Source organism: Undibacterium sp. FW305-107 (assembly GCF_058788535.1).
Genome location: NZ_JBYTAV010000009.1, coordinates 56,418 through 171,760 on the forward strand (window position 1 = coordinate 56,418; position 115,343 = coordinate 171,760).

Sequence of the window (115,343 nt, forward strand, 5' to 3'; positions counted from 1 at the left end):
CAGATCATGAGATCACTTACAAAGAGTGATAGTTGAGGTTGGAAAGTCAAAGGGCCAGAAATATGTGCATTTCTGGCCCTTTACTTCGTTTATTTGCTTACATCATTCCCATGGCCCGTGGCAGCCATAAGGAGAGCCCCGGCCAATACGTGACAATGACGAGGAAGACCAGCATAGTGCACAACCAGGGCATGACCGCAACAGTCAGCTCGGTAATACTCATTTTTGAAATGCCACTGGCCACATACAGGTTCAAGCCTACCGGTGGGTGACAGAGCCCGACTTCCATATTGGCATCAATCAGGATACCAAAGTGAACTGAATCAATACCCAGGCGTATGGCTGCAGGATGCAGGATAGGTGCCATCACCAGGATAATCGAGGATGGTTCCATGACATTGCCAGCCAGCAGCAGCAGGATATTGGTGAAGAACAGGAAGCCAGCCTGGCCCAGTTCTTTGCCCAGGATCCAGTCAGCCATGAGTTGAGGAATATTCTCATGCGCCATCAGGAAGGAGAACAGGACCGCATTGGTGATGATGTACAGCAGCATGGCCGACAGCGCAGCTGAGTTAACCAGCACTTTGGGCGTGTTCGCTATTTTCATGTCCTTGTACACGAAGACTGAGATAAAGAAAGCGTACACGGCGCTCATGGCGGCGGCTTCGGTAGCGGTGAAGATACCGCTATAGATACCACCGATGATGATCACGACCAGCATCAGGCCCCAGATACTTTCACGGAATGCCTTCCAGCGCTCACCCCAGGTCGCTCTCTTCATGCGTGGGTAGCCATGCTTCCTGGCCAGATACCAGGTAGTGGCGCACAGCATGGCCGTCAGCAGCATGCCCGGGAACAGACCCGCTACGAACAAGGCACCGATAGAGGTATTGGTAGAAATTGCATAAATTACCTTGGGAATCGATGGCAGCATCAGGATACCAAGGGAACCGGCAGTGATGATGACACCTGCGCCAAACTGCTTGGGATAGCCCTGTTTGACCATGGCTGGCAGGATGATGGAACCAATCGCCACCACAGTCGCCACGCTGGAACCGCATACCAGCGCAAACATGGCGCAGGAAATGATACCTGCCAGCGCCAGACCACCATGCCAGTGGCCGACCATACTGGTTGCAAAATTGATCATGCGCTTGGCAACGCCGCCATGCGTCAGGAAATTACCGGCCAGGATAAAGAAAGGGATCGCCATGATCTCAAACTTTTCTATACCGGTGAACAGTTTCAGGGCCACCGCCTCAATCGGCACCTGGGTGAGCAGGTACATGAACATCAATACTGTCAGACCCAGGGCAATAGAGACCGGGATGCCGGTCAGCATCAGGGCAATCAGCAGGGCAAACACGATACCGATTTTACCGAACATGCACATGGCACCGAGTGCCAGGGCTATGCCACACAAGACGATGGTGGCACGTTGTTTTGACATCTGTTTGATGCCCAGTGTATCAATGGCGGCACTCATTACACACCTCCTTTAGTTGCTGTTGCGGCTGCTGTAGCCGTTGCAGGTTGTAATTGAATGGCGCTTTCTTCTTCACTCAAACCTTCTACATGGGCATGGTCATGCACAGGCAAATCACCAGTACGATAAAAGATAAGTGCGACCTGAATAAAGCGGAAGCACATCAGATAAGAACCCATCCAGACTGCGGAATAGACTATCCAGGTTGGCCATTCCAGATCTGGTGTGGTCGGGCCTTCAGTCAGTTCAGTAATGGAGAGGCCCAGTGTCTTGAAAACTGCATAATGCATGCCGTTCTCCCATACAAAAGTCAGGCCCAGTGTGCCGATGATACCGGTAAAGATCATGCCGCAGACCAGTGCTGTATATACAGTCGCATTGCGCCATTCTGCAGGCAGGCGGGTTACCAGCACGTCAACGCCCACATGCACACCGGCTCTTACGCCATAGGCGGCACCAAACTTGGCCATCCAGACGAACATGATGATGCAAAGCTCTTGCGCCCAGCTGAAGTGCAGGGACAGTAGCCAATCCTGTACCACTGGAATACTGAAGCCAGTACCGTAACGATGAAGAACAGAGACGAAGATGATGAACGTTGCACCGCCCATAAGGGCAGCGATAATCCACTCTTCCAGATGATCGAGAAATTTCATGGCAGGATCCCTTTGGAAAAAATAACGCGATTGTGAAAAGACAGGCAGTATTTTGTTTAAATATGCCTTGGTGCCGATCCGGGTAGATAATATTTGTAGCGCATTGTGGAGCGATCTGCTGCTATCGTCACAAGCTACAATTTTGCATTCCGTATCGCTACCGCAAGTCAGGACGACTGGCGGGCTTCAGCTAAGCAATGTGGATTTTTGCTTCATAAGGTCCCCGTATTGTAAGAATTAATTTTTATTTTGCTTCCCATTTTCAAGTAGCAATGCAGCTGCCACAACTGTGGTTTTCCACATTGTGTCATACAGTATACTTTTGCAAAAAACAAAGCTGGCGAACTTTGATAAAGCTATGATGGTTTTTCAATGCCATATTTCATGCATGGAATAGGTATAAGTATAATAATTTTTCGATCAAATGGCTGGGGCAATGTCATTTCTGTGCTGCCATGGCCAGACTTGTGGTTTTCCACAGTTGGCAGATAATGCTTACCTTGCAATAATCAGTGCAACAATCCATAAAAACGTCTGGAGACAAATATGAAACTGAAGTCAGTGCTGTTTTCCCTGTTGACCGCTTCCCTCGTGAGTGGTGCTGCATTTGCGCAAGCACCTATCGTCATTAAATTCAGTCATGTGGTTTCCAACGATACGCCTAAAGGCAAAGCTGCCGAGCGCTTCAAGGAATTGGCTGAAAAAGCCACCAAGGGGCGCGTCAAGGTTGAAGTTTATGCCAACAGCACCCTGTACAAAGATAAAGAAGAACTGGAAGCACTGCAATTGGGTGCTGTGCAAATGCTGGCACCTTCCCTGGCCAAATTTGGCCCGCTGGGCGTGAAAGAATTTGAAGTTTTTGACCTGCCGTATATTTTCCCTTCCAAAGATGTGCTGTACGCAGTGACCGAAGGCCCAATCGGCAAAGACCTCATGAAGAAGCTGGAGCCCAAGGGCATCATCGGCCTGGGCTTTTGGGACAATGGCTTCAAGGTCATGTCCGCCAACAAACCCATGCATTTGCCTGCGGATATGAAGGGACAAAAGCTGCGTATACAATCATCCAAGGTACTGGATGCACAAATGCGCGCTCTGGGTGCCAATCCTCAGGTGCTGGCATTCTCTGAAGTTTATCAAGCCTTGCAAACGGGCGTTGTTGATGGCACAGAAAATCCGCCATCCAATCTGTATACGCAAAAAATGCATGAAGTGCAAAAGCATGTCACGGTAACAAATCACGGTTATCTTGGTTATGCAGTCATCGTCAATAAAAAATTCTGGGATGGTTTGCCAGCAGATATACGTGCACAGTTGGATGAAGCGATGAAATCGTCAACCAAGTATGCGAACGCGATTGCCCAGCAAGAAAATGACAACGCACTGGAAGCAGTTAAGAAATCTGGAAAAACGGCGGTCTATGTGCTGACCGACAAAGAAAAAGCTGAATGGCGCAAGGCCTTGTTACCTGTACAAAAAGAAATGGAAGGACGTATAGGTAAAGACCTGATTGCCAACGTCAACAAAGAAGCCGTCAAACTGGGTTTCAAATAATTTTCTGAGTAATCAAAAACCATCATGACTTTGTCATGGTGGTTTTTTTATTTTCAAGCTTGCAAATAGAGGTGCTCTGGTAGCAGGCAGGCTTTATGTAAGGCCCAGGCAGCCATTTTTCAGAGTCCCCAAATTGGTGAATAAACTGTGCAACCGTAGCCGTTTTGCCATGCTTCGCGACGAAGGTGTTGGGGCTTTTGCTTATTGCTTACGCAGTGCCTGTTATCACAGGCTTGTCAAATTTGCTTTGTAAATAAGTTAAACAAAGTAAACTGACCAAAGTTTAAAAGAAATTGCTGTGTTTCCCGCAAGGAAATACGGCATTTTTTATTTTGGCAGAATTTAAATTGGTGTTGCCTAGCACATTTTTTAGGTTTATGATCGATTTTCACATATCTGCAACAATGCACTGTTTTGTATCATTTTTATTTTGAAAGCCAAAACTTGTCATGCTATATTCACGGCAGTTCAGAATTCTGCAAGACAAAAACAAGAAGAAAAAGGCACACAGGTTTAAAAGGCGGTAGTGCAAAATAACGGTAACAATACCGTACACACTGAGGAGACGCGCGTTTTTACTACAAGCTGAGCGGATGTGATAAATTTAAAAAAATCGCATACGCTAAACAGCCGAAAACGCGAAAGATGTTTTAAGGGCGCATCGTATGATGCGCCTTTTTTCTTTTGTCAAAAAGGAAATCATGTTGAACAAAGAATCTAAAGAATCCAAGGAAGCAGGTTTTTTTTCCGCCATCGTCGAAGCACCTTTTGGTGCCGTCGGCATACGCTGTGAAGACCAGAAGGTAAGCGAGCTGGTCTATCTGCCACCACGCTTCCAGGAAAAGGCGCCCACTGACAAAGTGGCTGAAAAAGCTGCCAAACAGATATCTGCCTATTTGCAAAACCCGGACTTTCAATTTGACCTGCCTTTGAAAGAGGCGGGTACTTTGTTTCAGAGTAAGGTCTGGCAGGCCATATCTTCCATACCGCGTGGTCAGGTGCTGACCTACGGCCAAATTGCCAAATACATACGCTCTGCACCGCGTGCAGTTGGCCAGGCTTGTGGTGCCAACTGGTACCCATTGGTGATCCCATGTCATCGTGTCACTGCAGCTGGTGGCCTGGGTGGTTTTGCTCATCATGATGATGAAACAGGGTTCCACCTTGGCGTGAAGCGCTGGTTGTTGACCCATGAAGGTGTGCCAGGTTTTACCCAGGAAGCATTGTGGAAGTAAAGCAGCTACCTGTAGTCTTGCCTGAAAAATTAACAGCGCAAATCGACCAGTTTTGTGATGCACTGTGGCTGGAGGATGGCCTTGCAAAAAACACCATAGAAGCTTATCGCCGTGACATGCGTTTATTTGCTGAACATTTGCATAAAGAACAAAGCAAACATTTGTATGAAGTCAATCATGCTGACATAGGCAATTATATTGCGGTCAAACATGGAACATCCAAAGCCAGTTCTGCCAACCGGCGCATGAGTGTACTCAAACGCTTTTATTTGCTGGCGTTCCGTCAAAATTTGATCAGTGAAAATCCCTGCACCAAATTGCGCTCAGCCAAACAGGGGCAGCGTTTACCGAAAACCCTGAGCGAAGCGCAGGTCGTCGCCCTGCTGCAGGCCCCGGATGACACAAATCCGCATGGCTTGCGCGATAAGACCATGCTGGAATTATTGTACGCCTGTGGCTTGCGTGTCAGCGAACTGGTAGGTTTGCGCTCGATAGAAGTCGGTTTGAATGAAGGCGTCCTGCGTATCACTGGCAAAGGCGACAAAACCAGGCTGGTCCCCTTTGGTGAAGTGGCACGTGCATGGCTGGAGCGCTATCTGCGCGAAGGGCGGCCAGCTATCCTGAATGGGCAGATTGATGATGCCCTGTTCGTCACTGCACGCGGCGGCGCCATGACCAGGCAGATGTTCTGGATACTTATAAAAAAATACGCGACGCAGGCAAATATCACTACTCATTTGTCACCCCATACTTTGCGTCATGCCTTTGCCACGCATCTCTTGAATCATGGTGCCGATTTGCGGGTCGTGCAGTTATTGCTTGGCCATGCAGATATTTCAACGACCCAAATTTATACACATGTGGCACGTGAGCGTTTAAAAAAGCTGCATGCCTTGCATCATCCACGCGGTTGATTTACTTGATCGCGGATAAAAAAATCCACGCAAATCAGCGTGGATTTTTAATTGAAGCGTATGGATTTATTTTACTGCCGTATTTTCTTCCAGGAATTTTTCTACCCTGTTCCAGAAATCGACATTGTTTTGAGGCTGACGCCAGCCATGGCCTTCACCTGTATAAGTGATCCATTCCACTTTGGTAGTAGTTGGCACCGCTTTTTTGAAACGCTCACCATGTACCAACGGGACACGGCGGTCTTCTATGCCATATGCCAGAATTAAAGGCTTGGTCAGGCGACTTGCCTGCTCTACTGGCGAAGTAGCTTTTAATTGTGCCGCATCTTTTTCCTGGTCACCGATGAGGATAGGCATACCGTAGCGTTGCCAGGTACTGCCAGCTTGATCACTCCAGCTTACATCATAGAGCAGGTTGATGTCGGTAACACCGACCCAACTGATACCGCAGCGGTACAGGTCTGGTTCTTTGATCAACCCCATCAATACCGCATAACCGCCATAGCTGGCGCCGGCGATACAGATACGCTTTGGATCGGCATAGCCCTTTTCAACTGCCCATTTCGTGACATCAGTAACGTCGTCCTGCATGGAAAGACCCCATTGTTTCCAGCCAGCTCTGTTCAATGTCTTGCCATAACCTTCGCTGCCACGGAAATCTGGCTCTATGACGATATAACCACGTGAAGCCAGGAATTGTGTTTCCCGGTTCCAATCCCAATGCCCGCCACGCACATATGGACCACCATGTACCATGACTACCATTGGCAGATTCTTGCCAGTGCTATTTCGCGGAATGGTGATATAGGCCGGAATTTCCAAACCATCGCGAGCCTTGACTCTGACAAAGTCTTTGTACGACATCTTCTTGGAATCAATTTCTGGTTTGCTGTCACCAATGGCCGTAAATTGTTCAGTTTTTGTGTTGTAGATCAGATATGAACCAGGGTGAACGTCTGAAAATGAATGTACGACAATTAAATCATTTTCAGCGTTAGTACCACCGGACAAACTGTTGACTGTGTTTGGCAATGCTTTATCAATTTTCGCTTGATAAGATTTCCATTTTTCATCAAGCCACAATACGCCCGCAGCATCACTTTCATAGCTGATACCCAAGAGTTTGTTTTGCTTATTGTTGAAGATAAACCTGCCAGCGAAATCAAATCCTTTGGTCGATACAATGGGTATATCGTCGATTTTATTTTTTTCCAGGTCATAGCGATAAATGGAAGTTGTGTCCTGTCCCTTGTGAGCCCTGACATAGAGCTGGCCATCCGGTGCAATAAATGCAGGCGCGAAACCATCTTCCTTGATATTGTCAAACGTAATCAGATTGCGCCATTGCTGGGTTTTTGGATCCTTATATTCAATACCGGTCATATTATCTACTTGGGTAGTTGCAATCCGAAGCTGACCAGATTTATCGAGCATGAAACCTACTGAGTTGACTGGCGCAAGAATGGTTTCGTTCTGTCCTGTCACTGTATTCAGTTTAAGCAACGCTGCGCTGCGATTTTTACGATTACCCGTTTGACGAGTTACATATATATCGTTTTCTTCGTTTGAACCGACGGTGGAATGAAGTTCATGCAGGCCGTTGAGTACCCGTGTTTTTTCCCCACCCACGCTACCTATCAACTGACGAATTTCAGTACCATCTTTATTGATGGCAAATGTCCCGCTACCACCGCGACCCTCACCAATCAGTGCGCGAACATCGCCGATGCTGAAAACCAGCCTTTGGCTACTGACCCAATTAAAAGAAACAACATCTGTTTTGTCATAGCCGGCAATAACTTTGGGCGTCAGGGTGGCCGCATCGAGAACTGACAATACAAACCGATCGTTGCTATTCAATGCCAGCATGGCGATTGATTTACCATCTGGCGACAGCTGTACTTTTTCAATGTGAGAAATTTTGAAGAAATTTTCAACCGGGATTTTTTCTTGTGCTGGCGTCTGGGCATGAACTGCTGCCGTCAGACTGAAAGCGATAAATGCGCAAGCAGAGAGTTGCCTGCACATGGTATTGAGCAGTTGTTTCATTCTTTTTCCTATGCAGTTCAATTTTGAAAAATAAGAAGCACTAAAAATAAACGCCCCGGATTACGAGGCGTTTATTCATGACACTACATTAGCCGATCAACGGAAAACGTATCTTGCTGACAATGTGAAATAACGACCGAGGTTGTTATGCAAAGTCGAGTTGTAACCTTGCTGGATAGTTGCAGCAGTGGTCGATGGATTGTAAGGTGCTTTGGAATCAGTAACGTTTCTGATATTGATGCCCAGAGTCAGGTCTTTAAATCCAGTGTAGGTATAACCTACGTCCAGAGTAGTCCAGCTTGAGATTTGGCAATCTGGGAAATACTTGGTGTAGTTAGGTTGGTTAGCAAAAGTCGCGCCTGGAACACCAGCCGGAACACCGCTGCCATAGTAGCAGTATGGTGTTGCATAGGTTGTGGCGTTGTCATAGCGACGATATTCCGCGATGCTGTCGGTGAAGTTGATCGTACCGTAGGCAGTATGTGGACCTTTTTCCCAAACCGTACGCAGTGTTGCACGCAGACGTGGGATAGGACCAACGGAAGTTGCCCAGTCATTGATACCACCGGCTGTACCAACAGCATTTCTTTCTACGTCGCCTGGAGCTTCTGCACGACGATAAGAAATCAGGTAGGTGGATTTAAATGATGTAGACAGCTTGCCATTTTCACCCAGGTTGTTGCGCATTTTCAGCTCAACGTCCACACCACTGACTTCAGTACTGCCTTGGTTAACCCAAGGAGTTTTTACTGCCAGCAACGGACCTGTACCAGGGATAGGATTGCCATTGGCATCCTTCAACTGATTCAATGGGTTTGTGTCGCGGACAATGTAGTCAGCTGGGAAGTTACCTGGATGTTCCAGCAGGAAAGTAGAGCTACTCAGGGCAACTTCACCTTCTTGACGCAGTTTGTATGCATCTACAACGATGTCAAAGTTGGCTGTTGGAGAGTAGATCAGACCCAGAGCATAGCTCTTGGATTTTTCTGGTTTCAGATCAGGATTGGCACCACCGACACCGGATACACTCTTGGAGCAGTCAGCCTGTTCAGCACCTGCAACAGGGTTTGCACCATTCGGGCAACGGATAGGATCAACTGTACCGTTCAGGAAGAACTGCGCACCACCGGCAGCAACCTGGGACAAGGCTGGAGCGCGGAAGCCTTCAGCATATGTACCACGGAATGCCAGACCGTCAACAACTGTCCATTTTGCACCGACTTTAGGTACGAAATTACCTTTGAAAGAAGGGTATTTATCGTAACGGCCAGCGAAGTCCATTTCGAAGTTTTTCAGGAATGGTGTACGCAATTCGAGGAATGTAGAAGCTACATTACGTTGCGCATCAATCGCAGTTGTTGACAGACCCAAGATGTCACCGCGTGCATTGACCGGATCTGGGTTGATGGACAGTTTTTCTTGACGGAATTCAACACCTGCAGCAAAGCCGATTGCACCGCCACCGAGAGAACCAAATTCTGTCGTTGCCTTGGCATCCCACTGAGCGATTTCAGCAGTTGCTTTGTTGACCAGAGTCGGGCTGATGGTAGGATCAGCTGCGATGGAAGCCAGTGAGCGGTTTTCTGTAATCAGCTTGCGCAATGTAGGCAGATACAGGAAGCCAGTCGTAGCTTCTTCGCGTTTGGAACGGTTCCACAATACTGCAGTTTCCCAATCCCATGTAGAAACGGTGCCTTTCAAGCCGGCAACCAGACGTGCGCTCTTGTTATCGAGATCAGTACCTGCTTTCAGGTTCTCAAAGCGATAAGACACGGCAGAACGTGCATCAGGATTTGGATTGTCCGGGTGACCAACTGGCAAAATTGCCTGGAAAGGCGTTGCCAGACCACCAACCAGGAAGTTGGTTGTTGGAGATGTACCACTGATGGAACGTGGTGAAGAGCGATAAACGCGCTTGGAATCTGTATAGGCAAACTCACCAAAGGCAGACAGCTTGTCGTTGATTTTCAGATTGCCAACGGTCATGAAGTTGACGTCATCACCTTTGGTCTGTGCATCAGTATCTGCATCCAGATCGTAGTTACAGAACGTGCGGCCGAACAGTACGCTTGTAGATGCAATATTGTTTGATGCTGCACCGACGATTTTGCGTGAAGGGTCGCAATTGGTCTGGTTGATAACTGTTGCGCCTGTCGTGAAGAAGGACAGGGAGCCAGGAGTACGTTCTTTATAGAAGAAAGCCTGGTTGGAAATGCTGCTGCTATAAGGATTCAAACGATAGTTAATGTCAGCATAGGCTTGAGCATTGATATCGTTGGAACCATTTTTCATGGTTGTGGCGTTTTGTTTTCTATAATCGATAGCAAACAAAGCGTTATAACCCTGGCTGGAATAGTCACCAAAACCAATCGTACCATTCACGTTTTGACGACCAAACTCGCGGTCATCATTAGCTGCGGCGGATACTGCAATTTCACCGCCCTGATAGTCACGCTTGGTGATGAAGTTGATAACACCGGCAACCGCATCGGAACCGTAAACTGCTGACGCGCCATCTTTGAAAATTTCTACTTTTTCAATCGCGGACAGAGGGATGCTGTTCAGATCGTACAGTGTCGATTGACCATTGTTTGGGTTCGCATACGCAGATGGCGTCATGCGGCGACCATTCAACAGAATCAGTGTGGAAGTTGAACCCAGGCCACGCAGGGATGCTGTTGCAACACCGCGGGAGAAACCATTTTGGTCTGGTGTGTCGTTATAACCACCAGTACCCATGGAAGGAACATTTTTCAACAGTTCGAGAACCGTTGTCGCACCACTTTGCTTGATTTCTTTAGCAGTGATGGTTTGAATCGGTGATGTGCCTTCTTTATCAGCGCGCTTGATGTTCGAGCCGGTAATTTCGATACGTTGTGGTGCTTCAGTCTGAGCGTGGGCATAGCCCCCGATCAGCATGGAGCCAGCAAATACGCTGAGCGCCAGGCGCACTGACTGCACGCCTATTTTTTCTTTAAATATCATTATTGTTCCCTCTTTGTTGATAGACCAGATGCAATCGGGTGCCGGATCCGTGTTGGCAGTTAGGTTCACTTCAAAAATTTTGTAAATTTCTAAACTTTCCTGTACTGCTACCTGATGAAATGCTGCCGAATCCATCCTCTTTATAAATGCGTGCGGGAAGTGAAAGGCAATGAATCAAACAGAACTTTATTATGTAAATAAAATACCTTTCGGGGAAAGCATTTGTTACTTTTTTTTGGTGGCTTGTTGTTTGATGGCGACAAGAAATGAAAATTTAATTTCTAAATTTTCATGAAAATGATTTTTTGTGATCTTTTTGAAAATGCATTTATTTTTATATAAATTCAGGTAATAAGCTTATAAAAGCTCGAAAAATGAATCACTTATAAGAAAATAAGCTGGAATTGTTGTCATTTGCATGTTTAATCTGAACTTGAGAAATGCGAAAAAATTTTCAAATTTCCGAATTTCTGTAAAAATCCAGCCTGATAATAAGTTCCTGCGATATGTAAGAACTTGTAACCAGAAATCAGGTCTATGCACTTAGCAAATTAATGCTCGGTAAGTAGTTTGCGGCCAATTCATCTAACCAGGAAAAATATATGAACTTGTCAAAAGAAGTACATTTTAAGAAAAAGACCTTACTCCTTTTGCTTTGCGCATTGAGTGAAGTTGCTTTTGCTCAAACACCGCCTGCAACTCCGGCAGCAACGCCTGCTGCAAACGGTACTCCTGCGGCGGCTCCTGTTGCTGCACCTGCGGCAACACCTCCTGTCGGGTTGCGTCCTTTTAAAGATGTTATCAAGGACGCCAAAGAGCTCAAGGGATTTTTTAATTTGTACCAGAAAGACGACAAGGTCTGGCTGGAAATCCGCCCTGAGCAATTCGATAAGCCTTTTTTGTTTACTTACAATATTCCTAACAGCATAGGTGAGCGTGGACTGTATGGTAGCCAGATGGGACGCGGTTACCAGGCGGTGTTCAGGAAGATTGGCAATCAGGTACAACTGCTGGCCAAGAATACTGAATTCTTTGCCACGCCAGGCACGCCACAGGCACACGCAGTTGCCCAGGCTTTTTCGGACAGCCTGCTGAGCAGTGCAAACGTATTGAGTACTCCACATTCAGAATCAAAGGGTATCCTGGTAGACGCCAGTGCCTTGCTGTTCAATGATATCCCGGCTTATTCGACCAGGCTGGAATATGCCTACCGCACCCTGTATGCTCTGGACAAGGCCAATACCAGTTTCGGCAAATTGAATGTGGATGAGTCGCTGGCCGGTTTTTTTGTGAATGCCCACTTTACAACACCACGTATTGCGGCTGCACCGTTGGTACCACCACCTGTTGCCATCCCGACACCACCACAAACGACGCCTGATCCACGCAGTTTCTTTGTCGGCTTTTATTTTAACTTCTCTGCATTGCCGTCAGAAGTCATGCGCCCGCGTCTGGCAGATGACAGGGTGGGGCATTTTGTCACGACCAGCTATGACTTTACCGATGACGTCAAACCCAAGACTTCACGCCATTTTGTCAATCGCTGGCGCCTGGAAAAGCAAGATCCAACGGCAGCCTTGTCAGAACCAAAACAGCCTATCGTGTATTGGCTGGACAAAAACGTGCCGGAAAAATATCGTCAATCCATTACTGAGGGTGTACTGGAATGGAATAAGGCATTTGAAAAAATAGGCTTCAAAAATGCGGTCGTCGTGAAGCAGCAAACTGAAAAAGATGCTTTTGACACCATGGATTCGCGCCACGCTTCCATACGCTGGTTTGTTGGTGCCGATGTCGGTTTCGCGATTGGCCCATCACGTGTTGATGAGCGTAGCGGCGAAATCCTGGATGCCGATATCGGTATGTCGGATGTTTTTGCCCGGGGCGCACGCCGTATGATCGGTGAAGATGCACAAACGCAGACGCAAGCACATGCACAGCATGCGCAGGGCGATTGCGATTTTGCGCATGAAGCGTCGATGGAAATGGGCTTTGCCATGGATTTGCTGGATGCTCGTGGTGAAATGGACATGGACAGTCCTAAAGCAGAGGCGCTGGCACAAGCCTATGTGAAGGACGTCATCATGCATGAAGTAGGTCACACTCTGGGCCTGCGCCATAACTTCCGCTCTTCCACTATCTATACTTTGAAGCAATTGCAGGACCCTGCATTTACCAAGGTGAATGGTCTGGCAGGCTCTGTCATGGATTATGTACCTTTCAACCTGGCAACTAAAGGTGAACCACAGGGCGAATACGTCATGTCTTCCCTTGGACCTTATGACTACTGGGCAATTGAGTATGCTTACAAACCTGTCGATGCAGATAAGGAAAAAGAAGAGCTGACCCGCATTGCCTCCCGCTCCACCGAGCCTTTGCTGGCTTTTGGTACCGATGAAGATTCCATGGGTACCCTGGTGTCCGATCCTGACGTCAATGTTTTCGACCTGGGATCTGATCCGCTGACTTATATCCAAAAACGTTTGACGATTTCGCGCGAATTGTGGGACAGACTGCAAACCCGTCAGTTGAAAGCTGGTGATAGTTATGAAACCTTGCGTCGCAGTTTTGAATATGGTTTCGGTCAATTTGCCCGTACCGTACCATTGGCGACCAAGTTTGTCGGTGGCACGACCTTCCTGCGTGATCATGCAGGCACAGGCCGCGCAACTTTCACGCCTATCGCGGCTGATCGTCAGCGCCAGGCTTTGAAGCTGGTTTCTGACAGTTTGTTTACTGCCAAGAGCTTTGTCTTCTCCCCTGAATTGCTGAGCCGTATGGGCGTAGATCATTTCCAGCGTGCCAATCGTAACGACATTTCCATCTCTGCCCGTTTGCTGGGCTTGCAAACAGCAGCGCTGGATCAGTTGATGTCGGATGTGGTGGCACAACGTATGCTCAATGCAGCAGAGAAATTGCGTGATCCCAAGAAAGTATTGTCTCTGCATGAGCTGTATGTCAGTTTGCAATCCAGTATCTGGAGTGAACTGTCCACTGGTGCTGACATCAATTCTGCACGCCGTAATCTGCAACGTGAACATTTGAAGCGTTTGTCGAACGCGCTGCTGAAGCCGGCGGCAACTACTCCAGCTGATGCCCGCAGTCTGCAAAGAGAGCAGGCAAATCAGTTATTGGTGGCAATTCGTGGTGCAGTTGGCAAGCCCATGAGCGCAGAGTCCCGCGCGCATTTGTCTGAAAGTCTGGCAACTTTGAATGAAGTACTGAAGGCTTCACTGGTGAGGGCAGGGGTGTAATCCCCGGCTCTTTTCAAGAGGCCATAAAACTGAGCGGTCCTGGCTGATCGTTCAGGTAGCGAAAAACCCCGTGCAAATGCGCGGGGTTTTTTGTTTTTAGCGCCAGCAAAAGCAAGTTTGAAGAAAAGATGAATGAATTATTTTTTTACTTACTGTTGCACTTAGTCTTGCACTTAGGCAAAAGTTCCAGCGGTGAGTCAAAAAAACAACAAGCCTAAATATATTTTAAAAATTATTTAAATATTAATTTTTAAAAACATAATTTTGGTAAACAGGAAAATTCCATAAAAAACACACTAATTAGGGATGAATCGAAAACAATATTCCCAAATACGTGAAAACATGTCTTTATAGACATGGTACTCATAATGAAAAACTAAGTAAGTCACATAATGTAACAGTCCATAATCAACATTCTTTCCAAGAGCCTTATGTTTTTGCAAGCAAATTTAATCGGTGAAGTAAGGGGACTATCACTTTCGAGAGGAGAAACTGATAGCTGTACCGAATTAAATTTGAGCAAAAATGATGCATGTCTGGTTCGGGAAAGTACGCGCTTGCACTGAAAAATTAAAATAGAAAGGTAATTCATGAAGCTGAGTCGTCTCGCATTTGCATTGTCCAGTATAGGCCTGTTCTCCATCGCCACTGGCGTATTGGCACAGGTAACTACCCCTCAAGAGGATGAAAAGAAAGCAGAAAAAATCCAGAAGGTGGAAGTGACTGGTTCAAAAATTAAACGTATCAACTACGAAACTGCATCTCCGGTACAAGTTATTACCCGCGATGAACTGGTACGTGGTGGTGCTACTTCTTTGACTGAGGTATTAAGAACTATTTCAGCCAATACTGGCGGTATTGATGAAAACCGTACTAATGGCTTCACTGCTGGCGCATCCGGTCTGAATCTGCGCGGTATTGGTAGCCAGGCAACATTGGTACTGATCAATGGCCGCCGTCTGGCTGCCTATGCACAACCAGAATATCAAACTACTTTCGTCGATTTGAACTCTGTGCCGGTTGGTGCTGTTGAGCGTATCGAAATCTTGAAAGATGGCGCATCAGCGATCTATGGTTCTGAAGCGATGGCTGGTGTGGTCAATATCATCTTGCGTGACAGTTTTGTTGGCGCAGAAATCAGCGGTTCTATTTCGCAATCCCAAAGAAATGACGGTGAACAAGTTCGTACCAGCTTGAGCTACGGTTTTGGTAGCCTGGTAGAAGACCACTACAACGTCTATGCAACTCTGGATATCCGTCAGCGCAAGCCTATGTTTATCAGCAAGCGTGACAGCTACCTGAGCACAGAAGATCTGCGTCCTTACGGCTATAAAGATAATCGCTCTCTGTACACTTTCCCAGGCAATATCTACTGGACAGACAAAGCAACTGGTAAATTCGTGTCCCAAACCCTGGACAAGAATTGCCCGGCCAATAACCTGGTACCTGCGGATACTTTCTTTGGTGCCGGTACGCTGGGCACTGCCTGCGTATTTGATGACTTGAAAGACGCATCGGTCAACTCTGGCGGCAAAACTGACCGTGTAGGTTTGACTAGCCGTGGCACATGGCAGATCAATGCAGACACGAGTGCATTTGCAGAAATCATGTACAACCAGAACAAAGCGACCGTTACTGGTTTGCCACACTGGTTTGCCGGTCAGGTTGGTCAGCCAACTGGTGCATTGCCGATCACTCACCCACAATATCCTAAAGAGTTGATTGATCCGGTAACCGGCAAGACACTGGCTGGTGGTAACGGCACAGTACGTGTTCGCGCATCCTTGAAAGACTTCCCTGGTCAAGGTCTGGAAAATACGACAGATTTCGGCCGTTATCTGGCTGGCTTGAAAGGTACTTATTCGAAGTGGGACTGGGAAACTGCGCTGATGTTCAACACCAGCAAAGTTGAATCCAAAGCCACTGCTGGTATCTTGTCCAAACCATTTATCGAAGCTTACAATAACGGTACCTTCCTGTTTGGCAGCTCTGCGCAAAATGCTGAGTTGTACAAGAAAATCGTGACTGGTTCTTCCGATAATTTCAAATCCGGCATGTATATGTGGGATGGCAAAGTATCTGGTGAATTGATGCAGTTGCCAGCTGGCCCAATGTCCATCGCTATCGGTGTTGAAGCACGTCGCGAAACGCTGGAAGTCAATCCTTCCCAATTGTCTATTGATGGCGAGTTATACCATCGTGCGCAGGCAGAACCTGGCTATAAACGTGGCCGTAACATCGCGTCTACCTATGCTGAATTGTCAGTACCTATTTTCAAGACACTGGAAGGTCAGGTCGCAGCACGTTATGACCGTTATTCCGATTATGGTAATTCAACTACACCAAAAGTCGGCTTGAAATGGAATGCTGATCCAACTTTGCTGGTACGCGGTACTTATGCAACCGGTTTCCGCGCACCGACACTGGTCGAAAACTCTTCCCAGATCTTGAAGGCTTTCTTGTCTTATCGTGATCCTGAGCGTTGCAACGACAAGTTCAAAAATGGCTGCCAATGGAGTAGTGCATATGAGAGCGGTTCCAATCCTTTCCTGAAACCTGAAACTGCAGACAGCTTTACTCTTGGCCTGGTATGGGAACCAACATCCTGGTTGAATGCCAGCCTGGATTTCTGGCAAATCAAGCGCAAGGATGAGATTTCTACATTTGACTTGACGACAGTGCTGGCAAATCCTGGCCGTTATGCAGGTAACCCTGCTGCCGTTATCACACGTGATCCTCTGAGCGCAGCAGATAAAGCCGCTGGTGCGACTGCGGGTGAAATTACCACTCTCAGATTGTTGTTGACCAATGTGGCAACAACACAAGTTCGCGGCGTCGATCTGGACATCAACACCAAGTTCAACCTGGGTGAATATGGCCGTATCACTCCAAACTTGAAAGTGACTTATAACCACTCTTACAAATCTGCTCCGTCGCCAGAAACAGAAGCAATCGAGTACGCTGGTTCCCGTAACCAGCCACGTGTCCAGGCAACTGCAGGCATAGGCTGGGAAAAAGCAGCATGGAAAGCATCCCTGGATGCAGTGCATATCGGTCACATGTCTTCCAATGGTGACTTTACACAGCCATGCGTATTTGAAACTCAGGGTTATGCCAACCTGTGTAAGGATATCCCATCCTTCACAACATTCAACCTGGGTGGTAGCTACTCTGGCTTGATGAAAGACTTGAAGCTGAGCTTCGCGATCAGGAACGTATTTGACCGCATGCCTCCATTTGCGCCAAGTGCAACATCAACACAAGCCGTTGCAGCAATCACAAGCTTGCATGATGTAGTTGGTCGTTACTTCCAGCTCACAGTGGATTACAAATTCAAGTAATTCCATGAACTGATAAGTGCCGGAATCCCTGATTCCGGCACTTATTTTTTTATCTGCTCGCTTTCCATCCGATAGCGATATAAAAATAGAGTGATAAAAACAGATTCTTCTGAGGGAGATAAATCGTGAAGAAACAATTTTGTAAGACCGTTCTTGCGGGTATGTTATGTGTGGCAGGTGCGGTGAGTTTGCCTGCTTATGCAGATAAGTCCATCCCGGTTGCAGATTTCTTTAAGAAAGCACAGTTCAGTGGACGTCCAGTGTTGTCCCCTGATGGGCAAAGTATGGCTGTTCTGACGCCACGCAATGGACGTTTTGTACTGGCAATCATCCGTTTGGATTCGCGCCAGCCCAAAGTGATTGCATCAGATCCTGACTACGACATCATTGCCCCGCAATGGATCAATGACAGTCGCCTGGTATTCAGCTTGAGCCGGGGCAGCGATGTTGTCATGGAAGACAACGACGGTGGTGGTTTGTTTGCTGTCAACAGTGATGGTTCAGTCTTTCGCAAACTGGTACCAACCAGAAAAGAAGCGCAGGGCGGCAATGTTGCATATAAACCTTTCTCAGTACTGGCACGTACTTTTGATGGCAGTAACGACCTGATTGTGGTCAACAACCAGCGCGGCAGGGATGCCAAATTAGGCGCTTCTGATGTGCTGCGTCTGGATACCTTAACTGGTAAAACCAAGCTCCTGACTTTTGATAATCCGGGAAAAATAGGTGGCTGGTTGCTTGACCATAATAATGTTATCCGGGTTGGCGTATCGAATAGTGTTGATCCCGACAACAAGCGTATCAAGCAGACTGTGTATTACCGGGACGGTGAAGGCAGCGCCTGGAAAACGATACATCAGGCTTATCTGGACGAAGGCAAAGAATTGAATCCTCTGGGATTTGATTTCGATAATAAAACTTTGCTGGTAGGTGGGCGCTTCAATGGCCGTGACAAATCTGCAGTATATATCTGGGACTTTGCCAAGCAGACTGTAGGTGAAATGGTCGCCGACCACCCTGACGCAGACGTGTCAGATCTGGAGCTGGATTTGCAACGCAAGAAGCTGATTGGTGTTAATGTCGAGGCAATGACACCAGAAAACATCTATTTTGACGAGGATTACGCCAAACTGGATGCCAGTTTGCGTGCAAGTTTTCCTGGACAAAAAGTGTTTTTTGAATGGAGAGGAAAAAACGTCGTTGTTGTTGTACGCGGCGATAATAATGCTGGTTCCGTCTATTTCTATGACACTGAAAAGAAGGCACTCGAACCCATCTACGTCGCAAAGCCAGAGTTTGAAGGCAAGAAATTATCTGCTCAAAAAGTCATTAACTATGCAGCCAGAGATGGTTTGAATATACCGGCTTACCTGACTTTGCCTGAAGGTACGCCTGCGAAGAATCTGCCATTGGTTGCTTTCATCCATGGCGGTCCACATGCGCGCGATAGTTTTGGTTATAACCCTATGACCCAGATGTTGGCATCGCGCGGGTATGCGGTATTTCAGCCACAGTTCCGCATGTCCACAGGCTTTGGCTGGAAGCATCATACTGCCGGCTGGAAGCAATGGGGTCTGACCATGCAGGATGATATTACGGACGGTATTGAAAACCTGGTCAAGCAAGGTATCGTAGACAAGAACCGGGTCTGCATCATCGGAGCCAGTTACGGTGGCTATGCCACCATGTATGGCCTCGTAAAAGATCCGGATCTGTATAAATGCGGTATCAACTGGGTAGGTGTAACTGACGTGAAAATGTTATTCACCGTCAACTGGTCAGATATGTCAGGTCCTTATATGGATAACCTGGGTGCAAAAATGCATGGTGATCCTAAAACTGACGATGCCTATTTCCATAAAGTGTCGGCGATAGAAAATGCCAGCAAGATCAAGGCACCTGTCCTGATGGCCTATGGCAGTGAAGACATACGCGTACCCTTGATCCATGGTGAAAAAATGCGCGACAAGCTGCAATCACAAGGCAATACCGTGGAATGGATGGTATTTACCGGTGAAGGGCATGGCTGGGCGAAGGAGAGCAACAATATCAAGTGGGGCGAAGCTGTTTTGCGCTTCATAGATAAATATATTGGTGATAATTCTCCTTCGGCCAAAAAATGATCATCGCCGATTAAAATAATTTTTAATAAATTTGAAACCGACAAGCTTGCTTGCCGGTTTTTTTTCGCTTATTGATGCACCAATTATGCAAGTTTGCAATCGACGGCTATAATTTGCAGCGTTATTAGAGCTGTATATCTTTGCAAATCCTGATTTTGAGAGTGTAATTTGGCCAAAAAAGAACATGTATCGGTAACCCAGGCAACCCAATTGCTACGCAAGCACAAGGCAGAGTTTACTGAACATCCCTATGCGTATGAGGAGCATGGTGGTACCTCTGTGTCTGCGCGCGAGTTGGGCGTGGATGAACACCACGTAGTCAAGACGCTGGTGATGCAGGACGAAGCCGCCAAGCCCATGATCGTGCTCATGCATGGCGACAAAAAAGTATCTACTAAAAATCTGGCCAGGCAAATCGGCTGCAAGTCAGTAGAGCCCTGCAAACCTGAAAATGCGCAAAAGCATTCAGGTTATCTGGTCGGCGGCACCTCCCCCTTTGGCACCAAAAAGGCCATGCCCGTATATGTAGAGCGCAGCATACTGGCGCTGTCAAAGATTTACATCAACGGTGGTCAGCGTGGCTATCTGATTGGTATTGCCCCAGGCTTGCTGGAAAGTCTGTTGCAGGCGCGTCCTGTTGATTGTGCGCTGGACGAGTAGTCCCGAAACCCCATCCCAAGAATTTTGCCTGAGTAGCCATTTCTGCTACCTGCCTGGCTTATACTTGCGAAGCATTGATGAATGAAGGAATGAGATGAATACAATTCTGGCTGCAGTCGCAGCTTATCTGATCGGTTCGCTGTCGTTTGCAGTAGTGGTCAGTAAATTATTTGGTTTGGCTGATCCGCGTACTTATGGTTCAAAAAATCCCGGAGCTACCAATGTTTTGCGTAGCGGGAACAAGGCTGCAGCGGTGCTGACCTTGTTGGGCGATGCGTTCAAAGGCTGGCTGGCAGTGTGGCTGGCGATCCGCTTCCAGGATCAGTTTGATCTCGGTGACAGTGGTGTCGCTATCGTTGCACTCGCCGTGTTTATTGGTCATTTGTGGCCGGTGTTTTTCAAGTTTGTAGGCGGCAAGGGCGTGGCCACGGCAGCCGGTGTGTTGATCGGTATAGATATCTGGCTGGGTGTGGCGACGCTGGTGAGCTGGGCGATGGTTGCGTTTGCTTTTCGCTATTCATCACTGGCAGCTCTGGTCGCGGCGATTTTTGCGCCTTTTTACTACGGCCTGCTGTTCGGCCCTGACGTCAAAATGCTGTCTATCGCCATTATGAGTGCCTTACTGGTATATCGCCATAGCCAGAACATCGCGAACCTGATCGCTGGCAAGGAAAGCCGCCTGGGTAGCAAGAAGACGGCAGTGAAAGAAGACAAGAAAGAAGATAAGAAACAGGACAAAAAAAATAAATCTTAAATATTGCAAATACATCTAGATTATTCGCTACCCCTCATTTATGCTTAAAAAGCTCCATGCCTTTTTATTCATCAATGAGGGGTTTGCTTATGCTGACGCGATTTGTGAAATTTTGGATAGCGGGGTTTCTAGCTCTGGGCCTGTTGAGCTTTTCAACCTTTGCGGCGGACCATGGCAGTGCCAATGAAGCCAAAGCCATGGTGCAAAAAGCCATAGACGCGATGAAAAAGCATGGCGTTGATGCGACCATCAATGAAATCAATAAGCGCGATGGCCAGTATCAGGACCGCGACTTGTACGTAGTCGTGTATGACATGAATGGCAAAAATCTCGCCCACCTGAATCCCAAGATGGTCGGCAAAGAGATGATGGACCTGACCGACGTGGATGGTAAATTCTTTATACGCGAGCGTATAGAGTTAGTAAAAGCCAAGGGTAAGGCCTGGCAGGATTATAAATTTGTTAATCCTACCAGCAAGCAGATCGAGCCTAAATCCATGTATGTGGAGAAATTCGAGAACGTTATCGTTGGCTGTGGCATCTATAAATAGCTGTGCCCTGCATTAGATAAAATCAGGCAGCAAGCAATTCCTGCAAGGGCCAACGCGGTTTGACATTAAAGCCGTAATCCCGCGTCGCCAGGCCGGGATTGTTTTTCAGGCGCATGGCACCGGCAAAGGCGATCATCGCGCCATTGTCGGTACAGAACTCCAGCTCAGGGTAATACACCTGGAAGCGTTTCTTTGCAGCCGCTGCATTCAATGATGCGCGCAACTGCAGGTTGGCACCGACACCGCCAGCGATGACCAGACGCTTCAAACCACTTTCCTTCATCGCAGTCGTGCATTTGGCCGTCAGAACGGCAACGATGGCATCAACAAAGCCGCGTGCAATATTGGCTTTATCCTGTTCACAGATATTTGCAGGGTGATTTTTGACGACCGTCAGTACTGCTGTCTTCAAACCAGAGAAACTGAAGTTCAAGTCTTTTGAATGCAGCATGGGGCGCGGGAATTGATAAGCCGCAGGGTCACCAAATTCTGCCATGCGCGAAATCGCCGGGCCACCAGGGTAAGACAGTCCCAGCAATTTGGCTGACTTGTCAAAAGCTTCACCGGCTGCATCGTCCAGGGTTTCCCCCAACAGCTGATAACGGCCCACGCCATCAACACGCATCAACTGCGTATGTCCGCCAGATACCAGCAGGGCAATGAAAGGGAACTCAGGCGGTTGGCTGGCCAATAAGGGGGAAAGCAGATGGCCTTCCAGATGATGGACGCCCAGCACAGGCTTATCCAGCGCCATACCCAGGCCGCAGGCAACCGAAGCGCCGACCAGCAGGGCGCCGGCCAGGCCTGGTCCCTGGGTGTAAGCGATGGCATCTATGGCTTGTTTGTCTACATCTGACTTATTCAGCACCTCGGTCAGCAAGGGTAGGGCACGACGTATGTGATCGCGTGAAGCCAGTTCCGGCACGACGCCACCATATTCCTGATGCATGGCGATTTGCGAATGCAGTGCATGGGCAAGCAGGCCACGCTCTGTGTCATACAGGGCAAGGCCGGTTTCGTCACAGGAGGATTCAACGCCGAGAACTATCATGTCTGTTTCTAAATAAGGGAAATACGAGCCAATTACATATGCATGGCAAGAAGGCAAGCTATTGGCATGCTTGCATGCCACATCAGGGATTGGTGCGATTCTTGCTAAGATTTTATACGTAATTATATCTGGCATGGGCCATCAATGCGCGGCAAAGCAAATACTGACGAAGCGATAACACCGGCATCACCCAGTCTGCGGATCGTGGTGGTGAATACGGTTATCCAGCGCGAAGACGAGTTGCAAGAGCATGCTCAGGCGCAACTGGCGCGTTCACGCGCCTTGCGCATAGGCTTGCTGCAAGCGGGTTATAACATCATCGCCGTTATTCCTGGCGATATTTATATGAGTGAACGCATCGCCCAGTTGCAGCCCGATATGATCATCATTGACGCCGAATCTGATTCACGCGATGTGCTTGAACACATGGTCATGCTGACCCGCGATGCACCACGTCCCATCGTCTTGTTCACTGAAGATGGCAATCAGTCGAATATGGCTGCAGCAATGGAAGCCGGTGTTTCTGCTTATGTCGTTGCTGGTTTGCAGTCCGAGCGCATCAAGCCTGTGCTTGATGTTGCGATGGCACGCTTCAATGCAGATCAAAAACTGCGCAGTGAATTATCTGATACCAAAGCCAAGTTGCATGAGCGCAAAACCATAGAGCGGGCCAAGGGTTTGTTGATGGAACGTCATCATCTGTCGGAAAACGAGGCTTATCAAAAAATGCGCAAGCAAGCAATGGAAAAAAACCTCAAGCTGGTTGATCTGGCGCAGCGCATGCTGGATGTAGCTGATTTACTTGGGGGGTAAGTCCAGATTTGTGCGTAAAAATGGTGCGTTGCGTCATTTAGGTGCGAATCAGATGTGGATTTTTAAGGAAGTTTTGTTTCACAGGGCTGGTCTGAGGATATAAGTCCTTGTGTTTGAGCTGGCACGGCAATTGCTGTATCAAAAGAAAGTGCCAAAGCTGGTACTTAAGAAAACAAGTGAGCTTGACTAACGGCGGTCACCTCACAAGACAAAGGTGTCTTTCCATACGGTTTATCCGTAATGGGACGACACCTTTTTTCATTATAGAAATTACTTTAGCTGGAGTGCAGACATGTCGAATCAGGAAACTTCTATCAACCTCATCAAGACGCAGGAAGAAAATGAACCGAATTTCAAACGTCGCAGTTTCTTGCAAACTGCTGCACTGGCAAGTGGGGCAGGTATCATGGGCTTGAGTACAGGCGGAGTATGGGCTGCAGGATCAGACAAACCGGAAAAAGAAGAAGTGCATATCGGCTTTATCCCTCTCACCGATTGTGCTTCGGTGGTGATGGCGTCGGTACTGGGTTTTGACAAAAAATATGGTATCAAAATCATCCCGACCAAAGAATCTTCGTGGGCCAGTGTGCGTGACAAGCTGGTCAATGGTGAACTGGATGCTGCTCACGTACTGTATGGCCTGATCTATGGCGTGCAACTGGGTGTAGGCGGCAATAAAAAAGATATGGCCGTGTTGATGACGCTGAATAATAACGGTCAGGCAATTACGCTCTCAAAAAAACTGGCAGAGAAGGGTGCAGTAGATGGTGCCGGTTTGGCCAAGCTGATGCAAAGCGATAAGCGTGAATATACTTTCGCCCAGACATTCCCTACCGGCACCCACGCCATGTGGCTTTACTATTGGCTGGCTGCGCATGGCATTAATCCCATGAAAGACGCCAAGGTCATTACCGTGCCACCGCCACAAATGGTGGCGAACATGCGGGTCGGCAATATGGATGGTTATTGCGTAGGCGAACCCTGGAACCACCGTGCCATTGCTGATGGCATAGGCATCACGGCAGCGACTACACAAGACATCTGGAAAGATCATCCGGAAAAAGTATTGGGTACCACTTCTGAATTCGTACAGAAATATCCCAACACTGCGCGTGCCGTTGTCGCCGCGATCCTCGATGCCAGCCGCTGGATAGATGCATCCTTGTCCAACAAGACCAAGATGGCAGAAACCATCGCCGACAAGTCCTATGTCAATACCTCGGTCGATGTCATCAATCAGCGCATTCTGGGGCGCTATCAAAATGGACTGGGCAAGACCTGGGACGATCCTAACTACATGAAATTTTTTAACGACGGTGCGGTGAATTTTCCCTATTTGTCAGATGGCATGTGGTTCCTGACCCAGCATAAACGCTGGGGTTTGCTCAAGGCTGATCCTGATTATCTGGCAGTGGCGAAAGCTGTCAACCGTATCGATGTGTATAAGGATGCAGCGACCATGGCCAAGGTATCCGTTCCCAAGGATGTCATGCGCAGCAGCAAGCTCATGGACGGTACCGTCTGGGATGGCAAGAACCCGGCTGCCTATGCAGCTTCTTTCAAAATCAAGGCTTGAGGAGTCGCTATGAATACCTTGGTACATGGTGCAATGCCTGCAGCAGACGCGGAAGACACTGCAGCCAGCGCAGCAACAACAGTGACGGAAGTTAACGTGGCTAAGAAAATAAAACCCAGAGCAGAAAAAAAGCCACGCTCGTTCCGGCCCTTTTTTCTGAGTGTGTTGCCGCCTTTATTTGGCATAGGCATGCTGATACTGATTTGGGAAATCATCGCTGTGAGGAACACGACTTTCCCTTCACCATGGGTGACTTTGCAGGAAGCCATCAAGGTATTCTCTGACCCCTTTTACCAAAAGGGACCAAACGACCAGGGCATAGGCTGGAATATTTATGCTTCGCTGAAACGCGTGGCGGTCGGCTTTGGCCTGGCCGCAGCCGTGGGCATACCGCTGGGGTTTCTGATAGGCCGTTTCAAGTTTTTATCCGGCATGTTCAATCCCATCATCAGTCTCTTGAAACCAGTCTCACCGCTGGCCTGGCTGCCCATAGGTTTGCTGGTGTTCAAGTCGGCTCATCCGGCGGCAATCTGGTCTATCTTTATCTGTTCGATCTGGCCCATGATCATCAATACCGCGATCGGTGTGCAGCGTGTGCCGCAAGATTATATGAATGTCGCCCGTGTGCTTAATTTGTCCGAATGGAAAATCATTACGCGCATCTTATTACCCTCAGTGCTGCCATACATGTTGACCGGTGTCAGACTGGCGATAGGTACGGCATGGCTGGTGATTGTCGCTGCAGAAATGCTGACGGGGGGCGTAGGTATAGGTTTCTGGGTATGGGATGAATGGAATAATCTGAACGTGCCGCATATCATCATTGCCATCGTCGTCATAGGTATGGTGGGGCTGATACTTGAACAAATCCTGGTGGCAATAGCACGCGCCTTTACTTATGAAGATGTGGGGACATGATCATGAATGAAATCGATAACAAGTACATACAGATCAATCAGGTTGAAATGGTCTTCAATACAAAGAAGGGTAGTTTTCATGCACTGCGCGATATCAATCTGAATGTCAAAAAAGGCGAATTCATTACGTTGATCGGTCATTCCGGTTGTGGCAAATCGACGCTGTTGAATTTGCTGGCCGGTTTGACTAATGCCAGTTCCGGCACTCTGCTGTGCGCCAACAGAGAAATTTCTGGCCCCTCACCAGAACGCGGTGTGGTGTTCCAGAATCATTCTCTATTGCCCTGGCTGACTTGCTATGAAAATGTCTTCCTGGCGGTAGAAAGAGTGTTTGGCGCAACCGAAAATGGTACGAAATTGCAAAAACGTACCATGCAAGCCTTGTCACTGGTGGGTTTGACGCATGCAGAGAAAAAACGTCCAAATGAAATTTCCGGTGGCATGAAGCAGCGTGTGGGCATCGCCCGCGCACTGGCAATAGAACCAAAAGTCTTGCTCATGGATGAGCCCTTCGGTGCCCTTGACGCCCTGACGCGCGCGCATCTGCAAGATGAATTGCTGAAGATCGTCGCCAAGACCCAATCAACTGTGGTCATGGTGACCCATGATGTGGATGAGGCAGTTTTGCTGTCAGACCGTATCGTCATGCTGACCAATGGCCCGGCTGCAACCATAGGTGAAATTTTGCAGGTGGATCTGGAAAGACCGCGTGACCGTGTGGCACTGGCGCAAAATCCGCAATATGCAGCCTACCGTACAGAAGTGCTGGAATTTTTATATCACCGCCAGTCACATCCTGTGCATGATGCGGCTTGATTTTGCTGAACAATGTTACTGCCCCGCAATCCAAAAGTGGGGCGGTAATTCGGTAAAGAATCTGCAAAGAATCCATAAAGAAAATTGAGCACAATTATTCAAGCTCATTTCATCAACCCGATGTAAGTTCCAGTCCCGGCCATTACTCACCAATACAGCGGTTTATATTTCATTTTCGACATATAACCAACTGCCCTGTATTTCATTACCGATAGGATAAAAATTATTAAAAAATTACTGGTGAAATGCCTGGTATTTAAGCAGGCATACAATATGAAATATAAATATCTGCCCAATTTACCAAATGAAAAATAGTTTTCATTTTTAATGCGGCTAATTGTGACAATATGTGCTGAAATAAACTGAATCTATGAGAGAATGCCTAATCCTTTTGGAAACATTTTTTTACAGATTCATAGGGGCTTGTTGATATAAATGCGGGCAATAAATGCTTGATGGTAATTAATTGGTTTGCCGCAAGAATTTAGATATTCCTCATCTTTTTCTGATAACAGGCTCTGGCTTCTTATATTGATTGCATGACATGTTTCGCTGGCTTTTTCTTAATGAAAGTGCATTAACGCCTGCTGAGCACGCTGCATGGAAATTAAGTGCACTACGTATCATTTTGATGTCTGGCTTTGTGCTGGAGGCGGCAGTAGCGATTCACAGTTCTCTGGACGCAATCGCAGTTGGTGCTTATCAGGTGTTGTGGGTGGTAGGCTTTTTCTATGCTGTGCTGGCATTGGGGTTGTACTATTCATCCCGACATCTGCGCGCCGGTGCCGCTATACTCATAGGCACGGTCTATGCGTCTGCATTTGCCATCGTTTGTCTCATCAATCAATTCGAGATAGCCAAGTTTGGCTATATCTTCATTTATACCACGCCGATTATCGCCAGATTGTTCTTTGGCACCCGCCTGGCCATAGGACTGATGGCTTTCAATGTCTTGCCTTTCCTTTTGCTGCTATTGAACCGGCCCTTGTTTAATGTGCCTGGTTTTGACGTCACACTGCCTTCAAGTAATACTTACATCCAGTCGCTGTTATTCCTGTTTTTTAATACCTGTGTGCCATTGGCCGTGTTCAGGGTCTTGCATGAGCTGGATGTATCTGCATTGCGTTACCGCCAGGCCAGCGCCGCCCTGGAAGTCAGCCACGCGCAATATGAGGAAGTGTTCCAGAATGCAGGAACAGCCCTGCTGTTGACCGACGCCAGCGGACAAATTTTGCAGGCTAACCAGCTTGCCAATAGTTTGCTCGGCCGTGAGGCTGATGATGATGGCGACCGTGCCTTGTTTGGCTGGTTATCGCTGGATAATAGTGTGCGGTTGAAGAGTCCGAATGCCGAGGAATCAGAAAACATGCGCATGTCGGCTTATCGAACGCGTGACGGTAAACTGGTTGCACTGGAAAATATTTCACAGACCTCTACCGATCACTACATTGTCGCCTTGCGTGATGTCTCCGGTCTGCATTCCATGCATCATGCGCTGCAACTCAGCCTGCAACGCGAAGATTATCTGAGCCGTCATGATGCATTGACCAACTTACCCAACCGAGATATGTTGCGCAGTCACTTGCAAGGCGTCCTTGCCAGCATTGACGAGAGCAAGGTTACCGCCCTGGTGTCTTTCCGCCTCAATAGCATACGTCATGCAAATCAACAATTTGGCGCACATACCGGCGATATTCTGTTGCGCCGATTTGCAGAAGAATTGTCGCGTGCCTTGCCCAAGAATTGCTTCTGTGCCCGCTTGCGCAGCATCGTGTTTTCATTTGTGGTCGAGAATTCGCGTACACCTGGTGAAATTATCAAACTGGTAGAAAAAGTCAGAAATAATTTACCTAAAGAATTGGAAGTCAATGGCGAGAATTTGCTGATACAGTTTTCTGCTGGTATTGCGCTGGTCAGGCCAGAAGATCAGGAGCCTGATGATTTGATACGCCGCAGCGAAGTGGCGCTCGATACTGCGCGCCGTTCCAGTGATCAGAGTGTGACCTTGTTCGATGAAGAAGACGCCCTGCAAATACGCCGCAGTGTTGAAATTGAAGTCGGTATCGTCAATGGTCTCAAGCAAAATGAATTCCGCCTGGTGTATCAACCCAAGGTGGACAGGGACGGCAAGATTGCTGGCCTGGAAGCCTTGCTGCGCTGGGAATCACCCAGCCTTGGTAATGTCGCACCCGCAGAATTTATCCCGATTGCTGAACGCGCTGGTTTGATAAGACTGATCAGCAACTATGTCATGAACCAGGTATGCTGCCAGGTCAGGGACTGGCTGAACCGCTTTGCTGATTGTCCGGTGATTGCCCTGAACTTGTCGGCTACCGATATCGCCCGCAATGACCTGTTGCAACTGATAGACGGTTGCTGCAATCGCTATGATATCGCCCCTTCATACATCGAGTTTGAGATCACAGAGACCGGTCTGATTGCGAATGAAGCGCTGACCATACATCATCTTGATGAACTCAAGGCACGCGGTTTTAATATTGCAATTGATGACTTTGGTACAGGTTATTCATCGTTGTCCAAGCTCAGCCATTTCCCTGCACAGAGTGTCAAGATTGACCGTTCCTTTGTTGCCCAGATAGGTAATAACAAGAAGAGCGAAATGATCATCAAGGCGATTATCTCGCTGGCCAATATCCTGTCTTGTCACACGGTTGCTGAGGGTGTGGAAAACGAAGAGCAGGAGCGATTCCTGAAAGAGATAGGCTGTGACTATTTCCAGGGATATTATTATTACAGGCCACTGGAAGTCTCTGCACTGGAATTACTGCTGACTGAAATGCCAGCCAAAGAAGCTGCGCCATCTTATAAATTTAAGCTTGCCTGACATTCGTTATGTCATATTTCCCGCATATGCATAAATGAATTGCGATGAAATTCGCAGAACAATTTGTGCATCTGCGGAATTACTCATCACATAAATTAACATTCGCTGTCAACGTCATCCACGGGATTGCGTTGGATAGTGTAGATTGGTGCTTTGTGCATGATCAGGTTTGACTTCATTCGTTTAGCTGCATTCGTTTAATAAATTTAATGTGACCGGGTTGTTCGTTTTGCTTATTTCCAACATTTTGCACAGAGTAACAATTTCGTCTGCACGTTTTGATAATTTCAACTACACTAAAGTTGTAGTGTGCTGGCTGGCAATTAATTTGAGTTGATTCGAATTGATTCGAATTGATTTGAGATTGCCACCAGACCGGTTCGGTATTTGCAAGTTTTCTGCTTATCCATGGAGGTCGGGATGAATATCTTTGACAACTACACCGCGCGGTATGAACGGACTCGTGAAGAAGAGTATTCCATGCAGGAATACCTTGATCTTTGTAAAAAGGACAGGCTGGTGTATGCCAGTGCTTCAGAACGCATGCTGGCTGCCATCGGTGAGCCAGAGTTGGTTGATACCCGGCATGACTCTCGGCTATCACGCATTTTTTCAAATAAAGTGATCAAGATTTATCCTGCTTTCCGTGAATTTTATGGCATGGAAGAAGTGATAGAGCAAGTCGTTTCCTACTTCCGCCATGCCGCGCAAGGTCTGGAAGAGCGCAAACAAATTCTGTATTTGCTAGGCCCTGTCGGTGGTGGTAAATCTTCCATTGCTGAAAGATTGAAATCTTTGATGGAAAAAATCCCTTTTTATTGCATCAAGGGTTCACCCATCAATGAATCGCCTTTGGGTTTGTTCAACGAAGATGAGGACGGTGTTTTACTGGAAGAAGATTTTGGTATTCCGCGTCGTTATCTAAAAAACATACCGAGTCCCTGGGCCGTCAAGCGCCTGCATGAGTTTAATGGCGACATCAATCAGTTCCGTGTGGTGCGGCGTTATCCTTCGGTATTGAAACAGGTCGCGGTTTCCAAAACCGAACCAGGTGACGAAAATAATCAGGATATTTCTTCACTGGTGGGTAAGGTAGATATCCGCAAGCTCGAAGAATATGCGCAGGATGATCCTGATGCCTACAGCTATTCAGGTGGCTTGTGCCTGGCAAATCAAGGGCTGATGGAATTCGTCGAAATGTTCAAGGCTCCCATCAAGGTCTTGCACCCCTTATTGACAGCGACACAGGAAGGTAACTTCAAGGGGACCGAAGGATTTGGTGCGATACCTTTTGAGGGCATCATACTGGCTCACTCCAATGAGTCTGAATGGAAGACCTTTAAAAACAATAAAAACAATGAAGCCTTCCTCGACCGTATTTATATCGTCAAAGTACCGTATTGCCTGCGCGTCAATGATGAAATAAAAATTTACGAAAAACTGGTACGTACTTCTTCACTGGCAGCCGCACCATGTGCCCCTGGCACCTTGAAAATGATGGCGCAATTTGCCGTGCTGTCGCGCCTGAAAGAGCCAGAAAATTCCAGCATCTTTAGCAAGATGCAAGTGTACGACGGTGAAAACCTCAAGGACACAGATCCCAAGGCCAAGTCACGTCAGGAGTACGCTGATTATGCCGGTGTCGATGAAGGTATGAATGGTTTGTCTACCCGCTTTGCCTTCAAGATTTTGTCCAAGGTATTCAACTTCGATAACACCGAGGTTGCTGCGAATCCTGTGCATCTGTTGTATGTACTGGAACAGCAGATAGAACGCGAGCAGTTTGCACCAGAAATCGAGCAGAAATATGTGTCCTATATCAAGGAATATCTGGCTCAGCGTTATGCCGAATTCATAGGCAAAGAGATACAGACCGCCTATCTGGAAAGCTATTCAGAATACGGTCAGAATATTTTCGATCGTTATGTCACCTTTGCTGATTTCTGGATACAGGATCAGGAATTCCGTGATCCTGATACCGGTGAAAGTTTTGATCGTGATGCCCTGAACAATGAACTGGAAAAAATAGAGAAACCGGCAGGCATTTCCAATCCCAAAGACTTCCGCAACGAGATCGTCAATTTCGTGCTGAGGGCCAGGGCGCAGAATGCTGGTAAAAATCCGGCCTGGACCAGTTATGAGAAACTGCGTACGGTAATCGAGAAAAAAATGTTCTCGAATACTGAAGAATTATTGCCTGTCATTTCCTTTAATGCCAAGGCCAGTGCAGATGACTCTAACAAACACCAGGAATTTGTTGAGCGTATGGTAGCCAAAGGCTATACCGCCAAACAGGTACGCCTGCTGTGTGAATGGTATCTGCGTGTCAGGAAATCTTCATAAAGAAGCATGGATAGCAGAACGGTGCAGGAAATTTCAGGGCAAACGGGAGAGCATTTTGGTTCATCTGATTGACCGGCGTGTCCAGGGTAAAAATAAATCTGCCCCGAATCGCGAGCGTTTTTTGCGTCGCTATAAAGGGCAGATCAAAGATGCTGTTGCCAGAGCAGTCAAAGGTCGTTCGATTACTGACATAGAAAGCGGCGAGCGTATTTCCATTCCTGTCAAAGATGTCAGCGAACCGACCTTTGGTCATGCCCACGGCGGCGTTTGGGAAGGTGTGCAGCCAGGTAATGAGCAATACCAGCGCGGTGATCAGGTTGCCAGACCAAAAGGTGGTAGCGGAGGCTCAGGCAAGGGCCAGGGCGGTAATAGCGAAGACCCCAGTGAAGATGATTTCGTATTCCAGTTGTCGCGCGAAGAATTCATGAATTACTTCTTTGAAGACCTGGAGTTGCCAAACATGGTCAAGACGCAACTGACCTCAACAACAGACTTCAAAAGCCAGCGTGCGGGTTATAAAACTTCAGGTACAGCATCGAGCCTGCATGTACTGCGCTCCCTGCGCGGTGCCATGGGCAGGCGCATTGCAGTGGGCGGTAAGTCTGCCCGCAGATTGAGGGATGCCGAAGCAGAAATGACAGTCTTGCTGGAAGTGGGTATGGATCCCAAAGATCCCTACTTTGTCGCACTGAAGGAAGAAATACATCACCTGCGCATGCGGCTGCTGGCTATTCCCTTCCTTGATCCTTTTGATTTGCGCTATAGCAATCGCGTCAAGGTTCCCAAGCCAGCCAGCCAGTGCGTGATGTTTTGCCTGCTGGATGTATCGGGTTCCATGGATGAGCAAAAAAAAGATACAGCGAAACGCTTCTTTATCTTGCTATACCTGTTCTTGACACGTGCCTACGAAAAAATAGAAGTTGTCTTCATACGCCATCACACGACTGCACTCGAAGTGGATGAGGACGCTTTTTTCCATTCGCGCGAATCTGGTGGCACTATCGTTTCTTCTGCCCTGAATCTGTTGGCGCAAATTGTTCGTGAGCGTTATGCTGCATCGGACTGGAATGTATATGTGGCGCAGGCGTCGGATGGTGATAACTGGGACAATGATTCAGCCACCTGCAAGCAGTTGCTGATCAATAACATCATGCCTCTGGTGCAGTATTATGCCTATGTAGAAATTACTGATGGACAGCCACAGAACCTGTGGCTGGAATATGAAAAAGTCGCCGAGCAAAGTGCGCACTTTGCGATGCAAAAAATAGAAACACCGGCGGATATTTATCCGGTCTTTCGGGAACTGTTCAAGAAGCAGCCGAAATGAGGTAATCCATGGAAAACGACCATGTCAGCCCCAGGAAAAAACATGCACGCGCCTTGCCCGAACAATCAGAATGGACATTCGAACTGATCGAGCAAGCCCACGAAGAAATTCGCCGGGTGGCAGAACAATTTGGACTCGATACCTACCCGAATCAACTCGAGATCATTACCGCCGAGCAAATGATGGATGCCTATGCTTCGGTAGGTATGCCGGTATCCTATAATCACTGGTCGTTCGGCAAGCATTTCTTGTCTACCGAAAAAAGTTATAAACGCGGGCAAATGGGTTTGGCCTATGAGATAGTCATCAATTCCAACCCCTGTATTTCTTACCTCATGGAAGAAAACAGCCTGACCATGCAGGCTTTGGTGATCGCACATGCTGCCTATGGACATAATTCCTTTTTCAAGGGGAATTACCTGTTCCGTACCTGGACTGATGCCGAGGCCATCATCGACTACATGCTGTTCGCCAAAAATTATATTGCTGACTGTGAGCAGCGTCATGGCATGGAAGCGGTAGAGTTGATAATTGACTCCTGCCATGCCTTGCAAAATTATGGCGTCGACAGGTATAAGCGTCCAGCCCGCATTTCTCTTGCTGAAGAACGTGAACGGCAGGAAGAGCGGGAAAAATACATGCAGTCCCAGGTCAATGACTTGTGGCGCACCATACCGCGGCGCAGTGAAGCGCCAGAGAGTCTGGTGAAACAGCGGTTCCCTGCAGAGCCGCAAGAAAATCTCTTGTATTTCATTGAAAAATATTCACCCTTGCTGGAACCCTGGCAGCGTGAAATCGTGCGCATCATCCGTAAGGTGTCGCAGTATTTTTATCCGCAACGCCAAACCCAGGTCATGAATGAAGGCTGGGCAACGTTCTGGCACTACACCATCTTGCATCAGCTATATGAAGAAGGCGTGGTGGGCGACGGCTTCATGATGGAATTTTTACAAAGCCATACCAATGTTGTGTATCAGCCGCCTGTGGGTAGCCGGTATTTCAGCGGGATCAACCCCTATGCCCTGGGCTTTGCCATGATGCGTGATATCCGTCGCATTTGTGAAGACCCTACGCCAGAAGACCGCGAATGGTTCCCTGACTTTGCCGGGTCTGATTGGCAAAAAACCTTGCAATTTGCCATGCGCAATTTCAAGGATGAGAGCTTTATTGCGCAGTACCTGTCACCCAAACTCATGCGCGACTTCCATTTCTTTTCCATACTGGATGATGACAGCAAGGACAAATTGCTGATTTCTGCGATTCATGATGAGCATGGCTATCGTTATCTGCGTGAGCAACTGGCAGGGCAATACAATCTCGGTAACCGCGAGCCCAATATTCAGGTATGGTCGGTTGACATGCAGGGCGACAGGGCTTTGACTCTGCGTCATACCCAGTATCTGCGCCGTCCCTTGAACCCTCAGACGGGGGAAATGCTCAAGCATGTAGCCAGATTATGGGGCTTTGATGTTTATCTGGAAACGGTTGATCCTGAATCAAAAGTGTTGGCCAAACAGGAGTGTAAATGGGAAAAACGCAACAGACCCTGAGTTTTTCAAGCTGCAGGAGTAGTGCGGCTAAATCCCGATAGCGACTGTGCTGTCTATCAGTTAGAATGAAAAACGATCATCAGAAGACGGAGACGCACCATGTATCTGGACCACCCAAAAATTTCTGCTACCAATAGCGAAACCGAACCAGACCGCATAGAGCGACTGAGCCGTGTGTATGGTTATGCGATGGGGCTGGCAGATATTGATGGCAATACCGCCTGTATTACCAAACTGGCCAAGATACATGACCATAAGGGTACATTGATGGTGATTTGGTATGACGCACCGACAACTGCTGAGAAGAGTTATTTCGTGCGTGCCTGGAATAGCCGTATCGGTGATGAAACTGAAATTGTCGAGCATGCCCTGATGCTCAATGAGCCAGTATCCAACGCAGAATAAGTAATTTCAGCTCTCTGCATAGAGCTGAAGTTGTTTCAGCCCTTGTTATCCATCCTCATTCTTTTTGCAACTGCACATGGACAGGCTTATGCCTGCCATGCGCAGGTAGTAGTACTGAGAGTACTGAGAGTACTGAGCGTACTGAACTTTACCGCCTAGTGCTTCAAATCTCCCAGCAAATCAGAAATGCCCGCCCAGCCAATCTCTATGCCTATGCACAACAAAATAAAGGCAGACAAGCGCAGCAAGACTATCGCACCGACATCACCCAGAATTCTTTCCATATTGCGGGCAAAGCGATAGCACAGGTAAATCACCAGGCTGGTCAGCAGTACGCCCACCAAAGAAGCAATACCGGTAATGATCCAGTCCACAGGTTTATGCGGCATCTGTGTCCCCAGCGTGACAGAAGCGGCGATGGTGCCAGGCCCCACCGTCAGGGGGAAGCTGAAAGGGTAAAAACTGCGCCTACGCAATTCTTCCTTGGTCCAGCTGCCGCCATGGGACGCTGCCACAGAGTTGCGCAAACTGTCCTGACCCTGGTCATTCAATAATTTCCATCCTGCCATGGCAACGACGATGCCACCGGCAACCCTGACGATGGGCAGGGAAATACCAAAAAAATCCAGCACATAAGAGCCGATAAAGATGGCACCCATGAGCAGGAAAAAGCAATTCAGGGCGATGCGTTTTGCCAGCCGGTTGGCCAGTGACGGCTCTATTGGTCCTGTCATGGACAAGAAGATAGGAGCAATGGCGATGGGGTTCAATATGGGCAGCAAAGTGATCGGTACTACGATCAGGGCCTTAAAAAAAATGATCATCGTGATGCTCATGAATACTCCTTGAATATGGGCTAATGATTATGCATCAGAATTTCAGTCGCGGCGACTACCAGACCACGCTTTCACCTACAAAATGATACTTTCAGCGGGTAGGCGATTGCACGTGCATGATATACAATTAATTTGCCAGTTTTAAGAAACTGGTCAATCAAAACTGAGGATGCCATGAAGTCTTTGAGCAAAGTTGTAGTACTTTCGGCCCTGAGCCTGACTTTGTTTGGGGCTTGCCAGATGGCTCCCCTTTCTTATTTGAATGGTAATCCTGGACGGCCCTTGTTTAACCATGAATATCCGGTCCGCATCGTTGCAGTAGATCAGACATATTACCTGACCGGACCTGTTCAGGTCACACCAGGCAAGCACCTGGTTACGGTTCAGCTCAGCCACTCCACTTCTCACGTACCAACCCAGAAGACCCTGACCCTGGATGTGCAGCCATGTACTCGTTATTACATTACCGCTAAAAAAGAATCCCTTATGGAAAGCAAATGGGAACCCAGGATTTTCGATACTGAAAATGTCGGCGGCTGCAATGCGGCAGAAGAATTAAAGAAGGCCAGTAGCTCTGCCGTAGTGACTGAGTCCAAATCATAGGCACCTGAATACCTTCCGAAGGCATGCAATGCACTTATTCCAGTATTTGCTTAGAATACTGCATTCGCTTGATGACTTTGCTGCGCTGCCATGAGTATAAGCTTTTCCCCATTACTTCCTGAGCATCAGGATTTGCTCTGGAATTTTCTGCATATTGCCTTGTGGGATCCACCGCCTGCAGGTTTGCGTCCGCTGGAAACCCTGCAACTGCCACCTGTGCGCATTTATGCCGAAAACTGGGGCCGTGCCAGCGATATTGGTATCATCGCCCGCATTGAGGGTGAGCAAGGTCCCATAGGCGCATGCTGGATGCGCCTGGTGCCGGATGGTTTGGGGCTGGCTTATATCGATGAACAGACACCGCAACTGGGTATCGCGCTCTTGCCCGCGTATCAGCACAAGGGCTACGGCAAGGTCATGATGCTTGCCGCGCTGGATGCGGCACGTCAGCGCGGGGTGGGACAAGTTTCTCTTACCGTGCATCCACAAAACCCAGCGGCAGGTATGTATGCATCTTGCGGCTTTGTGCAAACTGAAATCAGGAATTCTTATCTGCTCATGCAGGTCAAGTTATGAATGTTGTGAATGCAGCGACAATTTTAAAATAATCTGAAAGAAAAACATGCCTCATCTGACCGTCGAATATTCCAGTAATTTGCCTCTGCAAGCCAAGGAAGTGCTCTTGCAGATCAATACTTCTTTAGCAGAAACAGGACATTTTAATGAGATCGATATCAAGAGCCGGGCAATTCGCTTTGATGATGTAATTATTGGTACCGCACCTGCTGCGCGTGCTTTTTTGCATGCCAAGCTGGTGATATTGAAAGGGCGTAGCACTGAAGTAAAACGTGAATTGTCTGAGCGTGTGCTGGCTGTCATTCAAGCTGCACAAATCTGGCCGCAAGGGCTGGATGTGCAGCTTTGCGTAGAAGTACTGGAAATTGATAAAGAAACTTATGCGAAGGCGCATTTAGCGAACTAAAAAGAAGCTGCCAAAGTAGCCTTCACCATCAATCTCTCATTGGTTAAAAATCAAACTTCAATTCACCTACTACACTGCGTTGCGTGTAGGGGTGAAAGGCCCAGTATTTTTTATTATTCAAATTATCTATGCCGACAGAGGCCACCCATTGCCTGGCCAACTGATAGCGCACGCGCACATCGGCGACCACAAAGCTGGAAAACCCCTGATAGGTAAAGGCATTGCTATCGCTGTTATCGAGTGAGCCATATTGCTTGCCGCTATAGCGCAAACCCAAGGTGGTGCTGAGTTTGTCGTCCGGGCGGTAACTGATGACAAAATTGGCGCGCCATGCTGGTACCCGTGGCTGCCATTTGCCAACGCTGGCCGGGAATTTGTCGTTCCTGGTGATAACAGAGTCGGCATAAGTCAGGCTGGTGATCAGGTCCAGCCCACGTGTGAATACATCATTGGCCTGATAAGCGAGTTCCAGTCCTGTCGTATGGATTTCATCGACGTTCTGGATATTTGTCACATTCGGTGTCACCAGCGTATTCACTTGTGAATACAGCGCGTCTTTGGTTCTTTCATGGAACAGGGTAGTACGCAGAAAACCTTTGCCATCATTCAGTGTCCGCTCTGCCGTCCACTCTGTAGTCCAGGATTTTTCTGGCTTCAGGTTGGGGTCGTTATTGACGATGGCCGTAGTCGAAATACTGCCCTGATACAACTCAGAAACAGTAGGCATACGTACAGCACGACCTGCTGATGCTTTCAAAGTCCAGTCTTCATTGGCCCTGAAGGCGATTGCTGCTTTTGGGGAAAAATAATTTTCCTTGCGCTCTGCAAAGGGCATCGTGGAATTTGCATTTGAGATAGCGCCACGATCTGCCTGCCATTGCTCAAGGCGACCACCAACAATGGCTTTCCACTGAGGATTGATACGCCAGGCATCTTGCGCATACAGGCTTTGCAATTGGGTATTACCCTGGAAGGCAGAGTAGCGCTTGGCCGCAGCGCCTTTGATCCAGTCATCAGTATCGGATACCAGGGTACGCATTTGATAGGCTTCACGCTGATAACCAAATTCTGCAGTATGTTCTGCATTTGGACGCCAGATGCCTTTCAATGTCAGGGTATTCCAGCCTGTGCCTGCGCCATCTGTAATACGACCATTGCCGCCGCCGTTGGCCTGCGGGATTGCCACAGTTGGTGCACGGGCGATATCCTTGCTGTAGTCATACAGGCTGGCGGCCACTTCCCAGTCAAACTCGCCCTTGGTATTGCTCTTCAGGTTCAGGCCATGAGTGATATGTTCGAGCTGGTTTTTGCTGTTGGCCATATCGGTGGGGGCCAGGGTGTATTTTTTTTCGGCGATATTGATGTCGCCGCTATATACCGTATTGCCCGCAGCATCACGCAGATAGCTTTCGACGCCACTGTTCATATTATTGCGCCAATAACCAAAGGTGTAGCTGGCACGCAAAGTCGGGCTAAAGTCATAGGCCAGCTTGACTTTGGCATGGTCTTGAGTGGTATGGTATTGCCCCGTAGCACCCAGTATCCACCAGTCCAGCCCTTGTGGATTTTTGTCGGCGATCGCGCCTGTCACTGCGATGCCCGCGCTGCTGCTGATGCCAGTGGAGGCCAGCTTGTTGGCGAAGGCGATAGGGTGGCCATCGCTATCAAGTTGATTCACATTCAGCCACCAGGAAAACGCACCTTGTTTATTACCCAGGCTGGCGCTGAGCTGTTTGCCGCTATAGCTTTTGTCTGTGCCATATTGCTGGAAGTTTTCGCTAAAACCCACCAATTTGGCATGGGCTTCAAACTGCTTGGGCATGTGCGTCACATAGTCGACTACGGCACCGGCAGAATTGCCAGCATAGGCAGCAGAGAAGGGGCCGTACAGGACATCCACTCGCTCGATTTCTTCCGGTGTTACCAGACCCCAGCGCGGGGTGAAGCTGGCACCATTGCCCAGCAGGTTGGACAGCAAGATGCCATCGGCATACACCATGGAGCGCGCGCTGTTACCTGTGCCAGATGCGCGTGTCGCCAGCACTGCATGATTGTAGTCACCGACATAGCGTTTGCGTACCAGCAGACTGGGCAGGTATTTCAGGGCATCTTCTGCATCTATGGCATTGATGGTCTGTTCCATGGTCTTGGCACTGATACCTTCTATGGTGGTCGGTATTTCCTTGGGCAGGGAAGAGGGGCGGTCGCCATTGATGATGACGCGCTCGGCCTGGGTGGTATTTTCTATTGCTTCAATTGCGAAGGAAGTAGCAGGTAACAGTGGGAAGGCGGCAGTCAGTGCCGCTGTCAATGCGCGCAAGCGCAAAGGGCGTAAAGGAGACATATGAATAATCTGAAAATTGGAACGCGCATGCAAATGCGCAAAGCAAACTTGCCAGTGCGGGTGGCATGGCCGGTTTGAACTAATTCAAATTTTTAGATGGCTGGCGGCCCGCGTGCAGGTAAAGGTGCGGCAACGATCGATGCCAGGCGTGCTGCCGGGATGGAGCGGGTGGCGTAGGATAAGGCGTGGGGTGCTGCAAAAACCGTGGTTTGCGGGAAGCTGGCAGGCAAACTGGCTGCCAGGCACATGGAGCAATCAAGCATGTGCGTCATGCTCTTGCCAGTTTCTTTGACGCCACTGCCGTCCGCTTTGATGAATTTATAGCCGGTACTGGTACAGATCAGATTCATGCCCTGTTCGCCGGATTTCACCACTGAAGATGCCATCGCGACACCCAGCGTCAGTACATACATAAGCAGTACTGCGCGCACCAGGTGGCGAAAACACGACAGGGAAATACGTTGGGCGGACATGGGGCGGAATTGTACCACCCTTCTGTCCTGCTATAAATCTGCTGTTGGAAGTCAGGAAAAATAAGCGAACTGACATCAAAGCAGTCAAATTTGGGGCTATCATGGCGATTTTCGGGGCAAGCCTGGCCTGGGCCGCACAATGGCAGACAGCCAAATCTGGACGAGTAGTCCAGATGATAGTCAGGCATCAGCCCCTTTACTCAACAGGTATTTGGCATAAGTAGAAGGATAGATCTTGAGACAAGTTAGCCTGGGTCAGCAACTGACCCGCACCAAGCCCATAGACCATAGTGAACAGGTGACCGATGACCAGGGCCACGCACTGCACCGCTCATTGGGACTGTTTGCCCTGACCATGATAGGCGTGGGTTCTACTATCGGTACCGGTATTTTCTTCACCATGGTGGAGGCTGTGCCCAAAGCCGGGCCTTCAGTCATCCTGTCTTTTATCATCGCGGCGATTACGGCTGGTTTGACTGCCCTGTGTTATTCCGAGCTGTCTTCCCGTATCCCGGCATCCGGTTCTTCTTATTCTTATGCCTATGCAACGGTCGGTGAATTTGGTGCCTTCATTGTTGCAGCATGCCTGTTGCTGGAATATGGCCTGGCCGCCAGTGCGACTGCGATAGGCTGGTCGGCTTACCTGAATAATTTCCTGACCAACGCCCTGGGCTGGCAGATACCTGAAATGTTGCGTTCCCCCATGATCGTGGCTGGCGCCAACGGGGTGGAATTTCATGCCGGGCAATTCAACCTGCCGCCCATGGTTCTGGTAGCGATATGCTGCATACTCTTGTTGCGGGGTGCCAAGGAGTCCGCCACTGTGAATACCATCATGGTATTGATCAAACTGGTGATCCTGACTTTCTTTGCTGTCGTCGCATTTTCCGGCTTTAATGCCGAGCATTTCACCCCCTTCTTTAATACCGACAATAGCAAGGGCCTGGCAGGTATGGCTGGTGTAACGGCAGCCGCCGGTACAGTATTCTTTTCCTTCATCGGTCTTGATACCGTGGCGACGGCTGGTGCTGAAGTCAAGGACCCCAAACGCAATGTGCCACTGGGCATCATGGCAGCACTCATCGTCGTGACTGTGTTTTACTTGCTGGTAGCCGTTGCAGCTGTTGGTGCCCAGCCTGCCAAGATGTTTGAGGGGCAGGAAGCCGGTCTGGCAGTGATCTTGCAAAACGTGACAGGTAAGGCCTGGCCTGCATTGATCTTGTCTGCTGGCGCTGTGATTTCGGTATTCAGCGTGACACTGGTGACTATTTACGGTCAAAGCCGGATTTTGTTTGCCATCAGTAAAGACGGCTTGATCCCAAGTTCTTTCCAGCGCGTGCATGTCCGTACCCGTACCCCTGTCAGCAATACCATCATGGTTTGTGTGCTGGTGGGTATAGTTGCTGGTCTGGTTGATTCCACTTTCCTGTGGGATATGGTCAGCATGGGCACTCTGGTTGCGTTCATGGTGGTGTCGGTTGCCGTGCCTGTCATACGCAGGCAAAAGTTGGGTGAAGGTGTAGCCGGTTTCCGCGTGCCTTTTGGTCCTTACCTGATACCTGGCCTCAGCATACTGGCTTGCCTGTATATCCTGAAAGACTTGTCGGCGACCACCTATCATGTCTTCTTTATCTGGATGGCAGTCGCTATCGCGATTTATTTCCTGTATAGCAAAGCTCATTCACACTTGAATAAACAGCAATAAGCCTGATATTCCTGAAGCGCCCGGCTTGTGGCGTCTTCAGGAAAAGAGCGAGATTATGAAACTGCCACCATTAAGTTTTGCCGCTATAGTTATATCCGTAGCATTCTCTGCCGTCGCCTCTATTGCATCGGCAGAAAACATAGGTAGTGTAGACACGGCCTTCAAGCTCATAGGCCCGGACCATAAAGTCGTGGTAGAAGCCTATGATGACCCCAAAGTGAATGGCGTTACATGTTATATATCACGTGCCAAGACGGGTGGTATCTCTGGTGGCCTGGGCTTGGCTGAAGACAAATCTGAAGCTTCCATCGCTTGCCGTCAAGTTGGTCCTATCAGTTTCACGGGCTCACTCAAGCAACAGGATGAAGTCTTTAATCAAAGCTTGTCCATCCTGTTCAAAAAGCTACGCATCGTGCGCATGGTAGATCAAAAACGCAACGCTTTAATCTATCTGACTTATTCCGATAAACTGGTTGATGGTTCACCCAAGAATAGTGTCACTGCTGTTGCGGTCGATCGTAGTACGCCCATCCCTGTCAAATAGCGAGGCGGAAGTTAGTGAGAAAAAGGCTGGAGTCAGGCAGGGTCTGATATGTAAAAAATGTTTGGGTTTTTCTACCCAGCAATGAATTACGCTTACAATAGCAGACTGTAAGCGTAAGCCTTCCCTAGCGTATCAACTGTACTAATATGACAAGCCCTGCTGCAGCCCCCAGGCTGACCACTGAACAATCTGTTGATGCGCTCGTCAAGACGATACGCATACCGCCGCGTCCCAGCTTGCTGGCTGACGTGCAGGCTGAGCTTGCAGCCGACGACCCCGACCCGCGCAGATTGACTGGTATTATTGCCAACGATGTGGCCATGTCGGCATCTTTATTAAAGCTGGCAAACTCATCTTTCTTTGGTTTGCGGCTGAAAGCCAAATCTGTGGAGCATGCTGTCAATTTGTTAGGAATTACCCAGTGCGGTAATTTGATGACAGGAATTATTGCCAGGCAAAGTATACAGGTTGAAAAAATATCACTGGTCAAGTTCTGGGATTTTTCCACCAAGCGTGCCCAGGCCATGACACAACTGGCAAGACGCATGCGCGTATGCCCGGCTGATATGGCACATACGTTTGGGTTGTTTTGCGACATAGGTATACCCTTGCTGCTGGAACGCTTCCCTGATTATGCCGAGACCCTGGAACTGGCTCATGAGGAAGCTCAAGAGACCTTTAGCGCGGTAGAAGAGCAGCGTCACAATACTTCGCATACTGCCATAGGTTCTCTGATGGCCCGCACCTGGGGTTTGCCTGAAACAGTTTCACTGGCGATACTGTTACATCACGACTATAGCGTGTTGCATGATCCCAATACCGAAGATGCGGTCAAGAGCCTGATCGCGCTGGCATTATTGGCTGAGTATGGAATACAAAAATACCATGGTCAGGAGTATTCTTGCGAATGGGAAAAAGGTGGCGAAGCCGCCTGTGAATTTTTGGGTCTGTCTGCTGACGAAGTGGACGACAGATTTGAAGAACTACACGAATTATTCAATCACGTGCACTGATCCCTTCTTTGCCGGTAAGTAATTTTCGAAAAGAATTCTCTAAAGAGCCGTCCAGTATCATGGACGGCTTTTTAACAAGTTGGCAGGCAACATGAAGATAGCCCGCAATAATTCAAATACGCCATTCACCGCTATGCACAGTACACGGAAGGGTAGCAACAATAGCCACACCAGTGGGTACAGCACCAGGGCCAGTATGGCTAAAGGCCAGCAGAGTACAAACAAGATAATCCAGATCAGAAAGCCTAGCATCATTTTTCCTTAAGCGATGATGATGTGCAACAAGCTGCTCAGGATAACCAGGGCGATAGTAGCGATGACAACGCCGTCCATGTTTGCTGTGATGTTCATGATATTTCCTTTCAATTCGGGTGGGAGTGATTGCACTGTAGATCGCCGTCATGCGGGTCGCCAGCAGCAAGCGACGAAGTGCAATTTCCTAGTATCGGAATGCGTTTGGGGCGGATGAATTGAGGGAGCGGATTTGCGATGCTAGGGGTGTTTATTCACAGCAGGCTGGCTGCCTGAGCACAACTGCTTTTTACAGCAATTTCTTATTTACCTCTTCTATTTACAGGACTTGTTTAATCACAACAAAGTCTTGCTGGACATCCACCAAATTCTTTGCATAAGAGTCTGTCGCAAACAAGAGCAGGGCGATGAACAAGAGCTTACGTATCCATAGATTGTGCAAAGACATGCTGTTCTCCTTTTGGAGCTATAGCTAACAGCATAGTACAAAAACAATATTTAATTTGAATAATTTATCGATAAATATGAAGCCTGTGCTTTGAACTGGCAGCATTTTTTCCCGATGAACCAGGCAAATAAATTCTTGACAGGGTCAGGAAAAGCTCGCAAACTTCAATTATTAGTCAAGTGTATAGTAATTATTGAAGAGAGAAGAAATGGCCCGTCCATCCCAACAATTAGATGAAGTTTTATTGCAGAGTGGCCGCGCCCTGTTTGCCCAGCATGGTTGCGGTGGATTGTCCTTGCGCATGCTGGCTGAGCATGCGCAAGTCAATGTGGGCATGTTCCATTATCACTTTAAAAACAAGGACAATTTCCTGACCCAATTGCTGCAAACCATGTATGAGGAAGTATTTGCACAACTGCAGGCTGAAGTTAATCATGAAGGCTCACCTATGCAGCGACTGCGCGAAGCGCTCTGTCTGTTGGGGCGTTTATTGCGTGAGCATGGCAGCTGGATAGGGCGGGTCTGGGCAGACGCGGCCCTGGGCGAAAAAGTCGCCAGACAGTTTCTTGAAAAGAATGGCGCCCGCCATGTCTTACTGATCACAGGTTTGCTGATGCAGGCCATGCAGGCTGGCGAGATAGCCCTGGTGCAGCCTGCCCATGCCCTGTCGTTTTTGATGGGTAGTGTTGCGGCCCCCATGGTCATCGTCCCGCGTGCATTGGAGATGGGCTTTGTGCCAGCGATGCTGCAAGAACCCCTGAGCCAGGTATTAAGCGATGCAGCCATTGCCGACCGCGTCAACCGCGCCCTGTATGCGCTGGCTGCAACGAATGAGGAGTTACAACGTGCATAAAAAATTCAAACCCGCGATGACATTTATCTCGGCTCTCGCCATGTTTGCCATGTTGACTGCCTGTAATGAAAAAACATCGACCAACTGGTCAGGTTATGCAGAAGGGGAATACGTCTATATCTCTGCACCATTGGGTGGCAAGCTTGACAGCATCAAGGTGCAGGCAGGGCAACAAGTGACCAAGGATAGCCTGTTGTTTGCCCTTGATGCCGAAGCTGAAAATGCTGCCCATGATGAAGCCAATGCCCGCCTCATTAGCGCCAAGGCACAAGCCAGCAATACAGAAAAAGGCAGACGCAATGAAGAGATTGCCGTCAGCCAGGCACAACTGATCAGCGCACAGGCGCAGGCAGCACTGGCAAGGCAGGAGCTGGCACGCCAGCAGCAACTGGTGGGGCAGGGCTTTGTGTCCAAATCCCGTATGGACGATGCACAAACCAATGTCAAACTCGCGGAAGCCCGCGTAGCAGAACTGAGCGCCGCATTGAGTGTCGCAAAACTGCCAGCGCGCGTAGATGAACGCGCTGCCGCCCAGGCTGGTGCTGACGCGGCCAAAGAAGCCTTGCGCCAGACCACCTGGCGCTCAGGACAAAAATCACAAAACGCACCTGCAAATGCGCTGGTGGCAGAAGTATTTTTCCGCCAGGGGGAATATGTGCAGCCGGGTCAACCGGTATTGTCCCTGCTGCCGCCAGAAAACCGCAAAGCCAGGTTCTTTGTGCCGGAAGGCGAGCTGGGCAAGATCGCTGTTGGCCAGGCTGTCAGCCTGCATTGCGATGGCTGCGCAGCAGCTATCCCCGCGCACATTTCCCGTATCGCCAGCCAGGCTGAATACACACCGCCCGTGATTTATTCAAATGCGCAAAGAGCCAAGCTGGTATTCATGGTCGAGGCCAAGCCAGATCAGCCCGGTAAACTCTTGCTGCATCCCGGCCAGCCCCTGGATGTTTCGCTGCTGACTACAACAAGCACAGGAAAAGCACAGTGAATGCCGCAATGAATACCAGCGTTGATACAGGAAATCTCGCCATCAATGTCCATGACCTGAGCAAATCCTATGGCGGTCGCGCGGTTGTAGATAAAGTCGAACTGCAAGTTGCCAAAGGCCGTATCTGCGGTTTTCTGGGGCCGAACGGCAGCGGCAAGACCACCACCATACGCATGTTGTGTGGCTTGCTGACGCCCGATGCTGGCACGGGTTCCTGCCTGGGGCTGGATATCATCAAACAGGCAGAGCAGATCAAACGCCAGGTAGGTTATATGACGCAAAAATTCGGACTGTATGATGATTTGTCGATACGCCAGAATCTGGATTTCGTGGCACGCCTGTTTGAACTGCCAAGCAGAAAAAATGCAGTTGACCAGTCTCTCGAAAGATTGGGCCTGACAGCCCGCCAGCATCAACTGGCAGGGTCATTGTCGGGTGGCTGGAAACAAAGGCTGGCACTGGCTGCGTGCCTCATCCATGAGCCACGTCTGCTGTTGCTGGATGAACCAACGGCTGGAGTGGACCCCAAAGCGCGTCGCGATTTCTGGGACCAGATTCATTTGCTGGCTGACCAGGGCATTACGGTGCTGGTGTCCACCCACTACATGGATGAAGCAGAACGCTGCCATGAACTCTGCTATATCGCTTACGGAAAAATACTGGCCCGTGGCACCGAGGCAGAAATCATACATGACTCCAAACTCAAGGTCTGGACCCTGCAAGGTGAACAACTAGGTAGCTTGCTGGAGTCATTGAAATCAGCCCCGGGTGTATTGAGTGTGGCCGCATTCGGCAATGCTGTCCACGTAGCCGGGCTGGACGAGGCGCTGGTCTTGCAGGCACTCGATGGCATAAGGCATCAAGCCAATATACAAATCACGCCGAGTGCGGCGAATCTGGAAGATGTCTTTATCAGCCTGATCGCCAGTGCACCTGATAATTTTTCCAAAGATGATATCCGTCAAAAGGTGGCAGCATGAAGCGTTTTTCTCTGGCGCGCATGTTTGCCATCTTCATCAAGGAATTCCAGCAAATGATGCGTGACCGCCTGACCTTTGCCATGGCGGTCGGCATCCCCATTTTGCAGCTCATCCTGTTTGGCTATGCCATCAATACCGACCCCAAGGGTTTGCCAACTGCCGTAGTCAGTACCGACAACAGCCCCATGGCGCGCAGCTTTGTCGTTGCCATGCAAAACACTGGTTACTTCCGTATCGATTCGGTAGGGCAGAGTGAGCAAGAGGCAGAACGCTTGCTGGAAAACGGAAAAATACAATTCATGCTGGTGATACCGCCACAATTCACTCAACAAATGGTGCGTGGTGAGAAACCGGCTTTGCTGATATCTGTCGATGCGACCGATCCATCCGCATCGGGCAATGCAATTGCTGCACTGAATGCCATCGCCACCCAGGCCTTGCATCATGACTTGAAAGGCCCTTTGCAATACCTGCAAACCGGCACGCCCGCTTATGAAGTGCGTGTACACCGCCGCTATAACCCTGAAGGCCTGTCACGCTATAACATCGTCCCCGGCCTGATCGGCACCATACTCACCATGACCATGGTCATGCTGACTTCACTGGCCATGACACGCGAACGCGAGCGCGGCACCATGGAAAACTTGCTGGCAACCCCAGTACGTCCGGCAGAAGTCATGGTCGGTAAAATCCTGCCCTATGTGCTGATGGGCTATATACAACTGGGCGTCATCATCAGCGCTGCCTTTCTGTTATTTGAAGTACCAATGATGGGCAGCTTCAGCCTGCTGATGAGCATGATAGGTGTCTTCATCCTGGCCAACCTGGCAGTCGGCTTCACTTTTTCCACAATAGCCAAAAACCAGTTGCAAGCCATGCAGATGACTTTCTTTTTCTTTCTGCCATCCATGCTCCTGTCCGGCTTCATGTTCCCTTTCCGCGCCATGCCAGAATGGGCGCAAGTCATAGGTGAAGCTTTGCCTCTGACGCATTTCCTGCGCATCGTGCGGGGTATTTTATTAAAGGGAAATACCGCAGGCCAGCTCATGCCTGAGCTATGGCCCATGCTGGTATTTTTACTGTTGGCCGGGTTTGTGGCTTTGAAGAGGTATAGGCAGACGCTGGATTGATGCATCTCTACAGACATTGTCAATCAAGGGTCAATTGATTAGTTTCGATTTGATTTAATGCCCAGTGATCACATTGTTCCTCAGATCGGGTCTCATCTAATGCATGCGAGATTTCATGTAGGAATAAATGGATCAAAAATATTTTTTGATCTGTTATTTTTCTTATTTGATCGATCGAGAAATAATTTGAATGTTCAATGCCTGCCAATACGGATGAGATGTTTTCAGATGTTAGATATTGATTGATTAAAATTAAGTGGCGGCCATTTTCTAGATTTTTTAAAGTTTTGGCTATACGAAATGGGTGATCTTCTGAGACCCCTTTTTCTTCGCACCATTTAAAAATGCTAGGAACAATTTCTATATCAACTTGAATGTAGCGTGAAGATAAATTCCGTAATTGGTCGACATAATTTAAAACGCATAAATTCTCTTCCATGTCAGGCACCTGTTAAATAGATTGTTTTAATCTCAAATGTTCTTGGCGTGACACCAATGCCAAGGCTCATACTGAAACCCGCTGCTATTCCCCGGCGGGTAAGACATGTAAAAACCAAATCGCCCGGCATTATTTTGTAACCAGGCAAAGGCTGCCGTCGTGTCGAAAGAGATTTCCAGTTCTGGATCTTCTGGCGTGGCGATGTCGATGGCGCGGCCAGTGTGATGTTCGCTGTAACCGGGTGGGGCGCAGACCAGCAGGATGTCTTCCAGTTGCTGGCCCTCAGCCAGTTTGTCGCTGATGATCTCGGTTTGTCTGGCGACGCTGCGGAAGGCTGAAATCATCAATAGTGCTATGCCGTCCTGGCTGGCAGCTTTCTTCATGGCTTGCCAGGCCAGATTGGAGGCAGGTGTCAGCAGGTATTGCCTGCCATCTTCTCCGGTTTCTGCCAGTACCAGTTCTGCGGCCTCTTGCTGCTGTAGCAGGCCACGCTGTTCCAGCAATTGCGGCGGAATGGTGAAGTTTTCAGCGTGACCAACTGCCATGTTTATTTTGCTTTCAGGTTGGCGATCAGGGTATCCAGCATGGCGGCGGTTTCTGCATCTGGCATGCCGTCAAATTTTGTTGGCCGGTACTTGGTCTGGAAGGCGATCAGCACGCTGCGGGTGGCTTCATCAAGCAGGCCGGTTTGCGGAATGCCGTAACCATATTGTGCGAGTTTTTGCTGGAACCATTTGATCTCTGGTAATTGCAATTCATAAGCTGTCATGCGTTGCGCGACTTCATCTGCCTTGGGCCAGGGGATCAGGCCGGCGTCGGCCAGTTGCTTCCACGGGAACATTGGGCCGGGGTCAGATTTGCGCATGGGGGCGATATCGGAATGACCAAGTATATATTCAGGGCGTATCTGGTAACGCAGGGAGATGTCCTTGACCAGGGCAATCACACGGTCTATCTGGGCTTGTGGGAAGGGGAAATAAATGCGGCCTTCCGGCGTATCCTTGAAACCGAGATTGACGATTTCTATGCCTATGGAACTGGCATTCAGACGGCTATAGCCTTTCCATTCACTGAGACCGGCATGATAAGCCATGTGATTTTCTGGCACCAGTTGCCAGACCTTGATGGGGTCTTCATCACCGACGAGATAATTTGCGCTGACGGCCTGCTGGCTGAGTACCCGCAATGAAGTGGGCTGATCCAGTGCGGTGTAATGCAGGACGATGAATTGCACGCGTTCTTCCTGGCTCTTGGCAGAAATGCTGGTATCGAGTCTGCCCATGGGGCCGACCGTGGCACAGCCGCTGATGAAGATGCTGGCAGCAGCAAATAAGCTATATAGACTGACTTTATTCATGATAGTTTTTTGAGTTGTCGGGCAGCGAGTCGTGCTGCGGAAAAATGGGCTTCGCAAGTACTCTGGCGCAGACTGATTTCTGGCGACAGATGCAGGCGCAGGGATTCTACTATGGCGGGATGCAGTTCTTGTACCCTGCCGCTGAGTGCAATGGGCTTATTGCCAAAACGGGTGCACATGGCCATGCCCAGACGTGCCAGTTCCTTGCCTGCGCTTTGTAATATGGCCATGGCGACCGGGTCGCTATCGGCAGCGGCAGCAACGGCCATAGCCAGCTTGCCTATGTCGCCACGGCTGCGGTGGTAGATAAAGTCACGTGATATGTTCCAGTCATTGCCGCCGATGAGCTTGAACAGGCGCTTCGCCATTTCTGAATTTTTCCAGTGATCGGGATGCTCATCTTCGGCGCGCCATAGTTTGCGCATGGCTTCACGCGCAATCCAGAAACCACCACCGGCATCATCCAGCAAATAACCACGACCACCGGCGCGGTGAAACTCACCATTTGCATCTATGTAGGCAGCGATGGAGCCGGTACCGGCATAAATCAGGTAACCCGTACCTGGTTTGAAAATATCGAGGTAGGCAATTTCTATATCATTGCTGACCAGAATTTGTTCTTTTTCCAGATCAAAGCAGTCGGCCAGCATATCTGGCAGGGTATGGGCATCACCACCAAAACCGGTAATGCCTGCACGTATGCTGCTTACCTTGCCATGGCTGCGCGTGGCGGCGGCCAGACTGGCAAATACCTGGTGTACGGCTTGCGTACCTTCAGCGTTATCGGTTTGCAAGGCAGTCAGACCGGCAGCAGTGCCGCTGGCAAGGATTTGTTCATCTTTAGTCGCCAATGCCCAGCGGGTTTGCGTGCCGCCTGCATCTATACCCAGTGCAATGTCGGTGGTTTGCAGTGGCAAGGGCGTTTGCTGGTCAGATGGCATAAATGTAGGCTGGTGTGCTGATTTCTGGGGAATTTGATGAAACATCGTGGAGCTGAATCGCAATAACTGGCAGTTGTTCGTTTATCATAGGGCGCTTCTGGCACTGGCAGCGAATGAAAAGATGCATCCGGCTTATAACTTTTTGCTATGAAGCAGCAGCAAAATTTCAATCGCAATCCCGGTATTTTACTGGGAAGATGAACCCTACCACTTAAGAAAAAGATCAAGATGACAAGCGAGACAGTCACTGCAGTCAACAATCCTGAGGTTCCGGCGGGCGGGGTCTGGCGCTGGATACCGTCATTGTATTTCAGCCAGGGCATTCCATACGTCGTGGTAATGACACTTTCCGTCATTATGTACAAAAACCTGGATATTTCCAATTCAGACATTGCCTTATATACAAGCTGGCTATACCTGCCGTTTGTGATCAAGCCTTTCTGGTCTCCTTTCGTGGACATGTTCAAGACCAAGCGTTTCTGGATTGTTACGCTGGAACTGGTGATTGGCGCACTCTTTGGCCTGGTGGCCTTAACTATCCCCATGCCGGGTTTTTTCCAGGCTACGCTGCTGGTCTTCTGGTTATTAGCATTCAGTGCTGCTACCCACGACATCAGTTCTGACGGATTTTACATGTTGGGGCTGGAACAGCATCAGCAGGCTGCTTTTGTTGGTGTGCGCAGCATGTTTTTTCGCATGGCCATGCTGTATGGGCAGGGGGCTCTGGTGTATATGGCAGGTTCGCTGCGTGATCTGACGGGTGATGTCAGGTTTGCCTGGGTTGTAGTTTTTAGTGTACTAGCGATGAAGTTCATCAGTCTCGCGGTTTACCATAAATGGGCTTTGCCACGCCCTGCCAGTGATACGGCGCATGGTGACCCAAATCAGGTGGTGGCGACTTTCTTCACGATCTTTGGCAAGTTCATCAAAAAGAAAAACATCTTGCTGACCATTGCCTTTCTCTTGCTGTATCGCTTTGGTGAAGCGCAACTGGTGAAGATGGCACCACCGTTTTTGCTCGACAGTGTGGATAAGGGGGGGCTAGGCCTTTCTACACAGGCAGTTGGTATCGTATATGGCACCATGGGCATGATTGCTCTGACCATAGGTGGTCTGGCAGGGGGCGCGCTGATCTCTCGTTTTGGTTTGAAGCGTATGCTCTGGCCCATGGCACTGGCGATCAATGTACCGCATCTGGTGTATGTGTACCTGGCCTTTGTGCAGCCACAAAATATTTATCTGATCGGCGCTGCTGTCGCCATAGAGCAAATGGGTTATGGCTTTGGCTTTACGGCTTATGTGCTGTACATGATCATGATTGCCGATGGCGAACACAAGACGGCACATTATGCGATTTGCACAGGCTTCATGGCGCTGAGCATGATGTTGCCCGGCATGTTCAGTGGCCGCTTGCAAGAGTATCTGGGCTATGCCCATTTCTTTGTCTGGATATGTATCGCTGCCGTGCCTACCTTTATCGTCACCGCCCTCATTAAAGTGGACCCGGCTTTTGGCAAAAAAGCTGAATAGAGGCTGAATAAAATATGAACAGAACTACTTATCCTTATCACTTTCAAAGCAACAGCTACAGCTCACCACAACCTGGCAGCAGTGTCATTATCACCGGTGCCGTGCATGGCAATGAAACCTGTGGCACCCAGGCCATACGCCGCGTCATTGCTGAACTGGAAGATGGCAGCCTGCAATTGCTGGCTGGCCGTTTGACGCTGGTGCCGGTATGCAATCCGCTGGCTTACAAAATGGGACAAAGGGAAGGCGAACGCAACTTGAACCGTCGCCTGATACCGACAGCAGATGTGCAGGAATTTGAAGATCATGTGGCAAACTGGTTATGCCCTCTGATGGCTCAGCATGATGTCTTGCTGGACCTGCATTCTTTCCGTAGCCAGGGAGAACCTTTTGTCCTGATAGGACCAGAAAATAACCGTGGTCCCATAGAATCATTCAGTCATGAACAGCAGGAACTAGCGATGGCCATGCGCCTCGGTGTGCACAGACTAGTCGATGGCTGGCTCAGTACTTATGCCCGTGGCGTACAACGACGCCAGGAGCGGCTGGCCCATGATGCGGATGCCAAAGCCATCGCAAATGCAAATACACAGTTTGGCGTCGGTACGACAGAATACATGCGCTCAGTCGGCGGTTATGCCATGACGCTAGAATGCGGCCAGCATCTTGACCCGCAAGCGCCAGCGGTGGCTTATGCCGCCATCGTCAACAGCCTGCGTCATCTGGGTGTGATTGCCGGTGCAGTGCCAGAACCTGTGGCACAGATGGAAGCCCTGCGCATCTATGATGTCATCGATAAACTGCATGATGGCGATAGTTTCGTGCGCGAATGGCGCAGCTTTGATGAATTGAAACAGGGCGAGCTGATAGGCATGCGCGCTGATGGCACTGAAGTCAGGGCAGATCAGGATGGTCGTATCATCTTCCCTGATGCAAGTGCCAGTGCCGGGGAAGAGTGGTTTTACCTGACCAAGCCTAACCCTCGTCTGGCCGAATTTGCAAAGGCCAAAGCATGAGTTTGCGTTTCTTATTTTTGGCATTGCTGAGTGTGTCTGTCCTGATCAGCGTGACATCTGCACATGCCGCAGTCAGCACTGAAAAAGTCTTGCGTGTGCTGGCGACCACGCCAGAGAGCAGTCTCGACCCGGCAGTAGCATCGGACGTACCTTCGGTCAGTATCAACGAAAATATTTTTGAACCCATGCTGCGCTATGACTACCTGGCGCGGCCTGTCAAACTCAAACCCAATACTCTGAAAAGCATGCCGGAAATCCTGGATCAGGGCAAAACCTATGTCCTGCATCTGCAACCTGGGATCATGTTTACACCTGACCCTGCATTCAAGGGCAAGCCCAGGGAATTGACTGCGGAAGATTATATCTACAGCATCAAGCGCATCTATGATCCTGCTGTCAAGTCGCCGTGGCTGTTCATGTTTGAAGGAAAGTTACTCGGTGATGAAAAACTCAAACCAGCCAAAGATGGCAAGGGCCTGGACTTCAATTTGCAAACCAGCATACCCGGTTTGCAAGCCGTGGATAAATACACGCTGCGCGTACGATTGAATGCGCCAGACAGTAATTTCCTGTTCATCCTCGCAACTACCGCTACTGGTGCAGTGGCCAGGGAAGTGGTTGAGGCTTATGGCAACCAGGTTGGCAATCACCCTATAGGTACTGGCCCTTTCATACTAGGCCAGTGGCAGCGCAGTTTTCGCATAGAGTTACTGGCGAATCCGCAGTACCGCAAAGTCGTGTTCAATGACCAAGGTGCTGATGACAATACCAGGAAAATTGCTGCCAGCCTGGCGGGGCAGACTTTGCCACGTGTCAGCAAGGTAGAAATCAAGATCATGGAAGAGCAGCAGTCGCGCGTGCTGGGTTTCCTTAACCATGAGTTTGACTATCTGGAACAAGTGCCACCACCACTGTCGAATATGGTACTGGATGATGGCAAGCTCAAGCCTGCACTACAGCAGCAGGGCGTACGCCTGTCCCTGTTCACCCCACTGCAGACTTATTACATGTGGATGAATATGGAAGATCCGGTGATAGGTGGTTATACGCCAGAGAAAATCGCCTTGCGCCGTGCCATTGCCCTCAGCTACGACAGCAAGGAAGACATTGCTCTGATGGAAAAAGGTCTGGCGATACAGGCTCAATCACCTCTGCCGCCCAATGTACTGGGTTACGACGCCAACTATAAAACCCCGGTGCAATATGATGTGAAGCTGGCCAATGCCTTGCTCGACAAGTTTGCTTATAAACGTGCCGCAGATGGTTACCGCAAGCTGCCTGACGGTCAGCCCCTGCATCTGCAAATGCATAGTCTGGCCAGTACTACCGGTCGTTTGCGCGACGAAGTGTGGCGCAAGAATTTGGATGCGATTGGCATCCATGTCAGCTTCAAAACCGACAAACATTCAGAAGTCTTGCGTGCGGCCCGTCTTGGCAAGGTACAGATGACTGAGGCCAACTGGATTGCTGACTTCCCCGATGCCGAGAATTTTTACCAGCTCCTGTATGGTCCCAATGCTGGCCGTGCCAATTACTCGCGCTTCAACCTGCCAGCCTTTAACAAACTGTATGAAGAAGCCATGCGCCTGAGCGACAGCCCGGAGAGAACGGCTATTTACCGGCAAATGGCCCAGCTCATGCACGGCTACAGCCCCTGGGTGCCGCGTATACATCCGGTGACGGCAGATTTATCTCAGCCCTGGTTGCAAAACTACTATAGACATCCAGTGGATTTCACAAGCTGGCGCTATGTCGATGTTGATGTTGCTGCCCGTAATAAAGTATTAAAATAAATTGCATTGATTGTCTGATGGAAGTTCAAAGCTTGATCATTCCATCTGGTTATATGTCATCGGTAAGTTTTCATTGGCAGGTGCAGGTGACTCACCCTATGCTGCAATTATGAAAAACTCTGTTGTGTGGAGAATGTGTGCGTTGTGAATTGATTGCTGATCATCCTGATTTTTGCCGGCTCGATACCGTCAGCGGCATAGTTATCGATTTACGTTATGTCGGTGCCGACAATTTTGTCGGTCGTGAGTTATATGGTGATCTGGACTGTAGCTGGTTGCACCGTGAAGCGATAGCCGCCCTGCAGGCTGCGGTCAACTGGTTGCACGAACATCACCCTGACTTGCGCATACTGGTACTGGACGCCCTGCGCCCGCACCGTGTGCAGGAAATGCTGTGGCAACACCTGGATGGTACACCCTTGCGCATGTACGTGGCCGACCCGGCACGGGGCTCCATCCATTCCTTTGGCATGGCGGTGGATGTGACTCTCATTGATGCTGATGGCAAGGAACTGGATATGGGCAGCGGCTTTGATGCACTCGAAGAAAAATCACATCCGGCGCTGGAACAAAGAATGCTGGCCGAAGGTCAGCTCACCCAGCACCAGCTAGACCAGCGCGGTATATTGCGGGCGGCAATGGCACATGGTGGATTCAGGGGCATCAATAGCGAATGGTGGCATTTCAATTGTGGTGACCCGGTGGTCGTGCGTGAAACCTATCTGCGTATTGACTAAGGATGCAGTCTTATCCTGCCCGCTGCCTGTTCGTACTCATGTCCTTACTGGCAAGTCAGGTCATGGCACAAGTCAATCCAGAACTCGAACAGCAAAAGCAGGTGATGCAGCAGATAAGCCAACAATTGACTGCAATTGTCGCGCAGTCTGATACAGCGCTTTCCAGCCTGTCTGTACTGGCAATCAAGGCTGGTAAAGTCGTTTACCAGCAGCAGTTTGGTAAAGCTTATATCGACCAGAAAAATCCCGCCAATAGTCTGCCTGCTGACAGCCAGACCCTGTTTCGCGTTGCTTCGGTGTCCAAGATGGTTGCCGCCATAGGTGCCATGTGTCTGGTAGAACAGGGCAAACTTGACCTGGATACAGATATTAGCAACTACCTGGGTTTCAAGCTCAGGAACCCGCACTATCCGGATGTAGTCATTACTACCCGCATGCTGCTGAGTCACACATCATCCCTGCGGGATGACGGTGGCTATAACTTTTCGGCAGATGTTACTATGCAGAGTTTTCTGCAGCCTGGTGGCAAGAATTATGCGCAAGGTTTGCAATGGGCTGATCCGGCGACAGCCAAACCGGGAGAGAACTTTGCTCCTGGTCTTTATTTTCATTATGTGAATTTGAACTGGGGTGTGCTGGGCACCGTCATGGAAGCCGTCAGCGGCCAGCGCTTTGATATGCTCATGCAAAATCTGGTTTTGCAACCCTTGCAGATAGAAGGCGCGTATCACCCTGAACTCTTATCGACGGATGCCTTTTCGCGGCTGGCTGTCTTGTACCGCAAGCAGGCTAATGAAGTGTGGAATGCGCAAGGCCCGTGGGTGGCGCAGACAGACGATTTCCGCAATAAGCCTCTGCTTAAAAGGCAGCTGCAAAACTACGGGCTAGGCACGAATGCGACTTTGTCCAGCCCGCAAGGTGGCTTGCGCATCAGCGTGCAGGGTTTGAGCCGCATCATGCTGATGCTCATGAACCAAGGTGAGCTTGATGGAGTGCGTTTGCTAAAACCTGCCAGCGTCAAGGCTTTGACTGCAGAGCAATGGCGTTACGATGCAAGTAGTCACAATGGTGATGATTACCGTGGCCTGTTTCTGTCCTGGGGGCTGGGTTTCCAGCGTTTTACTGACACCAGCGCTGCGCATTATGGGGACAGGCTGGTACAGGCTAGACCTGCCTTCAAGCCGGTTGGTCATCTGGGGTTTGCTTATGGTTTGCAATCGGCCTTCCTGTTTGATCCGGCAGCACGTAATGGCATTATCTATGTCATAGGCGGTGTTGCGGCTGACCCGGAAAAAAATCCTGGTATCTATTCCAGTCTTAGTATTTGGGAAGAGCAGATACAGACATCGCTTTACACTCTGTTTTAGCTGGTACGGGCAATAAACTCAGCCCCAGCTTCCTTGATGCATTCGACGAAAGCGCGCGCAGAGCGTGACAGTGGCGTTGATTTTACCGTCAGCAGATACAAATCCACAGGAACATTTGGTGACAGCGGGCGACATTGCACTTTGCTATGGTCAGATGTGGCGGCAGTAAAGGGGTCGATGACGGCTGCGCCTGCACCCAGCTCCACCAGTGTCCTGGCCAGCAAGTAGGTCTGCACCACGGTGTAAGAAGTAAAGCTCAAACCTTGTTCTTCACAGGCATCCATGACGCGGCTGACGAGATGGTCATCGAGATCCAGCGCAATCAGGTTCTTGGGCAGGTCGGCAACGGGCAGGGCAGTATTGTCCAGGTTCTTTGCCCAGCTACCCAGCGGCGCGATGGCAGTCATGCTGCCGCGTATCAAGGGTTCAGACGCGATATTTGGGTGACAGGGGTCGTACAGGGACAGCGCAAAATCCACGTCGCCCAGCAACAGGGCATTGACAATCTCGCTGGTGTGATGGGTCGCCAGTGTGCAATGCACATTGCCAAATTTCTTGCGCCAGGCAGCCAGCGCAGTGGGGACTACGGTAATCGACAAGGTCGGTGTCGATGCCAGTCTGACGGCCTCGTCAGGGTGATTTTTCAAGTTGCTGGCCAGCCTGCGTACTGATTGCAAATCGCGGTTGAGTTTATCGACTTCAGCAAACAGCTTGTGCGCTTCTGGCGTGGGGTGCAGCTTGCCCTTGATGCGCTCGAACAGTTTCAGGCCCAGCTGTATTTCACAATGCTGCAAGACCTTGGTGGCGGCTGGCTGTGAAATATTCAACAATTGTGCAGCACCACTGATCGTGCCTGCCTGCATGATGGCATGAAAAACTTCGATATGACGCAAACGCATGGTGAAAGTCCATTCAGCAAAAAATCGAGCTTGATTGTAACGCCTGACAAGGGATGTTGTCGCGCTTATTGCCGCGTCTGCGGCTTGTGGCTTTATGGTCTGCTTTGCAGGGCAAGACGCAAGTTGTCACCGCAGGCCAGCAATTTGGCATGTGCGGCTGTCACGCTGATGTTGCTCAGGATAGCCAGTATGGCAGTCTTGACGTGGAAGTCGCATTCTTCCAGTATGCGGCGGCAATGTACTTCATCCCGCCCGGTTGCGTGCATGGTCAGGGCAACGGTGCGTCGCAGCAGTTTGACATTGGTCGGTTTGACATCCACCATGAGGTTGCCATAGACCTTGTGCAGCCTGACCATCAGGGCGCTGGAAAAGCTGTTCAGGGCGACTTTTTGTGAGGTGCCTGCTTTCAGGCGGGTACTGCCTGAAATCACTTCGCTGCCAGTATCCAGCGTGATGCCTATCTCTGCCTGCAAAGTCACAGGTGCGCCAGGATTATTGGCAAAGCCTATGGTCAGGGCACCCGCCTGACGCGCTGCCTGCAAGGCACCCAGCACATAGGGGGTAGCGCCGGATGCGGCAATCAGCATCACCACATCATTGGCGGTCAAAGCCAGTTCCTGAATTTCTTTTGCGCCTTGGTCAGCATCATCTTCCGCGCCTTCAACAGCCACAAACATGGCCTGCTTGCCACCTGCCAGCAAGGACAGGGCGCGCTCATTTGGCCATGAGAAGGTCGGCAATAATTCGACACCATCCAGCACACCCAGGCGGCCAGAGGTACCTGCCCCCACATACACCAGACGGCCACCTGCCAGTATGCGCGGTGCGGCGGCATCCACAGCCGCTGCGATCTGTGCCGCAGCCAGGCTGACGGCACGTATGGCATTGAACTGATCATCAATGAAGGCATCAACCAGTTGCGTGGTCGGGTATAAATCCAGTCCGGTGTGGTTAATGCTTGGTGCTTCTGTATTCAGCATGGCTTGATTCCTTTTCTCTCATTACCTTATGTCCTCTGCAGGCAGAGCACAAATGAAAGCTGATACCCGGCCCATAACTTCAGGTAATGCATGCGGCTGCAGGAATTATTTGCAGATACCCTTTGATCAGCTTATGCTGAGCTGTCATCAAAGCATAGGTAAAACATGCAAATTCGTCGTCATCTGATAGGGATACTGGCTATCAGCCTGCTGCTAGCGGCTTGTCAGTGGGGCTGGCTGCAAGGTGGCGATACCCGCCATCAATTAATCATTTCAGTCCCAGAGCAAAAAATGGTGTTGCTGGAAGATGGTAAGCAAGTAGCGGCCTATGCCATTTCTACCGCCAAACGTGGCATAGGTGATATGCCTGACAGTTATATGACGCCTGGAGGCCGCATGCAGATCGCCGAGAAAATCGGTGCTGGCGTACCCTTGGGCTCAGTCTTCAAAGACCGCATGCCAACAGGCGAAATCGTGGCTGCAGACGCGCCTGGGCGTGACCCCGTGGTGACACGCATCCTGTGGTTGCGGGGTACCGAAGTGCGCAACCGCAATGCTTATCCGCGTTTTATCTACATCCACGGTACGCCACAGGAAAGCCTGCTGGGTACGCCTGCAAGCTATGGCTGCATACGTATGCGTTCTGTCGATATTGCAGAGTTGTTTGAGCGGGTAGGTGTAGGGGCGGTAGTCGATGTAGTTGAAAAGCCCGTGGATATGACAGCATCCTGATTATTTAATTGAAAATATCTTTCAGGATTTACAATTTAATGACAATTTGAGTACATTTTTGAACTGATTCAATAGAGTGGCAGGCGTATTATGGCCAAGTGTTTCTATTCTGACAGCTCAATTGAAAGCTCAATATGCGCCCTACACTCCTATGCTCAAGCTTGCTGCTCGCCCTGGTTTCTGCCTGCGGCGGGGCAGGTACCGCTGCTACAGCCACTGCTTCCGATACCAGCAAGCCCCAGGCTGTCAGTACAGTCAAATCCTCGTTAACACGCAATGTTGCCCCGCAGACCAGTGATGCTGATCTGGCCGCAGCAGTGGCCGGAAATACCGAATTTGCTCTCAAAATCTTGCCTTTGCTGGATGCTCAGGGCGACAGTAACCTCGTCTATTCGCCATATAGCCTGACACTGGCACTGGAGATGGCGGCGGCAGGTGCCAAGGGTGATACCCTCAGCGGTATGGAAAAGGCGCTGGCTTTCCAGTTGCCGCAAAGCCGTTTGCAACCCGCCCTGAATCGTCTCGATTTACTGCTGGCAGATAAAACCTCGACGGCAGCCAAACCGAACGCCCAATTACCCAACCTGAATATCGCGAATGCCCTGTGGGCACAGCAGGGTTATAGCTTGCAAAGCAGTTACCTTGATGCACTCAGTGTGAATTTTGGCGCTGCTGTGAATTTGCAGGACTTCGTCAACGCTGCTGAACCTTCACGCCTGACGATTAATAACTGGGTAGCTGACCAGACCCAGCAAAAAATCAAGGACCTGATACCTGCCGGTGGAGTCTCACCAATGACTCGCGTGGTACTGACAAATGCGATCTGGTTCAAGTCAGACTGGGCACAGCCATTTACCAAAGAAGCGACGAGGAACCAGGATTTCACTGACCGTAAAGGCAGCGTGAAAAATCTGCCTTTCATGAATCTGACCAGCAATTTCCCTTATGTGCAGGGCAAGGGTTATCAGGCGGTGGAGCTGCCTTACATCGATAACAAACTCGCCATGTTGCTTGTTGTGCCTGATGCCGGCAAGTTTGATAGTTTTTTCCAGAGCCTGAGCAGCACTACTATCAGCGACATTACGACAGGCTTGAAAGACAATTACATTGCCCTGAGCATGCCCAAGTTTAACTTCAGTGCCAGCCCGGCGATGAATTCCAGTCTGAGCACTCTGGGCATGGGTGCTGCCTTTGATGCAAGCAAGGCAGATTTTTCCGGTATAAGCGGTAACCGCGAATTGTCGATTTCTGGTGTCGTCCACAAGGCCTTCATCAATGTTGATGAGAAGGGCACAGAAGCTGCCGCTGCTACGGGTGTATTGATCGGTGTCACAAGCATTAATGTGACTCAACCGTTGAAGTTGACGCTGGATCGTCCTTTCCTGTTCATGATCAGGGACAGGCAGACTGACCTCATCATCTTTATGGGTAAGCTCATGAATCCTGCTGCAAGCTAATCGATAGATGCTTTAGTTGTAGAGCATAAAAAAATCCCTTGGCATTAATGGATGCCAAGGGATTTTTGTTGTAGCTTTTTACTTGTGCGTTTTACTTGAACTTGTAATTCGCCAGCAAAGTAAATGCACGTCCGCGTGGATCAGCTACGCGTGGTTCCCAGGAACTGCCTGCACCGGTGTTGCTGTCATAAGTGATGGCAAATGGCGGGTCGGTATTGAAGATGTTTTTCAAACCAGCAGTCAGTGTCAGGTTTTTGATGCCGCTATAAGTCACGCTCATGTTGTAGATGATATAGGCTTTGACATTGGGATTGTAGTTGGATGGCATGACCAGGCCACTCTGTACGCCAGGCAAGACCTGGTCCTTGTAGCCAGCACGGTATATCTGCGTGAAGGTGCCTGTCCAGTCGCCCTGGGTGTAGTTGACATAGGCAGTATGCTTCCACCTCAGGCCCAGATCGCCGGTGAAGGTGAAGCGGCCAACTTCGCTCTCGCCATAAGGTGCGTTCGCCATGGGGCGGGATTTTTTCTCCAGCAGATAAGAGCCATCCAGACCGGCAGCCCATTTGCCATTCAGGATTGCACCATTCGCTTTTGCACCAAGTTCCACACCCCGGGTAATACTCGAACCGGCATTGACCCAGCGTTGATCAACGAAAATCAATGCGCCTGTACTGTCACGCAAGAACTGGTCTTTGAACAGCTCATAATTTTGCAGCATCGTAGTCAGGTCTATGGACATGATGGAATTTTCCTTACGGATTTCCCAGATGTCTGCGTTGGCACTGAAGTTACTGCTCGGTGCCCAGACCACACCTACTGTTCCTTGCTTGGCTTTTTCAGGACCCAGCGTGGTTTTACCGCCAGTCAGGATGTTTGGTGTGATGGCTGCGCAACCAGGTTTGCTGCTATCGACCTTCAAAGTCGGGCAGGTGGCTGGATCGGCCAGGTCTTTACCAGCATAAGGTGAATCGGTAATGCCGTTAAACAATTGATTGAACGAAGGGGCACGGAAGCCGGTGTTGTATGAACCACGGAACAGCAGCGTATCTGTTGGTGTATAACGGAAGCTCAGTTTTGGATTGAAGGTATTGCCAAAGCCTGAATAATGATCCTGGCGACCGGCAACTGTGACTTCCAGTGACTTGAACACCGGTACCAGTACCTCCGCATACACCGCACGTATATCGCGACTGACTTTAGGCAGTGCATTGCTGTCATCAAAAGGCGCATTCAGGATGGCAGGGCGCACGCTGGATGCCCTTGCATCGCCGTTGAAAGTATATTCTTCCTTGCGCACATCCATGCCAACAGCTGCCATGACAGCACCGGCAGGCAATTGCCAGATTTCACCGGACAGGGCAGCATCTGCCTGTGTCAGCGTGGTTTTGCCACCATACAATGTGACGCCTGCTGCGGAGGTGCTGTTGATCAGGTCAAGCGCAGCTTGTGACTGTTTTTCACCAGGCTTCAGGAAAGGATTGATGATGCCCGTACCCAGCGCATTCGCCAGGGCGACCGTGTAGTTATAACCGGTACCCAGTTTGGATTGGGACTCACTATAGGCACGTGACAGGCCGACGCGGTAATCCCATTTGCCTATCTGACCATCGGCACCCAATTGCAGGCGGCCTGCTTCTGTCTTGGTGGTAATTTCACGGTTACCGCATTCCATACAACGCCAGCGGTAGGCGATAGGCGCGCCGCGATTGGCCTCTATGCTGGGAAATACTGCAACGATGGCATTGAATACATCGTTGTAGGCAGAGCCTGTGCTTGGATAAAATGAAGAAGCAGGGAAGTTGGTGCCAGGAGAAACCTGGTTAGGCGAAAAGCGCTTGGACACTTCAACCTGGGAGCCGACAGCCTCGGCAAACAATTGATGTGTACCTATCCTGAAAGTGCCGCGCGCGACAAAGTTGTCGTTCTTGACGGGTTGCTGCAGGACAGCAGCGCGGCCAGTATCCCAGGCGCAGGCATATTTGGAGGATGCTACATCCCACAATTTGGCATCATAAGCCGCCATGCCATCGACGGCGCTACAACCAGCACCGCCCGGCAGGTTCAGCACATTGATGGCGTTCATGACCTGGGTAGTACCAGGGAAGACCGGGCCATTATTGCTCTTGTTGCTGAGTATGGTATTGGCCAGCGAGGTGGCAAATACAGTTGCATTCGGTGTGCCACGGGTATCAACCGACAAGCCGCGGTTAGGCTGGAAGGTATTCACAAAATCGCGTTGGTCACCGCGCAGGGCGTCGTTCTCGCTATGGGTGGCCGTGAGCAGGACATTGTAGCTATCTTTGTCCAGGTCACCAAAACCACCAACGACAGAGACGCGCTTGATATTGCCGCCACCTTGTTGGGAAATGTCGGTAAAGGCTTGGGCTTCCAGGCCATTGTAATTTTTGCGCAGGATGAAATTGATGACACCACCAATTGCATCCGTACCGTAGATGGCTGACGCACCATCTTTCAGGACTTCGATTCTTTCCACCGCAGCCATGGGGATGGAATTCAGGTCAACTGCCGAGCCCTTCATGCCATGGGTGGCAACGCGGCGGCCATTCAGCAATACCAGCGTGCTGTCGGCACCCTGACCACGCAGGTTGGCGGAGGAGGCACCGTTATTGCCGCGCTGGGCACCAGACGTGACGTCAGCATTACTGGCCAGATTGTCAGAACCATTGCCATTGATGTTCAGATTGGCAATAAATTGCTCGGCAGTGACGATGCCAGCTGCTTCCAGCTGCTTGCGGGTAATGACTTCAATCGGCAGGGCACCTTCGGAGGCAATGCGTTTGATGCTGCTACCGGTAATTTCTACTTTTTGCGGTGGCGGAGCAGGCAGTTCCTGTGCCTGTACCCATCCGCTGGTACCGGCAGAAATGCCTATCAGGGCGATGCACCTGGCTATGGTCTTTAACTTCACTGGTCTCTCCTTGGGTCGTACAACGTTGATGTGTGAGCGTTTTTACTTTCAACTATCGGCTTGAGCCGTAATTGATATAAATTTTTTCGATATAAATTTTTTGTATATGCCAGACTAGAGTTTTGCCATTAAGAGTGACAAATGAAAATATCATGTCGGGCGATAACCAAAAGATATGGGGTTTGTCTTCACAGGCTTGCCAGCCAGTGAAGGCGCTGATTTCAGAGAGGAAACCGGGAAAACAGCAAAGAAAAATACGTATGGACAAGCTGTCCATACGTATCTAAAAACCACACTTGCTTACCTGATTTATGTTGGCCCTGTTTCGGGGAAAACTTCAGGGCAAGCTATAACTGGCGCGCAAACCCTCTACACCCGTACGGCTGATAGCTGATACTGTCACCTGCCTGATAGCGCCAAGCTGAGGATCATCCGTGATATCGATGTTCATATTTTGGGCAGGTACCACAGAAAACAGCCATTGCTGGTCAGTGCGTTTCCAGATGGCCAGCAGGCGGGTATTGCTGGTATAGCTGAGTTGCAGGCGTAATGACTTCTTGTCGGCACTGGCTTCCAGCACCGCGCTGGCTGGCAGGCTATTGTCCAGCCATGGGCTGGCGGGGATCAGCGCCTGCGAGGTGTATTTCTCGCTCGCCAGGCGTTTGCGTATGTCTTTACGATTCTGGTTCAGCGCTGCCATGCTGAAATGCACGTGACCATTGCCAGCTTTTTCACGCATGGCATCTACCTGGTTCAAAATTTCATCGGCAGACCAGGATTTATCGGTGTTGTCTATACGACTGGTGTACAAGCCTGGCCAGATATGCTTGCCAGCGGGGTTTTGTGCCAGCCAGTAGTCATGTAAAACCTTGAAGGCCTGCGGCCCCTGATTGATGGGCCAGTAGAGCTGGGGAGCCAGATAATCGAGCCAGCCTTTGGCCAGCCACAGTTCGACATCTGCATACAGCTTGTCATATTGACTGAAACCGACAATGCCGGGTGGCAGACGATCTGGCCTGCCTATGCCAAAAGGGCTGATACCGAATTTCACCCAGGGCTTTTCCAGGTGCACGCGCTGATTGACGGCCTCGACCAGGCGGTTGACATTATCACGGCGCCAGTCGGCACGCGCCAGCTTGCCGCCGGATTGAATGTAGGCAACCCAGGACGGGTCATCAGGAAAGTCCTGCTCTGCGCCATTGCTGCCCTTGACCGGGTAAGGGTAGAAATAGTCGTCAATATGGATGCCATCGACATCATAACGGCGCACCACGTCACTGATGACATTCAGGGTTTGCTGCATCGCCAGCGGTTCACCAGGGTCCATCCATTGCAGGTCGCCATAAGTCTTCACTACCTGTGGTACCAGTTTGCTGATGTGGTTGGTCGCCAGCGCCATCCTGGATTGCGCAGTGCGGGAACGATAGGGGTTGAACCATGCATGCAATTCCAGACCGCGTGCATGTGCCTGTTCTACCCAGAATTGCAACGGGTCATAGTAGGGAGATGGGGGCCGGCCTTGCTCGCCCGTCAGGAATTCTGACCACGGTTCTATCATTGACGGGTAAATGGCATCCGCTGCCGGACGCACCTGCAAGACAATGGCATTCAGTTTCAACTGCACCGCATTGTCGAGTATGGTGATGACTTCACTCTTTTGTTTCTCTGTGTTCAGGTCACGGCGCGAAGGCCAGTCTATATTGGCCACGGTCGACACCCAGGCAGCGCGGAATTCACGCGGCAAGGGCGGCGCGTCTTTCACCTGCGTGGGATAATTGACCAGTGCATTTTGCGGGATGATAGTCAAGTCTGTTACCACTGGCTTGGCTGGCTGAGGCTTTACTGGCGGTGTCGCAGTAGTGCAGGCAAGCATGAGTGCACACGCAGATGCCGCCAGCGCAGGTAACTTGAACCGTTGAAGATAAATTTTCAAATTAGACAAAGTAAAAGCAGGTCGTGACGAAGGTTGTAGCGAAAGCATGGATAAACCAGAACTAATAAAGCAATTAAGGGCGAAAGACCTGAGATGCTACTGCATTACACTTTGACAAACCAGCGTTTCTTCCACATTGCCCAGGCAATCAGCAACATCAGCAGATTAAACAGCACTGCATACAGCAAGGATGCATTCAATGCATTCATGGGCAGAGCCTTGATCGGTGCATAGATAATCGCATGCAGGCTGGGTTTAGTGCCATCAGCCTGATCTACATGGATAAATCCCAGCATTTTGGCAATCAGGCCAGACAGAGTGAACAGGAACAGGGCATTCATGCCATACATGACAAGAGGATGACAGAGTTTTGCCATGGATTTTTTAATCATGGCTGAGGGATTGCCATCCAGCAGCCAGTAAAAACAGGCAAAGCTGACGAGTGCCCAGCCTGTCATGAAGATGCTGTAAGAAGGTGTCCACAGGCTTTTATTGATGGGCATGAACAAGGTATCGAGCAGCAGACCAATTGCTAGACAAGTCAAGCCTGCGACAAAGAACCAGGTAGTTTTTGTGGCGGTATCCTGCCTGCCGCTGAGCCAGCGACCAGCCCATGCGCCAAAGATCACACTGCAGACCGCGGGCAGGCTGCTCAGCACACCCTCCGGGTCCCAGGTTTTTGCGCGTTTCCATAAGTGCCCGTCGAGCAGCAGTCTGTCCAGCCATGCACCGGCGTCACGCCCGGGTTCCAGTGCTGCCCTGAACCAGGCTCCGTCTGCATCTGGCACAGGTATGACCAGCATAAGTATGGAGTATACAGCGATGAGGATGCCAACCCAGATCGCTTGCCATTTCCGGTCGCAATAAATCAGTATGGGGGCCGCCACAAAAGTACATAGGGCGATGCGTTGCAACACACCAGGTATGCGCACAGTTTGGAAATCAAAGCTGGGGATGAGATTCAACATCAGGCCTATCAGGAATATCCACAGAGCCCGCTTGGCCGTTTGCCTGAACAACTGTCCCTGGACATGGCCAGCCATGAGTTTTTGATGTAGCGATATATGCAGCGAGACGCCAACGATGAACAGGAAGAAAGGGAAAATACAGTCTGTAAAAGTCCAGCCTGACCATGCAGCGTGCTCTAACGGCGGGTACAGATGACCCCAGTCACCCGGATTATTCACCAGAAACATGCTGGCGATGGTGAAGCCGCGAAAAGCATCGAGTGACAGTAATCTTGATTTATTCATCGCGCTGACAAGATAGGCTGAAAAAAAGGGCGCTTGCGCGCCCTTGAAAATCTCGTTCGTCTTGGGGGAGTCATGAGAGTAATCCAACGAGGAAAGAAGGATTACCTACATCATAGGCACTAATACCAGTTTACTGCGATTGACTTTTTATTCATCAGATATAAGCCTGGGTTATTCTCTCCTGAGTAGAATTCGGGTTTTCTTTCTGTAAATCAATATTTTCAACAAAGTACTGGATGGCGGGCTTAAAAGCATTTCTTCTTTTGCAGTTTATCTCTGCAGAGAAAGTGCTGAATATGGATCAAGTTGCATATAATCCATTATCGAGGACGCTTTCCTGAATGCCTATTTGCAATTTCAAGCATTCGGATTCTCATTTGAATATTTTTTCTTGATAAGCAGACAGATGAATACCACTGAATCAAACAATCGTGAAAACAGCCGCGACCACAAGCGCCAGGCGGCATTGAAGTTGCTGGAAAAGACTGGCATCATGCGCAGCAATTACGCGCCACCTTATTTACGTCTGTTATGGCGCATGGGGTTTGATATTCCACCACCACACTTTGCCCAATTCTGGCAAAACGCGCTATTTGCGGGCTCTTTTTACGCTGTCGCCTGGGGCGCATTGATGTACTTTTTTGTCTGGTCCAAAACAGCCATGTCGGCGACCACCATGCTGAATTCAGCTGCGATTGCCGGTATCTTGTTTGGTCTGGCCCTGGCCAGTTATTATGCCTACGGCAAACGCAAGCATGGTCTGCCATCCTGGCAAGAATTTAAGCCGGATACGGTAGCCTGATGATGAAGTTTTTTTTGTCATCCTTACTCTGTAGTCTTACTCTGGCAGCAGGAGTTGCAACGGGTGTTCAGGCGGCAGCGCCACAAACTGACACAGCAGTTACTGCATCTGCATTACAACAAGCGGCAATGCAGCTTGAATTGACCCGGCTGACAGAGCAGTTTGGCGATGGCATTGCCGAAACCTATAGTGAAAACCCTGCCCGTATCATCTATGGGAATTTTTTCGGTGATCATAAGAATGATGCCGTAGTCTTGTTTAATCTGGAAGGATATGGCGGCGGCAACCATCATGCGGAATTTATCGCCTTTTTTACCGAACTTGAGCAATTCGAAGTAGCGGGCAAGCGCAACCGGCCATATCTGCTGGTGGCAGTCACCAAACTGGGTGAACGTGGTTGGCGCTCCTTTGATTTTAATAGTGCGAGCATCAAACAGGGCATAGTGACACTGAAAGGCAGGGAAATGGCATCCCGCGACGCCATGTGCTGTCCTTCATTGGCGATTACCCGTAGTTTTAGCGTCGATGAATTTGACCATATCGTTGAAAGCAAAGACGGAAAACTGAAACGCCGTATTTCCCGTCCTTGATTCACAAGTTTACATTTCTCATATTCAAATTTCTTGCATTTAAAAGATCTCACATTCACATTTCTCTGCTTTAACTTGGCTTTTAAGTCATCAGTTTTAAATTTCCAGAATGCAAAATAAGACACCATGTCTGAATTAACAACATAGTGCTTGTAGTGCGTATTGGATTGCAGGATACTTGTAACTAAACATTTGTAAGCAGACATTTCAGCCGCAGTTTTTTGCGCGCATCTTCAGTACCGAATTCGATACAAAAATAGAAGTCGACAGGCATTATCAGCACAAATCAGCACGATGAAGGAGGCTGGCAAAGCTCCGCACACAGAAGAACTTGGTATAGCACGACTCAGTAACTGGGAAATCTTAGTATGAGACCGTTGAAGAACAAGCACGTCAAATCCCGTCTTACCCTCAGCCTGCTGTTCGCCATGGCATTGGGACTTAGCCAGCCATTGGCTGCGCAGGATACCGACAGCGTCATTGGGCGCTTTGATATCAGTCGTTATGATGTCAAGGGTAATAACTTGCTGACTCCCACTGCTCTGGATAGCTTGCTGGCACCCTATACAGGCAAGGGCCGCAGTTTTGCCGATGTACAAAGGGCGCTGGAAGCACTGGAAAAAGCTTATCACCAGAAAGGCTATAGTCTGGTGCAAGTGGTCTTGCCTGAGCAGGAATTGAATCAGGGCGTCGTCAAATTCATTGTCATACAGGCGCGCATTGCCACTGTCAGTGTCAAGGGTAACCGCCATTTTGACAGCGACAATATCAAACGCAGCCTGCCGCAATTGCGCATAGGCGATACCCCCAATATTAAAAAACTGTCTGAAAGTTTAAAGACTGCGAATGAAAATCCGGCCAAGAAAACCAGTTTGCAATTTGAGACTGCAAGCAAGGAAGGCGAAGTCAATGCCGTATTGAATGTTGCCGACAACAAGCCCTGGACCGTTGGGGCAACTGTGGATAATGCTGGTGACAGCAATACCGGAAAATCACATCTGGGACTGCTGTTCCAGCATGCCAATATCAGCGGGCGTGATGATGTACTCAGCCTGCAATATACGACCACGCTGCAAAAGCCCAGCAAGTATGCGGTATTTGGTGTTGGCTACCATTTGCCCCTGTATCAGCTCGGCGATAGCGTGGATTTGTATGCGAGTTATTCGAATGTTGATTCCGGTTCAGTCGCTGCAGGCATCTTTGACCTGAATGTCAGTGGTCGTGGAGCCGTGGTGGGCGGGCGCTATAACTTCAACCTGGGGCGTAGCGAGGATTTTGATTCACGCCTGAGTTTTGGCTGGGACTATAAGGCCTTCAAGAATAATGTCGCCTTGCAGGGCATACAGCTGGGGAATGATGTCACTGTCCATCCCATCAGTGTCAGCTATGCTGCTACTTTGAATTCAACTGCGGGCGATGCCAATGCCTATGTGACGGCGGTGCATAACCTGCCTGGCGGTGAAAAGGGCAAGACCGAAGATTTTCAGAGAGTGCGCAGTGGCGCAACTGCCGGATACAGCATCTTGCGCTATGGTTTTGGCTATAGCAAGGTCTTGCCGGCCGCCTGGCAATTGAAGCTCATGCTGAGTGGACAATACACCAGAGATAGCCTGGTACCCGGTGAGCAGTTTGGCGCTGGTGGTGCCAGCAGTGTGCGTGGCTTTACCGAGCGTGCACTGGCCAATGATTATGGCACTTTGGTCAGTGCAGAAATTTATACACCCAACTTGTGTGCAGGTTTTAGCGCCAGTCTTACCCAGTGCCAGTTACTTGGTTTTTATGATGCTGCCCATTTATCACGTAACAAGGCGCTGCCTGGGGAGCAGAGTTCTGCTTCCATTTCCAGCATAGGCATAGGTATCAGGCTGGCCATGTCACGCATGATGTCGCTGCAGATGGACTATGGCAAGTCGCTGCATGCACCGGATGAATTGAGCAAAGATGACAGGCGTTTGCATGTCAGGCTGGGCGTCAACTATTAATGATGGATGAGGAAGAGCATGAGAAATGAAATCGATATGTTCGCTCAATCTGAATCTGTATTGAGGCCGAACCTGAGGCAAGCCCTATTGCCTAAGCAGCTATCTAAGCTTATGCCAGTGTTGCTGGCAGCTTGTTTTGTGTCCAGTATTGCCCATGCGAATCCGGTTGGCCCGCAAATTGTCAATGGCAAGGTTATCTTCAACCAGGATGGCAAGGTATTCACGATCACCAATACGCCAGGTGCGATCATCAACTGGCAGGATTTTTTCATCAATGCCGGTGAGACTACCCGCTTCATACAAGAAAGCGCCAGCAGCACGGTATTGAATCGCATCATAGGCCAGAACCCGACCCAGATTCTGGGTGCCTTGCAGTCCAATGGACGGGTGTTTTTGATTAACCCGAATGGCATCCTGTTTGGCAAGGGTGCACAAGTTGACGTCAATGGCTTGACTGTTTCCAGCCTGGGCATGACGGATGCTGATTTCAAGGCAGGCAAGCTGAATTTTAATGCAGGTACAGCTGCAGGCAAAGTCAGTAATCAGGGCGCAATCACGACGCCGTCAGGTGGTCATGTTTACCTGATAGCACCTGATGTAGAAAACAGCGGCATCATTACTTCACCCAAAGGTGAAGTCTTGCTGGCAGCAGGGCGCTCAGTAAAACTGGTGGACTCGGCTAACCCTGATGTGCATGTGGTCGTCAGCGCCGATGCTGATCAGGCCGTCAACCTGGGACAGGTCATTGCCCAGGGGGGCAAGGTAGGGATTTATGGTGGTCTGATCAGCCAGCGTGGCCTGATCAGTGCCAACAGTGCCGTCGTAGGTGAAAACGGCAAGATTTATTTCAAGGCCAGTGGAGATACCGTACTCGACACTGGTAGCACGACCACTGCAACCGGCAAAGGCAAGGGCGGTGACATACAGGTACTCGGACAACGCGTAGCTTTGGCAGGAAATGCCCAGGTGGATGCCAGTGGCGACACCGGTGGTGGCCAGGTTCTGGTGGGTGGTGATTATCATGGCGATAATCCCTCTATCATGAATGCAAAACGCGCCTTTGTGTCCAGTGATGCCAAAATCAGTGCCGATGCCGTTAAGTCTGGTGACGGCGGTAAAGTTATCGTCTGGTCGGATGAAGTGACGCGGGTGAATGGCAGTATTTCAGCACAGGGCGGGGCTCAAAGCGGGAATGGTGGCTTTGTAGAGACCTCAGGCAAGCAAAACCTGGATTTTCACGCGAAAGTGAATGTCGGGGCAGTACGTGGCAAGGCCGGTACTTTATTACTTGATCCATCTTCTATTACGATTGCCGGCGGTACTGGTGATGGTGCATCTGACGGTACCGGGACATTTCAAGGTTCGGCGATAGGTAGTATCAATTTTGCTGATGGTGGCCCGACCACCGTGTACCAGTCAGAGTTGACTGGCCTGGCTCCTGGCACGAACATCGTGCTGGAAGCAACAAATTTTATTGATACCAGCGGTACCTTTTTCGGTAGTCAGATATCTCTGCCCAACAATTCCAATCTGACCCTGAGAACACGCAATGCATCTACCGATGTCAGCGTCACCCGTGGCATTAACCTGACAGGAGCAGACCCCAATCTCGAGATCAAGGCAAATGGTACGGGCACGATTACCTTGCAAACCGGCACTGGCGCATCACCACAGTCTGCCAATATCGTGGTTGCCAAGCTGACCACCAACAGCAGCCAGATCAGTACCAGTTCCAGTGGCAGCACGACTTTTAAAACCTTGCTGACCACGCCAGGCACGGTCGGCGTAGGTGGCAATATCACAATCAACAGTAGCGGCCTCGTGAACGTAGGATCTGGTGGTATTGATGCGCGCGGCAATTCTTCTACCGATGGGAATGTCACCATCAGTTCTGGTGCCAATATCGCACAACAAAATGGTTCAATCATCTATGCCAACGACTTGAAGCTGTCAGCTGCCAGTGGCTTGCATGGTACTTCTGCCAGTGACAGTATGGGAGTACAAGCTAGCAAATTGAATGCCATCAACACAGCAAGCGGAGATATTCGCATTGCCAGTTCTGGAGCGAATCTGGTCATAGGGGATATTGGGGGAACCGGTTACGGAGTCAAGCAACAAGGGGTTGGTGCCGGTATACACCTGAGTTCGCCGACCACCCGGAACATATCGATTAACGCTGCGTTAGTAGCCAACAATGGCCTGATATCTGTCAGCGGATCAGGTGGTATCAACCTGCTTTCCGGCGGCAATATTAATAGCGCTGGTGGCAGCATCAGCTTGCTGGCCAGTGACGCCGACATCATGACCAGTACTGCATCCGGTACACAGATCAACAGTGCCGGTGGCACGATCTCGCTTAAATCCGACAAAATGAATTTGCTCGGTAATATCAACGCGGGCAGCAACTCAGTGAGTCTGGACAGAAATGCTGCAGCCACTATACATCTGGCCACTGGCACCACTGATCTGGTCGCAAATACGCTGGAATTGTCAACCGGTGAACTGAACCGGATAACAGCTACGCGTTTGAGGATAGGTAACATCTCTGGTGCCAGTATAGATATCAAGGGCCCCATGAGTTCTGGTGCTGGTGGGGCATTGCAAAATGTCAATACCTCCCTGACTTTGAATTCAGGCAATACGATTTCCCAGCAATCCGGCGCCATTATTGATGGTGCCAGTTCTCTGCAGGTACGGGGTTACGGTGTCAGCTTGCCAGAAGCTAATACCATAGGTGTGATTTCCGGCTCCGGTGACATAGGTGGCTTTACCTATCGCTCCATCAATCATCTCAATATCACGACAGTTGATGGTTATAGCGGTATCAATGTGAATGCTGCTGCCAAGCTGGTGACCGATTCGGTTTCCGGTATCAGCCAGGCGGCTGGCAACCCGATTACTGCTACCTTCCTTGGGCTGCAGAGCAAGGGACCAGTAGTCTTGATGAACACAGCCAATAATTTTGGTACGCTGGGTGCCGACCTGAATTTGAGCGGCATGGGCGTAGGCGGCATCAGTCTGTTCAATTCGGGCAACCTGAGCATAGGCACAGCGTCCGGCATCGTTGGCGTCACTACGAATAACCAGCCTGTATTGTTAAGTACGGGAACAGGATCTTCGCTCACTGTTTCTGATAGCGTCAATGCCGGTTTCGCAAAGGTAGGTTTTATTGCTGACTTGCTGACATTAGGTGGGCCAGGCGGAGTTACTGCAGGCGATTTCGGTGTGCGGCCTTTTACCAGCGGGCGTGCAATTACGGTAGGTTCCGGCACTTGCACTTCGTCCCCCTGCCTTAGCCTGACTAATCTGTATAAAGTCAGTGCGACCAATATTGCGATAGGCAGTGATAATTCAGCCAATCCTTCGGGAGCTATTTCTGTTGTTGGTATTACTGATACCAATACCAGTGCGATCACAGATATCAAGCATTTGATAACGACCCGTATAGGCTTGCTCAGCGGATCTGACATTAGCCAGGCCAATGGCATCACTGTGCAGGACCTGGGCTTGGTGGCGAACGGTAGCATCAACCTCAATAGCGTGAACACGGTTAGCAACCTGGCAGCAAAAAGCGGTAGCAGTTTTAATTTCATTAATAGCCAGGGCATCAATGTCAGCACACTCAGCGGTGCCAATGGATCGAGTAGCTATAATCTTGCAGGTATCACTACTGTCGGCAATTTGTACCTGACTGCCAACTCAGGCAATATCGCGCTAGGGGCCAATGTCAATACTGGCAGCGGCACTGCCACACTGGCCGCAGCTAACGGGGCAATTACCCAGTCGGCTGGCAATCTACTCAGTGGCGGTGCGCTGGATGCAACTGCCAATGGTGGCATAGGACATAGCACTGGTTTGAAAACCAGCGTGCCCATCCTGCTGGCGAATAACACCGGTGCAAATACTGATATCAACATCAAAAATACCGGTGCCCTGAATATCCGTAATGTGCAGCAAAGCTCGGTTGGCAGCACTGGCAATGTTCTCATCGATAACATCGGCGCGATCACGCTAGACAGCACAGATGCAGTACGTACCAAGGCAGGCAATATCAGCCTGGTGGCACATAGTCCTCTGACGGTGAATGGTACGGTTGCCAGTTCAAATGGCGGCAATATCACACTTGAAGCCGGGGCGAGCGGCAGTACTGCCGACAAGCTGACTGTAGGTAGTACAGGCTCTGTCACTACCAGTGGCAATATTTTGCTCAAGGCTGGTGATGCCATCCTGATTTCTGGTACTGTCAGCGGTGGTACGGTGACCCAGCAAGCTTTCCAGAATGCGCCACTGCCCACCCTGGAACAGTGCATTGCCAACGCGTCTACGCCCGGTTGCAGCTCAGTCCTGCCTAGCCTGGCTGCCTGTGTCAGCAATCCTAATTTGCTGGGTTGTAGCGTAGTTTTACCTAGCGTGGCTGCTTGTCAGGCTAACCCTAGCCTGGCTGGTTGTAGCGTAGTGCTGCCTAGCCTGAGTTCTTGTATCGCCAATCCTTCGCTGTTTGGTTGCTCGAATGTCTTGCCTAGCCTGAGCAGTTGCCTGGCCAACTCAAATATTGCTGGCTGCAGCGTAGTCTTGCCCAGCTTGTCGTCCTGCCTGGCTAATCCTTCCATATCAGGTTGCAGTGCTATTTTGCCTAGCTTGAATTCGTGCATCAGTAACCCGAGCCAGTCTGGTTGCAGTGCTGTTCTGCCTAGCCTGACACAATGTACTGCCAGCCCAAGTACTCCAGGCTGCAGCGTGGTCTTGCCTGCATTGGCAGCTTGTCTGGTATCGCCCAATATAGCTGGTTGCTCGGCAGTCTTGCCATCCATCGCTGCATGTACGGCCAGTCCGACTTTGCCCGGCTGCTCCTCGGTCTTGCCTAGCTTGTCTGCCTGTATCGCCAATAGCAGTCTGGCCGGTTGCAGTGCTGTATTGCCTACACTTGCGGCTTGTACTACCAGCCCCAGCCTGCCTGGTTGCAGTGCAGTCTTACCTAGCCTGAGTGCCTGTATTGCCACCCCGACGCTGGCAGGTTGCAGCAATGTGTTGCCGACGCTGACAGCATGTGTCGCCAATCCTGCACTGACGGGTTGCAGCGTGGTCTTGCCAACTCTGGCAGCCTGTACTGCCAATCCTGCTTTGGCGGGTTGCTCGTCTATTCTGCCTGGCCTTGCGGCTTGTCTGGCCAGCCCATCCCTGCCAGGATGCAGCGCTGTTCTGCCTACTCTGACCGCTTGTATCGCCAATCCTGGTCTGGCTGGCTGTTCATCTATCCTGCCATCTGTTGCAGCGTGTACGGCTACACCAAGTTTGCCAGGTTGCAGCGTGGTCTTGCCTAGCCTGAGCGCCTGTATTGCCACTCCTGCACTGGCAGGTTGCAGCAATGTCCTGCCTACGCTGACGGCTTGTACTGCTGCGCCGACCCTGCCAGGATGCAGCGTGGTCTTGCCTGGTCTGGCTGCATGTACTGCTAACCCGGCTACTCCAGGTTGCTCTGCCGTTTTGCCAAGTTTTGCCAGTTGCACGGCCAATCCAACACAAGCCGGTTGCAGCGCCGTGTTGCCAACCTTGGCAGTGTGCACCGCTACCCCATCAACTGCAGGATGTTCTGCGGTTCTGCCAGGTTTGAATGCCTGTATCGCTAATCCAGGTTTGCCTGGTTGCAGCGTCGTGTTGCCTAGTCTTGCTATTTGCGTAGGTTCACCGCTGACAGTTGGTTGTAGTGCCGTGTTACCTAGCCTGGCTGCATGTACTGCTAATCCGTCGACTCCAGGTTGCTCTGCCGTTTTACCCGCACTGGCGAGCTGTGCGGCTAATCCGGGTTTGCCTGGTTGTGCTGCAGTCTTGCCAACCCAGGCGCAGTGCGCAGTCAACCCAGCTTTGCTGGGCTGCACGCTGGTCTTACCTATTGGCGACCTCAGGACAGGGAATATCCTGAATAACTCAATCAATTTTGCCCTGAATAACTTTGTCAGTTCCACCTTGTTCATGACCAATGCTATCAGCAATCCGAATAGCTTCTTTGACAGTGGCGGCAGTGATTCCGGCAGGGAAACCAGATTTGAGCAAAGAAGCAGTTTTGGCGGTACCAGGGATAACGGAGTATTAAAAAATGCTACAGATAAAAAACTCTACTGCAATTAAGTTTTTCTTTATTGCAGCACTGTGCCTGAGCTGCGCGCTGAGTTTTGCCGCGCAGATTGCAGGCACGGTGACCCACCTGAGTGGGCCATTGATCGCCAAGAAAGCTGATGGCACGGTAAAGGTATTGTCCCAGCAATCTGGCATAGAGCAGGGCGACACCCTGATTGCCGAGAAAGATACCTATGCCCGTATCAAGTTTGCCGACAATAGCGAAATTGTTCTGCGCCCCAATACCCAGATCAAGATAGACCAGTTTTCCTTTGAAGAAGACAAACCCAATAATGATGGCTTCACCATGACCCTGATCAAAGGTGGCTTGCGCGCTGTCACCGGTTTGCTGGGCAAACGCAATAAAGAAAGGTTTGGTCTCAATACGCCAACGGCATCGATAGGTATACGCGGTACTATTTTCATCGCCGAATATGTTCCATCTGAAACGAATCTGGCTGCCTACAATCTGGCAACTACGGCAGCTTTGCAGATGCCGTCAGCTAAGGATGCTAATGCAGTACGCAGCGATGTTGATGTGCCAGTCACCGCAATACAGCCTATGCAACTTGCTGCCAATGAGACTTCGAATTCTGGTACGGGGCGTGCGCCCGGCTTGTATGTACAAGTGCTGGATGGCACCATCTTCCTGCGAAACGGTGCAGGTAGCCTGGATGTCACCTCTGGGCAGTTTGGGTTTGCTATCAGCTTCAGCAGACCACCTGTCCTTTTACCTAATAACCCCGGCATGCAATTCTCGCCACCGGGCAGTTTCCCGGTTAGCCTGAATCAGGATAATGCCAATAATGAGAGCAAGTCAGGCAGTTTGATTTGTGAAGTAAGGTAATTGATATTGATGAAAACAGGATTTGCCATAGCGGCAAATCCTGTTTTGTATTTTTTGCGTTCTGTGCAGCTGAATTTAAAAGACAGGTAAATCAGCACTGGCATGCTGACGCAAGGTGTTGCGTGCGACCTCAAAGTCTGGAAATACCGACTGCACGGTGGCCCAGAAACGTGGGCTGTGGTTCATCTCTCGTAAATGCGCAAGCTCGTGCGCAATCACATAATCAATAATCATTGGCGAAAAATGGATCAAACGCCAGTTCAGACGTATCTTGCCTTGTGAAGTGCAAGAGCCCCAGCGCGTTGCCGCTGCCGACAAAGCCATGCTTTGATAGCGCACATTGAGTTTTTCCGCGAATACTGGCAGGCGTTCATTGAAAACCCGTTTGGCTTCTTGCTGCAACCAGGCTTGTACCCGGTCTTTCAATTGCTGCTCACCAGCGTCCGCTGGCAGGTTGATAATCAACTCAGCTTGCTCGCTCTGGAAGTGTGTGCCACTGACAGAGGCAGGCGCAATCCGCAAAGTGATTTCACCACCAAGATAAGGCAATCTTGCCCCGTCCTGCCAGGTCATGCTGGGTTCCAGTTTGCGCTGTGTGCGCTCACGCCGCTCAGTCAGCTTGCGCAAAATCCAGGCTTGTTTCTCTTGTATCGCTGTTTCAATGTCGGCAATCGTCACCCAGCGCGGTGCCGTGATACGCAAGCCATCTTCATTGATCAAAAAACCTATGCTGCGTCGTTTCGAACGTTGCAAATCATATTCGAGCAAATAATCCTGTATCAGGATGCGGCGTTTGTTGCTGCTGTTAACAAAAGTCGACGGTGGCGGAGAGACTGGCCGTGTGTCATCTCGCTGAGTTTTGTCATTGACCGGAACCGGTGCTGGTACCGGTGTTTTTGCAGGTGTGGGACGCAATTTGTCCGGCACCAAAAAATCACTGAATAAATCCAGTTGCAATGCCATTTGTATGGCCTTGCCAATCGATGGAATACGGGGTTTCATTTAAGCTTGGGGAATCCTGATTCAATAGCAAGTGAATATCTGACCAGCTTAATTTTTAAGCTGGCATTACACTAGTTTGAACTATTTTCAGGTTTTCGTGTTTTTGCGACTGAAAATGGAGATTTGCAGAGGAATCTGCAGCGGGGAAGAGAAGGAGCTGATGAAGAGGCTGATGTAGCAAGCATCAGCCCCGGTATTTCATTGGGATTGTTCAGCCTGATAAACCTGTGGAGAAATCACACGCATCTCTGCTTCTATCCATTTCTCCACTTCCTGCATCAGTTCAACCGCATTCATGCCGTTTGGCGGTATAGGTTTGCCAACGGAGACAGTGACGGTACCTGGCAATTTGGTGAAAGAATTTTTTGGCCAGCATTCGCCAGAGTTCAGCGCGATGGGTACGACAGGAGTATTGGTTTCCACCGCAAGACGTGCACCGCCACCTTTGTACTGACCTTTTTTACCGACAGCGATACGCGTACCTTCAGGGAACATGATGATCCATTGTCCATCAGCCAGGCGCTTACGGCCTTGCGTGACGACGTGGGCGAAAGCATCCTTGCCCTTGCTGCGGTCGATAGGGATCATGCGCAGCATGGAGATAGCCCAGCCAAAGAAGGGGATATAGGTAATTTCTTTTTTGAAAACAAAAACCAGAGGGCGTGGTGTTGCCATTAACAGGAAGATGGTTTCCCAGGCAGACTGGTGCTTAGACAGCAGGATGGCCGGACCATCCGGGAAGTTTTCAAAACCCTTGGTCTGGTAGCGTATGCCGCAGATTACTTTTGCTGCCCAGATAATGGTGACATTCCAGCGGGCAGTAATGTAATAGCGCTGGTTATATGGCAAAAAGGCAAACAGCATGCTGATGGGGGCCCAGACGATGGTGACTATCGCCATCACCAGCAAGAAAATCAGCGAACGAACAAAACGGGTAAAGCTGAGCATGTAGTCTCCATTGTAGCGATGCTGTTTGAGTTTTATGAGTGACTCAGATCGCGATATTAAATTCAGATGGCGAGTTTTCCACCAGTTTGTCGACCATTGCAGCAAGGTCAGCAAAGACCTGCGTACCTGGCGGCAAGCCCCCTTTTTCCTGGGTCTTGCTGCCTTTGCCAGTCAGCACCAGATGCGGTTTGCAACCTAGTACAAAACCAGCCTGCAAGTCACGCAGGGAATCGCCCACGCAATGCACACCCTTGAGATTGGTGTCATAGCGGCGCGCAATTTCCTGCAGCATGCCAGGCTTGGGTTTGCGGCAATCGCAATTATCGTCCGCCATATGCGGGCAAAAGAAAATCGCATCAATCGTGGCACCAACTTGCTGGGCGCTGGTATGCATTTTTTGATGGATGGCATTCAGCGTCGCCATATCAAACAGCTTGCGGCCTATGCCTGACTGGTTGGTCGCGACCACCACCGTGTAGCCCGCCTGGTTGAGGCGGGCGATGGCTTGCAGTGAACCCGGAATCGGCTTCCATTCTTCGGGTGACTTGATAAAGTCGTCCGAGTCCTGGTTGATAACGCCATCGCGGTCAAGGATGATGAGTTTCATCTGCAATCCTGGTTAGTGTTACTCATATGTTCCATCGTGTTTCTGGTATTTCAATGCTGCCTCAAGCTGCCAGCTTGGAAATGTCGGCAACCTGGTTCATCATGCCATGCAGGCTTGCCAGCAAGGCCAGGCGGTTATTACGCAGGGCCAGGTCTTCTGCATTCACCATGACATCATTGAAGAAACTGTCCACCGCTGCACGCAGGGCTGCCAGGGTTTTCAAGGCACTGGTGAAGTCGCCTTTGGCAAATGCCGCATCCACTTCCGGTTTGACATCGGCCATGGCCTTGGCCAATGCCTGCTCTGCAGCTTCCTGCAACAATGCTGGCTGGACTGCGCCTGGCGTACCCTCGGCTTTTTTGAGGATATTGGTAATACGCTTGTTGGCAGCCGCCAGTGCTTCTGATTCTGGCAGGGCAGCAAAGGCTTGTACAGCTTGCAGGCGTTCAACGATGTTATCGAGCGTATCTGGTTGCTGGGCAACCACAGCTTCAACTTCACTTTGTGAAAAGCCCTTGTCGCGTAACTGGCCGCGCAGACGGTCAAACAGGAAGTTCAGCACATCTGCTGTCGGGTCTGTGAAATTGGCATTGCCAGCAAACAGTGCGACAGCCTGTGTCAGCAAGGTATTCAACGACAGCGGCAAGCGTTTTTCCACCAGCATGCGCAAGATACCCAGGGCATGACGGCGCAGCGCAAACGGGTCACGGTCACCGGTAGGCTGCAAGCCTATACCCCAGATACCGACCAGGGTTTCCAGCTTGTCTGCCAGTGCCACAGCAGTGCCTGTCAGTGTCGCTGGCAGAGCATCGCCAGCAAAACGTGGCTGGTAATGTTCAGACGCGGCAGCGGCCACATCGGCGTGCTCACCATCATGCTGGGCATAGTAAGTACCCATGATGCCTTGCAGCTCAGGGAATTCACCGACCATATCGGTCAGCAAGTCGGTCTTGGCCAGCAGGGCGGCGCGTTCGGTCAGGGCGACATCGCCATTCAGGCTGGCAGCAATCTGGCCAGCCAGGGTTTTAACGCGTTGCGTACGTTCTGCCTGGCTACCCAGTTTATTGTGATAGACCACATTTGCCAGCAAAGGCAGGCGTGATTCCAGGGTCTTTTTCTTATCTTGCTCAAAGAAGAACTTGGCATCTGACAGGCGTGGGCGCACGACGCGCTCATTACCCTGGATGATGTATTGCGGGTCGCTGGTTTCCAGGTTGGAGACGATCAAAAAGCGTGAACGCAATTTGCCAGACGCATCTGTCAGGGCAAAATATTTCTGATTCGTTTGCATGGTCAAAATCAGGCATTCTTGCGGCACTGCCAAAAACTCTTGTTCGAAATTGCATTCATACACCACTGGCCATTCGACCAGGGCGGTCACTTCATCAAGCAGGGATTCAGGCATCAAGACCTGGTCTGCACCTGCTTTGCCCAACAGGGCTGCGCGTATCTGTTCTTTACGCTCATTGAAGCTGGCAATCACCTTGCCTTCGCTTTTCAGGCTGGCTGCATAGTCTTCAGCCTTGGCAATGCTGACTTCACCCGCGGACAGGAAACGATGACCCTTGGTGATGCGGTCACTGTTCAAACCCAGCAGGGACAGTGGAACAATCTCAGCGCCGTGCAAGGCAATGATTTTGTGCACTGGGCGCACAAAATGCACAGTCTCGCCATCAGGACGCTGGTAGCTCATGACTTTAGGAATAGGCAGTTTGCCTATGGTTTCTTCCAGCGCAGTTTGTACTGCCGGTGCCAGGGCAGTGCCTGCCGCTGTATAGCTGTAAAAGAAACTCTCGGCCTTGCCATCCACAGCACGTTCCAGGTCACTGACTTGCAGGTGAGGGAAGCCCAGTGCGGCCAGTTTCTTACCCAGCGGTGCTGTCGCATTGCCAGCCGCATCCAGTGCCACTGAGACAGGCAAGACTTTTTCACGCATCAGCTTGTCCGGGGAAGTGGCGCGCACACCAGTGATGCTGACGGCCAGGCGGCGTGGTGAGGCATAGCTGGTTGCTACCGACTCAGCTTCGAGGAAATCGCGTGACTTCAGACCAGCGACGATACCAGCGCTGAATGCTTCACCCAGTTTGGCCAGTGCCTTGGGTGGCAGCTCTTCGGTAAATAATTCTAATAACAGTGTTTGGCTCATGTTTCTTATCCTACGTTCCGGCGTTGTGCCAGAATCTGTTTAATGATGTTCTTGTGGGCTATACGTAAAGCCTGTGCAGTGCTTATGCAGCGCTTATGTAGCGGCGACGGCAGCGGGAGCAGGCTTGTGCTTGTCATCCGCGGCGCACATGGGGAAGCCCAGTGCTTCACGCGATGCATAGTAAGCCGCAGCCACGGCGCGCGACAGATTGCGTATGCGGCCTATGTAGGCAGCACGCTCAGTTACTGAAATCGCACCACGCGCATCCAGCAAGTTGAAAGTATGCGCAGCTTTCAATATCATTTCATAAGCAGGCAGGGCCAGGGACTTTTCTGTCACATCCAGCAGGCGCTTGGCTTCCGCTTCGTAATTGGTGAACAGGGAGAACAGGAAATCTGTATTCGAGTATTCAAAGCTGAAGGTCGATTGCTCAACTTCATTTTGATGGAATACGTCACCATAAGACAGGCGCACGGTCTTGCCGTTTTCTTCACGCTCGGTCCAGACCAGGTCATAGATATTATCTACACCTTGCAGATACATGGCCAGACGCTCCAGGCCATAGGTGATTTCACCGAGGATAGGCTTGCAATCCAGGCCGCCGACTTGCTGGAAGTAAGTGAATTGCGTGACTTCCATGCCATTCAGCCAGACTTCCCAGCCCAGGCCCCAGGCACCCAGGGTAGGGTTTTCCCAGTCATCTTCAACAAAGCGTATGTCGTTTTGCTGCAAATCCAGGCCAAGGGCTTTCAGCGAACCGAGGTAGAGATCGAGGATATTTTCCGGTGCAGGCTTCAACACCACCTGATATTGGTAATAGTGTTGCAGACGGTTAGGGTTTTCACCATAACGGCCATCCTTGGGGCGGCGTGATGGTTGTACATAGGCCGCCCGCCATGGCTCTGGCCCGATGGCGCGCAAGAAAGTGCCGGTATGCGAAGTCCCCGCGCCCACTTCCATATCGTAAGGTTGCAACAGGGCGCAGCCTTGCTTGTCCCAGTAATCTTGTAATGTCAGGATAATTTGTTGAAATGTGAGCATCGTGCTATCTGCCTTTGTCACTTCTTGAAGAAGCGATGAATAAAGTTTGCCAAACCTTAGATTTTAACGGCTTTTGCGTAGGATAGGCGAATTTGCTTGATGCTATTTTATTAATTTTTAGGGCTTAAATGGAGAAAATCTTAAGACCATTAACCACATTACAGAGGAAGGAATGATTTTTTGCAAAAAATCATCGTTTCGTAAGCAAACAGCATGCTGTTCGAGTTCCTTACTGCACCACAGAGAAAAACAGAAGGAAAATATGAGGATGCTTATTATTTTGCAAATATTTGTTTTGTATTGCGTGACGCAATTGCAGCATAAGTAGGCAGCTTTGCTCGGGCGGTTTTTGTTGCAATTCATGTGGCTACGCGGTATAAAAATCCACCTGCCAATAAAAATAGCGAGTTTAACCGGAGACCGCAGAGCAATGGCTATCGTCGATCCTGATCTTACCCTGGATGCCGAGTCACACCGGCTGGAAGAGTGGTATCTCTTGTTGGGGGAACTTTCCCATTGCTTGTGGTACACGCCAGAATTGCCTGAGATGTTGCGTGGCTTCTGTCGCATCCTGGTACAGCGTGCTGGCTATCTGTGTGCCGAAGTGGAACTGGACTTGGGTGACAAGTCAGAAATTTACCGTTTTCGCGCCGACAGGCAGGCTGGAAAAGAGACAAAATACCTGGTCCTGCCTTTGCAGCGTTATGGTGATGTGCTGGCGCAATTGCGTGTTGGTGCTGACTTTGATCTCAGTGAAAATGGTGATGCATACAACATATTGAGCCGCTTTGCCAATGAACTTGCGCAAGCCATCCATGCCCTCAGCAGCACGCATGAGCACCATGATCTGCAAGACAACATGGAGATGCTGGCGCTCTCGGTGCAGCAAAGCCCGTTTGCAGTAGTCATTACCAATGCTGATGGTGAGCTCGAATATGGCAATGACAGCTTTTGCCGTATTTCTGGCTATGCATTGAACGAGGTGCTGGGCAAGCATGTATTCTGGAATTCTGGTGACCCTGCTGATGAAAAAGTCATGCGCATCATCAAGGCGCTCAAGGTCGGTGAACACTGGCAGGGTGATGTACTCAGCCACCGCAAGGACGGCACTGCCTACTGGGAAAGGCAGATGGTCAGCCCGCTGTGCGATGCTGACGGGCATATCACCCATCTGGTCGCTGTCAAACAAGACATTACCGATAGCAAATTCCAGTTGAAGGAAGTCGAGCAGGCCTTGCTCTTGCGTGAACAAGCTTTGGTATCAAGCAGTAATGGCATCATGATTACCCGCAGTGATGACAGTGATCATTCCATCGTTTATGTGAATCCGGCTTTTGAGCGCATTACTGGCTATGCGGCGCAAGAAGTCATCGGTCGGGAAGGGCGTTTCCTGGTAAGAGAAGATCTGGCGCAACCAGATCTCGAAGAGATACGCACGGCATTGCGGGAAAAAAGAGCCGGGTGTGCGCTGTTGCGCAATTACCGCAAGGACGGTACGCAATTCTGGAATGAGCTGCATATCTCACCCGTCAAGGATGCGACGGGTGCCGCCACCACGCATTTTGTCAGCGTCATCAATGATGTCAGTGAGCGAGTCAATTACCAGAAAGAACTGGAATACCAGGCTACTCATGACAGCCTGACCGGTCTGGCCAACCGCAATTTGCTGAATGATCGCATCACCCAGGCCATCGCCTGGGCCAAGCGCCAGGACTTGTCGGTGGGCTTGATGCTGCTTGATCTTGACCATTTCAAGCTCATCAATGATGCATCCGGCCATGGTGCCGGGGATGAAATGTTGAAGCAGGTCGCTAACCGGCTCAGCCATTGTGTGCGCGAAACCGATACGGTGGCGCGTTTGGGCGGTGACGAGTTCGTCATCATCCTGACTGATTTGCCTGAGACTGGTGATGTAGATATCGTCGCTGAAAAAATCCTTGCCGCACTGGCGCGTCCGTTTGAAATCAATGGGCATGATGTATTTGTCACGGCCAGCATAGGTATTTCGCTATATCCGCGTGATGGTGATCATGGCGAGATTTTGCTGCGCTATGCCGACATCGCCATGTACCGCGTCAAGGAGCATGGGCGCAATAGCGTGCGTCAGTTTATTCCCGAAATGGGTGTTACTGCCATCAGCCGCCTCAATATGGAGGGCGCATTGCGTCGTGCGCTGGAAAGACATGAACTCACTCTGCACTACCAGCCCAAGATAGAACTGGCTACTGGCCATATCGTCGGCGCAGAAGCGCTGGTGCGCTGGCATCACCCGCAGATAGGCTTGATACACCCCATAGAATTCATTCCGCTGGCAGAAGAGACAGGGCTCATCCTGCCTCTGGGAGAGTGGGTTTTGGCTGAAGCGTGCCGTCAGCAAGTCAACTGGAAAAAATCTGGTCTGGCTGATTTGAAAATTGCCGTTAATATGTCACCACGCCAGTTCCGGCAAGAAGATTTGTCTGAGCGCGTCGCTGCGATTTTTGCCGAGACGGGCGCTGATCCGTCCAATGTCACGCTGGAGCTGACTGAGAGCATGGTCATGCAGGATGTCAACAGTACGCTGGTCGCATTGCGCGCCTTGAAAAACCTGGGTTTGTCGATTTCGCTGGATGATTTTGGTACTGGTTATTCCAGCCTTTCTTACTTGCGGCGCTTCCCTATTGATGAACTGAAGATAGATAAATCCTTCATCAATGACATCCATGAAAATCCTGATGATGCAGCAATTGCCAGCGCCATCATTGCCATGGCACTGAGTCTAAGCCTGAGTGTGGTTGCCGAAGGGGTGGAAAAGAAAGAACAGGCTGAACTCTTGCGCAAAATGGGTTGCAGCCAGGTACAGGGCTATTATTTTGGCCGACCCATGGACGCCGCAGGTTTTGCCATCCGCTATCGCGAGCATATCAATGAATAAACTCATGAATAAGCTGATCTGGCGTACAGGCAAGGTGAGCGAAATCCCGGAATTGCTGATGGCAGCAACACTGGAGAAATCTGCAGCCGTCGGCGCGGCGACTGTCTATCATTTTAAGCACGATGGGCAGGAAAAACTGGCGATTTCCCTTCCCGATGGTCAAGCCCTGATCATAGAACCTCTGCCCAGTGGCAGGCCACGCAGACGGCGTGTTGACCCTCTCAAAACAGGGCAGGTGGGCAAGCCTGTGAATGCTAATGGTGATAGCTGAGTCAAATCTCGCATCAAGCTTCTTATGGCGTCATGCGTATTTGCCAGGCAACAATGCCGTTGAGAGATCATTCTAGCGGGCTACCACTAAGCTGTTGGGAGTTGCAATTGCTGCAATTGCTGCAGCGACCGTGTTTTCATATTTATCTCACCACTGGCAGTCATTACCCAGGCTCAGGGTATTTGCGAAATGCATGATTGTGTTGCTGATGCAAATGCGCGTAAAGAAATTCCCGGCTTGAAATGATATTAAAAATATATTTTTATGGGGTTGAGATGTTGTTTGTGGCTTGTTTGTGGCTTATCTCCACTATTTTTATACTTTCACAAGCCATGGTAGCAAACCATCACCTGACATATCCATGATATTTCACTTATCATGCTGTCATGATAGAAGATCAGGAAGTTTCCCTCCCCCCTTATCCTGGTATCCAGGAAAAAGACATACTGCTGGTACAGACGCCCGCAGACGCAGAGCAAGCCTATGCAGAGATGCTGGCAGCTGATATTTTGGGTTTTGATACAGAATCCAAGCCGGTATTTTTCAAAGGCCAGCAATCCGATGGCCCGCATCTGATACAACTGGCTACCGATAGCAAGGCTTATCTTTTCCCCACGCTCAAGGCACAAAACACCGATGCCGTGAAAGCCCTGCTGGAGTCGAAAGACATACTCAAGGTTGGCTTTGGACTCAGCGATGACATGAAGCGTCTGAAAATCAAGCTTGGCATCTTGCCACAGCACGTGCTTGACCTGGCGCGTGCCATGCGCGAAAGCAAGCAGCGCGACATGGGGGCGAAAGCAGCGGTCGCCAAATTCTTTGGCATGCAATTGCAAAAATCCAAAAAAACCTCTACTTCCAACTGGGCCGCCCCAGCCCTGAATGACAGGCAAATCATGTATGCCGCCAATGATGCGCAAGTGGCCTTGCTGGTCTACAGGAAGTGGCTGGCACTTAAGCAGTGATGCAGCAAGGCTGAACTTTAAGGCGTCCCCAATGTCAGATGGCTCACGATAGCCGAGTTGATAGGGGATGTATGCTGGCAAAAAAGAAAATGTTGTTAATCCTCGCAGGGGCTTTTTTTTCTCTGTTTAACGAGGCAGCGCAGGCCGATGGACTGGCAGACTTAAAAGCCGCCCTGGCACGTCTGCCAGGGCAAACACCGGTGAAAGCTGTAGTCGAAGCCAAAACCTGGAGCCGCCAGGGTGACGGCAAGGAAGCTGATGAGCAAAATGGCCAGGCCAGTATCAGTCTTGATGACAGCCCCCGTGGCTTGCAGCTTTTGTATAGCAAGGATTTATTGACGCGTCTCGAAACTGAAGAGCGCGCCAAGGAAAAAGATCCCAAAGCCAAAACTCCCACCATTGCCGCCATCAAGGAAGTCAATTCATCAGAATTGCGTCCCATGGTTTCTGCTGTCGGTAATCTGTCGCGCGTCTTGGAAAAGGCCATACTCAAAAATGAAAAAGCCGATGCTACTTACAATGGCAAGTCCGCGCGCTTGCTGAGTTTCGAGATTTCTATTGAAAAGCTCAGCGAAAAAGATCGTAAATACGTCAAGAAATTCGAAGGCAGTCTGGATGTATGGATAGGCCCGGATGGCATCCCGCTGGCCAGCCGTATGCATCAGGCTATCTCCGGACGCGCTTTTGTTGTCATCAGCTTTGAAACGAAAAATGAGGAAGAGCTGGTGTATGGAGTGAGCGGCGACCGGTTGGTTGTTACCAGAAAAGAAAGTAAGAGCAGTGGCTCAGGTGCCGGTGAAAAAGGTGAGATGCGCGTGGTCAAAACCCTGCAAGTGCAATCTTGATAAGCCTGAACTTGCTGCAACGCAACACCGATAATGCATAATTGTTTTGTCGATTTATTTGGGTTTGACATTACAATGTAGTGATGTAAAGCTAGTCTACAAGAAAGGTAATTCCAGTGTTTAGCACGCCTTATTTTCCTCCTTCTTCTGTTTCATCTTCCGGTCACTACAAATTGCGTAAGCTGCCTGACTTAGCCGCCACTGCTTTGCTGGTATGTCTGGCTTATGCCGCCTATGTTCCTGCTATCCACGCCGCCCCGGTGCTGGCAGAAGGCTCTGCCGCTGTCGCGATAAATGCAAAGAAAGTCATCAGTCATGATGTCTATGCAAACTGGCGCAGCATACAAGGCAATGTCTTGAGCCGTGATGGCAACTGGGCAGCCTATGCATTGGTGGGGCAAGAGTCGGACGGCGAAGTCGTCGTCAGGAATTTGAAAGATGGCCGCGAATTTCGTGCGCCACGCGGCACTACACCGGCATTCAGTGCGGATGGACGTTACCTGGCTTTTGCGATTGCGCCAACCAGAGTAGAACTGGACAAGGCCAAGAAGGACAAGAAGAAGGGTGATGATTTGCCCAAATCTGGTTTGGGCATCATGAATCTGGCGACGGGTAAAATTGAAAACCTGGACAGGGTAAAGCGTTTTGCCTGGCCAGAAGAGGGTGGCAACTTCCTGGCAGTCTTGTTCGATGCGCCCAAGGACGCAAAGAAAGATGCGAAGAAAGACGCTGAACCTGCCGCCAAGGACGATGATGATCAGCAGGCTGCTACGGCCAATGCCGCAGCAAAGAAAAAAGACACGGGTACAGAATTTCTGTTAATCGACGTGGCGAATACCAAACGCAGCAGCTTCAAGGACGTCGCTGATTTTACCTGGTCAAAAAATGGCGAATTGCTGGCTTTCAATGTCATCACCAAAGATGCACAAAAAGACGGCGCGCGTGAAGGTGTTTACCTTATCAGCCCGCAAGACCTGACACCACGTGCAATCATGGCAGGTGCAGGCAGTTACAAGCACATGAATTTTGATGAAGCTGGCCGTCAACTTGCCTTCGTCAGCAACCGTGATGACCTGGCAAAAAAACACGCCGAAGCAGATAAGTCTGGCAAGAAAAGTGCTGATACAGACAAAACTGACAAAGCTGAAAAAGAAATTACTGCATACAATCTGTATTACTGGCGCGCCGGTGATAGCGAAGCCAAAGCCATTGTCACAGCTGATACGGCAGGTTTGCCAGCAGGCTGGCTGCCCAGTGAGCATGCCAGCCTGAGCTTTAGCAAAGATGGCCAGCGCCTGTTCTTTGGGACCGCAGAAATGGCCAAGGCTGACGCCAAGGATGCGCCAGAACCCTTCAAGGTTGATCTCTGGCACTGGAAAGATCCTGAGCTGCAATCCATGCAAAAAGTCAGGGCAGAGAAAGAAAAACAGCGTAGCTATAAAGCGGTTTTCCATATCGCTGAGCAACGCTTCGTCCAGCTTGCCAACAAGAATATCCCAAATGTATTGATCAATGATAATGCGCGTTTTGCCATGGGGGCCAGTGATGTGCCTTACAAAATGCAGCAATCATGGGATGCGCTGTATCACGATGCCTATGCAGTAGATTTGCAGACTGGCCAGGCTCGCTTGCTGGTGCAAAAATTGCGTTATGTACCCAGCCTGTCGCCAGGTGGTAAATATGTGCTGGCCTTTGATGCCAATAGCAGCGTATGGTATTGCTGGTCAACTGCAGATGGCAGCAAGATCAACCTGACAGGAAAAATCAAGACACGTTTTGAAGACGCAAAACGCGATACACCTGAAGTCAAGGATGCCTATGGTTTTGCCGGCTGGACTGAGGACGATGCCAGCGTAGTCTTGTATGATCAGTTTGACTTGTGGGAAGTCAATCCGCAGACTCAAACCAGCCGCAACGTGACAGCAGGCTATGGTCGCAAGCACAATCTGGAACTGCGTTATGTTCCTGTCGATATGGAGAAAAAACCGCCTGCTGATGAACCCTCACCCGTCGCCGAAGCCAAGGCTTTGCCGACAGATTCATGGATACTGGCCGCCACTAATGAAGGTAATCGCTCTACCGGTTATTACCAGCAAAACCCAAAATCTGGCGAACCAGTCAAACTGATACATGGCGATAAAATGTTCGCTGGCCTGATCAAGGCCAAGAAGGCAGATACGGTATTATTTACGCAGCAAAGTTTTACGGAATTCCCGGACTTGTGGACCAGCAACCTGGCTTTGCAAAACCCGCAAAAAATCAGCAATGCCAATCCACAGCAAGCCCAATTCAACTGGGGCAAGCAGGAAATGATTGAATACACCAGTCTCGATGGCAAGAAGCTCAAGGCCTTGCTGGCCAAGCCTGAGAATTTTGATCCGGCAAAAAAATATCCGATGATGGTCTACATCTATGAAAACATGTCGGAAAGTTTGCATAAATATGTCCCACCTGCACCTAGCCAGAACATCAATGTCACCCGTTACCTGAGTAATGGTTATGTCGTGCTGCGCCCGGACATCGTGTATAAGACTGGACATCCGGGCAAGAGTGCCTATAACACTGTCGTGCCAGCAGTACAAAAAGTACTGGCGCAAGGCTATGTCGATCCCAAACGCGTAGGCATACAGGGGCATAGCTGGGGTGCTTACCAGATTAATTACCTGATTACGCAAACCAACATGTTCCGTGCTGTTGAAGCTGGCGCATCGATGGCGAACATGATCAGTGGTTACGGTGGCATACGCTGGGGCACAGGCATGAGCCGCGCCTTCCAGTATGAAAAACAGCAAAGCCGTATCGGTGGTGCGCCGTGGAACAAGACGGCCGAGTATATAGAAAATTCACCCATATTCTATGTAGACAAAGTGCAGACGCCTTATCTGACCATCCATAACGATGATGATGATGCAGTGCCATGGTATCAGGCCATAGAATTTTTCACCGCTTTGCGCCAGTTGGGCAAGGAAGCCTACTGGTTCAATTTCAACGGTGAAAAACATGGTCTCAAAGAGCGCGACAATATGAAGTTTTATACCGTGCATATGGCCGAGTTCTTTGATCATTATTTGCTGGGTAGTCCACGTCCTGAATGGATGGACAAGCCTGTGCCTTATCTGGAACGGGGCAAGAGGGATGTGATGGGGCAGTTCAAGCCTGCTGCGGCAAAGGCTGAGTGATTTTTGGGGAGCCGCTTGCGGCTCCTCGCTAGCTGCCAGCACTTCAATCATAAGATACACGGCAATCTTAAATTCGTCGCTCCAGCGCAGGCTGGAGCCCAGTGGCGTTTGTTGCATTGCCGTGCTTTGATTAAAACGATTGCCCTTCGTGGATACAAGCCGGGTCTCGGCCCGGCAGCCGAAATTCTTTCTGTGTGTCGCCAAAGAAAGAATTCAAAGAAAGGCGACCCAGGCGTAGCACTCCACTGCGCCGCTTGCAAGCGGCTTAGATGTTGGCAGCGCAAAGCATGCTTTGCGAAACCCTGCCAACATCCCCTACGGGGTGCCCATTTGTGCAGTACAAAAAATGGGAAGATCCGAAACTCGCCTGCGGCCTTGCTTTAGGAACATGCGCTTGCAAGCGCATGTCGTTATGCAGGCGGGCAGCATGCTGCCCTACGCGGGTCGCCCGAAACCCCTGCTACACCTCAAACAGCGGTTCTTCTTAATCCATTTCTGTACTGCACAAATGGCGGCTACACATGGGAACTGCTAACTTCAAAAACAACCCCAAAGTCAAATCCAACAGCAAAAGCAACATTACCCCCTCCGCAGCAATCCAGATGATATGAGCAAATTGCTAACAATGGGCAAGCAAATCAAACACTTGCTCTCATAAAACTTTAAAAATGTCGTAAACGTACAATACATCCATCATCGAAGCAGGTAGCATCCACTACATGCCCAAGACCGACAAGACTCCAAAAGCACAAACGCATATCTGGCCAGCCAGTGGTCAGGCGGCTGAGCATGTGCTGATGTATATCGTGCGCGATACTCGTGGTTGCCATCTGGACGGGCAGGATCTGTTGAATCGCTATCCTGCCACGCCGTTCTGTTCTATTACCTGGATGCTGGAAGGCGAGGTCTGTCTGGTGCAGCAGGGAAATGTCAGCAAGGATCAACGCTTGCCGCAGGTATTTATGGCCGGTTGTCAGAGTCAGTATGGAGTATCCATGAATCTGGGTGACAGGCATAGTTTTATGGCAGTGTTTTATTCAGATGCTTTTCATGTCCTGTTTGGCCTCGATCTGGAAACCGTGCAAGATCACTTCGTCGATGCCAGCGATGTATTGAATCCACAAAGCCTGACACTGCTGCAAGCTGTTGCCTCGGCTGATTCCCACGCAGAGCGGCGTCAATTGATTGAAACCTATGTCGCGCAAAACAGCAGCTCCCTGCTCGCCAGTCCCTGGTCACGTTTGCGCAAGATGGGGCAAAACCTGAGTTTGCGCCTGAGTTGCAGTTTGCTTGGGGTTGGTGCCCGCCAGGCACAGAGGCGGGCCAGGAAGGAAGCTGGCTTGCCCTTGTTGGGCTTGTCCAGATTATGGCGCGCCACGCGCAGTCATAGCCAGGTCTTGCTTGATCTGGAGCAGGGGCACACGCCGAATTGGACCGAGCATGCCAGCGCAATGGGTTATGCAGATCAATCTCACTTGATCCGGGATTGCAAGGATGTGTCGGGACGCAGTCCGCAACAATTGGTGAACGATGCCCGGACCAATGAAAGCGACTGGATTTATCGCTTATAAGCGGTACATAAAAAGCAGTACATAAAAGCAGGACATAAGCGGGCATAAGAAAGAGTCGCTTCTCCAAAACCTTAAATAATCCCACATGACTACTCATCAACGCCTGCATTCCCTCGATAATCTCAGAGCCATCATGATGTGGCTGGGCATAGTCGTGCATGTGTCTGTCAACTATATGGTCAATCCTGCACCTACGCCCTGGCGCGATAACCAGACCAGTTTGCTGGCAGATTTACTCATCGTCTTCATCCATGCTTTCCGCATGCCTGTGTTTTTCATCCTGGCCGGCTTTTTCGTTGCCATGCTGGTCGCCAAGCGTGGAACGACTGCCATGCTGCACCAGCGCGTGCGCAAGCTGGTCTGGCCCTTCATGGTGTTCTGGCCTTTACTGCTTGTCTCAATGAGTTTGCTGGTGGCAGTGTATGCGCATCTGAATGCTTTTGGCACGATGGGTCTGGACTTTGACCTTATTCCACAAATACCTGGCCGACCTCGGGTATCGCTGCTGCATTTGTGGTTCATCTATTACCTCTTCCTGTATTGCCTGGTGTATGCCTTGCTGCTGCGTTGGATCGCATTTATTCCATCGGCGCTTCAGGATGGTTTTGCCAAAACCTGGAAAATGCTGTGCAACAACTGGTGGGGTGTACTTTTGTTGGTTCTGCCTTTGGCGGCTGTTGGGAGCATCTACCGTAATGGCATGGTGACACCACTTGGTTCTTTCATGCTGCACCCCGCCGAATTCATCCATAGCGGCATGTTTTTTACCTGCGGGATTTTCCTGTATCGCTTTCAGGCAGATTTGCTTCCCCGCTTTGAGCGCAAATGCTGGTGGTATCTTGGTGCTGGCTTGCCTGCATTCATCCTGTTTTTGGCGCTGGTCAATATTGGCGCTAACGCAGAGTCAGCCAGCCTTGGCATGCAGGCAGTAATGGCGTATTTGTACAATAGCGTCAGCTGGCTCTGGAGCTTTGCCCTGATAGGTTTATTCCTGCGTTACCTGCCCAGCCAGAATCGCTTGCTGTCATATCTGGCAGACAGCTCTTACTGGGTTTATTTGGTGCACATGCTGGGGACGGTAGGGTTTGGTGTTTTGCTATATCACAGCCCGCTTGGTGCAATCGGGAGGCTGATCTGCAATATCCTGTTCACAAGCCTGTTTTGCCTGCTGAGTTACCACCTGCTCGTGCGCCACGGTTTTGTAGAGCGCTTCCTGAATGGCGGTGTGCAAAAATTACCGGCTGATTCTGGCTCTGTCAGCCAGGGAGTGACTTACTAAGACGTGGACATATTTCTTCTTATACCCTATACGTATAACTGCAATCAGTTCCAGTATTTGCAATTAGCACTGGCTTTGGTGCATGATAGCAGGCACCTTTAATACAGTCATAAGCGTAGGGATAATGGATATGCAAACTTCAGGTAACAAGGTACTTGCACCTTTGCCCAGCGGGCATGGTGCGCGCTGGTGGAAGTCTTTCGGGCCGCAGATAGTCGTGGGTCTGTTGGCCGGCGTAGTGGTGGGTTTGATAGCGCGCAACATGGGTACACAAGGTAGCGAGGCCAACTGGCTGCAGGTCGCGCTTGGTGCAATCGGCAATGCCTATGTGGGCTTGTTGAAACTCATGATCCCGCCCCTGATATTGACTGCGGTGGTCAGCAGTATAGCCAATCTGCGCCGTTTGCAAAATGCAGCACAGCTGGCGACACAAACCCTGATCTGGTTTGCGATTACTGCTTTTATCGCAGTTGCCATTGGTTTGACGATAGGCTTGTTGGCTAACCCAAGTGCAGGTGCGGTCGTTGACGCTGCCAAGGCGAGCGCACCATCAAGGACAGGTTCCTGGTGGGCTTTCCTGAATCAACTGTTACCGGGAAATATCCTGGGTATGACAGCCAGCAGCTCAGTCAAGCTGGTGGGGGAGAAAGCAGTCGCCAGTACCCAGCTTGGTTTTAATGTATTGCAATTGCTGGTGATTTCTATTGCTGTTGGCGTGGCTGCACTCAAAGTTGGTGAACGTGCTGAGCCATTGCTACGTTTTACTGATGCTGTCGGTGCAGTGGTGCAAAAAATATTGTGGTGGATCATACGCCTGGCACCGATAGGGACACTGGCCCTGCTGGGGGATGCGGTAGCTAGTTATGGCTGGGACGCGCTGGGTTCGCTCGCCAGTTTCAGTGCCTCAGTCTATGTGGGTTTGCTGTTGGTTTTGTTCGTGGTTTATCCCTTGCTGGTCAAGTTGCATGGCTTGTCAGTGCGTCAGTATTTCAGCGGCGTCTGGCCAGCCGTGCAACTGGGGTTTGTGTCACGCTCATCGATGGGTACCATGCCTTTGACAGAACGGGTCACTGAGCGTTATCTGGGTGTGCCGCGTGAATATGCGGCCTTTGCCGTGCCCTTGGGCGCAACCACCAAGATGGATGGTTGCGCCTCGATTTACCCGGCCATCTCGGCTATCTTTATTGCACAATTTTATGGCCTGCATCTGGATGTGACTCAACTGGCTTTGATCGCCCTGGTTTCTGTGCTGGGTTCAACTGCGACCGCTGGCACGACTGGCGCGACCGTCATGCTGACGCTGACCTTGTCCACGGTTGGCTTGCCGCTGGAAGGCGTGGGTCTGTTGCTAGCCGTAGAACCCATCATTGATATGGGCCGCACTGCGGTTAACGTCGCTGGTCAGGCACTGGTGCCAACGATAGTCGCCAAGCGCTTGGGTTTGCTGAATCTGGAACTTTACAATGCTGAGCGTACTGCAGAAGCACTGGAAGCTGAACCCGTGGCACATTAACATACTGAGCAATCATGTTGATGCTTTTTATTGCAAGAGCTTATTTCAATGGTGCGCATGACTATCTTCGATGCTGCCGTGGCCCGGTTACAAGCCATGGCAGCAACTCTTGAGGCCTTGTCTGGTGTCAAAATTGGGTTGTTTGAGTATGGTTACGACTGTTGAGCATTTTCATCAAACAATAATGGATTGATATGTCAGAGCCACAAGATTCAATGTAAAAATTATCAGTCTGAACCTGCCCTGCAACACTATCGCAAGTCCTGCTTGTAAGTCTGCGGGAATTGTTAAATACTGGAGTTGGGAAGGTTCCACAATCTCCGTCTCCTGTTCTTATTGCGCTCCTTGCTCATCAAGACGAAGTGCCTGCCCTGATTTGAAAGTTTGCAGGCGTGCGTGCATTTCTATTACTGTTTTTCTTTGGCGTCTGTGCAGATGTCAGTGCTCGTGAACAGCCCGTACAGCGTGAGGTATTGCGCTTTTCTTCTTCTCTTAGCGAAGCCGCTGAGGCTTTCGTAGACAGTAAAATTCTGTTGGAAAAACTGTGCAGGCAAAGCGGCCTGAACTGCAGCCTGACAGCCTATCCGCCCGGACGTGCGGTGAGGATGTTGCAGGTTAGTGAAACAGCAGGCGAATTGCCGCGCTTTGAAGAATTTCAACATCTGGCACCAACATCGAGCCGTGTCCCTACAGCTTTGGGTTATCTGAGTTTCAGTGTGCTGACCCATGACAAGAATATTATCGTGAAGTCTCTGGGCGATCTGAACAGGTATAAAGTATTTTATGTGCGTGGTAATGCAGCCATCGCGGCACACAAGGAGCTGGATCATCTGATTGCGGTCAGTTCGGAATACGATTGTGCCTATATGGTGTTGAGAAAGCTGGGTGATGCCTGCATCATGACCAAGTCACTCGCGCTGAAAATGCTTGAAGAGAATCAGCCAGCACCAGGTAGCTATAACCTGCAAGATTTGTTTTTCAAGCCTGTATATTTATATCTTTCCCCCCGTTACCAGTATCTGCAAGAGATTTTTGATCAGAAATTGAAGAATATGCGGCCAGAAGAAAAAATTGCGCAATAAATTTTAATACAAAGGTATTTACCTAAGTATTGGTTTGCGCTATATTATTCGCATGTCAATTCAGCAAATCCAACTCGACCATTTATTTTCTGCCCTCGGCGACACGACCCGTCGTGCAGTCTTGGCACGCTTATGCAAAGGGCCCGCAGCAGTCAGCGAATTGGCGCTAGAATTTGACATGGCCTTGCCTTCGTTTACCCAGCATTTGCGGGTACTTGAGCATTCAGGTCTGGTGATATCAGAAAAAAAAGGCAGGGTAAGGACTTACCAATTAGCACCAGAGGCCTTAAAAGAAGCTGAGCAATGGCTGGCGTCGCAGCGCAGTGATTGGGAAAAACGCTTTAATCAACTTGATGCATATTTAAACAAAATAAAGGAGAACCATGATGTCTGATGTCACGACGGAAGAGGGTAAGTTCGATCTGGTGCTGGAACGTATAGTCGATATCCCGCCATCCCTGGTGTGGGCTGCATGGACTACGCCCGCTCATTTGCTTGAATGGTTTACGCCCGCACCCTGGAAAACCGTGGACTGTGAAATTGACCTGAAAGCGGGTGGCATCTTCCGCACTGTCATGCGTTCGCCTGAAGGTGTCGATCATGACAACGCCGGTTGTTATCTCGAAGTCATACCCGGCAAGAAGCTGGTGTTTACCGATGCCCTTGGGCCAGGTTTTCGTCCTACCGGCAACTCCTTCATGACCGCCATCATTACATTTGAAGCGCATGAAACGGGTACAAGATATAAAGCCGTCGTCCTGCATAAGAATGCGGAAGACAAGCAAAAACATATGGAAATGGGATTCCACCAAGGCTGGGGTACTGCTCTCGACCAATTGGTCGCCCATATGAAAAAACTCAATTGACAGAGTAAAAAGAGGACGCAGACGGCATGCTACAACTCGCTTTTTTACACACTTCATCTGTACATGTGGCGGGCTTTGATGCGCTGATGCTGGAATTGGCACCAGAGCTTAAAGTACATCATCATGTTGATGAAAGTCTGCTTACGGTGGCACAGCAATTTGGAGCCGCTGATCCTGTCGTTATCAACAGCGTAGAGGCAGCGATGCAAGAGGCGGCCGCCAGTGGCGCGTCCATGGTGGTATGCACTTGTTCCAGCATAGGTGGGATTGCTGAGCGCATGAATGGACGATCAGGTTTGCGGACAGCAAGAATAGATCGTGCCATGGCAGACCGCGCAGTTGCATCAGGACCACGTATATTGTTGGTCGCGGCACTGGAAAGCACGCTGGCTCCCACCACTGAATTGTTGATGGAATCGGCCAGCGCCTCAGGTAAACCGGTAGTGATCAGTAAGCTCTTGCTGGACCATGCCTGGGCGTATTTTTTGCAAGGGGATAGTCAGGCTTATTTGCAAGCCATCACTAATTCTGTCAGAGCTGCATTGCATGAGAAAACTGCTGACATTGATGTCGTGGTATTGGCACAGGCATCAATGGCAGCAGCGACGAGAGGTTTGAATGATATGGGCAAGGAAGTCTTATCCAGCCCCAGGCTTGGAGTAACACATGCCATCAATTTACTGCTGAAAAACCAGAGCATTATCCTTACGCAAGCCGGGAGCGGCAATTACTCAACTAATACTCAATTTTCCTGGTAAATCGCAAACACTGCACCTTGAGGATCAGCCATGACAGCAAAGCGACCAGTATTTGGAATATCGCTAGGTGGCACATAAGTAGCCGCACCCAGGGCCTGCGCCTTGGCAGCCGTAGCATCGCAATCTGCAACACTGAAATACGCCAGCCAGTGCGAGGGTGCCATGGCACCGTCAGGCAAGTCCATCATGCCACCAATAGGCGTGCCATTGTGCTGCCATTCCGTATAAGTCATGCCACCATCGCTACCTGTTTTTGCACCCCAGCCAAACAAGGCCTTGTAATACGCCTCTGCTTTTGCCGTATCACTGGTATTGAGTTGTCCCCAGCAAAATGCACCCGGCTCGTTATGTATACCAACGCCAATATTTTTGCCTGGCTGCCAGATATTATGGAATGCACCTGTAGGGTCTTTTAATACAGCCATGCGACCCAGGTCAAACACGTCAAACGCCGGGACAATGACTTCGCCACCCAGTTCTGTGCTGTGCTTTGCAGTCGCATCTGCATCCTTGGTAGACACATAAATCGTCCAGTGTGGCGGTACGCCAGCCTGCTGCTCAGAATCCAGAGTGTATGCTGCTGCGGCATCATTTCCCTTGAGCTGGAAAATGGTGTAGTAACTTCCTGGCCCCATCTCATTGTCCTGGGCGCTCCAGCCGAACAGTTCACCATAAAATGCCTTGGCGGCATTTTGATCATTGGTGGCGAGTTCTACCCAACAAAAGGCACCAGGTGCGTGTGAGCTAACGATACTCATGCTGATATCTCCTTCGATTTTTATTTCGGTATGAATTCATTTGATGTAACCGCAGTAATGAACGTAGCGCAGTAATGAACTTAGATATAACAGTGCAGCCTCAGAATTATAAGCCGCTGCACCAGAAATGAAATGAGAATCTGTATGGAATATATGCACTTCATACGCTCGTTAAAACTTAATGTTATGCTATCGCATATCATTTTGTTGCCCGTCTGCAATTTATACTGGCATCGAAAGAAAAATCTCCTGAAATTATTCATTCATGCCATATAAAAAGACGCTGTTTTCTCTCTTCATTCTTGTGATGCTGACCGCCTGTCAGCCAGGTAATAGATCTGCAGCCAGTGCGCCTTCGCAACAAGATGCAATCCCTGTAGTGAGCAAGACTAGCCTGAGTGACTTTGAAAATTACAGCATGCTCAGCATACAAGATGACTGGAAGGTCGTCAGTTGGTCGGGTAAACCGGCAAGCCTGCCAGGTATTAAAAACAAAGCAGGAATATCAAGCACAATCAGCACAGTCAGCATACTGAAAAAAGAAAAGCAAGCCTGGCGGGTGGTGTCGCAAAAGCAGTTTGCCGATAGCTATAATCCACGCCTGCAGCTACATACTGAATTTACCCTGGCAGGAAAACCTGTATTCGTACTCAAGATACAGCAGGGTGCCGCATATGAGGAGTTGCAGGTTTATGGCATGGTACAAAGCGAATACAAGTTGCTGCAAACCCTGGTGGCAGGGGCTTTTGAATGGACTTATGATGTAGCCGGGAATAAAAAATCTCTGCTGGCAATATCTGCAACACCAGGTGAACAAGCCGAATCTTATCAATGGAATGGTCAGCAGTTCATGCTCATCAATGCTGCCGATGGTGCCGACGCTACTACTGGCACATCAGCAAAATCTGCTGGCTACGTCGTCGATTAAATTAATTCAGAAAACGAATTCAAATTGAAATTTTTCAAAAATTTAGCTCTTGCAGCGAACTCTGTATTTTTAATTACATTCATTTCGCTTGCAGTAAATGTGGACGCGCAAACAGTAGCTATCACCATTGACGATGGCCCCAATCTGGAACAGACACCTAGGCTAAGCCCTGAACAGCGCAATCAAGCCATGCTGAATGCCTTGGCTAAACATGGCGTATCAGCAGCTTTGTTTGTAACGGCGGACTATGCCGCAAAACAGCCTGCCGGTTATGCACTGGCTAAAGCCTGGGGGGATGCCGGCCACGCTGTCGGCAACCACAGCATGAGCCACCCTGATTTGCACAGTGATAAAGTCAGCCTGGCGCAATATCAGCAAGAAATCCTGGATTGTGACCAGATCATCAGCACTTTGCCTGGTTACCAGAAATGGTATCGCTATACCTATCTGCGGGAAGGTAATACGCCAGAAAAGCGTGATGGCATGCGTAATTTCCTGAAACAGCAAAATTACCGTAATGCCTATGTCAGCCTGGATACCAGCGACTGGCGCCTGAATGAGAAACTGGTAGACGTACTAGGCAAAAATCCACAAGCAGATGTGAGCGCCATCAAGCGTGCTTACATGGCTCATGTACGTCAGCGTGCCGAAGCTTATCGCGCCTTGTCCTCGCAATTGCAGGGACGCGATATTCCGCAAGTCATGCTCATGCATCACAATTTGATCAATGCTTTGTGGCTTGATGACGTTATCGCCCAGTTCAAGGATATGGGCTGGAAGTTTACTACACCAGCTCTAGCTTTCAGTGATCCTGTTTATCAGTTGATGCCAGAACGGGCAGCAGCGGGACAAAGCCTGTTACTGTCCATGGCCAGAACTTTGGGATTGGGCAAATTTAAGGGATGGGAGCGTCTGGTTGATGACGGTGATTTTGAGATTGAGCAATTGAAACAACAGGGTTTGTAATTTCTGGCAAAACCAGTCAGAGACAAGCATTGTGGCGCTCAACATCCATTTTCAAGGCAATATTGACAATCATCAGCGTGAATACAGGCAATGGCAGGACAAAATAGTTGTGTTCATGCACCAATAAGGTGAATCGAAATCTCTTTGCTTTACTCGTGCTGATGAATGTTGTCTTGTTTTGTATTCAGTATTTGTATTAAAAATTGTTGCTCGCCTTCAAGCATACTCCCTTTGGTATATGATCGAATCGGGTGAGTTTGTTGCTCCCTGAGTATTGTCGCTCACATCATGTCGATGCCGGTTTTCTGCATGCTGAACATGTGCAAGCAATCTCTGACCACGAATACCGGGTAGATATGAGTCTGGATACTTCGCATAAGAGCAATGATGACTATCAGCATTTGCTGAGCTTGCACCGGCTATGCATGAATGGTATTGCCCGCAAGGCTGCACTTGATGAGAGCTTGCATCTGCTAGTTGCCAGCCTGGGGATTCACTATGCAGGGTTGCTGACAGCTATCGTAGTCTTGCGTGGTGCTGAGTCTGGGGCTGAAACCAGTGTATCGATTGCATCAGATTTACCTGAACCTTGCATCGCTGTCGTGCATGCCATGCCATTCATGGCCGAAAATTTTCAACCTGCAAGTGCTGATACTGCGCAATTTGAGAGCCCGCATCAGGGCAGGTGTATCAAGGATTTGCAAGAAGCAGCGCAAGCTCGTGGACTGTGCCTGGTTGATGGCCTGCCTTTTTTTAATCATGAGCATACTTTGCTCGGTGGCTTGCTCTTTTTTGCAAGGGATAGATCCTCCATTAACAAGCCTGAAGGGCAAGTCCTGCATGAGCTTGTCAGCCTGATCGCCACTCTCGTACAACACGAACATGATCAGCAAAAAATCCAGCAGGCACAAGTATTGGTACGGCAAAGCCAGGCTAGCATGCAGCGTATGGTATTGGCGATAGAAGGCAGTGGCACTGGTATCTGGGACAGGGATGTGCCAGCCGGGCAAATTCATTACTCGCCGGGCTGGAAAGCAATACTCGGCTATACCGATGCAGAAATCTCGAACCGCATAGAAGAAAGTTATACCAGACTCCATCCTGAAGACCTGCCCTATGTGCAAGCCACCATGAAAGCACATTTCGAAGGGCAGACTGAACAATATGTGGTTGAACACAGAGTGCGTTGCAAGGATGGCAGTTATAAATGGATATCCAGCCGTGGCAAGGTCGTCAGTCGTGCGGAAGATGGCAGCCCCTTGCGTATGATAGGCACTACTACTGACATCACTGCCATGCGCACCTTGTCACAACGCCTGCAGGAAAGTGTTGATCTGGTGACTTGCCTGACCAATGAGGTGCCCGGTCTGGCCTATCAGTACTGCATGCATGCCAATGGTGAAGAAAGCTTTACCTACCTCAGCGAAGGTGTACACGATATTTATGAATTAAATCCGGCACAGATGCATGAAGGGGTGGCACTGGTACATGCGCGCATACACCCTGATGATTTTCCTGCTTATCGCAATGCCGTCCTGAAATCAGCCAGCAGATTGGAATACCTGCATCTGGAATACCGCGTCAACCTGCCGCAGCAAGGCATACGCTGGCGTCAGATGGATGCCAGACCGCGCCGCTTGCCAGATGGATCTACACTGTGGCACGGCTTTATTACTGATGTCACCGAACACAAACGCATAGAGCAGGAGTTGCAGGAACTGGCGACCATCGATTTTTTAACGCAAATTCCGAATCGCCGCAGCTTCATGGGCCGTATGGAAGAAGAACTGGCACGCGTACAGCGCGGTGCCAGCAAATCAGCCGCAGTCCTCATGTGTGACCTGGATAATTTCAAGCTGATCAATGACAGCTATGGCCATGCTGTTGGTGATCTGGTACTCAGGCATTTTGCCCATATCCTGCATGATGAATTGCGCAAGAGCGATTATGCCGGCCGCGTGGGCGGTGAAGAATTTGCCGTGGTGCTGGCAGGCACGGGCATTGCCGATGCCACCATTTTTGCTGAGCGCGTGCAAAAACAATTACTGAATACGCCAGTTAATGTACATAGTCACATCATCCCGGTGACGGTCAGTATAGGTATTGCCATCATGCAGGCAAGCGATATTGACGCTGATGTATCGCTATCATCCAGCGACATGGCTTTGTATCGCGCCAAGGAGGCCGGTCGCAACCGTATTATCGTCGCTGCAGATTAAGCACTATGTTTTGTTTGCCAGCCATTCTGCCCTGTCCATGGAATAGACTGCAGTATCCATGTCGTACCAGCGTTCTATGCCACGATATTGCATACCCAGTTTTTTCATGACATGGGCTGATCCATGATTGTCCTGGTGACAGACGGCGCACAAGGATTCTGCCTTGAGGTTTTCAAACGCAAATGCAACCATGGCTTGCGCGGCTTCTGAGGCATAACCCTTGTTCCAGCTCTCCTTGCGCAGACGCCAGCCTGTTTCCAGGGGATTGGCCGGGTCGCGTCCTAGATATTGTATGCAGCCAGCACCGATGACTTCATTGCTATCGAGTTCTATGAAACTCCACCAGGAAAAACCATACTCTATCCAGCGTGCCTTGACGCGCTCTATCATGGCCTGCGTGTCTTCCGGTGTATCTGGTTTGCCGGTAATGTATTGCATGACTTCCGGCTGGCTGTTCATGTGGAACAGGCCATCAAAATGGCTGTCGCTCATTGGTTCAAGGCGCAGGCGTGCAGTAGTGAGTATGGTCATGATCAGTCGGGTGGCTATGGGAAAGTGTTGAGTGTAAGCTTGAAAGTATTAGGTTTCAAGCACATAGCCATACGATCTGATATTTGCTAAAAAGTTTCAAGCCCTCAGCACATCCCTGATAAACACAGTGAGATCAGTAGACTGTGGCATGACCTTGGCCTGGTACATCATGTCACCGACAAAACCGCGATGATAGGTAGCGTGATTGACGACGTGCAGCAGCATTTCCTGGCAGCTCATGACACCCTCGCCACCACCGATGAAATTGAAATGAATGACGCTTTCCAGATCATCTTCATTCAAGTCTTGTGTGAAATTCCGGTACCACTCATTCATTTTTTTTGATGCATTCCACAGTTCGGTCAGTGGCGGTGTGGTGGCCGTATTGCGGTCTTGATATTCATGTTTTTGACCCAGTAAATGGGCACGAAAGACATCGTCGATGACATACACGTGATTCAGGGTATGCAGCATGTTGCCAAAGCGTGTCAGACGAGGGCGCAATATCTCTTCTTCTGGTAAGGCACTCAGCATGGAAAACATCTTGTCGTCTGCCCAGGATTTATAGTGGGTCAGCATGCGTATATTCGATAACATCGTCATTCATATTCTCCGGTTGGATAAGAAAACCTGCCTCTCAGATAGAATATGCTTGTTGATATTGCGCCAGTAGATACAGATGTTTGCGATTACGGCAGATACAATGCGAAAAACAAAAAAGCCACCAGAACATCAGTCTGGTGGCTTTTGAGCCTGCATCAGCGAGGAAATTATTTCTTGAATTTCGCTTCAGCGATGCGATCAGCGATAACGCTGGTTGGCAAGCCTTCTGCATCAGCGCGGGCAAATACTTCTGCCAGGGTTTCACCGATACGGCGTACATGGGCGACCATGCCGTCTTCTGGCGTGTTCAGGTATTCGTAACAAACCTTGATGATGCCACCGGCATTGATGACAAAGTCAGGCGCATACAGGATGCCTTTTTGACGGCAGAGTTCGCCCATCTCTGGCGTCGCCAACTGGTTGTTGGCGCCACCTGCAACGATCTTCGCTTTCAAGCGTGACAAGGTGTCCGGGTTCAGGGTCGCACCCAGAGCGCATGGTGCGTAGATGTCGGCTTGTACGTCATAGATGGCATCGATGGCGACGACTTCTGCACCCAACTCTTCTTGCGCACGTTTCAGTGCGGCCTGGTCGATATCGGTGACGATGAGTTTGGCGCCGGCTTCTTTCAACTGGCGTGCATAGTCATAACCTACATGACCCAGACCTTGCAGGGCCACGGTCAGGCCATCAAAGCTGTCGCGTTTGAAATGGTGTTTGACTGCTGCCTGGGCACCCACGAAGCAGCCCAGTGCGGTATACGGGGATGGGTCGCCACGGTCACCCAGACCGGCAACGTATTTGGTTTTGCTGGCAACATTGGCCATGTCAGCCGGGCTGGTGCCTACGTCTTCTGCCGTGACATAACGGCCGCCGAGGCGCTCCAGGGCTTCACCCAGGGCTTCAAACAGGGCAGGGGTCTTGTCAGTTTTTGGGTTGCCGATGATGACGCTCTTGCCGCCGCCGATAGGCAGGCCAGCAACTGCGTTCTTGTAGGTCATGCCGCGCGAGAGGCGCAATACATCACGTACAGCTTCAGCTTCATCTGCATAATTCCACATGCGGCAGCCACCCATGGCCGGGCCAAGATTGGTGTTATGGACTGCGATAATGGCTTTCAAGCCGGATTTGGCTTCGGATGCGAACACGACTTGTTCGTGGTCGTCGAAATTGATTTCATTAAATACAAAAGCGGTCATGCTTATGGCTCCGCGCGGTACAACCAGGTTCTGCCAGATCAGGCAAATGCAGTAGTGCCGCAAAAAAGTGATTAAATAAGTGGTGTTGTTATGCAAGTAAAACAGTCTCTGATCACTGGTTGGTGTAATCAAAAACACAAGGCGGTGATTGTGTCACGCGTGCGAAGTATAGGGTAAGAGGGGGCGAAACTCAATCTTGCCCTCTGGTTAAGCGTATGTAAGAGACTCAGGCTGCGACACTGATTTGCGTCATATCAAGCAATTCTTTCATGAAGCGCTCCTGGGTTTTCAGGCAAAAACCGGCTGAATAGGGATTCATGAACCCATGTTTGCTGCCTTTGACCAGTTCTGCATCGTGGTTGCGTTGCCTTAAATCGGCCACCAATTCTGCCGGTTCAAATGCCGCTTCCTGTTCGGCAAATATCAGGCGAGTAGGGCAGGCGGGCTGCACATCGCGATAATCCCGTATGCGTGAACCATAAAACAATATGGTTTGCTGCAGGCTGGACATAAATGGATTGGCACTATTGAGCCACAAGGCGCTGGCACCGGCGCTAAAGCCTATGGCGTAACGCAGGCTGGACTGGTTGGCAGCTATCAGTTGGGACAGGTGTTCTGCATACGCGCCAACTCCACCCTCGGCAATAAAGGCATGGTAAGCCAGGGTTTCTGCCGGGTATTGTGTTTTCTCACCGCTAAAAGGCGATGCAATCAGGCAAGGCACAGAAAATTGCCGGGCAAAACTGGCGATTGCCGGCGTATTGCCAAAAACATCAGTGACGATTAATAAGACAGGTGGTGAAGCAGGGGTGAATACAGTAACAGACACAATAAGCAGCTTGGTAGATACGCAGGAGGCGGGAGCCTACCGGACTTATGCTGACATTGCAAGAAACACGCTTATATTTAGCTAATGTTGCAAGCTGGTAATGCATGATTGACACTAGCATGCATGCTCATGGATACTTGGCAAGAATTGGAACTTTTTGTTACAAATCAGCTTCTTAGTGAAACATTCATTATAAATATACGGAGATCCACCATGTTGCGACCCAGTCTGATTTTTCTTTCCCTTGCCTTGTCATTGACGGCATGCAGCAAGGGAGGAAAGGATGGCAAGGAATCGGACCAGGCCAAGGCCAGTGCCAGTGCAGGTTCAGCAAGCTCAAAGTCAGCCAGTGCCAAGATACCGGACAGCCCCTTGCTGGTGACGCAGGAAGATTTGCAAGTGATACAAAATAGCGCACTGTCGTCCGGCCCTGTGATTACCGGTTCGATACAGCCAGAACGCAAGGCCGATCTGCGCTCAGAATTGTCTACGGTGGTCTTGCAAGTATTGAAAGAAAATGGCGAGACAGTGAAACGTGGTGATTTGCTGGTGCGTCTGGATGATACCTCGATACGTGACAGCCGCAATTCTGCAGAAGAAGCTGCCAGGGCATCAGCCCAGTCACTGGAGCAGGCCGAACGACAATTCCAGCGCCTGAAAACTTTGCGCGCATCCGGCATGACTTCTACCCAGCAACTGGAAGATGCGGAAATCCGCCGCAATAATGCCCAGAGTGATCTGGTGGCCGCCAAGGCACGTGCTGCGCAGGCGCGTCAGCAAATGCAACGCACGGAAGTGCGCGCCCCCTTTGATGGTGTAGTCAGTGAACGCAAGGTTTCAGCTGGTGACACCGCACAGATAGGCAAAGAACTGGTCAAGGTTATTGACCCCACCAGCATGCGCTTTGAAGGCTTGCTGTCGGCCGACAAGGTGAACAATGTCAAGATAGGCCAGACCGTCAGTTTTCGTGTCAATGGCTATGGTGACCAGGTTTTTGCAGGCAAGGTGAAGCGTGTGGATATGGCAGCAAACGCCACCACCAGACAGGTGGAAGTGCTGGTAGCCTTTGCAGATGCCACACCGCCAAGAGTATCTGGCCTGTATGCTGAAGGCCGCATAGAAACAGGTTCTACCCAGACCCTGATGATCAAGAGCACAGCCTTGCTGCGTGATGGCGACAAGGCTTATGCCTGGCGCATCAAGGATGGCATCATCAACAAAATCAGTATTGTCGTTGGTGAGCGTGATCCGCGTCGTGGTGATTTTGAAATACGTAGTGGCCTGGCAGATGGCGACAAGGTGATACGTAATCCGGTTTCCACCCTCGTGGATGGACAAAAGGTAAAAATGGTAGCCTCAGCCGGTGCCGACCTGACTGCTTCAGCCGCCTCGGCTTCAGCTTCAATATCGGCTTCAACTCCGGCAACTGCCAATCCACAAGGGAAATAAATCATGTTCCTTTCCGATTTCAGTATCAAGCGTCCGGTCGCGATGATCGTTATCATCATCGCCCTCATGTGCATGGGTTTGCTGGCGCTGAAGAAACTCAAGGTCAATCAGATTCCCGATGTGGAAGAGCCGGTACTGGTGGTCAGTATTCCTTATCCGGGTGCATCGCCAGAAACGGTGGAGCGCGAGATCGTCAATCGCCTGGAAAAATCACTGCAAAGCATTACCGGCGTGTATCAGGTGCGTTCAACGGCATTTGAAGGCCGTGCGCAAGTCGTGATTGTTTTTAATTTCAATAAAAACCTGATCGAAGCCTCGGATGAGGTGCGTAATGCAATTGCATCGGTACGCTATAAATTACCGATAGAAATGCGCGAGCCCATACTGCAGCGCAGTGACCCCTCGGCGCAACCTATTATGCAGATGGCCTTGTCTTCCAGCACGCTCAGCCACGCCGAAATTTCACGACTGGCAGAAGATGAATTGTCCGACAAGTTTCGCGGCATAGATGGTGTTGCTACCGTCAGCGTGAATGGTTCCCTGCGCCGTGAATTGACAGTATTACTACACGCCCAAAAACTGCGTGAATACAATGTCTCCGTTGGAGAAGTGGTTACTGCACTGCGCAATCAGAATACCACCGCACCCGTGGGTAAGGTGAGCGGCAAACTGGATGAGCAAAGCATACGTCTGATAGGCCGCATAGAATCTCCGGCAGAATTCCAGAATATCGTTATCAAGCGCCGTGGTACTGATTTGGTCAGGCTGGCGCAAGTTGCTGAGATTGCTGACAGTTTTGCCGAAATTGGTGGTTTCAGTGTGCGCAATGGTAACCCCAATGTCGGTATCTCAGTCACACGCTCACGTGATGCCAGTACTGTGACAGTAGCCAATAAAGTACGGGACTTGATAGAAGAGATTAATAAGACCCTGCCAATAGGCAGCAAGCTGGAAGTCACACAGGATGGCGGCAAGGATGCACAGTCCAGTCTTAACAACGTCATTGAGTCATTGATGTTTGGTGCCGTGCTGACGATTTTTGTGGTGTACGTATTCCTCAATTCATGGCGTTCTACCCTGATTACGGCGATGAGTTTGCCGACTTCAGTGATTGCCGCTTTCATCGCGGTGTGGTTGTGCGGCTTTACCCTGAACTTCATGACCTTGCTGGGCCTGTCACTGGCAATCGGTGTATTGATTGATGATGCGATTGTGGTGCGCGAAAACATCGTGCGTCATATGGAAATGGGCTCAGACCGCCGCACTGCCGCCAGCAATGGCACCAAGGAAATTGGTCTGGCGGTTGCTGCAACCACCTTCTCTATTATTGCCGTGTTTATTCCCGTGGCCTTCATGCCCGGTGTTTCTGGCGAATGGTTCAGGCCGTTTGCGCTGACGGTTGCCAGCTCTGTCCTGGTCAGTCTGTTTATCTCGTTCACGCTCGATCCCATGTTGTCTGCTTACTGGGGTGACCCGATAGGCCATCATATGGAGCCCAAGCGTGGTATCAGTCTGGTGCTGGCCAAGTTCAATACCTGGTTTGATCACCAGGCTGACCGCTATGGCAACGTGATCGCCTGGGCCCTGCATCACCGCATCTGGATGGCCCTGATCGCAGCACTCAGTTTTGCCGGTGCCGTCGGCCTGCATGCGGCCAAGGGGGGAACCAGTTTCTTGCCAGTCTCTGACAATGGCACTCTGGTTATTGACGTACGCACGCCATCCAGTTCCAGTCTCGATTATGGTCGTATGAAAGTTGAAAAAGCCGCTGAGCTTGCACGCACCATTAAAGAAACCAAGGCCACCAATAGCGTTATTAACAGCGGCGGTGGTCGCGTGTATGTAGACATTGGCAAGAGTACCGAGCGCAAACGCTCAGCAACTGAGGTGGGTGTCGAGCTGCGTAAGCTGGTAGCCACCATCATTGGTGCTGAATACGTGGTGCAGGATGATCTGAGTAACGGCGCCAGAAAGCCAGTACAAATCAGGTTCTCTGGCCCTGACTCGAGGAAACTGACCGAGATTGCCACTGACTTCATGGGGCAACTGAGTAAAGTGCCGGGAGCGGTGGACGTAGGTTTATCCGAGCAAGATCCTAAAGATGAGTTGCAGATAGAACTGGATCGCGGCCTGGCAAACTCCCTTGGTATCTCGGTCAATGATGCCGCCCAGGCCTTGCGTGTGGCATTTGCCGGTGTCGAGATCGGTGACTGGGTTGATCCCACTGGTGAAGCGCGTGACGTGGCAGTGCGCCTGCATCCGGATGACAGAATCAGTGCAGAAAACATAGAACGTCTGCCTATCGCTGTGGCCGGTAGTGACAAGATGGTGCCGCTGGAGCAAATCGCCAAGATCACCATGGGCAAGGGACCAGCCAAGATCCAGCATACCGATGGCAAACGCATGATAGAAGTATCTGCCAACGCACAAGGTAAGTCTTCAGGTGAAGTCACAACTGAGGCTTTGAAACTTGCCAGGGCCATGAATTTTCCTGCCGGCTTCGGCATAGAACTCGGTGGCGCGGCACGTTCGCAAAAAGAATTGTTTACTGAAATGACCATTGCCCTGGTATCTGGCATAGGCCTGATGTACCTGATCCTGGTCATGCAGTTTGGTTCTTTCACTGCACCTATCGCCGTCATGCTGTCCCTGCCTTTGAGTCTGATAGGTGTGGTAGTGGCCTTGCTGCTGACCAAGGGTACATTGAATCTGATGAGCTTCATCGGCATCATCATGCTCATGGGCCTGGTAGCCAAGAATGCGATTCTCTTGCTTGATTGCGCCAGGAAGCGCGAAGAAGAAGGCTACGACCGCGAAGAGTCACTCATGTATGCTGGCCGCAAGCGCCTGCGTCCTATTCTGATGACGACCTTTGCCTTGATTGCCGGTATGTTGCCGGTGGCCATAGGTCTGGGTGAGGGCGGTGAGTTCTATCGCCCGCTGGCGATCGCGATTATTGGCGGTACCATCACTTCCACCTTCCTGACTTTGCTGGTAGTGCCGACCTTCTATGACAGTATTGAAATCAGCCGTGACCGCATGCTGGCCAAGTTCCGCCGCCGTGAATCACGCTGGAATACCTTCTTTGCCTTCATCGCGACTTTTGTTGAAGCCTTGCTGACATTGGTCATGGTACGTTTTATTTTCCGTCTGCCATTCAGAGCGTGGCGAAAAATCAGCGGCAAACCTTCAGTAGCCTGATGTAAAAAATGCCCACCTGACAAGTGGGCATTTTTATTTTCAGTGCAGGATTTTCTTTATACGCAATAAAATTTTTTTGCTTAAATTTTATTCATAACCGTATCGTGATGAACCCATAAGTTTTTTATTTTTGCAGTGCACAAAGTCAATATTCATGCGGCTTGCAGCCTGGTTGAAGATTCGCTTTACATGGTATTTTGATGGCTCTCTGGCATCATTTTCAGGCTGTACTTCAAGTGATCTTCAATACACTGGTTTTCCAGGTCAAATGGGGGCGTTTTCAGGCTTGACTACCCCCTCACAAATCTGGATACTTCGCCCACTGTTTTTCCAGATATATCCATCTTATATGCTGGCAAAACTTATCCTTGACCCCAAAAGGCAAGCCCGTCTTCAAGAGAGATAGTTTGCCCAGGCTGTGAAAAAAACAATTGAACAGGAGAGACGAATGACTCAATCCGTGGCTATGGATAGCGTTGAAAAAGCGCAAATGCCAAAGCAAATACCCTATATCATCGCCAATGAAGGCTGTGAGCGCTTCAGCTTTTATGGCATGCGCAACATCCTCACACCTTTCCTGATTACCAGCCTGCTTTTGTCCATGCCAGAAGAACTGCGCAAGGGTATGGCAAAAGAGGTGTTCCATACTTTCGTCATTGGCGTATATTTCTTCCCCTTGCTGGGTGGCTGGCTCGCCGACAGGTTCTTTGGTAAATACAATACCGTTTTCTGGTTGAGCCTGGTGTATTGCTGTGGCCATGCCTGCTTGGCAATTTTTGAGAGTAACCGCAACGGATTTTATACCGGGCTATTCCTGATTGCCCTGGGGTCGGGGGGTATCAAACCCCTGGTGACCTCCTTTGTTGGTGACCAGTTTGACCAGTCGAACCGCTCCCTGGCGCAAAAAGTATTTGATGGTTTTTACTGGATCATCAACTTCGGTTCTTTCTTTGCCTCTTTGCTGATGCCCATCTTCCTCAAGGAGCTGGGGGCAAGTATCGCTTTTGGTATCCCGGGTTTGCTGATGCTGATCGCGACCATCATTTTCTGGTCTGGCCGTACCAAATACGTTCACGTGCCACCGGCACCGCGTGACCCGCATTCTTTCCTGAATGTGGTGCGTACTGCATTGACCACCGATGTACCAGGTCAGGCAAAAAGCGGTTACTTCATGGCAGTGGCGGGTGCCTTGCTGGCAGTAGGTTCTTTGTTCCTGATTCCTAAAGTTGGTATCGTTGCAGCGCTCTGCCTGGCATTGGTGCTGGTTCTTGGTTTTGGTGGCATGGGCGCCTGGATGCAACTGGAGCGTGCCCGCGGCATTCATCCTGACGTAGCAGTTGATGGCGTGCGTTCAGTATTGCGCATCCTGGTGGTGTTTGCGCTCGTGACTCCATTCTGGTCTTTGTTTGATCAAAAGGCATCAACCTGGGTCTTGCAGGCAGATCAGATGACCAAGCCTTCATGGTTCCAGTCTGCTCAAATGCAGGCTCTGAACCCACTGCTGGTGATGTTGCTGATTCCTTTTAATAACCTGGTCTTGTATCCGTTGTTGAAGCGCATGGGCGTGGAACTGACTGCTTTGCGTCGCATGGGACTGGGTATTGCTTTCTCTGGTCTGGCCTGGATCGTGGTTGGCTTCATGCAGTTGGCCATTGATGGTGGTAACCCCCTGACCATCACCTGGCAAATCCTGCCATATGCCTTGCTGACTTTTGGCGAGGTCCTGGTATCTGCTACCGGTCTGGAATTTGCCTATAGTCAGGCACCACTGGCGATGAAGGGTGTGATCATGAGTTTCTGGAACTTGTCGGTCACTATCGGTAACCTGTGGGTCTTGCTGGCCAACTCCAGTGTCAAGAGTGAAGCAGTGACCGAGCAAATCAAGTCTACTGGTATGAGCGTCACAGCTTTCCAGATGTTCTTCTTTGCCGGTTTTGCCTTGTTGGCAGCTTTCCTGTTTTCTCTGTATGCGAGAAGTTATCCTATGTTGAATAACTATCGTCAGGCCAAGTAAGACAATGACGCACAAAAAAACCGCATGAATTTATCATGCGGTTTTTTTTCGTCCGGCTGTTGCTTAAGTAATTGTTTAGCTGATTGCTTAGCTTACCATTCAACGCAGTATTTCGTTCAGCACGCGTCCTTCAGAACCAGAAGGCGGGCGCACACGTAACAGGTGCGCCAGCGTAGGTGCAAGATCCATGACTTCAGCATATTGGCCATAGGAGCCTGCCTTGAAAGGTTTGCCCATCAGTATCAGCGGCACATTGGTGTCGTAGATATAGGGTGAGCCATGCGAAGTACCGTGAGTCTCGCTACTGAAGTACCAGTAAGGTTTTACTATCACCATGACATCGCCGGAGCGTTGTTTATGCCATGCACGTTGTACCAGTGTGCCTATGCGGGTACGCGGCAGGTTGCCATTTTCAAACTGCGTACGGGTAAAACTATCTGCAACACCTGGCAAACCCAGCAAAAATCTGGCGGCAGCATTTTCCACATCTTCGCGTTTCAGGTTTTTTTGCTCTATCAGTTTATAGTCGAGCAAGAAGTTGGGAGCAGACCATTTGCGAACCAGGTCTTTTTGCCCAAATTTTTCTGACAGATGCTGGTTCAAATCTGCGGTCATCTTTTTGCTATCCAGACGTTGCGCATCACGTTTGATGGATTGTGCAAATTCCGGCACATTCGGGAAACCGTGATCGGCGGTCAGCACGACCATGGTGTTTTCCAAACCTATACGCTTGTCGAGATAGGTGAAGAAATTTGCCAGCATCCTGTCCAGCCTTTGCAGATGATCATGTGACATGCGACTCTCTGGACCAAAGCTGTGATTGACATAATCATGACTGGACAAGCTGACACCCAGTACATCCGGCACGCCAGTCGGGTTTTGCCCCAGTTTTTCTCCTTCGATGGCGGCGCGGGCAAAGTCCAGGGTCATTTCATCGACATAGGGGCCAGTGTATAAATCTTTATAGTAGTCAGCATCAGGCTTGCCCGACTTGCTGGTATAGACAAACGGGAAACGCTTGTCTTTTTCTTTTTGATTGATGACCAGTTCATCATTGGCATCATTCACATAAGCGGCATCAGGCAGTAGTGGACGCCATTCCTTGCCATAAAAACGGTCTTGCGGTTTTGCAGCCTGGTATTGCTGTACCCATTGTGGGTGGGACTTCATGTAATACGTGGAACTGGCAAAATTGCCGGTCTTGCTCATATACATATAAGCGGTGCCAGTTTTGCCCGCCAGCAGGATCGCACCCCTGTCCTTGCCGGATACAGTAATCACCTTGCTGTGCTCGCCGTTCGAATAGCGCAATTCATCACCCAGGGTACTGACGCGCAGATTGGCAGGGGATGTGCCGTCACTGCCCTTGGTTTCTTCACCGATATAAGTGTGTTGCTTGTCTTCTGTGCAATAGATGGATTCCAGCGTGACCGGGTCTATCCAGTTATTGCCTATGATGCCATGTTGATAAGGATATGCACCAGTGAGCACGGCAGAGTGACCCACTGCTGTTACAGTAATTCCATGCGCCTGATGCGCATCTGAGAACCAGGCGCCCTGATCCAGCAAACGGCGGAATCCGCCCTGACCAAATTGATCACGATA

89 protein-coding genes (1 of these 89 only partly in view) are annotated in these 115,343 nt (G+C 50.0%); 59 read left to right on the plus strand and 30 right to left on the minus strand.

The genetic code is table 11. The features are described from left to right. Positions 1-97: 97 nt before the first annotated feature. Positions 98-1,387, minus strand: a complete 1,290-nt coding sequence (locus AC3WQT_RS20020; RefSeq protein ID WP_492706827.1) for a TRAP transporter large permease — start codon at positions 1,385-1,387, stop codon at positions 98-100. Between the two features lie 98 nt (positions 1,388-1,485). Then, complete coding sequence (locus AC3WQT_RS20025; protein ID WP_492706390.1) at positions 1,486-2,142, minus strand: TRAP transporter small permease; 657 nt, start codon at positions 2,140-2,142, stop codon at positions 1,486-1,488. Between the two features lie 546 nt (positions 2,143-2,688). Between AC3WQT_RS20025 and AC3WQT_RS20030 the strand changes: the two genes are divergently transcribed. The 3 genes from AC3WQT_RS20030 (at position 2,689) to xerD (ending at position 5,842) form a co-directional block, all read left to right on the plus strand. Beyond that, complete coding sequence (locus AC3WQT_RS20030) at positions 2,689-3,693, plus strand: TRAP transporter substrate-binding protein (RefSeq protein ID WP_492706392.1); 1,005 nt, start codon at positions 2,689-2,691, stop codon at positions 3,691-3,693. 701 nt (positions 3,694-4,394) lie between these two features. Next, positions 4,395-4,928 (plus strand): methylated-DNA--[protein]-cysteine S-methyltransferase, encoded by a 534-nt coding sequence (locus AC3WQT_RS20035; protein WP_492706393.1) that lies wholly within the window; start codon positions 4,395-4,397, stop codon positions 4,926-4,928. Continuing rightward, complete coding sequence (gene xerD / locus AC3WQT_RS20040) at positions 4,919-5,842, plus strand: site-specific tyrosine recombinase XerD (protein WP_492706395.1); 924 nt, start codon at positions 4,919-4,921, stop codon at positions 5,840-5,842. Before AC3WQT_RS20035 ends, xerD begins: the two co-directional genes overlap by 10 nt. Before the next feature lie 66 nt (positions 5,843-5,908). Here the strand turns inward: xerD and AC3WQT_RS20045 are convergent, their stop codons facing one another. Both AC3WQT_RS20045 and AC3WQT_RS20050 read right to left on the minus strand, forming a co-directional pair. Next, positions 5,909-7,891, minus strand: coding sequence for a S9 family peptidase (locus AC3WQT_RS20045; RefSeq protein ID WP_492706397.1), 1,983 nt, complete (start codon positions 7,889-7,891; stop codon positions 5,909-5,911). Positions 7,892-7,987: 96 nt separating this feature from the next. Further along, a complete protein-coding gene (locus tag AC3WQT_RS20050; RefSeq protein WP_492706399.1) occupies positions 7,988-10,876 on the minus strand; it encodes a TonB-dependent receptor plug domain-containing protein in 2,889 nt (962 codons plus the stop codon). 602 nt (positions 10,877-11,478) lie between these two features. Here AC3WQT_RS20050 and AC3WQT_RS20055 point away from each other — a divergent pair. The 6 genes from AC3WQT_RS20055 (at position 11,479) to AC3WQT_RS20080 (ending at position 21,559) form a co-directional block, all read left to right on the plus strand. Continuing rightward, positions 11,479-14,130 (plus strand): zinc-dependent metalloprotease, encoded by a 2,652-nt coding sequence (locus AC3WQT_RS20055; RefSeq protein WP_492706401.1) that lies wholly within the window; start codon positions 11,479-11,481, stop codon positions 14,128-14,130. A 590-nt stretch (positions 14,131-14,720) separates the two neighbouring features. Continuing rightward, positions 14,721-17,471: a TonB-dependent receptor gene (locus AC3WQT_RS20060; protein ID WP_492706403.1), complete on the plus strand. Its 2,751-nt coding sequence runs from the start codon at positions 14,721-14,723 to the stop codon at positions 17,469-17,471. A gap of 125 nt (positions 17,472-17,596) precedes the next feature. Continuing rightward, on the plus strand, positions 17,597-19,594 hold the full coding sequence (locus AC3WQT_RS20065) for a S9 family peptidase (RefSeq protein WP_492706405.1): 1,998 nt from the start codon (positions 17,597-17,599) through the stop codon (positions 19,592-19,594). Between the two features lie 168 nt (positions 19,595-19,762). Next, the gene (ybaK, locus tag AC3WQT_RS20070; protein ID WP_492706407.1) at positions 19,763-20,254 is read left to right on the plus strand and encodes a Cys-tRNA(Pro) deacylase; all 492 of its coding nucleotides are present in this window, start codon (positions 19,763-19,765) and stop codon (positions 20,252-20,254) included. 94 nt (positions 20,255-20,348) lie between these two features. Next, positions 20,349-21,008, plus strand: coding sequence for a glycerol-3-phosphate 1-O-acyltransferase PlsY (gene plsY, locus AC3WQT_RS20075; protein ID WP_492706408.1), 660 nt, complete (start codon positions 20,349-20,351; stop codon positions 21,006-21,008). An 89-nt stretch (positions 21,009-21,097) separates the two neighbouring features. Next, positions 21,098-21,559, plus strand: a complete 462-nt coding sequence (locus tag AC3WQT_RS20080) for a cache domain-containing protein (RefSeq protein ID WP_492706410.1) — start codon at positions 21,098-21,100, stop codon at positions 21,557-21,559. A 22-nt stretch (positions 21,560-21,581) separates the two neighbouring features. Here AC3WQT_RS20080 and tsaD read toward each other — a convergent pair whose 3' ends face one another. After that, on the minus strand, positions 21,582-22,610 hold the full coding sequence (gene tsaD, locus AC3WQT_RS20085) for a tRNA (adenosine(37)-N6)-threonylcarbamoyltransferase complex transferase subunit TsaD (RefSeq protein ID WP_492706412.1): 1,029 nt from the start codon (positions 22,608-22,610) through the stop codon (positions 21,582-21,584). 144 nt (positions 22,611-22,754) lie between these two features. On the opposite strand from tsaD, the gene AC3WQT_RS20090 reads away from it, so the two are divergent. The 9 genes from AC3WQT_RS20090 (at position 22,755) to AC3WQT_RS20130 (ending at position 35,202) form a co-directional block, all read left to right on the plus strand. Then, positions 22,755-23,423, plus strand: a complete 669-nt coding sequence (locus AC3WQT_RS20090) for an ANTAR domain-containing response regulator (protein ID WP_492706414.1) — start codon at positions 22,755-22,757, stop codon at positions 23,421-23,423. A 406-nt stretch (positions 23,424-23,829) separates the two neighbouring features. Further along, positions 23,830-24,999 (plus strand): CmpA/NrtA family ABC transporter substrate-binding protein, encoded by a 1,170-nt coding sequence (locus AC3WQT_RS20095; protein ID WP_492706829.1) that lies wholly within the window; start codon positions 23,830-23,832, stop codon positions 24,997-24,999. A 9-nt stretch (positions 25,000-25,008) separates the two neighbouring features. Beyond that, complete coding sequence (gene ntrB / locus AC3WQT_RS20100) at positions 25,009-25,917, plus strand: nitrate ABC transporter permease (RefSeq protein ID WP_492706416.1); 909 nt, start codon at positions 25,009-25,011, stop codon at positions 25,915-25,917. A gap of 2 nt (positions 25,918-25,919) precedes the next feature. Then, positions 25,920-26,732 (plus strand): ABC transporter ATP-binding protein, encoded by an 813-nt coding sequence (locus tag AC3WQT_RS20105; RefSeq protein ID WP_492706418.1) that lies wholly within the window; start codon positions 25,920-25,922, stop codon positions 26,730-26,732. 544 nt (positions 26,733-27,276) lie between these two features. Then, complete coding sequence (locus AC3WQT_RS20110) at positions 27,277-29,577, plus strand: putative bifunctional diguanylate cyclase/phosphodiesterase (RefSeq protein WP_492706419.1); 2,301 nt, start codon at positions 27,277-27,279, stop codon at positions 29,575-29,577. A 420-nt stretch (positions 29,578-29,997) separates the two neighbouring features. Then, positions 29,998-31,920, plus strand: a complete 1,923-nt coding sequence (locus AC3WQT_RS20115; RefSeq protein ID WP_492706421.1) for a PrkA family serine protein kinase — start codon at positions 29,998-30,000, stop codon at positions 31,918-31,920. Between the two features lie 55 nt (positions 31,921-31,975). Further along, positions 31,976-33,247, plus strand: coding sequence for a YeaH/YhbH family protein (locus AC3WQT_RS20120; protein WP_492706423.1), 1,272 nt, complete (start codon positions 31,976-31,978; stop codon positions 33,245-33,247). Positions 33,248-33,255: 8 nt separating this feature from the next. Then, complete coding sequence (locus AC3WQT_RS20125) at positions 33,256-34,797, plus strand: SpoVR family protein (RefSeq protein WP_492706425.1); 1,542 nt, start codon at positions 33,256-33,258, stop codon at positions 34,795-34,797. A 99-nt stretch (positions 34,798-34,896) separates the two neighbouring features. Beyond that, positions 34,897-35,202, plus strand: coding sequence for a hypothetical protein (locus AC3WQT_RS20130; protein ID WP_492706427.1), 306 nt, complete (start codon positions 34,897-34,899; stop codon positions 35,200-35,202). Positions 35,203-35,357: 155 nt separating this feature from the next. Here the strand turns inward: AC3WQT_RS20130 and AC3WQT_RS20135 are convergent, their stop codons facing one another. Beyond that, the gene (locus tag AC3WQT_RS20135; RefSeq protein ID WP_492706429.1) at positions 35,358-36,038 is read right to left on the minus strand and encodes a MarC family protein; all 681 of its coding nucleotides are present in this window, start codon (positions 36,036-36,038) and stop codon (positions 35,358-35,360) included. A 174-nt stretch (positions 36,039-36,212) separates the two neighbouring features. Here AC3WQT_RS20135 and AC3WQT_RS20140 point away from each other — a divergent pair, with 174 nt between their 5' ends. The 3 genes from AC3WQT_RS20140 (at position 36,213) to AC3WQT_RS20150 (ending at position 37,623) form a co-directional block, all read left to right on the plus strand. Continuing rightward, positions 36,213-36,641: a hypothetical protein gene (locus AC3WQT_RS20140; RefSeq protein WP_492706431.1), complete on the plus strand. Its 429-nt coding sequence runs from the start codon at positions 36,213-36,215 to the stop codon at positions 36,639-36,641. Positions 36,642-36,731: 90 nt separating this feature from the next. Further along, positions 36,732-37,217, plus strand: coding sequence for a GNAT family N-acetyltransferase (locus AC3WQT_RS20145; RefSeq protein ID WP_492706432.1), 486 nt, complete (start codon positions 36,732-36,734; stop codon positions 37,215-37,217). Between the two features lie 46 nt (positions 37,218-37,263). Then, positions 37,264-37,623 (plus strand): 5-carboxymethyl-2-hydroxymuconate Delta-isomerase, encoded by a 360-nt coding sequence (locus AC3WQT_RS20150; RefSeq protein WP_492706434.1) that lies wholly within the window; start codon positions 37,264-37,266, stop codon positions 37,621-37,623. A 43-nt stretch (positions 37,624-37,666) separates the two neighbouring features. Here the strand turns inward: AC3WQT_RS20150 and AC3WQT_RS20155 are convergent, their stop codons facing one another. Next, positions 37,667-39,967, minus strand: a complete 2,301-nt coding sequence (locus tag AC3WQT_RS20155) for a TonB-dependent receptor (protein ID WP_492706436.1) — start codon at positions 39,965-39,967, stop codon at positions 37,667-37,669. A gap of 92 nt (positions 39,968-40,059) precedes the next feature. Continuing rightward, on the minus strand, positions 40,060-40,440 hold the full coding sequence (locus AC3WQT_RS20160; protein WP_492706438.1) for a DUF2946 family protein: 381 nt from the start codon (positions 40,438-40,440) through the stop codon (positions 40,060-40,062). A 235-nt stretch (positions 40,441-40,675) separates the two neighbouring features. On the opposite strand from AC3WQT_RS20160, the gene AC3WQT_RS20165 reads away from it, so the two are divergent. The 3 genes from AC3WQT_RS20165 to AC3WQT_RS20175 all read left to right on the plus strand — a co-directional run bounded on the left by AC3WQT_RS20165 (position 40,676) and on the right by AC3WQT_RS20175 (position 43,702). After that, the gene (locus tag AC3WQT_RS20165; protein WP_492706439.1) at positions 40,676-42,145 is read left to right on the plus strand and encodes an APC family permease; all 1,470 of its coding nucleotides are present in this window, start codon (positions 40,676-40,678) and stop codon (positions 42,143-42,145) included. A 55-nt stretch (positions 42,146-42,200) separates the two neighbouring features. After that, the gene (locus AC3WQT_RS20170; protein WP_492706441.1) at positions 42,201-42,689 is read left to right on the plus strand and encodes a CreA family protein; all 489 of its coding nucleotides are present in this window, start codon (positions 42,201-42,203) and stop codon (positions 42,687-42,689) included. Positions 42,690-42,835: 146 nt separating this feature from the next. Further along, positions 42,836-43,702 carry an HDOD domain-containing protein gene (locus AC3WQT_RS20175; RefSeq protein ID WP_492706443.1) on the plus strand — a complete coding sequence of 289 codons (867 nt, stop codon included), beginning with the start codon at positions 42,836-42,838 and terminating at the stop codon, positions 43,700-43,702. Positions 43,703-43,759: 57 nt separating this feature from the next. Here AC3WQT_RS20175 and AC3WQT_RS20180 read toward each other — a convergent pair whose 3' ends face one another. Next, a complete protein-coding gene (locus AC3WQT_RS20180; RefSeq protein WP_492706444.1) occupies positions 43,760-43,957 on the minus strand; it encodes a hypothetical protein in 198 nt (65 codons plus the stop codon). Between the two features lie 316 nt (positions 43,958-44,273). After that, the gene (locus AC3WQT_RS20185) at positions 44,274-44,402 is read right to left on the minus strand and encodes a hypothetical protein (protein WP_492706446.1); all 129 of its coding nucleotides are present in this window, start codon (positions 44,400-44,402) and stop codon (positions 44,274-44,276) included. 208 nt (positions 44,403-44,610) lie between these two features. Here AC3WQT_RS20185 and AC3WQT_RS20190 point away from each other — a divergent pair, with 208 nt between their 5' ends. The 4 genes from AC3WQT_RS20190 to AC3WQT_RS20205 are packed head-to-tail and all read left to right on the plus strand — an operon-like array spanning position 44,611 to position 48,353. Further along, positions 44,611-45,255 (plus strand): TetR/AcrR family transcriptional regulator, encoded by a 645-nt coding sequence (locus AC3WQT_RS20190; RefSeq protein ID WP_492706448.1) that lies wholly within the window; start codon positions 44,611-44,613, stop codon positions 45,253-45,255. Further along, entirely contained in the window at positions 45,248-46,243 is a 996-nt protein-coding gene (locus AC3WQT_RS20195) for an HlyD family secretion protein (RefSeq protein ID WP_492706450.1), read from the plus strand. The genes AC3WQT_RS20190 and AC3WQT_RS20195 overlap by 8 nt, the downstream gene beginning before the upstream one ends. Positions 46,244-46,251: 8 nt before the next feature. After that, complete coding sequence (locus AC3WQT_RS20200; protein WP_492706451.1) at positions 46,252-47,223, plus strand: ABC transporter ATP-binding protein; 972 nt, start codon at positions 46,252-46,254, stop codon at positions 47,221-47,223. Then, positions 47,220-48,353 (plus strand): ABC transporter permease, encoded by a 1,134-nt coding sequence (locus tag AC3WQT_RS20205; protein ID WP_492706453.1) that lies wholly within the window; start codon positions 47,220-47,222, stop codon positions 48,351-48,353. Before AC3WQT_RS20200 ends, AC3WQT_RS20205 begins: the two co-directional genes overlap by 4 nt. A gap of 19 nt (positions 48,354-48,372) precedes the next feature. On the opposite strand, the gene AC3WQT_RS20210 is transcribed toward AC3WQT_RS20205, so the two are convergent. The 4 genes from AC3WQT_RS20210 to AC3WQT_RS20225 are packed head-to-tail and all read right to left on the minus strand — an operon-like array spanning position 48,373 to position 51,090. Next, on the minus strand, positions 48,373-48,792 hold the full coding sequence (locus AC3WQT_RS20210; protein WP_492706455.1) for a hypothetical protein: 420 nt from the start codon (positions 48,790-48,792) through the stop codon (positions 48,373-48,375). 32 nt (positions 48,793-48,824) lie between these two features. Then, entirely contained in the window at positions 48,825-49,337 is a 513-nt protein-coding gene (locus tag AC3WQT_RS20215) for a M15 family metallopeptidase (RefSeq protein WP_492706457.1), read from the minus strand. A gap of 2 nt (positions 49,338-49,339) precedes the next feature. Then, positions 49,340-50,149, minus strand: a complete 810-nt coding sequence (locus AC3WQT_RS20220; RefSeq protein ID WP_492706458.1) for an N-acetylmuramoyl-L-alanine amidase — start codon at positions 50,147-50,149, stop codon at positions 49,340-49,342. Further along, on the minus strand, positions 50,146-51,090 hold the full coding sequence (locus AC3WQT_RS20225; protein WP_492706460.1) for an N-acetylglucosamine kinase: 945 nt from the start codon (positions 51,088-51,090) through the stop codon (positions 50,146-50,148). Before AC3WQT_RS20225 ends, AC3WQT_RS20220 begins: the two co-directional genes overlap by 4 nt. 228 nt (positions 51,091-51,318) lie before the next feature. Between AC3WQT_RS20225 and AC3WQT_RS20230 the strand changes: the two genes are divergently transcribed. From AC3WQT_RS20230 to AC3WQT_RS20250, 5 genes are all read left to right on the plus strand, one after another. Next, entirely contained in the window at positions 51,319-52,620 is a 1,302-nt protein-coding gene (locus AC3WQT_RS20230; RefSeq protein WP_492706462.1) for an MFS transporter, read from the plus strand. A gap of 14 nt (positions 52,621-52,634) precedes the next feature. After that, positions 52,635-53,636, plus strand: a complete 1,002-nt coding sequence (locus AC3WQT_RS20235) for a M14 family metallopeptidase (protein ID WP_492706463.1) — start codon at positions 52,635-52,637, stop codon at positions 53,634-53,636. Continuing rightward, positions 53,633-55,429 carry an ABC transporter substrate-binding protein gene (locus AC3WQT_RS20240; RefSeq protein ID WP_492706464.1) on the plus strand — a complete coding sequence of 599 codons (1,797 nt, stop codon included), beginning with the start codon at positions 53,633-53,635 and terminating at the stop codon, positions 55,427-55,429. The genes AC3WQT_RS20235 and AC3WQT_RS20240 overlap by 4 nt, the downstream gene beginning before the upstream one ends. 137 nt (positions 55,430-55,566) lie before the next feature. Further along, entirely contained in the window at positions 55,567-56,166 is a 600-nt protein-coding gene (locus tag AC3WQT_RS20245; protein WP_492706466.1) for a M15 family metallopeptidase, read from the plus strand. A 2-nt stretch (positions 56,167-56,168) separates the two neighbouring features. After that, complete coding sequence (locus AC3WQT_RS20250; protein ID WP_492706467.1) at positions 56,169-57,533, plus strand: serine hydrolase domain-containing protein; 1,365 nt, start codon at positions 56,169-56,171, stop codon at positions 57,531-57,533. Here the strand turns inward: AC3WQT_RS20250 and AC3WQT_RS20255 are convergent. Together AC3WQT_RS20255 and AC3WQT_RS20260 are read right to left on the minus strand one after the other, a co-directional pair. After that, positions 57,530-58,432 carry a LysR family transcriptional regulator gene (locus AC3WQT_RS20255; protein ID WP_492706468.1) on the minus strand — a complete coding sequence of 301 codons (903 nt, stop codon included), beginning with the start codon at positions 58,430-58,432 and terminating at the stop codon, positions 57,530-57,532. The genes AC3WQT_RS20250 and AC3WQT_RS20255 overlap by 4 nt on opposite strands. A 92-nt stretch (positions 58,433-58,524) precedes the next feature. Next, positions 58,525-59,412 (minus strand): N-acetylmuramic acid 6-phosphate etherase, encoded by an 888-nt coding sequence (locus tag AC3WQT_RS20260; protein ID WP_492706469.1) that lies wholly within the window; start codon positions 59,410-59,412, stop codon positions 58,525-58,527. A gap of 165 nt (positions 59,413-59,577) precedes the next feature. Here AC3WQT_RS20260 and AC3WQT_RS20265 point away from each other — a divergent pair, with 165 nt between their 5' ends. Then, positions 59,578-60,144 (plus strand): L,D-transpeptidase family protein, encoded by a 567-nt coding sequence (locus AC3WQT_RS20265; RefSeq protein ID WP_492706471.1) that lies wholly within the window; start codon positions 59,578-59,580, stop codon positions 60,142-60,144. A 134-nt stretch (positions 60,145-60,278) separates the two neighbouring features. After that, positions 60,279-61,601 carry a serpin family protein gene (locus AC3WQT_RS20270; RefSeq protein WP_492706473.1) on the plus strand — a complete coding sequence of 441 codons (1,323 nt, stop codon included), beginning with the start codon at positions 60,279-60,281 and terminating at the stop codon, positions 61,599-61,601. A gap of 91 nt (positions 61,602-61,692) precedes the next feature. On the opposite strand, the gene AC3WQT_RS20275 is transcribed toward AC3WQT_RS20270, so the two are convergent. Then, positions 61,693-64,533: a TonB-dependent receptor domain-containing protein gene (locus AC3WQT_RS20275; RefSeq protein WP_492706475.1), complete on the minus strand. Its 2,841-nt coding sequence runs from the start codon at positions 64,531-64,533 to the stop codon at positions 61,693-61,695. A gap of 152 nt (positions 64,534-64,685) precedes the next feature. Here AC3WQT_RS20275 and AC3WQT_RS20280 point away from each other — a divergent pair, with 152 nt between their 5' ends. Further along, positions 64,686-64,820, plus strand: a complete 135-nt coding sequence (locus tag AC3WQT_RS20280) for a hypothetical protein (protein WP_492706477.1) — start codon at positions 64,686-64,688, stop codon at positions 64,818-64,820. Between the two features lie 50 nt (positions 64,821-64,870). On the opposite strand, the gene AC3WQT_RS20285 is transcribed toward AC3WQT_RS20280, so the two are convergent. Together AC3WQT_RS20285 and AC3WQT_RS20290 are read right to left on the minus strand one after the other, a co-directional pair. Beyond that, the gene (locus AC3WQT_RS20285; protein WP_492706478.1) at positions 64,871-66,406 is read right to left on the minus strand and encodes a glycoside hydrolase family 10-like protein; all 1,536 of its coding nucleotides are present in this window, start codon (positions 66,404-66,406) and stop codon (positions 64,871-64,873) included. A 164-nt stretch (positions 66,407-66,570) separates the two neighbouring features. Next, complete coding sequence (locus AC3WQT_RS20290) at positions 66,571-67,719, minus strand: acyltransferase family protein (protein ID WP_492706480.1); 1,149 nt, start codon at positions 67,717-67,719, stop codon at positions 66,571-66,573. A 406-nt stretch (positions 67,720-68,125) separates the two neighbouring features. Here AC3WQT_RS20290 and AC3WQT_RS20295 point away from each other — a divergent pair, with 406 nt between their 5' ends. The 5 genes from AC3WQT_RS20295 to AC3WQT_RS20315 all read left to right on the plus strand — a co-directional run bounded on the left by AC3WQT_RS20295 (position 68,126) and on the right by AC3WQT_RS20315 (position 78,054). Then, positions 68,126-68,521, plus strand: a complete 396-nt coding sequence (locus AC3WQT_RS20295; protein WP_492706482.1) for a DUF6404 family protein — start codon at positions 68,126-68,128, stop codon at positions 68,519-68,521. Continuing rightward, positions 68,521-69,111 carry a hypothetical protein gene (locus AC3WQT_RS20300; RefSeq protein WP_492706483.1) on the plus strand — a complete coding sequence of 197 codons (591 nt, stop codon included), beginning with the start codon at positions 68,521-68,523 and terminating at the stop codon, positions 69,109-69,111. The genes AC3WQT_RS20295 and AC3WQT_RS20300 overlap by 1 nt, the downstream gene beginning before the upstream one ends. Before the next feature lie 368 nt (positions 69,112-69,479). Continuing rightward, complete coding sequence (locus AC3WQT_RS20305) at positions 69,480-71,093, plus strand: ShlB/FhaC/HecB family hemolysin secretion/activation protein (RefSeq protein WP_492706485.1); 1,614 nt, start codon at positions 69,480-69,482, stop codon at positions 71,091-71,093. Positions 71,094-71,204: 111 nt separating this feature from the next. After that, positions 71,205-77,219 carry a beta strand repeat-containing protein gene (locus AC3WQT_RS20310; RefSeq protein WP_492706487.1) on the plus strand — a complete coding sequence of 2,005 codons (6,015 nt, stop codon included), beginning with the start codon at positions 71,205-71,207 and terminating at the stop codon, positions 77,217-77,219. Next, the gene (locus AC3WQT_RS20315) at positions 77,188-78,054 is read left to right on the plus strand and encodes a FecR family protein (protein WP_492706489.1); all 867 of its coding nucleotides are present in this window, start codon (positions 77,188-77,190) and stop codon (positions 78,052-78,054) included. Before AC3WQT_RS20310 ends, AC3WQT_RS20315 begins: the two co-directional genes overlap by 32 nt. A 75-nt stretch (positions 78,055-78,129) precedes the next feature. Here AC3WQT_RS20315 and AC3WQT_RS20320 read toward each other — a convergent pair whose 3' ends face one another. The 5 genes from AC3WQT_RS20320 to glyQ all read right to left on the minus strand — a co-directional run bounded on the left by AC3WQT_RS20320 (position 78,130) and on the right by glyQ (position 83,798). Continuing rightward, positions 78,130-79,056: a M48 family metallopeptidase gene (locus AC3WQT_RS20320; protein WP_492706491.1), complete on the minus strand. Its 927-nt coding sequence runs from the start codon at positions 79,054-79,056 to the stop codon at positions 78,130-78,132. Between the two features lie 198 nt (positions 79,057-79,254). Next, positions 79,255-80,004, minus strand: coding sequence for a lysophospholipid acyltransferase family protein (locus tag AC3WQT_RS20325; RefSeq protein ID WP_492706493.1), 750 nt, complete (start codon positions 80,002-80,004; stop codon positions 79,255-79,257). A gap of 43 nt (positions 80,005-80,047) precedes the next feature. Then, positions 80,048-80,611, minus strand: a complete 564-nt coding sequence (gmhB, locus tag AC3WQT_RS20330; RefSeq protein ID WP_110255684.1) for a D-glycero-beta-D-manno-heptose 1,7-bisphosphate 7-phosphatase — start codon at positions 80,609-80,611, stop codon at positions 80,048-80,050. A gap of 61 nt (positions 80,612-80,672) precedes the next feature. After that, entirely contained in the window at positions 80,673-82,757 is a 2,085-nt protein-coding gene (gene glyS, locus AC3WQT_RS20335; RefSeq protein WP_492706495.1) for a glycine--tRNA ligase subunit beta, read from the minus strand. 93 nt (positions 82,758-82,850) lie between these two features. Beyond that, positions 82,851-83,798 carry a glycine--tRNA ligase subunit alpha gene (gene glyQ / locus AC3WQT_RS20340; protein WP_492706497.1) on the minus strand — a complete coding sequence of 316 codons (948 nt, stop codon included), beginning with the start codon at positions 83,796-83,798 and terminating at the stop codon, positions 82,851-82,853. Positions 83,799-84,228: 430 nt separating this feature from the next. Between glyQ and AC3WQT_RS20345 the strand changes: the two genes are divergently transcribed. From AC3WQT_RS20345 to AC3WQT_RS20400, 12 genes are all read left to right on the plus strand, one after another. Further along, positions 84,229-86,712, plus strand: coding sequence for a putative bifunctional diguanylate cyclase/phosphodiesterase (locus AC3WQT_RS20345; RefSeq protein ID WP_492706499.1), 2,484 nt, complete (start codon positions 84,229-84,231; stop codon positions 86,710-86,712). A gap of 4 nt (positions 86,713-86,716) precedes the next feature. Continuing rightward, a complete protein-coding gene (locus AC3WQT_RS20350) occupies positions 86,717-86,983 on the plus strand; it encodes a hypothetical protein (RefSeq protein WP_492706501.1) in 267 nt (88 codons plus the stop codon). Positions 86,984-87,369: 386 nt separating this feature from the next. Next, positions 87,370-87,948 carry a 3'-5' exonuclease gene (locus tag AC3WQT_RS20355; protein WP_492706503.1) on the plus strand — a complete coding sequence of 193 codons (579 nt, stop codon included), beginning with the start codon at positions 87,370-87,372 and terminating at the stop codon, positions 87,946-87,948. Positions 87,949-88,037: 89 nt separating this feature from the next. Continuing rightward, the gene (locus AC3WQT_RS20360; protein WP_492706505.1) at positions 88,038-88,793 is read left to right on the plus strand and encodes a hypothetical protein; all 756 of its coding nucleotides are present in this window, start codon (positions 88,038-88,040) and stop codon (positions 88,791-88,793) included. Between the two features lie 116 nt (positions 88,794-88,909). Continuing rightward, positions 88,910-91,972 (plus strand): alpha/beta hydrolase family protein, encoded by a 3,063-nt coding sequence (locus AC3WQT_RS20365; RefSeq protein WP_492706507.1) that lies wholly within the window; start codon positions 88,910-88,912, stop codon positions 91,970-91,972. A 719-nt stretch (positions 91,973-92,691) separates the two neighbouring features. Beyond that, positions 92,692-93,543: a hypothetical protein gene (locus AC3WQT_RS20370; protein WP_492706509.1), complete on the plus strand. Its 852-nt coding sequence runs from the start codon at positions 92,692-92,694 to the stop codon at positions 93,541-93,543. Positions 93,544-93,628: 85 nt separating this feature from the next. Next, complete coding sequence (locus AC3WQT_RS20375; protein WP_492706511.1) at positions 93,629-94,822, plus strand: acyltransferase family protein; 1,194 nt, start codon at positions 93,629-93,631, stop codon at positions 94,820-94,822. 130 nt (positions 94,823-94,952) lie between these two features. Beyond that, positions 94,953-96,335: a dicarboxylate/amino acid:cation symporter gene (locus AC3WQT_RS20380; RefSeq protein WP_492706513.1), complete on the plus strand. Its 1,383-nt coding sequence runs from the start codon at positions 94,953-94,955 to the stop codon at positions 96,333-96,335. 392 nt (positions 96,336-96,727) lie between these two features. Next, on the plus strand, positions 96,728-97,417 hold the full coding sequence (locus AC3WQT_RS20385; protein WP_492706515.1) for a hypothetical protein: 690 nt from the start codon (positions 96,728-96,730) through the stop codon (positions 97,415-97,417). Between the two features lie 52 nt (positions 97,418-97,469). Further along, a complete protein-coding gene (locus AC3WQT_RS20390) occupies positions 97,470-97,811 on the plus strand; it encodes an ArsR/SmtB family transcription factor (protein ID WP_492706517.1) in 342 nt (113 codons plus the stop codon). Next, positions 97,801-98,283 (plus strand): SRPBCC family protein, encoded by a 483-nt coding sequence (locus tag AC3WQT_RS20395; RefSeq protein ID WP_492706519.1) that lies wholly within the window; start codon positions 97,801-97,803, stop codon positions 98,281-98,283. Before AC3WQT_RS20390 ends, AC3WQT_RS20395 begins: the two co-directional genes overlap by 11 nt. Before the next feature lie 26 nt (positions 98,284-98,309). Then, complete coding sequence (locus AC3WQT_RS20400) at positions 98,310-99,041, plus strand: Asp/Glu/hydantoin racemase (RefSeq protein WP_492706521.1); 732 nt, start codon at positions 98,310-98,312, stop codon at positions 99,039-99,041. Here the strand turns inward: AC3WQT_RS20400 and AC3WQT_RS20405 are convergent. Next, positions 99,026-99,799 carry a VOC family protein gene (locus AC3WQT_RS20405; protein WP_492706523.1) on the minus strand — a complete coding sequence of 258 codons (774 nt, stop codon included), beginning with the start codon at positions 99,797-99,799 and terminating at the stop codon, positions 99,026-99,028. The two genes, AC3WQT_RS20400 and AC3WQT_RS20405, sit on opposite strands and share 16 nt — an antisense overlap. A gap of 379 nt (positions 99,800-100,178) precedes the next feature. On the opposite strand from AC3WQT_RS20405, the gene AC3WQT_RS20410 reads away from it, so the two are divergent. The 3 genes from AC3WQT_RS20410 (at position 100,179) to AC3WQT_RS20420 (ending at position 103,912) form a co-directional block, all read left to right on the plus strand. Continuing rightward, positions 100,179-100,727 (plus strand): hypothetical protein, encoded by a 549-nt coding sequence (locus AC3WQT_RS20410; RefSeq protein ID WP_492706525.1) that lies wholly within the window; start codon positions 100,179-100,181, stop codon positions 100,725-100,727. A gap of 99 nt (positions 100,728-100,826) precedes the next feature. After that, positions 100,827-101,693, plus strand: a complete 867-nt coding sequence (locus AC3WQT_RS20415) for a polysaccharide deacetylase family protein (RefSeq protein ID WP_492706527.1) — start codon at positions 100,827-100,829, stop codon at positions 101,691-101,693. Between the two features lie 251 nt (positions 101,694-101,944). Beyond that, entirely contained in the window at positions 101,945-103,912 is a 1,968-nt protein-coding gene (locus AC3WQT_RS20420; protein ID WP_492706529.1) for a sensor domain-containing diguanylate cyclase, read from the plus strand. A 3-nt stretch (positions 103,913-103,915) separates the two neighbouring features. Here the strand turns inward: AC3WQT_RS20420 and AC3WQT_RS20425 are convergent, their stop codons facing one another. From AC3WQT_RS20425 to AC3WQT_RS20440, 4 genes are all read right to left on the minus strand, one after another. Beyond that, a complete protein-coding gene (locus AC3WQT_RS20425; RefSeq protein WP_492706531.1) occupies positions 103,916-104,443 on the minus strand; it encodes a GNAT family N-acetyltransferase in 528 nt (175 codons plus the stop codon). 96 nt (positions 104,444-104,539) lie between these two features. Then, the gene (locus tag AC3WQT_RS20430) at positions 104,540-105,046 is read right to left on the minus strand and encodes a DinB family protein (RefSeq protein WP_492706533.1); all 507 of its coding nucleotides are present in this window, start codon (positions 105,044-105,046) and stop codon (positions 104,540-104,542) included. A gap of 167 nt (positions 105,047-105,213) precedes the next feature. Continuing rightward, positions 105,214-106,245, minus strand: coding sequence for a Leu/Phe/Val dehydrogenase (locus AC3WQT_RS20435; protein ID WP_492706535.1), 1,032 nt, complete (start codon positions 106,243-106,245; stop codon positions 105,214-105,216). 226 nt (positions 106,246-106,471) lie between these two features. Beyond that, complete coding sequence (locus AC3WQT_RS20440; RefSeq protein WP_492706537.1) at positions 106,472-107,074, minus strand: dienelactone hydrolase family protein; 603 nt, start codon at positions 107,072-107,074, stop codon at positions 106,472-106,474. 213 nt (positions 107,075-107,287) lie between these two features. Between AC3WQT_RS20440 and AC3WQT_RS20445 the strand changes: the two genes are divergently transcribed. The 3 genes from AC3WQT_RS20445 (at position 107,288) to AC3WQT_RS20455 (ending at position 113,738) form a co-directional block, all read left to right on the plus strand. Further along, the gene (locus AC3WQT_RS20445) at positions 107,288-108,523 is read left to right on the plus strand and encodes an efflux RND transporter periplasmic adaptor subunit (RefSeq protein ID WP_492706539.1); all 1,236 of its coding nucleotides are present in this window, start codon (positions 107,288-107,290) and stop codon (positions 108,521-108,523) included. A gap of 3 nt (positions 108,524-108,526) precedes the next feature. Then, complete coding sequence (locus tag AC3WQT_RS20450; protein WP_492706540.1) at positions 108,527-111,724, plus strand: efflux RND transporter permease subunit; 3,198 nt, start codon at positions 108,527-108,529, stop codon at positions 111,722-111,724. Positions 111,725-112,172: 448 nt separating this feature from the next. Then, positions 112,173-113,738 carry a POT-type proton-dependent oligopeptide transporter gene (locus tag AC3WQT_RS20455; protein ID WP_492706542.1) on the plus strand — a complete coding sequence of 522 codons (1,566 nt, stop codon included), beginning with the start codon at positions 112,173-112,175 and terminating at the stop codon, positions 113,736-113,738. Between the two features lie 99 nt (positions 113,739-113,837). Here the strand turns inward: AC3WQT_RS20455 and AC3WQT_RS20460 are convergent, their stop codons facing one another. Continuing rightward, positions 113,838-115,343, minus strand: the 3' portion of a protein-coding gene (locus AC3WQT_RS20460) for an alkaline phosphatase family protein (RefSeq protein WP_492706544.1). Its footprint extends 165 nt past the window's final position; the window shows 1,506 of its 1,671 coding nt (coding positions 166-1,671); the start codon falls outside the window, past its right edge; its stop codon occupies positions 113,838-113,840.

What these genes read in the sequence shown, in the direction of transcription:
- AC3WQT_RS20305 (WP_492706485.1), top strand. Translation starts at nt 69,480, where the DNA reads ATGAGACCGTTGAAGAACAAGCACGTCAAATCCCGTCTTACCCTCAGC.
- AC3WQT_RS20285 (WP_492706478.1), bottom strand. Translation starts at nt 66,406, where the DNA reads ATGCTTGCCTGCACTACTGCGACACCGCCAGTAAAGCCTCAGCCAGCC.
- AC3WQT_RS20115 (WP_492706421.1), top strand. Translation starts at nt 29,998, where the DNA reads ATGAATATCTTTGACAACTACACCGCGCGGTATGAACGGACTCGTGAA.
- AC3WQT_RS20030 (WP_492706392.1), top strand. Translation starts at nt 2,689, where the DNA reads ATGAAACTGAAGTCAGTGCTGTTTTCCCTGTTGACCGCTTCCCTCGTG.
- AC3WQT_RS20225 (WP_492706460.1), bottom strand. Translation starts at nt 51,090, where the DNA reads ATGCCATCTGACCAGCAAACGCCCTTGCCACTGCAAACCACCGACATT.
- AC3WQT_RS20125 (WP_492706425.1), top strand. Translation starts at nt 33,256, where the DNA reads ATGGAAAACGACCATGTCAGCCCCAGGAAAAAACATGCACGCGCCTTG.
- AC3WQT_RS20145 (WP_492706432.1), top strand. Translation starts at nt 36,732, where the DNA reads ATGAGTATAAGCTTTTCCCCATTACTTCCTGAGCATCAGGATTTGCTC.
- AC3WQT_RS20210 (WP_492706455.1), bottom strand. Translation starts at nt 48,792, where the DNA reads ATGGAAGAGAATTTATGCGTTTTAAATTATGTCGACCAATTACGGAAT.
- AC3WQT_RS20260 (WP_492706469.1), bottom strand. Translation starts at nt 59,412, where the DNA reads ATGCTGAATACAGAAGCACCAAGCATTAACCACACCGGACTGGATTTA.
- AC3WQT_RS20155 (WP_492706436.1), bottom strand. Translation starts at nt 39,967, where the DNA reads ATGTCTCCTTTACGCCCTTTGCGCTTGCGCGCATTGACAGCGGCACTG.
- AC3WQT_RS20425 (WP_492706531.1), bottom strand. Translation starts at nt 104,443, where the DNA reads ATGACCATACTCACTACTGCACGCCTGCGCCTTGAACCAATGAGCGAC.
- AC3WQT_RS20430 (WP_492706533.1), bottom strand. Translation starts at nt 105,046, where the DNA reads ATGACGATGTTATCGAATATACGCATGCTGACCCACTATAAATCCTGG.
- AC3WQT_RS20395 (WP_492706519.1), top strand. Translation starts at nt 97,801, where the DNA reads ATGATGTCTGATGTCACGACGGAAGAGGGTAAGTTCGATCTGGTGCTG.
- AC3WQT_RS20045 (WP_492706397.1), bottom strand. Translation starts at nt 7,891, where the DNA reads ATGAAACAACTGCTCAATACCATGTGCAGGCAACTCTCTGCTTGCGCA.
- AC3WQT_RS20110 (WP_492706419.1), top strand. Translation starts at nt 27,277, where the DNA reads ATGTTTCGCTGGCTTTTTCTTAATGAAAGTGCATTAACGCCTGCTGAG.
- AC3WQT_RS20230 (WP_492706462.1), top strand. Translation starts at nt 51,319, where the DNA reads ATGACAAGCGAGACAGTCACTGCAGTCAACAATCCTGAGGTTCCGGCG.
- AC3WQT_RS20390 (WP_492706517.1), top strand. Translation starts at nt 97,470, where the DNA reads ATGTCAATTCAGCAAATCCAACTCGACCATTTATTTTCTGCCCTCGGC.
- AC3WQT_RS20445 (WP_492706539.1), top strand. Translation starts at nt 107,288, where the DNA reads ATGTTGCGACCCAGTCTGATTTTTCTTTCCCTTGCCTTGTCATTGACG.
- AC3WQT_RS20380 (WP_492706513.1), top strand. Translation starts at nt 94,953, where the DNA reads ATGCAAACTTCAGGTAACAAGGTACTTGCACCTTTGCCCAGCGGGCAT.
- AC3WQT_RS20105 (WP_492706418.1), top strand. Translation starts at nt 25,920, where the DNA reads ATGAATGAAATCGATAACAAGTACATACAGATCAATCAGGTTGAAATG.
- plsY (WP_492706408.1), top strand. Translation starts at nt 20,349, where the DNA reads ATGAATACAATTCTGGCTGCAGTCGCAGCTTATCTGATCGGTTCGCTG.
- AC3WQT_RS20215 (WP_492706457.1), bottom strand. Translation starts at nt 49,337, where the DNA reads ATGGCAGTTGGTCACGCTGAAAACTTCACCATTCCGCCGCAATTGCTG.
- AC3WQT_RS20020 (WP_492706827.1), bottom strand. Translation starts at nt 1,387, where the DNA reads ATGTTCGGTAAAATCGGTATCGTGTTTGCCCTGCTGATTGCCCTGATG.
- AC3WQT_RS20055 (WP_492706401.1), top strand. Translation starts at nt 11,479, where the DNA reads ATGAACTTGTCAAAAGAAGTACATTTTAAGAAAAAGACCTTACTCCTT.
- AC3WQT_RS20375 (WP_492706511.1), top strand. Translation starts at nt 93,629, where the DNA reads ATGACTACTCATCAACGCCTGCATTCCCTCGATAATCTCAGAGCCATC.
- AC3WQT_RS20080 (WP_492706410.1), top strand. Translation starts at nt 21,098, where the DNA reads ATGCTGACGCGATTTGTGAAATTTTGGATAGCGGGGTTTCTAGCTCTG.
- AC3WQT_RS20180 (WP_492706444.1), bottom strand. Translation starts at nt 43,957, where the DNA reads ATGATGCTAGGCTTTCTGATCTGGATTATCTTGTTTGTACTCTGCTGG.
- AC3WQT_RS20090 (WP_492706414.1), top strand. Translation starts at nt 22,755, where the DNA reads ATGCGCGGCAAAGCAAATACTGACGAAGCGATAACACCGGCATCACCC.
- AC3WQT_RS20220 (WP_492706458.1), bottom strand. Translation starts at nt 50,149, where the DNA reads ATGAATAAAGTCAGTCTATATAGCTTATTTGCTGCTGCCAGCATCTTC.
- AC3WQT_RS20355 (WP_492706503.1), top strand. Translation starts at nt 87,370, where the DNA reads ATGATAGAAGATCAGGAAGTTTCCCTCCCCCCTTATCCTGGTATCCAG.
- AC3WQT_RS20290 (WP_492706480.1), bottom strand. Translation starts at nt 67,719, where the DNA reads ATGAATAAATCAAGATTACTGTCACTCGATGCTTTTCGCGGCTTCACC.
- gmhB (WP_110255684.1), bottom strand. Translation starts at nt 80,611, where the DNA reads ATGAAACTCATCATCCTTGACCGCGATGGCGTTATCAACCAGGACTCG.
- AC3WQT_RS20310 (WP_492706487.1), top strand. Translation starts at nt 71,205, where the DNA reads ATGCCAGTGTTGCTGGCAGCTTGTTTTGTGTCCAGTATTGCCCATGCG.
- AC3WQT_RS20150 (WP_492706434.1), top strand. Translation starts at nt 37,264, where the DNA reads ATGCCTCATCTGACCGTCGAATATTCCAGTAATTTGCCTCTGCAAGCC.
- glyS (WP_492706495.1), bottom strand. Translation starts at nt 82,757, where the DNA reads ATGAGCCAAACACTGTTATTAGAATTATTTACCGAAGAGCTGCCACCC.
- AC3WQT_RS20060 (WP_492706403.1), top strand. Translation starts at nt 14,721, where the DNA reads ATGAAGCTGAGTCGTCTCGCATTTGCATTGTCCAGTATAGGCCTGTTC.
- AC3WQT_RS20170 (WP_492706441.1), top strand. Translation starts at nt 42,201, where the DNA reads ATGAAACTGCCACCATTAAGTTTTGCCGCTATAGTTATATCCGTAGCA.
- AC3WQT_RS20455 (WP_492706542.1), top strand. Translation starts at nt 112,173, where the DNA reads ATGACTCAATCCGTGGCTATGGATAGCGTTGAAAAAGCGCAAATGCCA.
- AC3WQT_RS20175 (WP_492706443.1), top strand. Translation starts at nt 42,836, where the DNA reads ATGACAAGCCCTGCTGCAGCCCCCAGGCTGACCACTGAACAATCTGTT.
- AC3WQT_RS20450 (WP_492706540.1), top strand. Translation starts at nt 108,527, where the DNA reads ATGTTCCTTTCCGATTTCAGTATCAAGCGTCCGGTCGCGATGATCGTT.
- AC3WQT_RS20050 (WP_492706399.1), bottom strand. Translation starts at nt 10,876, where the DNA reads ATGATATTTAAAGAAAAAATAGGCGTGCAGTCAGTGCGCCTGGCGCTC.
- AC3WQT_RS20025 (WP_492706390.1), bottom strand. Translation starts at nt 2,142, where the DNA reads ATGAAATTTCTCGATCATCTGGAAGAGTGGATTATCGCTGCCCTTATG.
- AC3WQT_RS20270 (WP_492706473.1), top strand. Translation starts at nt 60,279, where the DNA reads ATGCGCCCTACACTCCTATGCTCAAGCTTGCTGCTCGCCCTGGTTTCT.
- AC3WQT_RS20400 (WP_492706521.1), top strand. Translation starts at nt 98,310, where the DNA reads ATGCTACAACTCGCTTTTTTACACACTTCATCTGTACATGTGGCGGGC.
- AC3WQT_RS20130 (WP_492706427.1), top strand. Translation starts at nt 34,897, where the DNA reads ATGTATCTGGACCACCCAAAAATTTCTGCTACCAATAGCGAAACCGAA.
- AC3WQT_RS20370 (WP_492706509.1), top strand. Translation starts at nt 92,692, where the DNA reads ATGCCCAAGACCGACAAGACTCCAAAAGCACAAACGCATATCTGGCCA.
- AC3WQT_RS20200 (WP_492706451.1), top strand. Translation starts at nt 46,252, where the DNA reads ATGAATACCAGCGTTGATACAGGAAATCTCGCCATCAATGTCCATGAC.
- AC3WQT_RS20345 (WP_492706499.1), top strand. Translation starts at nt 84,229, where the DNA reads ATGGCTATCGTCGATCCTGATCTTACCCTGGATGCCGAGTCACACCGG.
- AC3WQT_RS20320 (WP_492706491.1), bottom strand. Translation starts at nt 79,056, where the DNA reads ATGAAACCCCGTATTCCATCGATTGGCAAGGCCATACAAATGGCATTG.
- AC3WQT_RS20265 (WP_492706471.1), top strand. Translation starts at nt 59,578, where the DNA reads ATGCAAATTCGTCGTCATCTGATAGGGATACTGGCTATCAGCCTGCTG.
- ntrB (WP_492706416.1), top strand. Translation starts at nt 25,009, where the DNA reads ATGAATACCTTGGTACATGGTGCAATGCCTGCAGCAGACGCGGAAGAC.
- AC3WQT_RS20205 (WP_492706453.1), top strand. Translation starts at nt 47,220, where the DNA reads ATGAAGCGTTTTTCTCTGGCGCGCATGTTTGCCATCTTCATCAAGGAA.
- AC3WQT_RS20240 (WP_492706464.1), top strand. Translation starts at nt 53,633, where the DNA reads ATGAGTTTGCGTTTCTTATTTTTGGCATTGCTGAGTGTGTCTGTCCTG.
- AC3WQT_RS20300 (WP_492706483.1), top strand. Translation starts at nt 68,521, where the DNA reads ATGATGAAGTTTTTTTTGTCATCCTTACTCTGTAGTCTTACTCTGGCA.
- AC3WQT_RS20350 (WP_492706501.1), top strand. Translation starts at nt 86,717, where the DNA reads ATGAATAAGCTGATCTGGCGTACAGGCAAGGTGAGCGAAATCCCGGAA.
- AC3WQT_RS20095 (WP_492706829.1), top strand. Translation starts at nt 23,830, where the DNA reads ATGGGCTTGAGTACAGGCGGAGTATGGGCTGCAGGATCAGACAAACCG.
- AC3WQT_RS20315 (WP_492706489.1), top strand. Translation starts at nt 77,188, where the DNA reads ATGCTACAGATAAAAAACTCTACTGCAATTAAGTTTTTCTTTATTGCA.
- AC3WQT_RS20325 (WP_492706493.1), bottom strand. Translation starts at nt 80,004, where the DNA reads ATGCTCAGCTTTACCCGTTTTGTTCGTTCGCTGATTTTCTTGCTGGTG.
- AC3WQT_RS20235 (WP_492706463.1), top strand. Translation starts at nt 52,635, where the DNA reads ATGAACAGAACTACTTATCCTTATCACTTTCAAAGCAACAGCTACAGC.
- AC3WQT_RS20185 (WP_492706446.1), bottom strand. Translation starts at nt 44,402, where the DNA reads ATGTCTTTGCACAATCTATGGATACGTAAGCTCTTGTTCATCGCCCTG.
- AC3WQT_RS20250 (WP_492706467.1), top strand. Translation starts at nt 56,169, where the DNA reads ATGCAGTCTTATCCTGCCCGCTGCCTGTTCGTACTCATGTCCTTACTG.
- AC3WQT_RS20280 (WP_492706477.1), top strand. Translation starts at nt 64,686, where the DNA reads ATGTCGGGCGATAACCAAAAGATATGGGGTTTGTCTTCACAGGCTTGC.
- AC3WQT_RS20135 (WP_492706429.1), bottom strand. Translation starts at nt 36,038, where the DNA reads ATGAGCATCACGATGATCATTTTTTTTAAGGCCCTGATCGTAGTACCG.
- AC3WQT_RS20255 (WP_492706468.1), bottom strand. Translation starts at nt 58,432, where the DNA reads ATGCGTTTGCGTCATATCGAAGTTTTTCATGCCATCATGCAGGCAGGC.
- tsaD (WP_492706412.1), bottom strand. Translation starts at nt 22,610, where the DNA reads ATGATAGTTCTCGGCGTTGAATCCTCCTGTGACGAAACCGGCCTTGCC.
- AC3WQT_RS20405 (WP_492706523.1), bottom strand. Translation starts at nt 99,799, where the DNA reads ATGAGTATCGTTAGCTCACACGCACCTGGTGCCTTTTGTTGGGTAGAA.
- AC3WQT_RS20435 (WP_492706535.1), bottom strand. Translation starts at nt 106,245, where the DNA reads ATGACCGCTTTTGTATTTAATGAAATCAATTTCGACGACCACGAACAA.
- AC3WQT_RS20160 (WP_492706438.1), bottom strand. Translation starts at nt 40,440, where the DNA reads ATGTCCGCCCAACGTATTTCCCTGTCGTGTTTTCGCCACCTGGTGCGC.
- AC3WQT_RS20360 (WP_492706505.1), top strand. Translation starts at nt 88,038, where the DNA reads ATGTTGTTAATCCTCGCAGGGGCTTTTTTTTCTCTGTTTAACGAGGCA.
- AC3WQT_RS20035 (WP_492706393.1), top strand. Translation starts at nt 4,395, where the DNA reads ATGTTGAACAAAGAATCTAAAGAATCCAAGGAAGCAGGTTTTTTTTCC.
- AC3WQT_RS20140 (WP_492706431.1), top strand. Translation starts at nt 36,213, where the DNA reads ATGAAGTCTTTGAGCAAAGTTGTAGTACTTTCGGCCCTGAGCCTGACT.
- AC3WQT_RS20295 (WP_492706482.1), top strand. Translation starts at nt 68,126, where the DNA reads ATGAATACCACTGAATCAAACAATCGTGAAAACAGCCGCGACCACAAG.
- glyQ (WP_492706497.1), bottom strand. Translation starts at nt 83,798, where the DNA reads ATGCTCACATTTCAACAAATTATCCTGACATTACAAGATTACTGGGAC.
- AC3WQT_RS20190 (WP_492706448.1), top strand. Translation starts at nt 44,611, where the DNA reads ATGGCCCGTCCATCCCAACAATTAGATGAAGTTTTATTGCAGAGTGGC.